Consider the following 115,343-nt stretch of genomic DNA (forward strand, 5'->3'; position numbering starts at 1 on the left):
TTAAATATCAATGTGTCACCAGGAACTACTTTTTGCTTAAACTTAACATTATCTATTTTCATAAAGAAGGTTAAGTAGTTTTCAGGATCTGGCACTGTACTTAACACCAAAATACCTCCTGTTTGTGCCATAGCTTCAACTATTAAAACTCCTGGCATTACTGGAGCTCCTGGGAAATGGCCTGCAAAGAAAGGCTCGTTCATAGTGACGTTTTTCATACCTATAACACCACTATCAGTCAATTCAAATATTTTGTCAATAAGCAAAAATGGTTGTCTGTGAGGCAACATTGCCATAATTTGATTGACATCCATTAATGGTTCTTGGTTTAAATCTACACTAGGAACATTGTTACGTCTTTCATTTTTAATGATTTTAGACATTTTTTTAGCAAACTGCGTATTGATATAATGCCCAGGCTTGTTAGCTATAATTTTCCCTCTAATACGAGTTCCTACTAAAGCTAAATCTCCTATTACGTCTAACAGTTTATGTCTAGCTGCTTCGTTAGGATGATGTAACGTAAGATTATCTAAAATTCCGTTTGGTTTTATTGCTAGAGTCTCTTTATTAAAAGCTACTTTAAGTTTTTCTGTAGTTTCTTTTGACAATTCCTTGTCAACATAAACTATTGCATTGTTTAAGTCGCCTCCTTTAATAAGTCCATGCTCTAAAAGCATTTCTAGTTCATGTAAGAAACTAAAGGTTCTAGAGTCTGAAATATCATCTTTAAAATCGGAAATATGATTTAAAGTTGCATTTTGAGTGCCTAATACTTTTGTACCAAAGTCAACCATTGTTGTAATTTGATATTCTTTAGAAGGCATAACAATAATTTCGCTACCTGTTTCTTCATCAGAATACGACACAACATCAGACACTACATATTCTTCTCTAAAATCGTCTTGCTCTTCGATTCCTGCATTTTCTAATGCTTCAACAAAGAATTTTGAAGACCCATCCATAATTGGAGGTTCTGAAGCGTTTAGCTCAATAATAACGTTGTCAATATCCATTCCAACCAAAGCAGCCAAAACATGTTCAGAGGTTTGAATAACAACTCCATTTTTTTCTAAACATGTACCACGTTGTGTGTTGGTAACATAGTTTGCATCAGCTTCGATTACTGGATTACCTTCTAAATCAATTCTTTTAAAAGAGTAACCATTATTTACCGAAGCAGGTTTAAAAGTAAGTGTTACATTTTTTCCTGTATGCAACCCAACACCTGTAAGCGAAACTTCTTTTTGAATGGTTTTTTGCTTAACGTCTGTTTTAATTATTGCCATTTACTTTTTTTTCTATTTCATTAATATCTTTTACAATCTTAGGAAGGTTTTTAAAGTATACATAGGATTTATTAAAATCACCATAACTTAATGCTGGCGAACCTTGTAACACTTCATTATCCTTAATGTTTCGTCCAATTCCTGATTGTGCTTGGATTTTTACATTATTTCCTATTGTTATATGTCCTACAATACCAACTTGACCACCTATAATACAGTTTTCACCAATTTTAGTAGATCCTGCTACACCTGTTTGAGCAGCAATAACTGTGTTTTTACCAACTTCAACATTATGTGCAATTTGTATTTGGTTATCAAGTTTAACTCCTTTTCTAATAATTGTAGAGCCCAACGTTGCTCTATCAATAGTAGTAGCAGCACCAATATCTACATAATCTTCAATAATTACATTTCCGGTTTGTGGCACTTTGCTATATTCTCCTTTTTCATTAGGTGCAAAGCCAAAACCATCAGCTCCAATTATAGCTCCTGAATTAATCACACAGTTTGAGCCTATGTAACTTTCAGAATAAATTTTAGCTCCAGAAAACACTATGGTATTATCACCAATTGTAACATTGTCTCCTATATAAGCACTTGGAAATATTTTTACATTATCTCCTATTTTTACCTTATCACCTATATAAGTGAATGCGCCTACATAAACGTTTTCTCCATAGCTTGCTGTTTCTGAAATAAACGAGGGTTGTTCAATTCCACTTTTATTAAGTTTTACCTGATTGTAATACTCCAACAATTTTGAGAACGATTTATAAGCATCTTCAACTTTTATTAAAGTTGTAGTGATGTCGTTTTCTGCTTCAAAAGTTTTATTAACTATTGTAATTGATGCCTTTGTAGAATAAATATAAGGCTTGTATTTAGGATTAGCCAAAAAGGTTAATGACCCTTCGGTTCCTTCTTCTATTTTGGAAAGTTTAGAAACTTCAACATCGGGATTTCCAATAATATCACCTTCTAAAATTCCTGCTATTTGTGTTGCTGTGAATTTCATTAATCGCAAAAATAGAAAAAATGTATCACATTTTATCCTTAGGATAACATATATAATATTTAGTCACTTGTTTTGAAAGGGACTTGATGTTGAACTGGTCTGATACTTTAGCGATGTCTACTATCTTTCCATTTTTTTGAAGAATATTAATCCCTTGCTTTTTGGCATTGTAAGCCTGATTAGAAATTTCGCCATAAAACACAAAATACTCAGCTTCTTCTTTAGATATTGAATGCTTGTTCATTAGGTTTTGAGTGTGTTTTTGCAAAACATCTTTCTTTATCCTTTTATTCTTTATTTTAACTTTAAGTAAATCTCTATTGATAATCATTTCACAAAGATTTCTCAGTACAAAATCTTCATGAAACTGCCATGTTTTCATTGCTGAAACAATATCATAATCGTCTAATCGTGAAAAAGCTTCTAGAGTATCTTTATTAAAATCGTCTAGAGAGATTTCATTCTTAAGAAAATACTGTAAAGGTTCACTTGCTTGCAAATGAACTCCTTTATTGGTCAGTTCCTTAGCTCTACTCAACACCCTCATCAACAACTGCTCAGCAGCTAAACTAGTTTTATGCAAATACACTTGCCAATACATAAAACGTCTTGCGACTAAAAATTTCTCAACACTATAAATACCTTTTTCTTCAACAACCAACACATCGTCAACTACATTAAGCATAGTTATTAATCGCTCACTATTAATATTTCCCTCAGCAACTCCTGTGTAAAAACTATCACGCTTTAAATAATCTGACCGATCCATATCTAATTGACCAGAGATTAATTGACATAAAAACTTTCTGGAATAGTTACCTTTAAAAATAGCTATAGCAAGCGTTAAACTTGAGTTAAATTCTTTATTCAACTGCTCCATAAAAAGCATTGAAATATCCTCGTGCGAGACTCCACTAACAATACTATGTTCCATAGCATGCGAAAATGGACCATGACCAATATCATGTAATAAAATGGCAATATAGAGCGCATTTTCTTCTTCTTCAGAAATGGCAACTCCCTTAAAACGAAGTACATTCACCGCTTTTTGCATTAGATGCATACACCCAATTGCATGATGAAATCTAGTATGATGTGCACCTGGATAAACCAAATAAGACATTCCCATTTGGGTTATTCGTCTTAAACGCTGAAAGTATCTGTGTTCAATTAAATCAAAAATTAACGAATTTGGAATAGTAATAAATCCGTAAATTGGGTCGTTAAATATCTTAAGTTTGTTTACCTTATTCAAACTTCAATTTTTACTTTAAATTTAAACAAATATACATGAACAATATAAATATTCTTTGGGTTGACGATGAAATTGATTTACTTAAACCGCATATTCTCTTTTTAGAACAAAAGCAATATAAGGTTACTACATGCAAAAGTGGTACTGAAGCCATCGAAATTATTAACGATACTAACTTTGATATTGTTTTTTTAGATGAAAACATGCCAGGACTTACAGGATTGGAAACCTTAAATGAGATTAAAGAAAAGCGTGCTAACCTTCCTGTAGTTATGATTACTAAAAGTGAAGAAGAGTATATTATGGAAGAAGCTATAGGTAGTAAAATAGCCGATTACCTTATAAAACCTGTAAACCCAAATCAAATACTACTGAGTTTAAAAAAGAATTTGGATCATTCTAGGTTAGTTTCAGAAAAGACAACTTCTAACTACCAACAAGAGTTTAGAAAAATAGCTATGGACTTATCTATGGTTAACTCTTTTAAAGAATGGGAAGAATTGTATCAAAAACTGATTTATTGGGAATTACAGCTTGAAGACATTGAAGATGTTGGCATGACTGAGATTTTAGAATCTCAAAAAAGTGAAGCTAACCAACAGTTTGGAAAATTTATAGACAAGAACTACCCTAGTTGGTTTGATCACAACACCGAAGCACCAATAATGTCACATACCTTATTTAAAGAAAAGGTTGTACCTGAATTAAGCGACAAACAACCAACTCTTTTTGTGGTTATTGATAATTTACGTTACGACCAATGGAAAGCATTTGAGCCTATTGTAAACAATTACTACAAAAAAACATACGAAGAGCCGTTTTACAGTATTCTCCCTACAGCTACGCAATATGCAAGAAATGCTATTTTTTCTGGTTTAATGCCAAGTGATATGGAAAAGCTACATCCAGACCTTTGGAAAAACGACACTGATGATGGTGGTAAAAATTTACACGAAGCTGAGTTTCTTGATGCACAATTAAAACGCTTAGGGTTATCGCACTTAAAACATGAGTATCACAAAATCACAAACCTAAAGTCTGGAAAGAAACTAGTTGAAAACTTTAAAGCTTTAAAAGACAACGACCTTACTGTAGTGGTTTACAATTTTGTAGATATGCTTTCTCACGCTAAAACCGAAATGGAAGTCGTAAAAGAGTTAGCTTCAAACGATAAGGCATACAGATCTTTAACACAAAGCTGGTTTAAAAACTCTCCATTATTAGAAATGATTCAACAAGCACAGCTTCTTGGTTTTAAGCTTATTTTAACTACAGACCATGGAACCATTAATGTAAAAAACCCATCAAGAGTAATTGGTGATAGAGATACTAGTTTAAATTTAAGATACAAAACTGGACGTAGCCTAACTTATGAAAATAAAGATGTACTTGCAGCTAAAGATCCAAAGACCATACATTTGCCTTCAATCACGATGAGTAGCTCTTATATCTTCGCAAAAGGCGATGTCTTTTTAGCTTATCCAAACAATTATAACCATTATGTAAGCTATTACAGAAACACTTATCAACATGGTGGAGTGTCTCTAGAAGAAATGATTATTCCGTTTGTTGTCATGAGTCCAAAATAATCTATGTAATGCAAAAAAATCCGACGAAATACACTTTTTATTGGTTTTTCTCGAATTTTATTCTTATACTTGTGCTGAATTTTATACTTAGCAAGTACAATTTTGGAAATAACTTATCAAATATCTGATATTCATTCAATTGCTGAAGCAGTTATAAAACATGCATCTTCTAGAACAATTTTGTTTTACGGAGAAATGGGTGTTGGCAAAACTACACTCATAAAAGCGATTGTTGAACATCTTGGTAGTAATGATTTGGTAAGTAGTCCAACATTCTCACTTGTTAACGAATATTCATCTCCTTCTGATACGATTTTTCATTTTGATTTTTATAGAATTGAAAACGAGGAAGAAGCATTAAATTTTGGTGTTGAAGATTACTTCTACTCTAGTGCATGGAAACTTGTAGAATGGCCAGAAAAAATTCCAAATTTAATACCAGATGACGCAGAAATTATAACAATTCTTTCTGATGAAAATGGTAAAAGAACCCTCAAATTTGACCAAAACATAAAATTAACCAAAAAAAAACCTATGGAGCAGCAAAATTTTTTGTAAAAAAAGTGGCATCACACCAATAGAGCATAGTTGCAAAGTACGGAAAAACCGTAACGTTCAAGCGATTTCTGAAAATTATTTTAACATTTCTTTAACAGAATTTAACTCCTGTTGATTCTAAATTTGAAGTAATTAATTAATTAAATCCCTTGAATTATGAAAACAAAAAAGTATGTATTAGCAGTTGCTATTTTCGGTGGAATGTTATTTGCAGCACAGGCTACAAATTTAATTGACTTAAATGACCAAACAACAACAAACATCGAAAAAGCAAAAATCAAAATTCCAGGTCAAGGAAAATAGTGCTAAGTCATTAGTATATGGAACTATTATTGCTACTTTAATAGCTTTAACTCCATATATTTTTACCTTTTACGAGAGTGTCCCTAACGTTAAAGTTTGGGACACTTTTTTGTTTACATATAGCAGTAACTATTACACTAGTGCACAAATCACAGCTTGGACACTTATGAATAAGTTAATTCCATTATTACTTATTTTTGTTTGGTTTTTTACATCAAGACATTGGTGGTATCATGCACTATTAGTGCCAATTGCAATGTATGTATATCAAGTAATTGAAATATTTAATGACGATTTAGAGTTTATAGATACTAGCAAGCAAATTTTTTATTTACTACCTGTTATGGCTATAGTTGTTCCTTCAATATACCTTATAAGAGTTAGAATCTTTGATAAATTAAATGATGCTGATAAGACTATGCAAGACTTAGAAGATGAATTTAAAATTAAGCCAAAAGGTATTTTAGGAAAACTTAAAGATTACTTTTAAAGAGTTCTTTTAAAATTCAAATTATTATTTGTAATTTGAATATTATTTCAATCACAAATGAGTAAATCTTTATCTCCTTTTACAAGGGCTCAACTTTTGCCTCAAGAAGAAAAACTAGAAGTTTTAAGAAAAAAAGGCAATCTATACATTGGTATTCCAAAAGAAACTTATTTTCAAGAGAAAAGAGTTTGTTTAACTCCTGATGCAGTATCTGCTTTAGTGTCAAATGGACATAGAGTAATGATAGAATCTGGAGCTGGCGAAGGTGCTAACTTTAAAGACAAAAACTACAGTGAAGCAGGTGCTGAAGTTACCAAAGATACAGCTAAGGTCTACTCTAACCCTATTATTCTAAAAGTTGAACCACCTTCTCTTGACGAAATAAAACTTATTAATCCGCAAACGCTTCTTATTTCTGCATTACAGTTAAAAACTCAAAGTAAAAAATACTTTGAAGCTCTTGCTTCTAAACGAATTACAGCTTTAGCTTTTGAATTTATTAAAGATGAAGATGGTGCATATCCTGCTGTGCGATCACTTAGTGAAATTGCTGGAACAGCTTCAATTTTAATTGCTTCAGAATTACTATCTAATGTTAATGGTGGTAACGGATTAATGTTTGGTAATATTAGTGGTGTTCCTCCTACTGAAGTTGTAATTATAGGTGCTGGTACTGTTGGTGAATTTGCTGCACGTTCAGCAATTGGGCTTGGAGCCAATGTAAAGGTTTTTGACAATTCTATTACCAAATTACGTTGTTTACAGTCTAACTTAGGAAGAACAATATATACCTCAACCATTCAACCAAAAAACTTAATTAAAGCCCTAAAACGCTGTGATGTTGCTATTGGAGCTGTAAGAGGAACCAATAGAGCTCCTATTGTTGTTACTGAAGAAATGGTTGGCAGTATGAAAAATGGATCTGTTGTAATAGATGTTAGTATTGATATGGGAGGCTGTTTTGAAACTAGTGAAATTACAAATCATGACCATCCAACTTTTGAAGTCAATGGAGTTACTCACTATTGTGTACCTAATATTCCTGCTCGATACTCTAGATCTGCATCAGTTTCTATCAGTAATATTTTTACACCTTATCTACTAAAAATTGCTGAAGATGGTGGTATTGAAGATGCTATCAGGTTTGATAGAGGTTTAAAAAATGGTTTATACTTATATCATGGTGTTTTAACCAATAAGTCGGTAGCTGATTGGTTTGGTCTTAACTATAATGACGTAAACTTGCTTATTTTTTAGTTCAATTCATCTTTACTAAGTTGGAGTTTTGCTAAGGTTAAAAAGGGTTGTATTTTTACAGAAAATTTTCAATTTAACTAATGAAATTAATACAACGTATAGGTTACTACTTAGGAGGATTTTCAATAGGTTTAATACTTTTAGCTTTTTTTTTAAGAGGAAAAAATACTTCGTGTGATTATGGTCCAAACGCAAGAACCATTAAAAACATTTCAATTAAAAAACGATTGCTCTCTGATGAAACGAAAGCAATTATGAATACTCATGATATAGACACTACTACTATCACTAATTTAATTTTAACTGGAGATGTTAACTTTCAAGAAAGTGATACAAAGTCTGAAGATTGCAAAACTTATGTAATTGAAAACAAGTTAAATAAAAGTGATATTGCACTTCATATCAAAAACTGTGATTCAGTAGCTACTGTTCTTTCAATAGATTTTAAATAAAAAAGACTTGGATAACCAAGTCTTTTTTATTTTTATCGAATAGGAATTTTTTTAACAAGTGCTTTATCATCGTATATCAATCTAATGATATAGATTCCTCTAGAGAATGAGCTTGTATCTATTTCTTTTATAACAGTTGACTCATCTTCTTCTTCAAAATCAATAGAAAACACGTATTTTCCAGTAATATCAAATATAGACATGTTATTCACATTAACGCTTTGATAACCTGATACACGTACTTTTAACACATCTGTTTGTGGGTCTTGATATACAATAAAATCAAACTCTTCAGGCTCATCAGGAGTTTCTATTGATGAACAATCAACCACTGAAACAATCACTGAGGTCTCATCAAAATCTAACGCATTAAATACTGTTACTGAATATTCTAAACTCTCTTCAGGTGATACAGTTATGCTTTCAGTTGTATCTCCTGTACTCCATAAATACTCATCTCCTCCTGAAGCAGTAAGTGTAACAGTCTCACCTAAACAAATTTCATTTTGCTCAACATCAACAACTGCTGTAACTTCTTCTAACACATTAACTGTTATTTGCTTCTCATCTTCACAATTGTTTATAAATCCAGTAACTGAATATGTTGTTGTAACACTAGGATTAACAGCTATGTTAGGCTGAGTTGCACCATTGCTCCATTGGTAACTATTAGCTCCTGTTGCTGATAAAGTAATATAATCACCTTGCAGTATCATAACTTCATCTCCATTTTGAATAATAACATTCGGGTTAGGATTAACAGTAACTGTGACTTCATCTTCATCTTGTTGATCACCTACATAAGCAATAACCGAATAAGTTGATGTTGAACTAGGACTTACTGTTATACTTTGTGTAGTAGCTCCTGTACTCCATAGATAACTTTCTCCTCCAGAAGCTGTTAAAACAGTTTCGTAACCTTGACAAATACTAACATCATCTCCTGCATTGGCAATTACTAGGTCTTCAACTGACACTAAAACAGAATCTGATGCTTCACAGCCATTTGTAAATCCTGTAACTGAATAAGTTGTGGCCTCTGCTGGACTTACTGTTATACTTTGGGTAGTTTCTCCTGTACTCCATAAATAAGTATCTGCTCCAGTAGCTGTAAGCGTAGTGCTTTCTCCTACACTTATTGTAACATTAGAACCTGCGTCAACAATTGGTAATTCATTTACAGTAACCATCACTTGATCAGTACTTGAACAACTGTTTTCAAAAACTTCAACTGAATATGTTGTTGTTTCACTTGGTGATACAGTTATACTTTCTGTAGTTTCTCCAGTACTCCATAAATATGTACTTCCTCCTGAGGCTGTTAGCGTAATAGAGCTACCTAAACAAACAGACACATCTTCTCCTGCATTAGCTATGGGATATGCATTTACTGTTACAGTAACATCATCTTGATCTGAATTACTTCCAGATTCATCAAAAACTGTAACAGTGTAGATTGTTGTTTCAATTGGACTTACTGTAATGCTTTGTGTGGTTTCACCTGTACTCCACTCATACGTTGCTCCTCCTATAGCAGTTAAAACAACCTCTTCTCCTTCACAAATTGACACATCTTCTCCTGCATCAGCAACTACAGTGCTACCTTGCAAAAAAACTGTAACAGTGTTCGTGTTTTCACATCCATTTGTAAATCCTGTAACTGAATAAGTTGTTGTCTCTACAGGACTTACTGTTATACTTTGGGTAGTTTCACCTGTACTCCATAAATAAGTATCTGCTCCTGTAGCTGTAAGCGTAGTGCTTTCTCCTACATTTATTGTAACATTAGAACCTGCATCAACAATTGGTAATTCATTTACAGTAACCATTACTTCATCAGTACTTGAACAATTATCTTCAAAAACCTCTACTGAATATGTTGTTGTTTCACTTGGTGATACTGTTATACTTTGGGTAGTTTCTCCTGTACTCCACAAATAAGCACCTCCTTCTGAGGCTGTTAATACAATAGAATCTCCAAAACAAATGGAAACATCATCACCTGCATTTGCAACAGGAATTAGGTTTACAGTAACAGTTACATCATCGGAATCTGAATTACTACCAGACTCATCAAATACAGTTACAGTATATGTTGTTGTCTCGTTAGGAGTTACTGTTATACTCTGTGTGGTTTCACCTGTACTCCACTCATATGTTGCTCCTCCTGTAGCAGTTAAAACCACCTCTTCTCCTTCACAAATGGACACATCTTCTCCTGCATTGGCAGTAATGTCTGTTGGATCTAACATCATTCCATTTAAATAGTACTCTAAATTCGTGTACCCATCGGGCTGAACAATGTTTCTATCAGAGGGATCATTGACATTAAGCCCGTTAGAAATCTCCCATTCATTTGGCATTCCATCATTGTCTGTGTCAAAATCAGATGATCTAATGTTAATTGGTGTTGTGCTAATATTACTTAAAAAAGCTTGGTAATGTGGTTTGCCAGCCATCGTGAATGGTGAATTAACCGTTAATAAATCTCCATTATTTACATTTGTTATATAATAATCATCAACATCATCCAAGTTAGAATTTGCAACACCTAACTCATTTAATGTTTTATTTGCACCTACATCAGTTTTTACGTGTTCCAGTGATTCTAATGCTGACAGGATAACCCAATCATGGCCTAATAATGGATGTTGTGTAGATACAAAAAATTCAGCTGGTGCAGGATCATCATCATAATAACTCACACCATTATAATTAAATGCATATGCGCCATCTGATGATCCAAAAGCAGTCCACGTATCATTGTTATTTGGCAAACTTGGATCTGTAACAGTTGATGGTAAATGTAAATTACCTTTAGAATATATTTGAGGGTCTACACTTTCTTTGTCAATTTTATTCATTTCACCTAAAGGTCTTGCAGCGTCTGTTATATAATAATTGTTTATTTCATTAAGGCTAGGATAACCATTAGCTGGTCTATTAATTCTGTATCGATAACCATAAATAACATTATTAATAACATCAGCTCTTCCGTTTGTAGGTGTATTTGGGTGTCTATGACCTATTTGAAAAAATAAATTTCCTAGCATGCTTAAATTTTGAGCATTTTGAGGATTGCTAGGATTACCCATTATTGAACCTGTTTTAGATTCTGCGATTATACTATTTTGAATAGTAATGTTAGAAGTATTACCTGTAAAAGAAAGGCATTCATCTCCACCCCAAGACACTGAACAGTGATCTACAATAACATTTGTACAACTATAGCACTGAAATGAATCAGCGTTACTCCCACCAGTGTAATATACAGGTCTTACTCTAATATGCCTGAAAATCATGTTATTTCTACCTGATATTTCAAAAATTGGACTATTTCCTAGGTTTCCTGTAAAAGTAATTCCTCCTTCTGGAGCAGTTTGACCAGCTATTGTAACATTATCATAGGCCGTTGATAATGAACTTAAACAGTTTATAGTACCTGAAACATCGAAAACAATAATTCTTGTTCCTGGAGTTTCAAATGCCTCACGAAAACTACCGGGTCCACTATCATTAAGGTTTGTAACATGTATAACTGTACCGCCACGACCACCAGTTACATAAGCTCCAGCTCCGCTTGCTGTTGGGAATGCTAGCTGTGCGCTTAAGTTAACACTTGTAAAAAAGGTTATTAATAAAAGTATGGATTTTACATAAAATTTGTTCATGCCAAAGGCATGCAGATAATTTGGGGACTTCATTTGCTATTAATATTTGGGGCTACTATTATACTGCCAATCTATATAAATATTTTTTAAAAATACGTTTTAACGCATTAATATTCGACAAAAAGAAAATATTTGAAATACTTTTCTTACAAATATAGATTTTTCAGGATGAAATAGTGATTTTAGCATCAACAAATATACGTGCAGAATGTAAAAAAAGTCGACTAACTACATAATTTTAACGTTTAAAGGTAATTTCTTACAAAAAATCAATCTATTAGTTAAAATGTAAAAAAGTAAAACTATAGGCATATTATAGACTATTTTAAATTGTTTTAAATAAAGTTATTAGACTATATTCATTAACAAAAACAGTTCATAGTAGATATAAGTTCTTCCATCGATTATTATCTATTGATTTAATTATATTATGTTTAATTTTACTAGCTTAGCTTGAAATTTTTAAATTATCACATGAAAGCTAATAGGAAATTTTGGATTTTATCTATTATACCTGTGGTCTACATCTTGACCTATAATTTAAAACTAGAATATATTGGGCGTTTTCTAGAAGAAGATGGATTTGTTGAAAGTATTGGGGCTTTTGCTTTTTTAATTTCATCTGTTGTTTTTGTTTATTTATTTTTTTCAAAAAGCAGTTCTCAATTTAAATTTTTTGGCAAGTCAACAAATCGAAATGTTTATTTTTTACTTCTTGGAATCTTATTTTTCTTGGCTTTTGGCGAAGAAATTAGTTGGGGACAACGTATTTTTGGATGGAATACTCCTGAAAGGCTTAGCGAGATTAATGCTCAAAAAGAAACCAATTTACACAACTTATGGGTCTTTCAAAGCTATAAGAAAGATGGTACACAAAAGTCATTTTTTGAAAACATGTTAAACTTTAACAGATTATTTAATATTTTTTGGTTTTTGTTTTGTGTTGCTATACCTCTTTTTTGCTTGGTCTCAAATAAGTTTAAAAAGATTGTTGATAATATAGGTATACCTATAGTCCCATTATGGATTGGTGTTTTTTTTGTGTTAAACTATATAGTATTTATCACTGGGGTAAACATGGATAGTGTTAATATTTCCAAATCTGATCTAAATTACGCAAATGGATTTGATGAAATTAAAGAATCATTTTACGCTGTTGGTTTTGCTGTTTTAAGTTTAGTGTTTTTGAGAAATAGGTCAAAAAGCTAACATAACTCAAACTATGTTTTAATGAAGTTTTAATAACTAAAAAAACAACTTAGCATAATACACTATATAAAAAAAACAAACTATATAATTAACTAAATAAAAAACCAATTTATCTAATTGAACAATCCAAATAAGTTAATAACGTTCTTATTCTTTATGGGCTTAGGCTTAAACTTAATTTTTGTGTATTTTGAACAAGGAAGGTTATACAATAATTTTACTTATGGTGATTTATCTTTAGGACCAGAAAAGTATATCAGGTCGTTTTCAGTTATACTTATTTGCTTAACAGTAATTTTAAATCTTTTTGCGTCCAAAAAGAAGTACTTATCCAAAATATTCATAGCATTTTTTTTAATTCTCGGCTTTATTACAATAAACTATCTTGTAACAGGACCTGGAATGGACGACCTAACAGGTTTGATGGATGCTAAAGGGATTGGACCATGGCTTGCCTTCGGGTTAATTTTTACCGCTTTTGATGACTATAGGTATGATTTATTTAAAAAATTCTTAGTTATCTCAGCAATTACCATTTCATTTTTTGTTATTTACACCCTTATCTTTAATGGAATTGGTTTGTACAGAGGGCAATCGCTAGCAAAATATCGTATTTTTGCAACCAATTTAGTTTGGATAACCCCTTTTGTGTTTTTAATTTCAAAAAACAACAAAAAATTAAGAATTATAAGCATCTTTCTACTTTTTATAGGAATTGCTTCAGCTCTTATTTGTGTTACTAGATCGTTTTTATTAATTTATTTATTAGTTCTCATTTTTGATTTTTTTCATACAAAAAAAAAGACAGGTTACATTATAGGACTAGTTGTAGTGGGAATACTGTTTTTATATATGTTATTTAATACAGAATCCTTTAGTTCTTCCTATGAATTATTAGCAAAAAGAGGGTTGGAAGATTCTCGGTCTAATCAACTAGTAGAGTTCCTAACCCAATTAAATTTCTTTGACATTATAGTTGGACAAGGTTTTGAATCTTCATACTATATTGACGGAATGGAATATAATATTCTTGACAATCAATGGCTAAAATTAATTTGGTGGGCAGGATTAATACCAGCAATCTCTTATTTTTATTTAACAGCTTATATTCCTCTAAAACTATTTTTAAAAAAAAATCAAGACTACGAAACCAAGGTTGAGACTTTTGTTCTTATTATTTGGACTTTAGCATGTGCAGGTTTGGCCATCTATACTACAATGTCAGTTGATTTTTATTTTTTTATAATTTGCATTATTCAAGGACGACTTTTATATAAATACAGCTTGAGGAGTGACATCAGATAGAGACACATTAAATAAAGTTTTGGCATTATACGGCTCTTCATTTATAGGCATTGTCTTAGGTTTTTCTATAAGTGTTTTTAACACAAGAGTTTTAGGCAAAGAAGCTTTTGGAGATTTCAAATTTATTGAAACTGTATTTCGTTTTATAGCAAGCATAGTATCAATTGGCGTTTTCATTTCAATAACTAGAATGTTAGCCATTGCAAAAGATAAAATTTACAGACAAAATCTTATAGGTGTTTTTGTAGTAGCATTATTAATCACTGGTTTTATTGGAGTTTTATTATTAATTACGTTTTCTTATTTAGAGCCTATTTGGTTTTCAGATAATTTAGGTTATTTTTTTAGAAAATATGCTGTTCTATTTTTTGCAATTCTTGGCAGTATCGCATTAAAAGAAATACTAAAAGGGTTAAATAAAATTTATATACTCTCATTATTATACACTCTTCCTGCTATTTTATATTTAATTTGTGCATATAGCTACAATCTAAACAACGTTCTATACTTTGAAGACATATTCTTTCTTTTGTATGGACTTCAATTTCTTTTTTTAATTGGAGTAATCATTGTTTTAAAGCCAAATTTTAAAATAAAAAAGAGTATGATAGATGATGTAGCAATTGAAAACAAAGACAATGGAAGACCTGTTTATTATGGTAGTTTAGCAGGGGTCGCAACAGCTCAAATTGTAGGTTTTTCTCTATCATATTATATTGACAACACCCAAGTTGGTTTCTTTACATTGGCACTAACTATTTGTTCCCCCTTAATAATGATACCGTCTGTTTTAGGAACCGTGTTTTTTAAAAAATTTGCAAGTTTAAAATATATGCCTAAAAACGTCATTGTTTTTTCTATAATCGCTAGTCTTGTTGCTGTAGTATTATTTTTTATATTTATAGAAAAAGTATTCTTAATGTTCTACACAGAAGATTTCTCGCCAGCAATCCCTATTTCAAAAATAGTCGTTTTAGGTTTTTTATTACATGGCTTTGGAGATTTGATAAATAGATTTTTAGGAGCCAAAGGAAAAGGGAAATTATTAAGAAACTCAGCATTCGTTGTAGGAGTTGTAAATGTTTTGGGCTATACAATTTTAGTAAAGTATTTTGCTGTAACTGGAGCCATAATTACCAATGTATTAGCAAGTGCTACTTATCTTTTTATGATGTATTATTATTATACTAAATTCATTAAAACAAATAAAGATGTTTGAAGGAAAAACATTATTAATTACTGGTGGAACAGGTTCATTCGGTAATGCCGTTTTAAATCGTTTTCTTGATACAGATATTAAAGAAATCCGAATTTTCAGTCGAGATGAAAAGAAGCAAGATGATATGCGCAATCGACTTCAAAATGACAAAGTGAAATTCTATATTGGTGATGTAAGGGATTTTAATAGCATTGATCGTGCTATGAATGATATAGACTATGTATTTCATGCTGCAGCTCTAAAACAAGTACCTTCATGTGAGTTCTTTCCAATTGAAGCAGCTAAGACCAATGTGTTTGGTACACAAAACACAATCGACGCTGCTATAAAGAACAAAGTTGAAAAGGTAATCTGCTTAAGTACTGACAAAGCAGCTTATCCAATAAATGCTATGGGAATTAGTAAAGCCTTAATGGAAAAGGTAGCTATAGCGGCATCAAGAAATATTTCAGATGACACTACAACAGTTTGCCTTACGCGCTATGGAAATGTCATGGCTTCAAGAGGTTCTGTAATTCCATTGTTTGTTAAACAAATTAAAAGTGGCTTGCCTTTAACGGTCACTGACCCTAATATGACACGTTTTTTAATGTCCTTGGAAGATGCAGTCAATTTAGTACTGTTTGCGTTTACCAACGGAAATCAAGGTGACCTCTTCGTTAATAAGGCGCCAGCAAGTACCATAGGTGATTTAGCTAAATCAATAAAGGATATTTTTAATGCTCAAAATGATATTAAGATTATTGGTACACGTCATGGTGAAAAACTATATGAAACCTTGTGTACTCGAGAGGAAATGCTCAAAGCTGAGGATATGGGTGATTTCTATAGAATTCCAGCAGATAATCGTGACCTAAATTATAACCGTTACTTCTCTGAAGGGGAAACAGATATTAGCGGTATTGAGGATTATCATTCGCATAATACCACACAATTAACCGAAGATGGTTTAAAGCAAACGCTTTTGAATCTTAACTTTATTAAAGATAGCTTAAATGACATCTAATATGGGACTTATAAAAGGAAACAATTTTACTGATGATAGAGGAACCGTACATTTTGTGAATGATTTTTCCATGGAATCAGTTGTGCGTTTGTATGAAATCAGCCCTAAGGATACATCAATCATTAGAGCTTGGCAAGCTCACAAAGAAGAATGCAAATGGTTCTATTGTACTAAAGGATCCTTTAAAGTAAATGTGGTGAAGATTGACGATTTTGACAACCCTTCTGAGGATTTGACAGTCAATTCATTTGAGCTCAACGCATCACATCCAGAGGTGTTGTTCATACCTGGTGGCTATGCGAATGGATTTAAGGCAATATCTGAGAATTCAAAGCTCATGGTGTTTTCAAATTTTGGTCTGGATGCTTCAAAACAAGACGATTATAGGTACGACACAAATAAATGGATAAAAAACTGGTAACATTATGATAAGTATTGGAATCACAGGTCAAGCTGGATTTATTGGGAACCATCTTTACACTACGCTTAGTCTTGATGAGACGATTCAATTAGTACCTTTTGACAGAAACTTTTTTCAAAAGGATGCGCTTTTAGATGGCTTTGTGTCTACTTGCAATGTTATTATACATTTAGCAGCCATGAATCGTCATTACGACCCTCAAGTTATTTATGACACCAATGTTGATCTTGTGTCTAAGCTTGTATCAGCGTGTGAGCGCACACAATCACATCCGCATATTCTGTTCTCCTCCTCGACTCAAGAGCTTAAGGATAATCTCTACGGAAAGTCTAAAAAGGAAGGAAAAGCCATTTTGGAAACATGGGCAGTGAATTCTGATGGAAAAATAACATCACTGACCATTCCAAATGTTTTTGGTCCTTTTGGAAAACCAAATTACAACTCCTTTATTGCGACCTTTTGTCATAAATTAACTCATGGTGAAACACCTGAAGTTCACGTCGATTCTGAAGTCAACTTAATTTATGTCAACGAATTGGTAGCAACGTTTATAGCGGTCATTAAAGGCGATATTGAAACTTCAGAGTTCAATACCTCGTGCTATGAATATCATGTTCCGCATACGACTTCACGAAAGGTTTCCAATATTTTAAACCTTCTGGTTTCATATAAGGATAATTACTTGGGCAAAGGTGTATTTCCGTCACTAGAAGATTCTTTTGAAAAAGCCCTTTTCAATACGTTTAGATGTTATGTTCCTCAAGAGCATTATCCTGTTAAGTTCCAAAAGCATACCGATCCTAGAGGAAGTTTTGTTGAGATTGCTCGTACCAATACCAGCGGACAATTTTCGTTTTCCACAACAGTTCCAGGAATTACAAGGGGGAATCATTTTCATACAAGAAAAGCAGAACGTTTTGCAGTAATCAGTGGTAAGGCACTAATTCAATTGCGACGCATTGGAACAGAAGATGTGATCGATTATTATTTGGACGGAAACAAACCAGCATACGTCGATATGCCGATTTGGTATACACACAACATCAAAAATATAGGAGATACCGAACTAGTCACTTTATTCTGGATCAACGAACCGTACAATCCAGAAGATGCAGATACTTATTTTGAAAATGTATAAGTCATGAAGAAATTAAAAATTATGACGGTTGTCGGAACACGACCAGAAATTATTAGACTGTCTTGCGTTATTCTTGCGCTCGATATTAACGAAGCCATTGATCATGTGTTAGTGCATACAGGTCAGAACTATGATTACGAACTTAATGAAATATTCTTTGACGACCTTGGATTGCGTAAACCAGACCATTTTCTGAATGCAGCCAAAGTATCTGCCACTGAAACCATAGGTCAGATTTTAATTAATATCGATCCTATTCTTGAAGATGAGCAACCTGACGCCTTTTTGGTGTTAGGCGATACCAATAGCTGTTTGGCAGCAATCACGGCAAAAAAACGTAAAATTCCTGTCTTTCACATGGAAGCCGGAAACAGATGCTTCGACCAACGCGTCCCTGAAGAAACCAATCGACGCATTGTGGATCATTTGGCAGATATCAATTTGACTTATAGTGATATCGCAAGGGAATATTTGCTACGTGAAGGGCTTCCTGCTGACCGTGTCATCAAAACTGGCAGTCCGATGTTTGAAGTCCTCCAGAAATATCTCGATAAAATTGAAAACTCAGATGTTTTGGAGCGATTGGGATTAGAGGATGGCAAATATTTCGTCGTATCTGCACATCGAGAGGAAAATATCAGTAGTGATGTTAATTTCGCTTCGCTTATAGAAAGCTTAAACACCATTGCTGATACTTATAAATTTCCGATAATCGTATCTACCCATCCACGAACACGCAATATGATCAATGCCAAATCGGTTAAGGTTCGTGATGAGGTTAAATTCATGAAGCCTTTAGGGTTTAGTGACTATAATGCTTTACAACGGAATGCCTTTGCAGTGTTATCAGATAGTGGCACCATTTCTGAGGAATCCTCTATCTTAAACTTTCCAGCCCTTAACATTAGGGAAGCACATGAGCGACCTGAAGCAATGGAAGAGGCTTCAGTTATGATGGTTGGCTTAAAGGCGGAACGCATCTTACAAGGCTTGGCGGCTTTAAAAGTACAGGATAGAAATCCAAATCGAAATTTCAGGCTTGTTGCAGATTACAGTATGCCTAACGTGAGTGAAAAAGTCGTTCGCATCATTATTTCCTATATCGATTATGTCAATCGCGTAGTCTGGTCTAAATAAAGAAAAGACATTGAAAAAAGGCGTTTTTATATATAGTAATTTCGATTTTTCGGTCAAAAATGCTGGTGTCACTCGTATGAAGTATTATGCGCAAGCCATTGCAAATACAAACACTTCTGTGTATTTAGTGTCATGTAGCACATCGGCTATTAATGAACAGGCGTTTAAGGAAATTTATCCAAATGTTTTCATTTTAGACAACAACACTTTAACTTCTAGTTTTTCAGGAACCTATACCTTCATTAAGAATTTATACCAGTTTTCCAAAAAGGCGACACAACAGCAAACGTATCTTTTCTACCCTTCTCCATTGGTCTATTTAGAGATTATTGCGATGTATTATCTAAAATTCTTAAAAAAGTGTACGGTGTTTTATGAACTCAATGAAATCAGGAAATACACATCGACCTTCCATGAACCGATGAGTTTAGCTCGTCCAATGTATTCGGTAAAAAAACTCATTTACAAAACAACCTTTTCAGCAATGGAAGGACTTTTGAGGTTTTATGATGGTCTCATCTGTATCTCGACCGCTATTGAAACCTACGGAAAGCGTTTTAACTCAACGACTATAAGAATTCCGATTCTAACCAATCCGAATTTAGAAAAGGAATTCACTAATGAGACCTATAGTAATGCTGAAAGTTTTAATATTGGATTTTCAGGAAGCATCCACCCTATAAAGGAAAATCTGAATAACTTCTTTCAGGTTTTGGGACGATTGCATAAATCTGGATATAAATTTACCTTGAACCTTTGCGGACCAATAAAAAAAGCGCATCAAACGGAATTATTTGACAAGCTTGCTGAAACACTAAACATCAAGACTATCACAAATTATTATGGAAACCTTGATGCCAAGAATTTGTCTACGTTTTTGAGTCAGCAGCAACTGTTAGTCATCCCAAGAGGATATACACCACAGAACAATTATGGATTTTCGACAAAATTGTCAGATTACTTAGATCATGCAAAACCAGTATTGGTCACCGATGTAAGTGACAATAAACACTTCATTAAGGATGGTGTCAACGGATTTATTGTGCCAACCGATGATAACGATAAAATGTACGAGAAATTAGCGTTTATCATAGAGAATTATGATGAAATGCACGAGGATATTCAACAACGTGCGACAGAAACTTCAAGACAACATTTCTACTTTAGGAATTTTCATGATAGTTTTCATACGTTTTTTTTTAATTTTAAAAGTCTCCAAGAAAACAAAAAAAACAGCAGGTGTAATCATCAAAATTAAAATGAAGAAAAAGAAAGTTTGCATATTGGCGATTAGTTTAGATACGGGTGGTGCAGAACGCGTTATAAGTCTGCTAACAAAGTTTTTAATCAAGGATTATGAAGTGACATTAATACTACTTTCCAATAACATTGAATACCAAGTTCCAAACAACATAGATATAATTTGTTTGGGAGAGCGAAATAGTCTATCTAACAAATCCCTTTTCTCAATATTAAAAAGTATAGCAAAGTTTATTCGTCAATACCGCACATTGGCAAAACAAAAAAAATTTGATGTAATTATGTCTTTTCTGGCATTGCCTAATATTATTAACACAATGGTAAGTTCAAGGTTAAAACACCAACCTAAAATTATTATAAGTGAACGTTGTTACCCTTCAAAAATGTATGAAAACAACGGTTTTGCGATGAAAATAGCAAAGACTTTTTATCCTATGTATTACAATAAAGCCGATGTACTATTTTCAAATTCAATTCATATCAATCTTGACCTAAAGGAAAATTTTGGTATTAAAATACCAATGGAGGTAATTTACAACCCTATTGATGTCAATGAAAATAAAAGGATAAACTTAAGAGATTTAGTTTTCAACAAAAGCTTAAACATTATAAATTCAGGTACAGTCTATAACACAAAAAACCAAACCCTTATACTTAAAGCTATGGCTTTGTCGAGCCCAGGAGAATTCAAATTAACCATTTTGGGTGATGGTGAATTAATGGAAGATTTACGCCTTAAGTCTAAAAAGCTAAATATAGAAGGTTTTCTAATTTTAGAAGGAAAAGTTCGTGATGTTAAATCTCATCTACTGCGAAACGACTGTTTTGTTTTATCTTCAAATACCGAAGGTTTTCCTAATGCTCTTTTAGAAGCATTATCAGTTGGGTTGCCATCAATATCAACCAATTGTATGTCTGGTCCTTTAGAAATGCTTAATGACAATGAACATATCTCTATTGGTGCTGGTGATTTTTTTAAGGCTAAATACGGTATTTTAATCAATGTAAACGATAAAGTAGCTCTACACAAAGCACTTATTTATTTAAAAAGAAATCCCGATGAACGCAAACGCTATAGTAATCTGGCTTTTGAAAGAGCAAAGTACTATAGCATGTCTAAAATATATGGTCAGGTTAAAAACTTAATAAATAACTAAACACTATGTGTGGAATTAATGGTATAATTCTTAAAAATAAAACTGATGATTCATTTGTTAAGCAACAACTTTCTGTAATGAATCATTTAATAATACATCGTGGCCCTGATGCTGAAGGTGTTTTCACCAATAATTCTAAAAACTACACAATTGGAATGGCAATGCGAAGGCTTTCCATTATTGATTTAAACACAGGCAATCAACCTATGTTTTCTAAAGATAAAAACATAGCCATTGTATTTAATGGTGAAATCTATAACTTTAAAACACTTCGTAATGAATTAGAATTAAAAGGAACAACATTCAAAACCACTAGCGACACCGAAGTTATTTTAAAACTTTATGAAACATATGGTGCTGATTGCTTTAGCAAACTAGATGGTATGTTTGGTTTCAGTATATATGATTACACCAAAAACAAAGTTTTTATAGCTAGAGACTTTTTTGGTGAAAAACCACTCTATTACACCAATACATCTAATCAATTTTTTTGGGCTTCAGAGCTTAAATCTATTATTAATATCATACCTAATAAGCCTGAAATATCAAAAGCAGGGTTAAACTTATTTTTTAGATTAACTTATATACCTGCCCCATACACTATTTATGACGGTATTCATAAATTAGAACCCAACAGTTACATAGAGTACGATTTAAAAACTTTTAGTTTCACTATTAAAACCATTCATCAAAACCATAACCATAAAACATCTACGTTATCATTTGATGATGCAAAAAAATTAGTAAAGGATATGGTTTGTAAAAGTGTAGAAACACGTTCAATATCAGATGTACCACTTGGTACATTTTTATCTGGTGGTGTAGATTCTTCAGTTATTTCCTTTTGCCTTTCAAAAATTAGCAATACTAAAATAGACACCTTTTCAATAGGTTTTGAAAAAGCGTCATATGATGAAACCGACAAATCAAGAATAGTAGCTAAGATTATCAACAGCAACCATCATGAGTTCATTATCGATGAAACTGATTTAAAAAACAATATTAGCGAAATTGTTTTAAACTTTGACGAACCATTTGCTGATTCATCCGCATTACCTACATACTTGGTTGCAAATAAAACTAAATCACATGTAAAAGTAGCATTAACTGGTGATGGCGGAGACGAGGTTTTTGGAGGCTACAACAAGTACTATATAGGAAGAATCAACAATAAATACACAGGCTTAATGCCTAAATTTGCTCATAAAACAATAAATAAATACTCTTCAATGGCACTTAATCGAAAAGACGATAATAGAGGTTTTAAATACAAGTTAAACAAAATGTTAAATGTTATTGATTATAGTGGAGATTTTTATTGGAATATGATTTCATTGGGGCTTAATGAAAATGACATAGGTTCTCTACTAAACCCAAAATACCAAGATTTAACTATTTTTAATTATTATAAGAATAAAACAAACATATCAACCCCAAAAACACTAAGTGATTTTAGGGTGATTGATAAACACATTAGCCTCGAAGGAGACATGCTAGTTAAAGTTGATAGAACAAGTATGCTTAATTCTTTAGAATGTAGATCCCCTTTTTTAAACAAAAATTTATTTGATTTTACAATGAATTTACCTGAAGATTATCTACTTAATAAATGGAGCAAAAAACATATTTTAAAGGCTGCTTTTAAAGAAGACTTTCCAGAAAATTTCTTAGAAAAATCCAAACAAGGCTTTGGTGTTCCCATTGGAGATTGGCTTAGAAAAGGGATGAAAAAAGAACTTGAAAGCTATATAGAACCTAGCTTTCTGAAACAACAAGATATATTCAATGTACAGCAAACTATTTCATTAATACAAAATCATTTAACAGGAAAAAGAGATAACACTTTCAAAGTTTGGGCTTTCTTTTGTTTTCAAAAATGGTATAGATACAACATTTTGAATAATTAAGATAACTAATTAGTTTTCAAAAGCAATAAAAAACACTTAACCATTTCAATATCTTACAATTACTTAATAATAACCTATTATAAAAAAGTAAGAATAAAATTATTTATTTAAACAAACAAATTCTTAATTTTAAGAAAAAATTTCGTTAATCATGCCTAAAGATTTATTAAATAGAATACAAAGTTACGTTGATAATCCATTAAAGGAAATTGAATCAATTGAAAAGATAAGTCATGATGATTTTTACAAAAATTATTTAAAAAAAAACAAACCTGTTGTTATAACTGATATGGTTAAGGATTGGGATGCAAGTAATAAATGGAGTTTAGATTTCTTTAAAAAAATTGGAGCTAACAAAGACACTTACATGGCTAAAGGAAATAATTTCCAAAAAGATGCTCGTTGGGAACATGGTAAGTTTGTGGATTTTATTGAACAAATTGAAAAATCGAAAGAAACAGGAGAACGCGTTAAATATCTAATGGACATTCCTATTTTAAAACTATTCCCTGAACTAAAACAAGATATAGATTTTTCATTGGTGTCAAATCATACTGTTAGAGATTACAATGCTATATGGATTGGACCTAAAGGAACAATTACTGGTTGGCATAATGATAGATTAGCAAATAACATTTTAGCGCAAATAAAAGGTCAAAAAGTCGTTTTTCTTGTCAGCCCTAAAGAAAGTAAGTTTATGTATAGAAACAAACGATATGAACCTGGGTCTGAGTTAAGTTCAATTGACATGGAAGATTTCGATTCAAATAAATTTTCTCTTTTTCAAAAAAATGCAACTGTTCAATATGTTGTTCTTAGTGAAAAACAAATGCTGTTTGTACCCAAAAGGTGGTGGCACTGTGTATATGGAACTGAAGTATCAATAAGCACAAATAATTTTGGGTTTTCGTTTGTAGATAATATAAGAATGAAAACTAATGAATTTATAAAACGAAAATTATACCATTTAGGACTATTTGGAAAAGACCATGTAAGAACATACCAAAAATTAAAAAAATCTAATTAATACCTTTAGTCATAAACATGAACCAGCACCATTGAAAAAACTTATAAGAATTACAACTATACCTGGAGCAATAGGCACACTTCTCAAGGGGCAATTAAACTTCATGAGTAAGCATTATGACGTTATAGCTGTATCAAGTAGTGACAATGGTAAACTTAAGGAAGTTTCTAAAAAAGAAGGCATTCAAGCATACCCAATAGAGTTAACCAGAAAAATTACACCTTTTAAAGATTTAATTGCGACTTACCACCTTTACCGATTGTTTAGACGAGAAAAACCATTTATTGTTCACACACATACTCCAAAAGCTGGTATAACCGGTATGCTTGCTGCCAAATTAGCCAAAGTACCACATCGTTTGCACACTGTAGCTGGATTGCCATTATTAGAAAGTAAAGGCTTAAAAAGAAAATTATTAGATATTGTTGAAAAAACAACCTACAAATGCTCCACTTTAGTATTACCTAACTCTTTTGGGTTAAAACAAATTATTATTGATTTGAAATTCACAAATCAATCTAAATTAAAGGTTATAGGTAATGGAAGCTCTAATGGCATTAATGTTGAGCACTTCAATCCTGAGACAATATCTGAATCACAAAAAGAAAAACTAAAACTGGAACTCGGTATTCAACCAAATGATTTTATTTTCATTTTTGTTGGTCGTATTGTGGGCGATAAAGGAATTAATGAACTTGTTAGCGCTTTTGATTCGATACAAACAAAAAACAAAGTGTGTAAGTTGTTACTAGTGGGTCCAAAAGAAGAACATTTAGATCCAATATCTTCTGTATCAGAATCTCGTATTAAAGAAAATATAAACATTTTAGATGTTGGTATGCAAAAAGACATAAGACCATTTCTAGCCATTTCCAATACTCTTGTATTTCCTAGCTATAGAGAGGGCTTGCCAAATGTAGTATTACAAGCTAGCGCAATGGAATTACCTTGTATAGTTACAAACATAAATGGCTGCAATGAGATAATAAAAGATGGTCTAAATGGATTAATAATTACTCCAAAAGACACTAAATCACTAAAAAGCGCTATGACATTTTGTTTAAATAACCCTCAAAAATTAAAAGAAATGTCTCGTGCATCTAGAAATATAATAATAGATTTATATAGTCAAGATATTGTTTGGAAAGAACTACTATCTCTTTATAAAACACTGGAAAAATGAAGATATATCAACATTTTTTCAAACCATTACTCGACAAGCTAAGCGCTATACTTGGGTTAATAGTTATATTTCCTATTTTCATATTAACAACTCTACTATTAGCTATAGCTAATAAAGGTAAGCCCTTTTTCATTCAAGAACGTGGTGGAAAAAACAAAACCGTTTTTAAGATAATAAAGTTTAAAACCATGAACGACAAAAAGGATGCAAATGGAAATTTACTTCCAGATAAGCAAAGACTAACGAAAATTGGAAACTTTGTTAGAAACACTTCTTTAGACGAAATACCGCAACTAATAAACATAATAAAAGGTGACATGAGCCTTATTGGTCCAAGACCTATGCTTGCTGAATACCTATCAATTTACAATGACCATCAAATACAACGTTTAAATGTAAAACCAGGAATAACAGGTTGGGCGCAAATAAATGGTAGAAACAACTTAACATTTAATAAAAAATTTGACTTAGATATTTGGTATATAAACAACCTAAGTTTTAAGCTAGATATTAAAATACTTTTTTTAACTTTGATTAAGATTTTCAGCACGTTAGATGTAAATCAGGATGGTAATTTAGAAGTAACTGCCGAAAAATTTAATGGTAAAAACTAAAGATATGAATTTCTACAACAATCTAAACTTACGCACTAACGACCCAGTTGAAAGTGCTGAAATGATAAAAGAAGCTCTAAAAAATACAAAAGTACTTAAAGTTACTCCTGAGTGGTATTTAGGTGATTTGCGTCTTTTCTACGATAAGCTTGTAGATTATTTAGGTCCTGTAGTAAATGGTGGTGAAGATTTTACAAAAGGAGGCGTTTTAACTGGTGAACGTTGGTTAGAAATTAGATATGATGACGACATTCCTGATCTTGCTGCATACAGGCACAGTAAAAATGCGCAGCCTTTACATACTGATGAGTCTTACCTAACAAATCCTGCTGATATAATGCTATTTTACTGCGTAAATAAAGCACCTGCTGGTGGAGCCACAACTTTTATTGATGGACAAGTTCTTGTAGATTATATGAAAAAAAATGCGCCAATTATGTTGGATGACTTAACATCAAAATCTATATGCTACAGAAAAGCAGATGAATCACGAACCGAGAAAATTATAGACATTCAAGACAATGGTAATATTACCTTAAACTTTAATTACTATTGTATTGACCCAAATGAAACCGAAGAAAATAAAAAGCTTAATAAAGAGTTTTTTACATTTTTACAAGAATACATAGCACACTCACATTTAGTAGAAAGGGTATATCTTAATCCTGGAGAATCTGTTTTATGGTGGGACCAATATGTATTACATGGTCGTACATCTTATGATGCAAAAAAAACCAACGATCGCTATATCTGGAAAACCGGCTTTAAGTGGGTAGGATAATGAATACTTTAAATCTAGGGAAAATCACTTTAGGAACAATGCGTTTCTTTGATAAAAACCTAAGTATCAAGGAAACAGTGAAACTTATTGAAGAGAGTTTTAATTTAGGCATTAATACTCACCATTCTTCATTTGAATATAATTCTTATTATTTATACGCAAACGCCTTAAATAAAAGCAGTTGCAAACCTCATATTAAACACATTGTTAAATTATCTTCTCCTCATTTTGGAGAGTCAAAATTTTCAGCTGAAAAGCTAGAAAAACTTATTGATAATGAGTTGAAACATTTAAAAGTCGACTGTATTGATGTTTTGCAATGGCTAGTAAGATCAGAACCTATTAATGACAACGACAGACTATCAGTTCTACTCCATCAAAAAGAAACCATAGAGGCAAGTTTATCAAGCTTAAAAGAAAAAGGCAAAATCAAACACGTGTTTGCTTTCCCCTACTCTGTAAACTTTGCACATGAGGTCATAAAACTAAAATCTGTTGATGGAATTATTTCTTATCTCAATAAATCTGAAACTGATTATTCCCACTTTGCAAATTCAGTATCTTTTATAGCCATAAGACCATTTTTTGCAGGAAAACTTTTTAATGATTCTTCTAACTCCTCTGAAAGCATAATTAGTGATTGTTTAGATTATGTGTATAAACACAAAAGCGTAAAAACCTCTATAATAAGCATAAACACTATACAACAACTAAGTCAGTATAAAAACTATTTAAAAAAGTCTTAATCGATTTTAGAAAATGATAAAAGAAATAACTTCAAAGCAAGAATGGGATAATGTTCTCAGTAAAGTTGATACTTACGACTTTTATCACACTTATGACTATCATACAATATCCAAACAAGAAGATGAAAAATGTGTACTCTTACAATTTGAAAAAGACAATTACCTAATAGCCATACCTTTAATTATAAGACCAATTAAAGGGACTGATTATTTCGATATCACTTCTGTTTACGGTTATTCTGGTCCTGTTTCTAAAAACATATCTTACAATTTTAACAACACACAATTTATAACTGAATTTAAAGAATACCTCTTTAATAAAAAGATTGTTTCTGTATTCAGTAGATTAAACCCATTTATCAGTCATCAAAAAGACATTTTAAAAAATTTAGGTGACTGTGAAGACTTAAGTTCTGTTGTGTTTATCGATCTCACTAATGATATTGAAGTACAGCGTCAAGGATATCAGCGTAGAATCAAATCACACATCAATAAATCTAGGCGATTGTGCACTATTAAAAAAGCTCAAACACAAGAAGAAATTGAAGCATTTATTGACATTTATTATGAAAACATGAATCGTGTAGATGCCGAAGACTCTTATTATTTTGATAAAGATTATTTCTTCAATTTTCTAAAATGTAATGATTTTGAAACTGACTTGTTATTAGCTATTGATAATGAAACCAATCAATACATATCAGGTGTAATGTTTGTTAAAACAAACCAAATTGTGCAATATCACTTATCAGGAACTAAAACAGATTTCCTCAATATTATGCCTGTAAAAATGCTGATTGACGAAATGAGAATATTAGCTACAAATGAAGACTGCAAATACCTTAACCTTGGTGGTGGTCTTGGCAGTAAAGAAGACTCGTTATTACGCTTTAAGAAATCCTTTTCTAAAGAACTAGAAACATTTAGTCTATGGAAATATATTGTTGATGTTGATGTTTACAAAAAATTATTATCTAAAAACGAAGCAACAAACTCCAATTACTTTCCTGCTTACCGATCAAGTTAAAATTGTTATTTTTTTAACGTTATCTGTACCTTTTATTATGTATTCATTCTCAGAAATATTTTTGTATATCAATACTTTTGAGATGTGTTGTGGATTAGCGAACAAAAAAGCACAAACAAATTTCTTTAAGAAAAAATAGTCATCATCATTAATATCTACTAAAACATAAGAGTCATTTGGTTCAAAAAAATTTAAATCAACAGCAGTGAATTTGGTGTTAGATTTGACACTATTTCCTTCAAACAGAAAAAGTACTTTCCTGTAAAACATGCTAAAATTTTTATTACGCAAAAACAATTTTAATTTGAAAAAATATTCAATAGCTTTTGTTAAAAGACGTGACTTAATAGAGTTTTTATCATAAAGTATATGATAGTTAAACTCATATTTCATATTGCTCCATTTTTGCTTATAATCAAAACTCCCTTTTGAAAAGTCAGAAATAACATAATTATTCTCAAAGCACCACTCCAATAGTTTAATTATAGATGTTTTACCAATACTAAATTTATAATAATCAGGATCAAAAACAGTAATCGTTTCAAACAATATGTTTTCTGACAAAAAATTCAATGTTATACCAATAGGAGTATCTCTATCAGATATAATCAACATTAATGCTTTTTTCTCTTGTATCATTTCATAAACCAAATCCTTATAAAAGCCCCATTCCCTAGTGTTCAATATATGTAGGTTAATTCCTTTTTCATTATATCGAAGTGAAAGCAGTTTATAAAACTCATTAAAAATCTTTTCATATTCACTCTCATCAATTGACTTGTAAACAAATCTATAGTCAATGTCGAAACTTTCTTCTAATTTTCTAATGTTTGATCTAAATTCCCTCCTATTTTTTGAATTAAATTGTGCTTTAATATATTCTTCATAGGTAGTGTAATTTGAAATATCCATTAGGTACCCAAAGTATTGAAACACTTTTTTAAGCCTTAATGTTGATTTCTCGTAATTCTTAAGTTCAGGAATACTAAAGTATTTAGGCACATCGTAAATTAAAATTGTTTTGCCTTTATAATCATTGGCACTTTCATCTATTTCATAACCAACCCCTTTTGTTAAGTTTTTACCCACATTAATATACAATGGCAATAAACTATGTTTAACAAACTTAACTCCATCCAAAAAAGCAAATGAAACATCCGGCTTTTTTTTATTAAAATGCTTAGACCAAATTCTTGAGTAAGTAGATGATGTAAATGGATTACTTTTCATTAAACAACTTAGAAAGGATTAGATAATCATTCTAGAAAACTATGGTTTTACAATCTACCACAGTATAAAATTTATAAAAACTCATTAAATGATTGGTTCAAATATAGTATATTCGTTTGTATTATAATGGATTTAATTATGTATGAGCTTTTGAAGAATATATCAAAAAAAATAAAACCTGTTTTCAATTTATAATCCATAATCTGGATGTTATAGTTTTTGGCCACGATGTAGATTTGCTTAAGAGGCTTGCTAAATAAAAAATCATTAGGAATCTATCAAAGAAGCCTTTAAAATTTCTAGAATTACCACCAAAGATAGAAGACGTATCTTAATATGATTCTTTTCTGTAAATATATTTACCTGATAATAATTTTAGTCTCATAAAAGAAAGTGTTTTACTAATACTAAGCTTAAAAAAACTACAATTTTGGGAGGAAATCTATTACAGAATTGACTAATGAAATAGTAAAAACAATAAATAGTTTATAGATCTTAAAAATATCAACGTAAAAAACTGTTTTTTATCGTGTTTATTTGTATTCAGGATATTTATTAGTTGATATTTATATTTAGTTAACTTTAAAAAATTTCATCCAAATACTGTTACTGTTCCAAATCCCTAGGTTTAAACAAAATTGATAGCATTCAAACACACTTAACGTTTTGATTATGGAATCGAGAATTTGGCTGTCCTCCCCTCACATGAGTGGTAAAGAGCAGCATTACATAAATCATGCTTTTGAAACCAATTGGGTTGCTCCATTAGGACCTAATGTTGATGGTTTTGAAAGAGATATCCAAGGTTATCTCGGCAACAACAATTCAGTTGCCGCGTTAAGCTCAGGAACTGCTGCAATACACTTAGCTCTTGTTTTACTAGGAGTTTCTTCTGGTGATGAAGTTATATGCCAAAGTTTTACTTTTGCTGCATCTGCAAACCCAATAATTTATCAAGGCGCTCAACCAATTTTTATTGACAGTGAGAAAGACACTTGGAACATGTGTCCTGAATTACTTGAAATTGCTATAAAAGACAGAATTAAGAAAGGTAAAAAACCAAAAGCCATTATTGCTGTACACCTATACGGAATGCCTTATAAAGCTGACCAAATAAACAGTATTGCTAATACTTACAATATACCAGTAATCGAAGACAGCGCAGAAGCTTTAGGCAGTGTTTACAAAAACAAAAAATGTGGAACTTTAGCTAATATCTCTATTCTATCCTTTAACGGAAATAAGATAATTACCACTTCTGGAGGTGGAGCTCTTGTAACAAAAGATAATAACATAAAAGACAAAGCTGTTTTTTTAGCTACCCAAGCTCGTGATAAAGACCCTTCTTATCTACATTCAAATATTGGATATAATTACAGAATGTCTAATGTTTTAGCAGGTATTGGTCGTGGTCAAATGACTGTTTTAGATCAATATGTTAATAAAAGAAGGCAAAACTTTGAGTTTTACTACAACCAATTAAATAAAATTGACGCTATTGAGTTTTTAAATGAAGCTGAAGATTGTTTTTCAAATAGATGGTTAAGTTGCATATTAACACCTGATTTTAAAACAAGAGAAAACATCAGGCATAAGCTAGAAAAAGAAAACATTGAAACGCGTCCATTATGGAAACCAATGCACCAGCAACCTGTATTTAAAGATACTCCTAAATATCTTAACGGGATTTCAGATGAATTATTTGAACGTGGTTTATGTTTACCAAGCGGTTCAAATTTAACTGACAATGAACTAAATAGAGTTATTTCAACAATAAAAGCCTATTTTTGAATATGTTAATGGAACTTTTACATAAAATTTCAAACAGATATGCATCAAAATGGTTGGTGCTCATCTTTGATTTATGTATTGTAGTTTTCACTTTTTTTATTGCTTACTTAATTAGATTTAATTTCAGCCTCGTTTTTAACCTCACATTAATGCTTAAACAACTGCCTTTTGTTGTATTAGCTGCTTTAATTAGTTTTTTGGCTGTTGGGTCCCACAAAGGAGTAGTTAGATTTACAGGATATAAAGATGTTATCAATATAATAATTGGTGTTAACATATTAGCTACTATATTAATTATATCTACTTTTTTCAGTAGAAAATTTAATTTTGATAGTACTTTCAACATTTCTGGAACAATTATATATATACACCTACTACTTAATATATTATTGCTAGTAGGCTCTAAATTAGTAATTAAGTCCATTTACAACAACTTACAGCAAGACTACAAAACTTTTACCAATGTACTTATTTATGGAGCTGGAAACTCAGGACTTATAACATATGATGCTATTTCTAACGACCCTAAAAGAGGATATGAAGTTGTTGGGTTTATTGATGACAATCCTAGTAAAATAGGAAAGAAAATAAACTTACTAATTGTTTATGGTCTAGATAAAATAACCAAAAATTTCATAGAAAAAAACAACATTGAAGAAGTTATCATCTCTATTCAAAGTGTTGACTCTACTCGCTTATTACAAATTACAGCTCAATTATTCGAATTAGGTCTTAAAGTTAAAATTGTTCCTCCTGTTCAACAATGGATTGATGGAGACTTGAGTGTTGGACAAATTAAAGACGTTAAAATTGAAGATTTATTAGGTAGAGAGCCTATAAACATCATTAACCCTAGCCTTAATAACGAATATGAAAATCAAGTTATCTTAATAACAGGAGCTGCTGGCTCTATTGGAAGTGAAATTGCAAGAAAAATAAACAACTACAGTTACAAAAAACTCATTTTAATAGATTCTGCTGAGTCTGCACTATACGACCTACAACAAGAATTTGTCCAAAATGGTTTCAAAAACTTCACAGCTATAGTTGCAGATGTTAGAGATTATGGCAGAATGGAGCATTTGTTTAACACCTATAAACCGAAACTGGTTTTTCATGCTGCTGCTTACAAACATGTACCATTCATGGAAAACAATCCTTATGAGGCTGTAAGTGTTAATGTAAGAGGTACCAAAAACGTGGCTGGTCTTTCAGTAAAACATGGTGTAAATAAATTTATACTCATATCAACTGATAAAGCTGTTAATCCTACAAATGTAATGGGAGCTTCAAAACGTATTGCTGAACTTTACGTCAATTGTTTAAAAGGCAAAGGTCAAACCAAATTCATAACCACTAGATTTGGAAATGTTTTAGGTTCAAATGGCTCTGTCATACCTTTATTTAAAAAACAAATTGAAGCTGGTGGACCACTTACAGTAACCCATAGTGAAATCACTCGATATTTTATGACTATTCCTGAGGCATGTCAACTCGTGCTTGAGGCTTCTGCTATGGGAAATGGCGGCGAGATATTTGTCTTTGACATGGGAAGATCTGTTAAAATTTATGATTTGGCAAAAAATATGATCATCCTTTCAGGGTTAAGATTTCCTGAAGATATCGATATAAAAATAACAGGGCTGAGGCCAGGTGAAAAAATTTATGAAGAATTACTAGCTGATGGAGAAAACACCAAGCCAACCTATCATGAAAAAATAATGATTGCCAAAACCAAACAAATAGATATAAATAAAATTGAATCTAAAATACTTAATATTTGTAAGGTTAATTCGAAAATACAAACATTAGAAATTGTATCTTTAATAAAAGAAATTATTCCTGAATATATATCTAACAACTCAAAATACGAGGTTTTGGACTCGAAAAACAAATAACTTAAAAGCATTAAAAATGTATAAAAGAACACTATTAAAAACTCTCTTTGCTTTATCTATTTTAGTAACTTCTTGTGCCTCTAAAAAAGATATCGTTTATTTTCAAGACGAACCTTTAAGAGTAATGGATGAGTCAAATATTCACAACTACGAGTTAAAATATAAAACTGATGATTTACTTACTATAGACGTATCAGCCCTTAACCCTGAATCAGCAATGCCATTTAATTTACCAGCCGTATCATATAACTCATCTGTTATTAGCGCTCAAGGAAGTTTAAAAATGCAAACTTACCTTATTGATATAAATGGAGATATTGAATTTCCTGTCTTAGGGAAAATAAAATTAGGAGGCTTGACACGAACTCAGTCAACAAATTTTCTAAAAGAAAAACTTACTGAATATATAAAAGAACCTATTGTCAATATACGGTTAGCTAATTTTACAGTGTCTGTTTTAGGTGAAGTTGCTAGACCAGGAACTTTTACCATACAAGATGAAAGGGTTACATTACCTGAAGCTTTAGGGCTAGCAGGTGATTTAACGATTCAAGGGAACAGAAAAAATGTACTCTTAATTAGAGAAGTTGACGGACAAAAAAGATTCTCTAAAATTGATTTAACGTCAATTAATATCGTAAACTCTCCTATTTACTACCTTGAGCAAAACGATGTGTTGTACGTAGAGCCTAATAACGCTAAAGTTAGACAATCATCATACAATCAAAATAATGGGGTAATCATAGCAGCTGTTTCAACATTAGCAACCATTGCGGCAATTTTAATTAAATAACTAGCATGAACCAAAACAACCCTACAACATCTTACGAATTAAGAGATAAAATCGATTTGTTTTTATCAAAATGGAAACTTATTCTATTATCTCTTATTATATGTATAGGTCTAGCTTATATTTATTTAAGGTATGCAACATATGTATATCAAGCAACAACAACAATAAAAATAAATAGTGAAAAAAAATCAGAAAGACTTCCTGAACTAGCTGCACTAAAAGATTACGGTTTATTCTCCAAAAACTTTGCTAATGTTGCTGACGAAATTGAGATAATAAAATCTAGAACTCTTATTAGAAGAGTTGTAAAAGACTTAAAGTTAAACAAAAGGTATTTTCTTAGAGGCAAAATAAAAGAGCAAGAGGTTTACACAAATCCTCCAATCGTTGTAAGTTTTTTTGAATCTGATTCATTACTCAATTTAGTAGACACAACACTATACGTAAAAATAAAATCGCCAACAAAATTCACACTCTCTAACGAAGAAAGTAATGAACTGCTGGAAATTGAAAGTTCAAATGCTAGAGAATATGCATTTGGAGATAGAATTAAAACTGGTTTCGGTGATATTATCATTACTCCAAGTATAAATGAAAATAATATTATTTCAGAAAAGAGCATCAAAATTCAAATGTTACCGGTTGAAAAAGTTGTAGAGCAATATCAAAAAATGATAACTGTTGCTCCTGCAAAAGAAGCCTCAAACATACTTAACATAACGCTAACTGAGAATATTAGGGAAAAAGCTAAGTTAATACTTGACAAAGTTGTAGAAGAATACAACAATGAGGTTATTTCCGACAAACAATTGGTCGTACAAACCACTTCAGACTTTATCAACAGCAGACTTGAAATTGTTTCAAACGAACTTGAAAAAATTGATTTAACTGCTGAAACATTACAAAAAAACCACCGGCTAACTGCTCTTGCTACACAATCAGATATTTTCCTGCAAAGTGAAAGGGAAAATGAAACAAAGCTTGTTAGCACATCCAATCAAATACAGCTAGTTGACTACATGAAGGATTATTTAGCTGAAAACGATACAAATTCAGAGCTTTTACCTGCTGACATTGGCATTTCTGACAGTAATGTAAACCAAATAACAAAAAGTTATAATGAACTGGTCCTTCAACGGAATAGAATTTTAAAAACTTCAACCGAAAAAAACCCAACTGTTATTAACCTTAATAATGAAATTGCTGCTTTACGAAATAATTTAAACCAAAGTTTAAACAATATTCAAACAACAAATGAAATTACGCTTAATAGTTTAAAGAGAGAAGATGCAAGAATAAGCTCTCAAATATATTCTGCACCAACAAAGGCAAGACAATTTAGAGACGTAGCTCGCCAACAAAATATTAAAGAGTCTTTATTTTTATATCTACTCCAAAAAAGAGAAGAGACTGCTATTTCTTTTGGAATATCAACTCCCAATGCCAAAGTAATCGATACCGCTTATGCTTCTTATAAACCTGAATCACCAAAAAAAACCACTGTATACTTAGCTGCCCTTATTTTGGGACTTTTTTTACCTCTATCAATTATTTATTTATTGGATATTCTTGACACAAAAATACGTTCTAAAAACGACGTTTTAAAGCTAATATCAGCACCTTTTATTGGAGATATTCCAAGATCAAAAACAAAAGCTAGACTAGTAAAAAGTATTGATTATTCACCCAAAGCAGAAGCTTTTAGAATAATAAGAACAAACATCAATTTTATGCTTCAGGAAATTGAAACTGAGTGTAAGACTATTTTTGTAACATCAACCACTAGTCAAGAAGGGAAATCGCATACCTCAATTAATTTAGCTTCTTCTTTTTCTTTTTCAGAAAAAAGAACTCTGATTATTGAAACAGATATTAGAGTACCTAGGGTTAATGATTATTTAAACATTAAAAGCGACATTGGATTAACCAACTTCATCTCAGACAAATCATTAAATGTTGAAGATGTGATAGTAAAAGCAAAAGACAACCCTTTTCTTGATGTCATTCCTTCTGGAGCTATCCCTCCAAATCCTGCTGAATTATTAATGAGCGACAGACTAAAGCACTTATTTAATACCGTAAAGAAAAAATATGATTATATCATTGTAGACACAGCTGCAGTAGGTTTAGTCACTGATACTTTATTGATTAGCAAGTTTGCCGATATGTTTATTTATGTTGTTAGTGCTAATAACATAGACAAACGTCAATTACACATTGCTCAAACCATGTACACCGAAAAACGCTTACCTAATATGGCTGTTCTGCTAAATGGAACTTTGCACAAAAAAGGTTACGGATACGGTTATGGCAATAACCCAAACAGAAAGAAAAAATGGTATCAGTTTAAATAAACAAAAACTCCAATCAATTGATTGGAGTTTTTTTTATAGCTTTCTTCTTTTCTTTTCAGTTTTTAATAAACTAAGCTCTCTACTCGTTTGTCCTGCAACAGATGTATTCTCTTCTGCTCTTCTTATCAAATATGGCATTACATCTTTAACTGGTCCAAATGGAACGTATTTAGCAACATTATAGCCATTATCAGCCAGATTAAAACTAATATGATCACTCATTCCATAAAGTTGACCAAACCACACTCTGTTATCTTCTTTCTCTATTTTAAGCTGCTCCATCAAGTCCATAGCTAGATAACAACTGTATTCATTATGAGTACCTATAAAAACCGAAATATCCTTTAAATGCTCTAAAGCATAAGTAAGCGTATCATTAAAACAATTGTCAGTAGCTAGCTTATTTTCACAGATAGGAGATTCGTAACCTTTCTTTTCAGCACGCTCACGTTCTTTCTCCATATATGCACCTCTAACAATTTTCACACCTATTGTAAACCCTTTTTCTTTAGCTCTAGTGTGTAAATTCTTTAAATAATCTAATCTATCCCAACGATACGTTTGCAATGTATTATAAACAATAGGTTTTTCTTTATTGTAAATAGACATCATTTCTTCAATTAGATCATCAGCTGCATCTTGCATCCAACTCTCTTCAGCATCAACAAGCAATTCAACATCGCGTTCTTTTGCCAATTTACATACGGCATGAAATCGTTCCACTACTCTATTCCACTCATCTTGCTCCTCACTAGTAAACGCTTTTCCTTCACCTTTTTTTTGATATAAGTGAAATCTACCAAAACCAGTAGGCTTAAATACAGCAATAGGCATCGCATCCTTTTCATCTGAAAACCTTATGATCTTCAAGGTTTTCTCCATAGCATCATCAAAATGTGATTCAACTTCTTTTCCTTCTACCGAATAATCTAAAACCGAACACACTCCCTTTTCATACATCTTATCAATTACATTAAGACAATCATCTTCACTTACACCACCACAAAAGTGATCAAAAACAGTTGACCTAATTAAGCCTTCAACAGGTAAATGTGCTTTTAGCGCAAAGTTTGTAGCCGCAGTTCCTATTCTCACTAAAGGCTCGTGAGAAATCATTTTAAACAAAAAATAAGCACGCTCTAACTCTGAGTCACTTTTTAACTGAAAAGCAACCTCAGTGTTTTCAAATAAATTTTTATCTATCATTATCTGAACAAAATAATAGCAAATATATTTATTCATCTTCTATTTTTAATCAAAATCTACTTATTTTCATACCCTATTTAAAGTATAGATGCATTTTATGAATTCCATTACAACCAAAGACAGCACAATTCATTTTAATTCAAACTGTTACACTGCCATTAATGAGTATTTGGCTTCTAATAGGTTTTCTAAAATTTTTATAATTACCGATTCTAACACGAATACAAATTGCTTACCTGAGTTTTTATCGCGTCTAGAAACTGATGTTGCTATTGAAATTATTGAAATTGAACCTGGAGAAACCCATAAAACCATTGAGACTTGCGTTGGTGTTTGGAATGCGCTTTCTGAGCTTGGTGGAGACCGAAAAAGCTTAATACTTAACCTTGGTGGAGGTGTTGTAACCGATTTAGGCGGATTTGTTGCTTGTACCTTTAAACGCGGAATTAAATACATAAACATTCCTACTTCTCTTTTAGCTATGGTAGATGCCTCTGTGGGAGGAAAAACCGGTGTTGACTTAGGGAGCTTAAAAAATCAAATAGGTGTTATTGACTCTGGTGATATGGTGTTAATTGACACTAACTTCCTTTCCACTTTACCACAAAGTCATTTAAAATCAGGGTTAGCTGAAATGCTAAAGCATGGTTTAATCTACGATAGAAATTATTGGGATAAAATGACCGACTTATCAAAACTCAATCTTGACGATTTAGATGCACTTATCCACGAATCTGTTATTATAAAAAATACTATTGTTACTAAAGATCCTTTTGAAAATAGCGTTAGAAAAACACTTAATTATGGTCACACACTTGGTCATGCTATAGAGTCTTACTTTTTAAGTAATCCGAATAAAACCGATTTGCTTCATGGTGAAGCTATAGCTATTGGTATGATTTTAGAAACTTATATCTCTTCAAGACTATTCAATTTCCCTGAAGCAGATTTGGAAGAAGTAAAAAAAGTGATTTTAAATGTATTTGCTCAAGTAGATTTTGATGATAATGATTACCCTGAGATAATTGAGCTCTTAAAACACGATAAGAAAAACGAACACGGAAACATCAATTTTGTGCTACTAGAAGCCATAGGAACACCAAAAATTGATTGTTTAGTGGACAACGAACTTATAATTGAAGCCTTTGAATACTACAAAAAATAAACCCTTTACTCTAGAGCAAAGGGCTTCTTGTTATGTTTATTAGTTAGTGATGGTTACATATCATTAAAAATAGTGTGCATTAAACGTTTTTTATCGTTAATGCTTTCCTCAAGAGAAATCATAGTTTCTGTTCTATAAACACCATCAATATCGTCTAGTTTAAAAATGACATCCTTAGCATGGTCAGTGTTTCTTGCTCTAATTTTACAGAAAATATTGAATTTTCCTGTAGTAATATGAGCTACAGTAACAAAAGGTATTTCATTAATACGCTCTAAAACAAATTTAGTTTGAGAGGTGTTTTGTAAAAATATACCAACATAAGCTATAAAAGAATATCCCAGCTTTTTATAGTCAAGTGTCAAAGACGAACCTTGTATAATACCAGCTTCCTCCATTTTTTTCACTCTCACATGTACTGTACCTGCAGAAATAACTAATTTTTTTGCAATATCTGTAAAAGGAACTCTTGTATTATCGATCAACATATCTAGAATTTGGTGATCTATATCGTCTAATTTGAATTTTGCCATTTTTAATTTTCTTTAAATTTAAAGCAAAAATAGTAGATTTTTATTGAAGATAATACAAGGAAAAGTGATTTTTTTAAAGATATAATGAAGTTTTTTGATTGTTTATCAAAACGAAATCGTTTTCGCTTTCCACTTTTAGAGCACCATTTTTAGCATCTAAAACCTTGCTATTGTTGGCATTTATTTCCCTGTGAGCATAAAAGTTTTCTAATTTTGAAATTTTTTGAATTTTTGGCACAAAAATGATGGAATTTTCTTTCAATCGCTCTTCATATTGAATCGCAATGTCCAAAATTTCACCATTTACATCTGCATTTCTAATAATAATATCGAAAAACAGCTTCTCATTTGCTGGAATATCAAAATAAGACTCATAACCTTCTCCTTCGACATTATTATTTGCAATATAATTGAAAGATGTTAATAGCGAATTAAAAATAAGCGCTCTGGTTTCTTCTCTAGCATAATCATTTGGAAAATGTCCAGCTTCAAACAAAATAGTAGGCACACCTTTATGTTGAAACGTGTCTCCTACACAGTTAATATTAAATGCATCATCATAAATACCAACTTTGTTAGGTATAACTTTTTGCAACGTATTATTCATAACCGAAATCACTTCCATAGCTATTTTTCTGTTTTTAGAAAGACTACGAGCTTCATCTTGCGCTGGAGACAAAAAAGACACTATAGCTGAGTTATTGGATTTTCCTGCACTAAAAATTGTACGCTGACCATGTAAATTATAGCAATAGTCTGGTTTAAAGTCTTCAAAACACGTTTTAAGAACTAAACTTTCTGGTTGAGTAAGGTTTTGAGCATCTCTATTTAGGTCAACCTCATTTGCATTAACTCGTGTATATGCTCTAGCACCATCAGGATTAAGTATAGGAATGATTTTTAAAGTACAGTTATTTAAAATAGCCTTAGCGTAACTATTATTAGACGCAAGGAAGTTAAACACATCAAAAAGCGCTTTTGTAGTTGTGCTTTCATTACCGTGCATTTGCGACCATAACAATAAACGTTTATCACCTTTACCAACAGTAACAGAAAAAATATCTTCTCCATTAACCGATTCTCCAATGACATCAACACTAAAATTTGATGATAAATTATTAAGCAAAGAAACAATATGATCATTACAAATATATCGATGATGCAATGACTTTTCCTTACTAAAACTATAGGCGTTTTTAATCAATTCAATATCCATAGATTTTCTTTAATACTACAAAGGTATACAATTGTAAATTTACAATTGTAAACACAAAAAATTGATGAAATAAATACACTTGTAAACAGAAAATTTAATTTTTAAACTGGGAACAGTTTATTCAACCATCTTATTTTTAACATTTATATATTTATTTATTTAAATTATTATTTATCAGTCATTTAATACACTTCAATTAAAGTTATAATATATATAAAATTATTAAATATGAAACAATAATAATCTACATATCATATTATTTGTTACATTTGTAACACCAAATCTTAAATTTGTGTGTTTACAATGATAAACAACGAAGAATTCATTATCCGACTACAAAAAGTCATCGATTTTTATGGTGAAAGTGCATCGTCTTTTGCAGAAAAAATTGGTGTGCAACGCTCTAGTATTTCGCATATACTTTCAGGACGAAATAAGCCTAGTTTAGATTTTGTTTTGAAAGTGCTACACTCCTATCCCGAAGTTGAATTGTATTGGTTAATGAATGGTAAGGGAGAATTTCCTGCTACCGAAAAGCAAAAAATTGTTCAACCCGAAATTAAAACTATTGAAACAATAACCCAATCACCTTCTCCTACTTCAAATTCATCTGAAAAGAAAATAAATAGAATTGTAATTTTTTATGACGATGGTACTTTTGAAGATTTTGTTAAATAGTTTTACTCACATTCTTTTTATAATAGCAACAAATAAATTGGTAGGTTTCTTTTCGTAATTTTGTATTACAATTAACTTTTATGAGACTACTTATTTGTATTTGCTTTTTAGCCTTGTTTTCGAGCTGTTTTCAAACTGAACGTAATTGTAGTGATTACAAAACAGGAACTTTTGAATTTTCTTATCTCGACAATGGTGTAGAGAAAACTGCAAAATTTACCAGAACGGAAGATTATAGTATTGATTTTATTGAAGGAAAAGCTGATTCGTCTTCTGTACGATGGATAAATGACTGCGAGTTTATTTTAAAAAAACTACACCCTAAGTCTACACAAGAAGCAAAAGCTATACACATGAAAATTCTAAATACAACTGACAATTCATATACGTTTGAATACACCTATGCTGTAAAAGAGCAAAATAGACCTAATCGCGTTGAAAAAGGAGTTGCCACTAAAATCGATTAAAAAATGTTAGAGTTTTTACTTACACCAGATGCTATAATGGCATTGTTAACATTGACATTCCTTGAAATCATCTTAGGAATAGATAATATCGTTTTCATATCTATTGCTGCCAACAAGCTACCTGAACACCAACGTAGCAAAGCCACAAACATTGGTTTACTACTAGCCATGTTACAACGTATTATTTTGTTGTTTTTCGTTTCCTTTTTAATTGGACTTAAAGAGCCTTTTTATACGATAGATAACTCTTGGCTACATGTTGGTATTAGTTGGCAAGCTATTATTTTATTTGCTGGTGGACTTTTTCTTATCTATAAAAGCACTTCTGAAATTAGAGAAAAAGTTGAAACCCCAAGCCATGATGAAAACAATGTAAAACACAAAAAAATCACCTCGTTATCGCAAGCCATTACTCAAATTTTGATTATTGACTTTATCTTTTCTGTAGACTCTATTTTAACTGCAGTAGGAATGACCAATGGTTTACACCCAAACCACAATTACGCTTTAGTGCTTATGATTATTGCTGTAGTTATTTCAATAATAATCATGATAGGTTTTGCAAACCCAATTAGAAAATTTATAGACACTCATCCAAGTATGCAAATATTAGGATTAGCGTTTCTAATACTTATTGGTTTTATGCTTATTACTGAAGCTGCGCATTTATCTCACACTTCTGTTTTTGGACAAACTGTTGGAGCTATACCAAAAGGATATTTGTACTTTGCTATAGCATTTTCACTGTTTGTAGAATTTTTAAACTACAGAGTTACAAAAAACAAGAACAAGTAAATTTTGTTCTTAGCTAATTAAAGCTTAAAACAGTGTAATTTGTCCTTCTTCATCAGTTTCAAAATTGTTGTCGTCATTATTAGTTGAACTGTTTGATGAATTCGACTCTGGCTTATTGTCGCTTGATGCCTTAGGAGCATTGTCATCATTACTAACTTCAGTTTCGTCAACAACCTCTATATCATCAGCAGGCACTTCCTCTGGAGCTTCATAAGGCAATGGTTCAAGTAAGCTTACTTGGTTTACTTTATCTTTTGTTAGTTGATTCCCTAAAGCTGTAATTCCTTTAATAGCTATGAACTCTTCAAGATTGATTTCTAAATTAGGTTTACGGTCTTTACCTCTTTCTTTGGTGAATTCAATTTCGGCAATAGGTTTCCAATCGGTTGAAACAATTTCTAAACGAGACTCAGGATGTTCCGAGATAAAAACTTCTTCCTTTCCTTCATTCTCAATTAAAAAACGCTTGACATAGTACAACTCTTTTTCGCCATTATAATATATAGCTGAAATAGGCTTTTTAGGCACCCATTTTTCCATGACAATCATATCGTCATCAAAATGCGTGGTAATTTCAGGAATAATAGTCTTTACTATACCAGATTGAGTTATGATTAAAATACGGTCTTCTCCTCTAAACTCACCAACCAGCTCTCCTCTACCATCAACATTTAATCGTTGTACTGTATCATCAAACCAAATTTTTCTTGGTTTTAAAGTCGAAACTCCTTTTTCTTTAAGCTCAATGCGTTTTACAGAGTATTTAGTAACTAAATTTCCTTTAGAAGCTCGACCTTTTATAAGTACATCGGCAAAATCCAAATCCCATTTTAGTTTTTTGATACTTCCTACTTGACGTAACAAAACGGTTACCACCTCTGCTTCACCATTAGGATTAGCAGAGAAATAATACACTAAAGAACTCTTCGAGCCATTAGTTAAATCGTACTCTCTATCTCGAGTTATTGAAGTTACGGCAAAACGTTTTACATACGTTGGACCTCCTTTTCCATCTCTATAAATCATATTATAGATGGTACGCTTGTCTTTTTTCTTAAATACAGCTACGTGAATGATATCTTTACCTATAAATGTTTTTGAATCCACTTTGGTAACCATCATTTTACCTTCTCGTGTAAACACTATAATGTCATCAATATCACTACAATCACACACATATTCATCTCTTTTAAGCGAAGTACCTACAAAACCTTCTTCTCTATTCACATAAAGTTTTGTGTTTCTAATTACAACTTTTGTAGCATCAACATCATCAAACACACGAATTTCAGTCATTCGCTCCTTACCTTCACCATAGTCTTTTTTCAATCGCTCAAAATAAGCAATAGCATAGTCGATAAGGTTATCTAAATGGTGTTTTACTTCAGCGATTTGTTCTTCAAGAGCATCAATTTTTTGTTGTGCTTTTTCAATATCAAATTTTGAAATACGCTTAATTCGTATTTCGGTTAATCTAACAATATCGTCTTCAGTAATTGCGCGTTTTAGATGTTTAATATGTGGCTGAAGTCCTTTATCTATAGCTTTTATAACACCTTCCCAAGTTTCTTCTTCTTCAATATCACGATAAATTCTGTTTTCAATGAAAATACGCTCTAAAGATGCAAAATGCCACTGCTCTTCAAACTCTCCTAGCTTTATTTCTAATTCACTTTTTAAAAGCTGAACAGTATTGTCTGTAGAACGACGTAGCATTTCAGAAACACCAATAAACAATGGCTTGTTATCTTCAATAACACAACCTAATGGAGAAATTGAGGTCTCGCAATTGGTAAATGCATAAAGTGCATCAATGGTTTTATCAGGCGAAATTCCGTTAGGTAAATGCACAAGTATTTCTACTTCTGCTGCAGTATTGTCTTCAATCTTTTTAATCTTGATTTTTCCTTTTTCATTCGCCTTAAGGATAGAATCAATTAATGAAGAGGTGTTAGTACCAAAAGGAATTTCGGTAATTACTAAAGTATTTTTATCTAACTGAGAAATTTTTGCTCTAACACGAACTTTACCTCCTCTGTTTCCATCATTATAGTTCGTAAAATCAGCGATTCCTGCAGTAGGGAAATCTGGATATATTGTAAAGCGCTTTCCTTTTAAGTGTTTAACAGAAGCGTCTATTAACTCAATAAAGTTGTGCGGTAAAATTTTAGTTGACAGTCCAACTGCAATACCTTCTCCACCTTGAGCTAATAATAACGGAAACATTACCGGAAGATTTACAGGCTCTTTACGACGACCGTCATAACTAGCTTGCCACTCAGTAATTTTTGGGTTATACACCACATCTAAAGCAAATTTAGATAAGCGTGCTTCAATATAACGCGATGCTGCAGCACTATCTCCTGTAAGAATATTTCCCCAGTTTCCTTGGGTATCAATGAGTAAATCTTTTTGACCAATTTGTACCATGGCATCAGCAATACTTGCATCTCCATGAGGATGGTACTGCATAGTATGACCAACTATATTAGCCACTTTGTTATAACGACCATCATCTAAGTCTTTCATAGAGTGCATAATACGTCGTTGAACTGGTTTAAAACCATCTTCAATTGCTGGTACAGCACGTTCTAGAATTACATACGATGCGTAATCCAAAAACCAGTCTTTATACATACCAGTAACTCTGGTAATTGTTTCCTGATTATCGTCATGTTCATTCAACAAATCGTCTTTTTCTTCGCTCATTAATTAGTGTTGTTTTCGGTTTAGTTTAATCATTTTACTCAATGACTGTCTTATATACTTGCGCTTTTTTTTAGAAACCAAAGTTACATTAAAACGTTCTTTTTTTGTGTGTCCTCTTCTATCTTTAATATAAAGTATTAAGCCTTTATAAATTATAAAATTCACAAACTTATATCCTGTGAGATTTTCTTTTTCAAACTCTACAGTATGCTCACGATAGTTAAAATGATCTGAAAGCAATAAACCTTTATTAGACACTACTACTTTAAGTCCATCACTATCATACTCAAAATATTTAGAAATACTATGCACCACAAAGAACAAAAACGCAAAACTTAAAGCTATAATAACAAACGTAAGTAACGGATTGCTAGTTAAATCCTTGAATGCGCTAAAAACGGTTGCAAAAAATATGGCAAGCACTATCAGTATAAAATATACCGATATTATCACATTTCTAACTTTTGAGTTGTTGGTTCTCATACACTCTCCTCAACGATATCTAACTCAACTTTAAGGTTATTAATGATAAATTCTTGTCTGTCTGGTGTGTTTTTACCCATGTAAAACGACAGTAATTCTTCAATAGACATGTCTTTGTCTAACATTACAGGATCTAAACGAATATCTTCGCCAATAAAGTGTTTAAACTCATCTGGTGAAATCTCACCAAGACCTTTAAATCGTGTGATTTCTGGTTTTGGTTTTAATTCTTCTATAGCATTTAGACGCTCTTCGTCTGTATAGCAATAAATGGTTTTTTTCTTATTACGAACCCTAAACAAAGGTGTTTGTAATATATATAAATGACCTTCTTTTATAACTTCTGGGAAAAATTGCAGGAAAAACGTAATCAACAACAATCTAATATGCATACCATCAACATCGGCATCAGTAGCGATAACCACATTGTTATAACGTAAGTCTTCTAATGACTCTTCAATATTTAAGGCTGCTTGTAATAGGTTGAACTCTTCGTTTTCGTATACAATTTTCTTACTTAGTCCGTAGCAGTTTAAAGGTTTTCCTTTTAAGCTGAAAACCGCTTGAGTATTCACGTCTCTAGACTTTGTAATACTTCCCGATGCAGAATCTCCCTCAGTAATAAATAAGGTAGTTTCTAAGTTTCTTTCGTTTTTAGTATCACCAAAATGAACACGACAGTCTCTTAATTTTTTATTATGAAGACTTGCCTTTTTAGCTCTGTCTTTTGCAAGTTTTCTAATTCCTGACAATTCTTTACGCTCACGTTCTGCCTGTAAAATTTTACGTTGAATTTTCTCAGCAGTATCAGGGTTTTTATGTAAAAAGTTGTCTAAGTATGTTTTTATAAAGTCATTTACATAAGTTCTTACAGTGGGCAAATCGCCTCCCATATCAGTTGAACCTAATTTTGTTTTCGTTTGACTTTCAAAAACAGGCTCCATTACTTTTATTGAAATAGCAGCAACTATAGATTTTCTAACATCAGAAGCTTCATAGTTTTTACCGTAAAATTCACGAATGGTCTTCACTAAAGCTTCTCTAAAAGCCGCTAAGTGCGTACCTCCTTGAGTGGTATTTTGTCCGTTAACAAAAGAATGATATTGCTCGCTATACTGCGTTTTACTGTGAGTTAAAGCTATTTCAATATCATCTCCTTTTAGATGCACAATTGGATATAGCACATCAGTCTCACTAATGTTTTCAGACAGTAAATCTTTAAGACCATTTTCACTATAATACTTTTCTCCATTAAAGACAATGGTTAATCCAGGATTTAAGTACACATAGTTTTTGAGCATTTTTTCTACATACTCATTTCTATACTTATAGTTTTTAAATATGGTTTCGTCAGGAATAAAAGATACTTTGGTTCCTTTTCGTCTTGATGTATCGTCTAAAGTTTCTTGGTTTGTAAGATTTCCTTGTTCAAACTCTGCTGAAGCTGATTTTCCATCACGTGTAGATTCTACTCTAAAATAGTTTGATAATGCATTTACAGCTTTTGTACCAACACCATTAAGTCCTACCGATTTTTTAAACGCTCTAGAATCGTACTTACCACCTGTATTCATTTTAGACACAACATCTACAACTTTACCAAGCGGAATACCACGTCCGTAATCGCGAACTATAACCTTGTTTCCTTGTATGGAAATTTCAATGGTTTTTCCTGCTCCCATGACATACTCGTCAATAGAGTTATCTAATACTTCTTTTAAAAGAATGTAAATACCATCGTCTGGAGATGAGCCATCACCAAGTTTACCAATATACATTCCTGGACGCATTCTAATATGTTCTTTCCAGTCGAGTGAGCGTATATTATCTTCGGTATAATTGGTTTGTTCTGACATAGAATTGAGTGAATTTAGTGATAGGATGCTAATATAATATATCACTTTAAAAAATGAAATACACAACCCATAAAGTAATTAACAATAAAAAAGCCTATGTCGTTGATAACGTAGGCTAAGAGGTTAAAAATTTGCTAATGAGGAGCAAATCTATTTTTTAGCTGAATCTTCAATAGCTGATTTTAAATATTCAACCCTACTTTTAAGTAAACTTTTGGCATAATTTCTCATAATTACCTTCTTAGTCATTTTTCCTAAAAATCCATAAGGCAATTCAAAACTAAGAACATTTACAAGTAACGTTTTTTCTCCGTAAGCTTTAAAGTGAAATTCATTACGAAAGGACTCAAAAATACCTTCAACCATTTCTTCTACAAAATAATTAGGTGCTTCAAGTTCTGAAATTTTCAATGTTAAATGTTGAAGAAACCCAAAATGCTCTTCTTCCCAACTCACCCATTCACCTAATTCTAATATTCCTGAAGTTTTACCAGATACAGCTCTTAATGAGGCTCTGTCTAGGGATTGTTCATGAATAGCTACATCTCGAGCTAAATCAAAGCACAATTTTATATTCGCATTGATTAAAGTTTCTGTTTTTATAGAGGGCATATGTTTAGCTAACTTATTACATCACAAGACTTAGTCTTTGCTTTTAAAGTTTAGACACAACATATTAACAAAGTCACATAAAAAAATAACATTATACATTAAATAGGAAATGCATAACATCACCATCTTTTACAATGTAGTTTTTACCTTCAACTCGCATCTTTCCTGCTTCTTTAACTTTTGCTTCGCTACCATAGCTTGTGTAATCACTGTAAGCGATTACTTCAGCACGAATGAAACCTTTTTCAAAATCGGTATGAATTACTCCTGCAGCTTGTGGTGCAGTTGCTCCAATATTTACTGTCCATGCTCTAACCTCTTTAACACCAGCAGTAAAATACGTTTGAAGACTCAATAGCTTATAAGCAGCTCTAATTAATTTTGATGAACCAGGTTCTTCTAGACCTATGTCTTGTAAAAACATTTGGCGTTCTTCATAATCATCTAGCTCATTAATATCTGCCTCAGTACCTACAGCTAACACCAATACTTCGGCATTTTCATCTTTTACAGCTTCTCTTACTTGTTCAACATAAGCATTACCTGAAACAGCAGAACCTTCATCAACATTACAAACATACATTACTGGTTTATCTGTTATAAATTGTAGCGGCTTAACGAATTCTAAATAATCATCTTCAGAAACTTCAACAGCTCTCACAGAAACTCCAGACTCTAAGCCTGCTTTTATCTTACTTAAAACTTCTTCTTCTTTTTGTGCTTCTTTGTTTCCTGTTTTTGCAGCACGCTTAACCTTGTCAAGTTTCTTTTCAACGGTTTCTAAATCTTTTAGCTGAAGTTCCATATCAATGGTTTCCTTATCCCTTATAGGGTTTACATTTCCATCAACATGTACAATATTATCATTATCAAAGCAACGTAACACATGTAGAATTGCATCAGTTTCTCTAATGTTTGCTAAAAATTGATTTCCTAAACCTTCACCTTTACTTGCTCCTTTAACTAAACCTGCAATATCAACAATCTCAACAGTTGCAGGAATAACACGCTCAGGTTTTACTAATTCTTCAAGTTTTTCGAGTCTTGGGTCTGGTACATTTACCACTCCTACGTTAGGCTCGATAGTACAAAACGGAAAGTTTGCACTTTGCGCTTTAGCATTAGACAAACAATTGAACAACGTTGATTTACCTACGTTTGGCAATCCTACAATTCCTGCTTTCATAGTTTATTTGGCAATTAAATTTAATATATAAAACCAAGTGTTTGGTTTAGCGTGTGCAAAGGTAGATAAATAGACAAAACCAACAACAAAATAATAACACTAAATAAAAAGGAAGTTAAATCAATTTACAAGCACTAGTTTTAATTCAATACTCCATAAAATTTTTAACGAATACGCTTACCTTGTGTACTAAACGACAAGCCTTGTTGTCCCATAGTAGAAATCATTATAGCTTCAAATAAGGGTTCAGGAGCATTGTTTGGCGTTACCCAATCAAAAACAAAATTACCTCCTGTACCTCCACTTCTATCAGATTCTTTTATTACAATCTCCAATGTTTCCAACGGTTTTAAAAACACAGGAAAATCAATATGTTTTTTTACTAAATCACCATGAGTATCATACAAATCTGCCGCTTTAAGATAAATAGTATCTGTTCTACTCACATTTCGCATGCTTATTGTAGCTGTAAGATTATGTGTTCTATGTTCGGTTAAACTATAAATCTGCGAGTAGACTGACAAGTAAGTACTTCCACTATTTTTTAATAATGAATCATTTACCGTTGTTGCTTTTCTTTCGTTCCAATTTACCGACTGAGGCAAATCATCAACATTATTTTGTGTTTCATTACACGAAAACAAAAAAAGAACCAAAACACAAATTACACTTATATAACGCATTATATTTTTTTTACTAAAATAAGATATAGCTAACAAAAAACCCCAAGTTAAACTTGAGGTTTTTTAAATTTTAATACTTAAAAATGTTTTTTTAATCCTCAGGATGCATAAATGCTTGTTTTCCTAACAACTCTTCATCTGTTTCAACATGGTCGTCATCAGGCACACAGCAATCCACAGGACATACTGCTGCGCATTGCGGCTCTTCATGAAACCCTTTACACTCAGTACACTTATCAGGAACTATATAATAAATTTCATCACTAATAGGTTCTTGTGCCTCATCGGCATCTACTTGCTTTCCGTTTGGTAACACTACCGAACCAGATAAACTAGTTCCATCATTATATCTCCAATCGTCAGCACCTTCATAAATTGCTGTATTTGGGCATTCTGGTTCACAAGCACCACAGTTTATGCATTCGTCTGTTATAATTATTGCCATAGGTTGTTCTTGGTTTTTTGAATTTTATTTAATCCATAAAATAAAACTCAGGTTCACTTTCATTTTTCTAACTTTGCACAACAAAAATAAAGCCAAAACAATTCATAACCAAACTAAGAATGAATTTAGAACAAAGAATTAATGCATTCGTAAAATTAGGCGAGTTTTTAAGTCAATTTACTACAGAAGGTTACTCAAAAAAAGACACTATTCCTCACAACGAATTATTTTTTGATGGCTTTAAACATCAAATTAAAATTTCCGAAGAGCAAAATGGTTGGTTTACTGAAAGTAATGTTTTATTTGCTTTAGAAGGCTGGAGCAAATCACTTGAAATAGAAAACATTAAAGAATGGATTAAGAACTATAACTTTAATACGGTAAATCCTAAAAAAATAGCCATTATAATGGCAGGAAATATTCCTTTAGTTGGCTTTCATGATTTTTTATCTGTTCTAATGTCTGGTCATGACGTATTGGTTAAGCAATCATCAAACGATAAGAGTTTACTTCCTTTTTTAGCTAAATATATAGAGTATGTTGAACCTGGTTTTAAAGGTAAAATTAGTTTTACAGAAGAAAAACTAAACAATTTTGACGCTGTAATAGCTACAGGAAGTGATAATACCGCACGCTATTTTGAATATTACTTTAAAGACAAACCTTCTATAATTAGAAAAAATAGAAATTCGGTTGCTATACTCACAGGAAATGAAACTGAAGAACAACTAGATAGTTTATCTGAAGATATTTTTAGATACTATGGCTTAGGCTGTAGGAGTGTTTCTAAGTTATTTGTACCAAAAGGTTATGATTTTGATAAGTTCTTTAAGGCAATGTATAAATGGAACCCTATTATCAATCAAGCTAAATACGCTAACAATTACGACTACAACAAAGCAGTATATTTAATGAGTGAATTTGATATGCTTGAGAACGGGTTTTTAATGATTAAAGAAGATAAAAGCTACGCTTCGCCAATAGCAACTGTATTTTATGAATATTATGATAGTATTGACACACTTAAAGAAACACTAACTGAAGATTCTGACAAAATTCAATGTATAGTTTCCAATGGTATTTTTGCATCTGAAATTGCTTTTGGCAACACTCAAAAACCAAATCTTTGGGATTATGCAGATAATGTAGATACCATTGAATTTTTGTTAAAAATATAGTTGATAAATTATAGATTATTTAACGACTTTTTTAATAGAATTTACCACCTTTGTCAAGACTACATTTAAACATTTACAAGAATGAAAAGACACAATTTTAGCGCAGGACCTTGCGTATTACCAAGAGAAGTTATTGAAAAATCTGCTCAAGCAGTTTTAGATTACGACAACGGTTTATCGCTAATAGAAATATCCCATCGTAGTAAAGCGTTTGTAGACGTTATGGAAAACGCCAGAGCTTTAGCTCTTGAACTTTTAGGTCTAGAAGGTAAAGGCTACAAGGCATTATTTCTTCAAGGTGGAGCAAGTACTCAGTTTTTAATGGTTGCGCTTAACATGTTAGAAAAAAGAGCTGGTTACCTTAATACAGGTACTTGGAGTGCTAAAGCCATTAAAGAAGCTCAAATTTATGACGATATTTACGAAGTAGCGTCTTCTAAAGATGCTAACTATAACTATATCCCGAAAGGATATGATATCCCAACTGATTACGATTATTTTCACTGTACATCAAACAACACCATTTTTGGAACACAGATAAAAGAATTTCCTGATTGTCCTATTCCTATGGTATGTGACATGAGTAGTGATATTTTTTCTCGTCAACTAGATTTTTCAAAGTTCGACATTATATATGCAGGAGCTCAAAAAAATATGGGTCCAGCAGGTACTACTCTAGTTGTTGTTAAAGAAGATGTACTAGGAAAAGTATCTCGTAAAATCCCTTCAATGATGGATTATAAAGTGCATATTGATAAAAGTAGTATGTTTAATACACCTCCTGTTTTTGCAGTATACACATCAATGCTTACTCTAGAATGGTTAAAAAACCTAGGAGGTATTGAAGCTATTGAAAAAGAAAACGAGAAAAAAGCACAGTTAATTTATTCTGAAATTGACCTAAACCCACTCTTTAAAGGATTCGCTACAAAAGCAGACCGTTCAAATATGAATGCTACGTTTACTCTTGAAAACGAAGACCTTAAAGAAACATTTGATACTATGGTAAAAGATGCAGGAATTAATGGTTTAAATGGTCATAGAAGTGTTGGTGGCTACAGAGCTTCAATGTATAATGCACTTCCGTTAGAAAGTGTTGCTGTACTTGTTGAAGTTATGAGCGAATTAGAACGAAAAGCATAATTCAAAAATCAGTAAACCAGTTGCAGTATGCAGTTGGTTTTACTCAAATTATAAAAAATAATTAACCCTAAAAGTTTAAGCTAATTGTTTCACAGCTTTTAGTCCATAACTTTTAACTTTTAACTTAAATAATGAAAGTATTAGCAAACGATGGTGTTTCTCAAAGTGGTATTGATGCTTTAGAAAATGCAGGTTTTGAAGTAAACACTACAACAGTTGCTCAAGAGCAATTGGCAAATTATTTAAACGACAATCAAATAGATGTACTTTTAGTGCGTAGTGCAACTAAAGTTAGAAAAGACATTATCGACAATTGTCCAAATTTAAAAATCATTGGTCGTGGTGGTGTTGGTATGGATAATATTGATGTTGACTATGCTCGCAGCAAAGGCATTCACGTTATAAACACACCAGCAGCTTCTTCTCATTCGGTTGCTGAACTTGTTTTTGCTCACCTATTAGGTCTTTCAAGATTTTTACATCAATCTAATAGAGATATGCCTTTAGAAGGTGATAGTAATTTTAAAGGTCTTAAGAAAAACTATTCTAAAGGAACTGAATTAAAAGGAAAAACAATAGGTGTAATTGGTTTTGGTAGAATAGGACAAGCTACAGCAAAAGTAGCTTTAGGACTTGGTATGAAAGTACTTGCATTTGACCCTTTTATTGAAAAAACCGATTTAGAGTTAGAGTTTTTTGATGGTCAAAAATTAAGTTTTGAAATCAAAACCATTTCAAAAGAAGACGTTTTAAAACAATCAGATTTTATTACACTTCATGTACCTGCTCAAAAAGACTACGTTATTGACAAAGCCGAGTTTGACACTATGAAAGATGGTGTAATTTTAGCTAATGCTGCTCGTGGTGGTGTCATTAATGAAGTTGCCTTGGTAGAAGCCATTACATCAGGTAAAGTTGCAAGTGCTGCTTTAGATGTTTTTGAAAAAGAACCTAAACCAGAAATTCAATTATTAATGAATCCTTCGTTATCGCTTACACCTCATACAGGAGCTGCAACAAACGAAGCACAAGATAGAATTGGAACCGAACTAGCCACTCAAATTATAGAGTTGCTAAAATAATAATGTGACCAAATCATTAAAAGTGAGTCCTAATTAATACAATTAGGACTTTTTTTGTAAATTGTATAGTCATTTTATTAACCAAATAACAATTAAAAATCATGTCAGGTATACTAGACTTATTAAACAGCGACCTAGGAAAAACTATCATTAGTGGAGTTTCTGGGCAAACCAATCAACCAGAAGACAAAACAAGTAGTGTATTAACAATGGCTTTGCCTGTTTTAATGCAAGCTATGAAACGTAATGCTTCTACTCCTCAAGGAGCTGAAGGATTATTAGGCGCATTAAACAACTCTAAACACGATGGAAGTATCTTAGATAATCTTGGTGGATTATTTAGTGGTGGTGTTGACTCTAGTGTGCTAGACGATGGAAGCAAAATTTTAGGACATGTACTTGGAAACAAGCAACAAAATGTAACTAATACCTTAGGAGCTAAATCTGGTATGGATGCTGCTTCTGTAGCACAAATACTTAAAGTAGCTGCTCCTATTTTAATGGGTGTTTTAGGTAAAGAAAGTAGACAAAGTAATGTATCTAGTCAATCAGGACTTGAAGGACTTTTAGGAGGTTTAATTAAAGGAAACTCTCCACAACAAGAACAAAGTTTTTTAGAATCTATACTTGATGCTGATGGCGACGGAAGTGTAATTGATGATGTTGCAGGAATGGTTCTTGGAGGAAACAAAAAGAAAAGTGGATTAGGAGGACTTCTAGGAGGTTTATTTGGAAACAAATAAATTTTTCTAAATCATAAATACTAAAAGCCAAACGAAATGTTTGGCTTTTTTGTAGTGTTAAATGAGTTAAAAACCAATAATTTAAGGCATAATTTTTGTACCTTTAACAGAAACGTTTAGCTATGAAAGCCTTTGTTTACACAATATTGTTAGCCCTTTTTGTCTTTAGTTGCAATAGCACAAAAACTGTTACTGAAAATTCTACTCCTAAAACAATTTCAGAAGAAGATACAGTTAGAATAACTAATGATGAACTAGAGTATGAAATCATTATTATTGAACCAGGTTTTAATACTTGGTTACAAAGTGTTGCTAGACCTGAAGGCTACTACTCTCAAGATTTTTTAGAAAACAGAAACTTACAATACGTTATAGCTTGGAACCAACGTGTTATGCAGCCTCAACAATTCAATCCAGATCTTTACGCTATGCAAATTGACTATCAAAATGGAATTGATTATGGCTATGAGGTAAATTATAAACTGTACAACTACTTTATCTATTTTCAACTCACTTACAAACAAAAATTAGCAGGCTTTGTTCCTAGAATTTAAACTATATTTGCATAGCAAAAATTGCTATGAAAAAATTTAAAGAAAACTGGGAAATACAACATAATTGGCAACTACTCTTTCCAATTATAGCTATAGTTGCTTTACTCTACTCTTCCTATAAACTTTCATCTTTGTTTATAGATACAGTTTGGTTAATAGTATTAGTGAGTGTCCCTGTTTTTTATGCCTTGCTTAAGTTCTTTTTATTTCTTTTTAAAAAACTGGAAAAGAAATGGATATTACAATACAAGTGGGAAATGATTAGGGTTTTTATTGTATTTGCTATAACTGGATCAACTTCGGCATATATAGGCAAGCCTATTTTTTCATTGCTTGGAATTACTAAAGAAAACTTAAACCCTATAGTTTATTGGGTTTTATTTATTATTATTGGGCTCATTTTTTACCAACTGCTTTTGGTGTTTTTTGGATGGCTCTTTGGTCAGTTCAATTTCTTTTGGGAATTTGAAAAAAAGATGCTTCGTAGGTTTGGTTTAAAACGGTTTATTGATTGATGCAGCAAACAAAACGACATATTTTTATAAAATTATCAGCACTTTTATTAGTGCTTGGGTTGTTTGCACCTGAAGCTGAAAAGTTTGCACACGCATTCAATCATCATAAGCATGAAGTTTGTCATGGAGAAAGTGAAACTCACCTTCATACACTAGATGTAGATTGTAGTTTTTATAAATTTAAGCTTAATAATTCTTACACTCTTCCTGAGTTTAATTTCGAAATCCCAGAAATAAGAGACAACCACGAAATAATAGTATCTCAATACTTCTTTTTAAGTGATTATCAACGCTTACATTTTTCCTTAAGAGGGCCTCCTTTGTTTGTTTAGAACTTCATTTTCTATTATTACAAACAAAACAATTACAATGAAAAAAATATTTTTTGGCTTATTTATAGCTTTAAGTTGCTATACATATGGTCAAGATTGCAATTACACTTTTTTAGGAGAAGTTAAGGATTTCCATGATAAATCTTCCATCCCTTCTGCAACTATCTATATAAACGAACAAGACAAGTATATAGTTTCAGATTTTGATGGAAAGTTTAAAATAGAAAACCTATGCTCTGGTACAATAACATTAACTATTTCTCATATAGGTTGTGAAACAAAAACAGTTTCATATCAAGTTAATAATGATGTGTTTAAAGAAATTTATTTAGAACACCATTTAGAAGAGTTAACTGAAGTTGTTGTGAATTCTAATCTTAAAACAGAAAACACTAGCATAGAGCAATCTCTTAATAAAGAAATCATTGAAAATTACACCGACAAATCTCTTGGTGATGCACTAAACTCTTTAAGTGGAGTTTCGTCTTTAAATACTGGAAACACTATTGTAAAACCAATGATTCATGGTTTACACAGTAGCAGACTACTAATTATCAATAATAATGTACGTTTATTTGACCAAGAATGGGGAGACGAACATGCACCAAATATTGATATTAACTCCAGCAACAAAATAGAAGTTGTTAAAGGCGCAAACACCTTAAAATATGGTAGTGATGCCGTTGGTGGATTAATTTTAGTAAAGCCTAAAAAATATTCTCCTGTAGATAGTTTATTTGGAAGCACAATACTATCATTAAACTCAAATGGTCGTGGAGGTAATATCAATACCGAACTCGTAAAAACGTTTAAATCGGGTTATTATGCTAAGCTACAATCTAGTTATAAGCAGTTTGGAGATTTTAAAGCACCTGATTACTATTTAACAAATAGTGGACTTAAAAATTTCAACGCTTCTTTAACAGCTGGTTACAATAGCTTTGAAAAAGGTTTTGATGCTTATTACAGTGTAGTAAGCAATGAAATAGCTATTCTACAATCGTCACACATTGGTAATGTAAACGATTTGGTTACAGCTATTAACAGTAAAGAACCTAGAGTTATTGAAGATTTTTCTTATGATATAGATTATCCAAAGCAAGAAATTTTACATCATTTAGGAAAAATTGAAGCTTACAAACGTTTTAAGGGTTTAGGGAAACTATCTGTTCAATATGATTTACAAATTAATAGACGTAAAGAGTTTGATTTAAGAAGAGGTGATTTAGCTAACACACCAGTTATTGATCTTAGATTATTTACAAACGCTTTACAATCTAATTTGCATATTGATTATATAGATGACCTTAAAATTGACACAGGTATCATGGTGCGTTATCAACAAAACGATGCTATCTCTGGTACTGGAGCAAGTCCTTTAATTCCCGATTTTGACAAATACGATGCAAGTATTTATGCTATAGGAAACTATGACGTAAGTGATACTGCTGAATTAAGTGCAGGAATACGTTATGATTACTCGAGGATAGAAGCCACAAAATGGTATAATATTTCTGACTGGGAAGACAATAACTATGATGAGTTATTCCCTCAGTTTGAATCAAACACAACTGACAATTCTCAAATATTGACTTATCCTGAGTTTTCATACCATAACATATCTGCTAATCTTGGGTATTCAAAACAATTTAATAACGATATGTCAATATATCTTAATTACGGATTAGCAACAAGAGTTCCTAATCCGTCAGAATTGTTTAGTGACGGTTTACACCATAGTGCAGCAAGAATAGAAACAGGTTTGCTAACACTAAATAAAGAAGTTGCCCATAAATTTGTGGCTTCTTTTGAACGTAATAATGAAAATTTCGGATTTTCAATTAGTCCGTATTACAAGTATATAAATGATTATATACAACTCATTCCTGTTGGAATTACCACCACAATAAGAGGTGCTTTTCCTGTTTGGGAATACAATCAAATTAACGCGCAAATATTTGGTGTTGATATAGATGTAAATAAGAAAATTAGCAACTCATTTAATTATAACGGAAGCATAAGCCTATTAAAAGGTGACAACAAATCCGATGACATTCCTTTAATACTTATGCCTGCTACTAATTTTTCAAACAGAATATCTTACTATAACGAAGACCTAAACCAGTTAACTATAGGTTTAAGTCACAAAACTGTATTACAACAAAACAGATATCCTGATTACAATTTTTACACCTTCAACCCTATTTCGCAAGAAGATGTGTATGTAGATATTAGCTCTACGCCATCTGCCTATTCCCTATTTGGTTTTAACAGTTCAATGAACTTTAAAGCGTTTAAAAAAGGGAACTTAAAACTAGAATTTAATATAGAAAACCTATTTAACACATCTTACAGAGAACATCTTAACAGACTAAGGTACTTTGCTGATGAATTGGGTAGGAACTTCAATTTAAAAATTAAAATAAATTACTAAAACAACAAAAATCATGAAAAATTTAAAATCTATTAAAACAATAAAACTCTTAGCTTTATTCTTTGTTTCAAGTTTAGCACTTGTAAGCTGTTCAAGTGACGATGATGGCGATCACGATGACCACGACCATGAGGAAGAATTAATCACTACTGTAACTTACACTTTAAGTGATGGTACAAACGTAGTTACATTAACTTTTCAAGATTTAGATGGTGAAGGTGGTGAAGACGGAACTACTACTGTTTCTGGTCCTTTAGCAGCAAGCACAACTTACACAGGTACATTACAACTTTTAAATGAAACCGAAAGTCCTGCTGATAACATTACTTTAGAAGTTGAAGAAGAAGGCGATGAACACGAGTTTTTCTTTTCTTCAACAATTAATGACATCACTATTACTAAAGATGACATGGATGTAAACAACAACCCAATTGGAATTGAGTCTACATTAACTACAGGAGCTGCTGGTACAGGATCTTTAACTATCATCTTAAAGCATGAGCCAACAAAACCTAACGATGGAACAGCTGCTGCTGCTGGAGGAAGTACTGATGTAGAGGTTACTTTCCCTATAACAGTTCAATAAATTAAGCCTTGTAATACAGTTATAAAAAAAGCGTTCATTTAGAACGCTTTTTTTATTTAATTTCTATAACTGTTTCTTTCTCTTTACTGAATACATAGGTATAAAACCACATAATTGTAAAAGTTGGTATAATATCTAGTCCTGGTATAATCTCTTCTATAAAAGATATAACACCAGCAACCTTACCTTTGTTTCCACTATACATTTTAGCCATCAAAACCCCTGAAAGTGGTGCCCAAATAATATCTATAATGGTAATAAAACCAATAGCATCAAAAAGAATACTTAATGCTAGTTTTTTGTATTTGCTTAATCCTTCTAAATTCATAATTTATAATGTGTTGTTATACTTTATATTATAACAAGAAACATACCAAAATAGTATTATGACAATTTTTCGCTTATGAGCTTTAAAAACTCATTTCGCGTTTCAATTTTTTCAAATTGACCTCTAAACCCTGATGTAGTTGTTACAGAGTTTTGCTTTTGCACACCACGCATCATCATACACATATGAGAGGCTTCAATTACAACAGCTACTCCTTGTGGTTTTAAAGTATCGTTAATACAGTCTAATATTTGCTCTGTTAAGCGCTCTTGTACTTGTAATCGTCGTGCAAAAACATCTACAATTCTTGGTATTTTGCTAAGCCCTACAATTTGTCCGTTTGGTATATAGGCAATATGCGCTTTTCCAAAAAATGGTAACATGTGGTGTTCGCATAACGAGTAAAGCTCAATGTCTTTTACGATTACCATTTCGTTGTAAGATTCTTTAAACATTGCACTTTTAAGAATCTCCGCTGCATCTTGATGATAGCCTTGTGTTAAAAATTTCATCGCTTTTGAAGCGCGCTCAGGCGTTTTGAGCAAACCTTCTCTTTCCACATCTTCACCTATATCTTTAATTATGTCTTTAAAGCGATTTTTAGTGTCGTCTGTGATATTAATATTATACTCTTCAAATTTGTTATAAGGCATATTCAATTTTTTTTTTTGATACATAAAAATACGTAAAATTCAATTGAAACCCTAGTAGCACAAAAAGCTCATTTAACTTTTATTTAAGAGAAAAAACGGTTTCAACTAATAGATTTGTATCACTAACTGTAACAAATTAAATTAATTAATGTCTTTCTTTTAGAAATTAATTAAATCATCAATCATTAAAATGTTTTTCCGCTTAACTATCTTTCTCTCTGTGCTTTTTTGTTTTTCTACAATTAAAGCTCAGGATAAAAAAACCTTAACTATTACCAGAACAACGACACCTCCTAAAATTGATGGAGTATTAAACGATGCTGTTTGGCAAAATGCTGATGAAGCAAAAGACTTTACTCAATTTAGACCTGAAATGGGTGTTCCTGAAACCGATTATCAAAAAACGGTTGTAAAAATTACTTATGACGACGATGCTATATATGTTGGTGCATATCTCTATGATAAGCCAGAGGAAATCATGAAGCAGTTTAACAGCAGAGATAATTTTGGTCAACAAGATTTTTTTGGCGTTATCTTTAACCCTAACAACGACGCTCAAAACGATACTGAGTTTTTTATTTTTCCGTCAGGAAATCAAGCAGATGCTATTGCTTCTCCTAGTATTGGTGAAGATTTTGGCTGGAATGCTGTTTGGGAAAGCGCTGTGAAAATTGTAGATGATGGCTGGGTTGTTGAAATGAAAATTCCATACTTTAATTTACGATTTTCAAACCAAGATGTTCAAACTTGGGGATTGCAATTCCACAGACATTTTAGAACTACTAGAGCACAATATTCATGGAATCCAATAGACAGAACCAAAGGTAACATAGGATTGTATCATGGTGAATTAAAAGGCATTGAAAATATTGAGCCTCCTGTAAGGCTTAGCTTCTACCCTTTTACTTCAGGGCTTTTAAACACTTATGATGGTGAAACCGATACTGATTTTAACTTAGGCTTAGACATCAAATACGGAATTACCGAAAACTTTACGTTAGACATGACTTTAATACCTGATTTTAGTCAAGCAGGATTTGATAATTTGGTACTAAACCTTGGACCTTTTGAGCAAACCTTTTCTGAACAACGCCAGTTTTTCACCGAAGGTGTTGATTTGTTTAATAAAGGTAATTTATTTTTCTCAAGACGTGTAGGTAGTAGACCAACAGGTAATGTTGAACTTAATGAAAATGAGGAAATTATTGACCGTCCTAACACAGTTAAAGTACTTAATGCTGCTAAAGTTTCTGGTCGAACTAAAAAAGGATTAGGAATTGGTGTTTTTAATGCTATTACCGAAAAAACCAAAGCTAAAATTAGAGATAATGAAACTGGTGAAGTAAGAGAAGAAGTTGTCGAGCCTCTTGCAAACTATAACATTTTGGTACTTGACCAACAATTTAATCAAAACTCATCAGTAAGTTTAATTAACACCAACGTAACTAGAGATGGAAATTTTAGAGATGCCAATGTTACTGGTTTACTGTTTGATATTTCAAACAAACGAAATACCTATAACCTCTATGGTGAAGCTAAAATGAGTAATCTAAACTTAGCTGACGGAAACCAAACAGGTTACAGCACTTTCTTTTTTGCAGGAAAATCACATGGAAAATTAAGATATAGTTTTGACCATAGTTATGCTGACACCAAGTACGACATTAACGATTTAGGATTTATCTCAAGAAACAATTACAACAACTTTGGTGTGGACCTTACCTATCGAATTTTTGAACCTACCAAAAAGCTTAACAACTACTTTATTGGTACTTATGTTAATTATACACGTTTAGCTAATCCTGGAGAGTACACAGGAAGCAGCTTTGGCGTAAACTTTGACGCAGTAACTAAAACACTTCACAACTTTGGTGGAAACATAAATTTCCAAGTTGGTAAACAGTTTGATTACTTTGAACCACGTGTTGAAGGACGTTATTTTATCTATGAAAACCGAATAAACTCAAACGTTTGGATTTCTTCAAATTACAACAACACCTTTGCTATAGATGCTAATCTTGGTGGAGCAACTTATTTTGAAGATAATAGAGATACCAACGAGTATTGGTTTGGGTTAAACCCAAGAGTACGATTTAATGATAAATTTTTAGTAGTGTATTCTTTTGACTACAATAAAATTTTCAAGGATAGAGGATTTACAACGCTTTCAGATGATGATATCATTTTTGGAGAAAGAGACAGAAAAATATTGGTAAACAGTATTTCTGGCACTTATAACTTTAACTCCTTCCACTCTTTGGGTTTAACGTTTAGAAACTATTGGTCAACCGTTATTTATCAAGATGAATTGTTTACATTAAGAGATAATGGTAGACTTACAAAAGATTCAGGCTTTACGGTTGGTGATTTAGAGAACAACCCAAATATCAATTTCAGCACATGGAATTTGGATTTAAATTACTCATGGCAATTTGCTCCTGGAAGTTTTCTAACTGCGTTATACAGAAATCAATTATTTAACTCTGATACTGCTGCTACTGAGACTTACAGACAAAGCCTGGACAGACTCTTTGACCAACCTATTCAGCATACATTTTCATTACGATTACAATACTTTTTAAATTACAGTGATTTAAAAAATGTCTTTAAGAAGAAAAACAAAACTAACTCTTAAATTGTGCATCACAGCTTAAAATAGTATGTTTACGTTATTATTTTCTAAAGCATGATTAAAGCCAAAAATATTCACAAACACTATAACGATTTACACGTTTTAAAAGGTGTTGATATTACTATTTCTAAAGGTGAAGTAGTCTCTATAGTTGGTGCTTCTGGTGCAGGAAAAACCACTTTACTGCAAATTCTTGGTACTTTAGACAAAGCCAGTAGCAACAATGAAAGTCAGTTATTAATTAATGATGTTGATGTACTGCAGCTAAAAGACAAAACTTTAGCAAAATTTAGAAATGAGCATATTGGGTTTATTTTTCAATTTCATCAATTGCTACCTGAATTTACAGCTTTAGAAAATGTGTGCCTACCAGCTTTTATAAAAAATACTCCTAAAGCTGAAGCCGAAAAACGTGCTAAAGAGTTGTTAGATTTTTTAGGCCTTAAAGAACGCTACAATCATAAACCTAACGAACTTTCAGGTGGTGAACAACAACGTGTTGCAGTAGCTAGAGCTTTGATAAATAATCCTGGATTAATCTTTGCCGACGAACCTTCAGGAAACCTTGATAGCGAAAGTGCTGAAAACCTTCACAACCTATTTTTCAAACTAAGAGATGAGTTTGGTCAAACCTTTGTAATTGTTACGCACAACGAGGAACTCGCTAATATGGCTGACCGCAAACTTACTATGGTTGATGGGAAGATTGTGGATTAATAATTAGTTGTTTTCTTTAATCATTTCTTCTTTTAATTTTTTCGATTTCATCCATTTCTTCTTTTGATAATAATACTTCTTGAGTCAAAAAAATATTTGGAAGCAATCCAAATAATTCTTTTTTATCAATTTTATCTAAAATCCAAGATTTTAATTGCTCAGCTTCATTTTTTTTAGGTACATAAATACCCAAAATATCATTTAGCTCAAATTTAATTCTTGATTGATTTGTTTTGTCTTTTTTAAATAATCCATGATTACCAACAATTCTCCATTCAAACTCATATGAGTTAACTCCAATTTCTACTAGGGACAAGAAGTCGAAAAGTGCATTCTGAGTATATTTACCTCCAAGAGAATTCATAAGTGAACATATCAAGCCTAGTCTTTTTGACAATTCTAAACCTGTATCAATATATATAACTTGAGATGCGTTGTTTTCGATAGCCCATTTTTTTGTTAATTGAATACCATAACTCCCAAAAAAACCAACACTCAAAGGATGTAATTTTTGATTATGTCGAATTTCGGTGAAACATTTCATTGGAACTTCAAAATTTACAGATCCAATTAAGTGAATTATTTCCCATTTAAATCTATTGTCAGATTCAAACTCTTTAACTAAATTATTTAAGAATTGGTTTTTTTCAGGGTATAAATCTTTAATATCTCTAAGTCTTCGTATATATTGATTTGAAATATTATTCTCTTTCCAAATCTCAAATATTTCGTCACAATTATAAGATAATGTAGATTGAAAAGAAACCTTATGCTTTTTTAATTCAAAACCGTTTACTAAATCGTCTTTTAGAAAGTCCAGTTTTTCAACAAACCTAATTATTGATGTATTTTGAATCATAAATTTTACAGTAAAAATTTAACAAACCTGATATTTGATTATCATTTATTGTGACTGCATAGCAATAATAGCTAAAGTAGCTTTATTTATTCTTTCTGTCCAAGTAATCAAGTTAAAAAACTCAATTAATTAATAAAATATAAATATCATTTATACCATAACTCATTTATCCCTAAACTGTTTTAATGATTACTTTTGCACTTTATTACCAATACAGTAAAAGTGAAATTCATTAATAAATCAGAGCTTAAAGAGTTTTTAGACAGTAAAGTTGAGCAATACAACAACCCAAAGTTTATTGAAAGCGACCCAATACAAATACCACATCGGTTTTCAAAAAAGGAAGATATTGAAATTGCTGCATTTCTAACGGCTACCATTGCTTGGGGAAACCGAAAAAGCATTATCAACAATGCATCTAAAATGATGGATTTGTTAGATAACTCACCTTATGATTTTGTACTAAACCATAGGGAAAAAGACCTAGAACCTTTACTACAATTTGTACATCGCACATTTAATGGAACCGATTTAATCACTTTTGTAAAAGCTCTAAAACACATTTATAACAATCATGGAGGATTAGAAACGGTGTTTAGTAAAACAGCAAAAAACGAATCCCTTCAAACAGCAATAAGTCAATTTAAAACTCACTTTTTTGAAGTTGAGCATTTACCTAGAACTCAAAAGCATGTGAGTGATCCTTTAAAAAATTCAGCTGCAAAACGAATCAACATGTATTTACGTTGGATGGTTAGAAATGATAATACTGGAGTAGATTTTGGGATTTGGAATAACATTTCACCTAGTCAACTCTCCTGCCCTTTAGACGTACACTCAGGAAATGTAGCTAGAAAATTAGGGCTTTTAACACGTAAACAAAATGATGCAAAAGCATTGTTTGAACTTGATACTAACTTAAGGAAATTAGACCCTAAAGACCCTGTAAAATACGATTTTGCACTTTTTGGGCTTGGTGTATTTGAAAGTTTTTAATTTTATATATTTGCTCCATATTACCCTAATTTAACTAACCAAAAAATGAAGCACTCTTTTAGATTGAAAAAATCTCAAATAAAGACTGTTTTTACTGAGAAATTAGATATAAAATCGGTTTCTATTGAAAATAAGTCTGATGTTGAGAATGCAATCACAAACATTTTAGTTTTTAACGACCTTGACAGTTATCTTAATCCGATAGACTGTAGTTACAATTTTATCAATACTTCAGTAAGTTTTCAATTAGAACTTAATCCTGAAAGAGATAAAAAAGACTTTTTTAAAACTATTAAAAAGTTTACTGAGTTCATTGAAGACACAACAGAAAACAAAAAAGCGAATTAAAAAACTTTAATTCGCTTTTTTGTTTTTTATATGTAATTAATTACAAAGTATCACTTTGGTTTAACCAAGCATTTCTTAGTTTTACCTGAGACTTAGTAGCCTCTAAGTTTTCTACTATTGTTTTAATTTTTGTAAATGCTGGAGTTAACTTAGTTTTAATAACTTTTTCTTCTCCATTTCTTAACAATTTTACTTCAATTTCGTCTCCTTCTTTCCATCTAAACATTTGTCCCATAACCATTCTAAGATTGTTAAGTTTAACATCTGTTCCATTAACCGAAGTAATAATGTCGTTTTCTCTTACACCTTGCGATTCCCAAAAAGTGTTTTCTGATACGTTACTAGAAAAGAACACGTAATCGTCTTCTTCATTGGCATCAAAAACAAAGCCCATTCCTGATTGTACATAATTGGTTTCTGTTTGTGTTAACTCATACATTAAGCCTACTTTTTCAAAAAACGCACCATAGTCAATTGGCACACCTTCAACCACATGTGTTTGTAAAAACTCACCAATTGATGGATAGGTCATTTTAGTAATTTCTTCGATAATAGTATCGTCATCAAACGGTTTATGCACTCCATATTTAGCCGAAAGTTCTTTCATTAAAGTCAACATACTTCTGTTTCCATTACTTTCTTCTCGCATTAAAATATCAATACACATCCCTATTAAAGCACCTTTTTGATAAACGTTAGTATAGTTTTTAGCATAAGGGTCTTCAATAATATTCTCACTCATTTCAGTGAAACTCATGCTATCGTCATAATATTTTGATCTTGTTATTTGCTTTTGAATTGTTCTGTAGTATTCCTCAGGTGTAACTAACCCTTCATACACTTGAAAGTGTTGTGCAAAAAACTCTGTTACACCTTCGTACATCCATAAATGTTTTGAAAATGTTGGATCATTATAATCAAAATAATGCACGTCTTCAGAATGCACTGAAAGTGGTGTTACTATATGAAAAAACTCATGAGACACCACGTCAACCATAGACTTTGCTAAATATTCTGCTGAAGCCCATTCGCGTAAAACCACAACTGTTGAAGTATGATGTTCTAGAGCTCCAAACCCTTTAGGTGCTTTATCTGAACCATCAGATAAATATAAATAAATATCATAACGTGCTGTACTGTTAATGTCTCCCAAGTAGTTCTTTTGGGCTTCCATCATAGTAAACATCGTTTCTTTTAAACTTGCAGCAGTGTGTTTTTTGTTTGGAGAATAAACGCTAAGTACAATTTTAATATCACCTACCATAAACTCCTCTACATCAAGTTTCCCATACATCATTGGATTATCAGTAATATCAAAATATCGTGGAGCAAAATATCTTGTCGTTATTTTTGTACCATCACTACTAGATTTTATTCCTACATTTTGTAATGCCGAAGTACGCTCAAAAGTTGCAAGTGCAGTAACATCTAAATTGTATTGTGCGTTTTTTAAACTATCAAAATACCCAATAAAACCATGCAAATTCAAGACATAATTATCTGGCTCAATGTTTGTTCCTTGTGGTGAAAACAAGCTAGGATAATTAGGATCACTTTCAACATCATAGCTATCATTCACCCAATATGTAATAAGATCTAATTGTTGTGCGTTGGTAATAACCCAAGAGTTTTCATCTATCTTTTTAGAAGGCAATATATTACCATCATAATCTTTAGCTACAAAATCATCAATAAAAGCCCCAAAATTACTTATATCATAAGTACCTTGGACTATTTTTGGTAATCTGTAAATTACTGAATCTTGAGTAAAACGTCCAGGATTTATTGTAACAGGTAATTTATCGTTATTAACAGCTGTAATGTCTATAGACGTATTAATTGGGTTGCTAACTGCTAAATCATCAGCTGACTTAGATGCAGAACCACAAGAAGTTATCAAAACGCTAATCCCAATTAGGGCAAGTATATTCTTCATGCTATTATTTTCTTTTAAGGGTCAACAAATTTAGGATTATGTTACATTTTTGTGAGCCAATATTTTGTTAAAATGATGAATCACTATCTTAGCAGCATGCCTAAACCTTTGATAAGTATTTTTACGCCTTTTAAAAACACAGCAGCCTTTTTACCTGACTGCATAAACTCTATTATTAATCAGAGTTATACACACTGGGAACTCTTGATAATTGACGATCACTCAACCGATAATAGCTTTGAAATTGTTAACGCTTTTGCGCAACAAGACCCTAGAATAAAACTGTTTACAAATTCTGGAAGTGGTATTATTGATGCGCTACAACTAGCTTTTAAAGAAAGTAAAGGGACTTATGTAACTAGAATGGATAGTGACGATATTATGCATATAGACCGATTACAACTCATGCTCAATAGCTTATTGGATTATGGTAAAAAACATGTAGCTGTTGGCAAGGTAAAGTATTTTAGTGATGTAGGAATTAGCGATGGTTATGCACGTTATGAAACTTGGCTGAATAATCTTACAGAAACTGGCAGTAACTATTCTGAAATTTATAAAGAATGTGTTATCCCTTCACCTTGTTGGTTAATTCACAGAGAAGATTTTATTGCTTGTGATGCTTTTAACCCAAATAGATATCCTGAAGACTACGATTTAACCTTTAGGTTTTACAAGCATAATTACAAGTGTATTCCTTGTGATACAGTATTGCATCATTGGAGAGACTACAGTTATCGTAGCTCACGAACTCATGAGCATTATGCAGAAAACACATTTTTAGAATTAAAACTTCATTATTTTTTAGAGCTAGATTACAATTCTAATAGAACACTTACAGTTTGGGGAGCTGGTGCCAAAGGAAAAAGCATTGCCAAACAACTTAAAGTGAAACAAATACCTTTTGTTTGGATTTGCGACAACCCAAAAAAAATAGGCAAAAGCATTTATGGTGTTAAACTGCATAACTTTGAACATTTAAAACAGTTGCAACAACCACAAAGTATTGTTACAGTTGCTAATGAGCAAGCACAACAAGAGATTACCGCTTATTTTAAACAACAACAAATGGAACCAATGATTGATTATTTTTTCTTTTGTTAGATTTCAATTACCAGACAAAACGTTAAATTTCTCAAAACCCAACCGCAATAATCGCTCATCATTTTCTATATTTGAAAGCTAGTACAATTAATCAATAGGAATGCAGTTTAAACACCCAGAACTTCTTTACGCCTTACTCCTGCTTATCATTCCTATAATTGTTCATTTATTTCAGCTACGTAGATTTAAAAAGGTTGAATTTACAAATGTTCAGTTTTTAAAAAACATCACTTTACAAACTCGTAAAAGTTCCCAACTAAAAAAGTGGTTAACACTTCTTACTCGTTTACTACTTTTAGCTTGTGCAATAATTGCATTTGCGCAACCTTACATTTCTAAATCTAGCAGTTATAAAACCAAAAGCGAAACGGTAATTTACTTAGACAATTCGTTTAGCATGCAAGCCAAAGGAAGTAACGGAACGCTTTTAAACAGTGCTATACAAGATATTATTGAACATATTGACGAAAACGAAAAGATTACGTTTTTTACTAATAATAGTTATAAACCCAACACAACGGTTAAAGCTATAAAGAACGAATTGATTCAACTATCAAATTCGCCAAACCAAATTACTTATGATGCTGCACTATTAAAAGGAAAAAATGCCTTTTCTAAAGATAAAAGTACGCTTAAAAATTTGGTGCTGATTTCCGATTTTCAACAGCACAACAACGCATTCAATACTGCTACTGATTCTTCTATACAGTTAAAATTGGTACAACTAAAACCTGTCAATAACTACAATGTAGCTATTGATAGTGCTTATGTTTCAAAAACAAATGCTGAAAACATTGAATTGAGCATTACCATAAAAAACTCTGGTAATCCTATTGATAACTTACCTGTATCATTATACAATGACGACAATTTAGTAGCTAAAAGTTCAGTAAATAGTACTGAAAATGGCTCTGTGGTTTTCACACTTCCTTTTAATCAAATGTTTAATGGTAAACTAAGTATTGAAGATGCTGGTTTAACTTATGACAACACCTTGTTTTTTAACTTAGATAAAAGTGAAACCATAAAGGTATTATCCATAAATGAAGCTGATGACACCTTCTTAAAAAAGATATATACTGATGATGAATTCAGCTACACATCATACAAGCTAAACGAGCTAGACTACAATACCATTTCATCTCAAAATTTAATTGTTTTAAACGAGATAAAAAACATTCCAAATTCGCTAACAACTGCTTTAAAAGCATTTACTGATGATGGTGGAACACTGTTAATTATACCTTCAGTTGATTCTGAATTAAGTTCTTATAATCAATTATTTATAAATTACAACATTTCAACATTCAATGCTACAACTCCTGAAGAGAAAAAGATAACTTCTATTCAGTTTTCACATCCTTTATTGATTAATGTTTTTGATAAAAAAATCAGCAATTTTCAATATCCAAAAACTAATAAAAGATATGTGTTTTCAGGACCTAGTGGTGCTTCGGTTTTAAACTTTGAAGACAGTACTCCTTTTTTAACCCAAAACGAAAATCTATACACTTTTACAGCGGCTTTAAATGAAGACAATTCAAACTTCAAAAATTCGCCTTTAATCGTTCCTGTGTTATATAATATTGGGAAGCAAAGTCTTAAACTGTCTCAATTGTACTACACTATTGGAAAGGAAAATAAAATAGACATAAACACCAAGCTACAACAAGACGATATATTAAAACTAGGAAACGAAAACAACGCAAGTATTCCTTTACAACAAACCTTTACCAATAAAGTGGAGTTAATTACTAATGAATATCCTGAAAAAGCTGGTATTATTCCTGTAATGAACAAGAATGAAGTATTAAAACAATTAAGTTTTAATTACAATAGAACTGAAAGTGATTTATACTATCATGATTTAGAAACCATTGAAGGTTTAAACGTAACTAAAAGTGTCGCTTCGGCAATTAACGACATAAAAAGTGCTACAAATGTTAATGAGCTATGGAAATGGTTTGTTATTTTTGCATTAGCTTTTTTAATCATTGAAATGCTCATCTTAAAATATTTTAAATGAACGTACTCCTAAAATCTGCGACAATAGTTGACCCAAAAAGCGATTTTCACAATCAAACTGTTGATATTTTAATTGAAAAAGGAGTCATTTCGCAGATTTCAAAACGTATTAGCAATCCAAAAAACTACAAAGAAATTAAGCTAGACAATCTTCATGTTTCAAAAGGTTGGTTTGATAGTAGTGTGAGTTTTGGAGAACCAGGTTATGAAGAACGCGAAACCATTGAAAACGGCTTAAAAACTGCTGCATTATCAGGATTTACATCTGTTGTCTTAAATTCTAATACACATCCAGTAATTGATACTAATGCTGATGTTTCGTTTTTAAAAACAAAGGCCAATGGAAATGCTGTAGACTTACATCCTTTAGGTGCTTTAACCAAAGAAAGTAAAGGTGTTGATTTAGCTGAACTGTTTGACATGAAAAGCGCTGGAGCTGTAGCCTTTTATGACTACCAAAAACCAATAAGCAATCCTAACCTTATAAAGATTGCGCTTCAGTATGCTAGCAATTTTGATGGTTTAGTGATGTCTTTTCCACAAGAATCAAAAATTTCTGGTCTTGGTGTCATGCACGAACATGTCACAAGTACGTCTTTAGGACTTAAAGGAAACCCTTCCTTAGCTGAAGAACTGCAAATAGCAAGAGATTTGTTTATCTTAGAATACACCGAAGGAAAACTTCATATTCCAACAATTTCAACAGCAAAATCTGTTGAGCTTATACGAGCTGCAAAACAGAAAAAGCTTAATGTTACCTGTAGTGTAGCTATACACAACCTGATACTAACTGATAAAGATTTGGTGAATTTCAACACCAATTATAAAGTGTTACCTCCATTACGTTCGCAATCTGATATAGATGCTTTAATAGAAGGCGTAAAAGATGGTACAATTGACATGGTTACTAGTGACCACAACCCTATTGATATTGAACACAAAAAAGTTGAGTTTGACCACGCAATGTATGGTACAATAGGTTTAGAAAGTGCTTTTGGTGCGTTACAAACTATTTTCACACTTAAGAAAACTATAGACTTACTTACAAAAGGAAAAGAACGTTTTGATCTGCAATCCAGCTCAATACAACAAGGCGAAAAAGCAAACATCACACTTTTTAACCCAAACCAAAGTTATACGTTTACAAAAGATAATATAGTTTCAAACTCCAAAAACAGTTGCTTTGAAAACCATGACTTAAAAGGAATTGTTTACGGTATTTACGCTAACAACCAACTTGTTTTAAAATAATGACAGAAAATATTATAAAAGAAGGAAAAACCTTAGCTATAGTAAGCTACATGACCTTTATAGGTTTAATTATAGCTATTATTATGAATTTAGAAAAACGCAATCCGTTTACGTTTTTCCATATAAGGCAAATGTTAGGACTCATTATAATGCTATTGGTTTCTAACGTTTCAGAAAAATATATAAATAGCTGGTTTGGTACGGTTTTATGGATTATCACTTTTGTTTGTTGGCTATATGGTTTATACAATGCCTTTACAGGAGAAAAAAAGCCAATTCCTGTAGTTGGTGAATTGTTTCAAGATTGGTTTAGAAAAATTAACTAACAACTAATGGCTGAATTAAGTATACACCACATCACAAGACCTTCTACTATAAAAGAAAATGCTCCACTATTAATCATGCTTCATGGTTATGGTAGTGACGAAAACGATTTGTTTTCATTTGCATCTGAACTTCCTGAAGAATTGTTTATCATTTCCTTGAGAGCTCCATATCCAATGCAACCTTTTGGCAATGCTTGGTATGCTATTAATTTTGATGCGGAACACAACAAATGGAACGACAATGAACAAGCTACAGCATCAAGAGATTTAATTGCTCAGTTCATTGATGAGGCTTGCGATACTTACCCTGTAAACAAGGACAATATTACATTATTAGGTTTTAGTCAAGGGAGTATTTTAAGTTATGCTGTTGCGCTCACCTACCCTAACAAGGTAAATAATATTATAGCACTTAGCGGTTATGTAAGTGAAGACATTTTGCCTGAAAACTTAAACCCTAATGATTACACCAAACTAGATTTTTACTGCTCTCATGGTAGTGTAGATCAAGTTATTCCTGTTGAATGGGCAAGAAAAACACCTAAGTTTTTAGAGGCTTTAAACATTAAACACAAGTATTCTGAATTTCCTGTAGGCCATGGTGTTGCACCACAAAATTTTTATGAGTTTAGAACTTGGTTAAACGACAAGCTCTAGTAACTAGGTCTGTATAAAAAATATTCTACCAGCTTAAACTTAAGTTCTTCCTGACCGACAATTTCATAGGTTAAGAACATTTGTCCCCAATGTTTACCATCAGTAAAATCGGCTATAATCCATTTATGGTTAAGTACTTTCACTGTGTTTATTGACATTTTAGAGTCTGTCATTGATGCATAAGGTACAATTGGATGGTCATCACCTTCATAAACGTTTAACTTATACAATTCATCTTTTATAAACGGAATTAAGGTTTCAGTATCATAACCTCTATCCTCAAAATAGGTAAGCGCATCATCATCATTGTCGATATTAAAATGCATGAGTTCAGAATTTTTTTCTGTTAAGCTTGATATTTCAGCTTCGTATTTATCAACCTTTTCCTTCAAGATATTTATATCCTTTTCATAAACATCAAGTATATTCTTTGAGTTTACATACTGAAAAATGATTAGTAGTACTGAAAAAATAAACAAGTACATAAATATTCTGCTCTTCATAATTTTAAAGTGTTATTTGTAGATTATCATAAGCCAAAAATACATGTTTTGGCAATTTTTGTTCAACTTCATCATGAAAACCTAATAAATGACTAATGTGAGTAAGGTATGCTTTTTCAGGTTTTACTTTATCAATAAACGCTAATGCTTCCTCTAAATTTAAATGTGAGTGGTGAGATTCTTCTCTTAAGGCATTTATAACCAAAACTTTTAAATGCTTTAATTTTTCCATTTCCGCTTCTGCAATGGTTTTCATGTCTGTTAAATAAGCAAAATCATTAACTCTAAACCCAAACACCTGCAAGTTACCATGCATTAGGTTTATTGGCACTACAGTAGTATCTCCTAATTTAAAAGGTGTATTCTCAATCTCGCGTATATCAACTCCAGGAGCTCCTGGATATTTATTTTTAGTTTCAAAAACATACGCAAATCGCTGTTGCAAAGCTTTTACAACTCTTTTATGAGCATAAATAGGCATGTCACCTTGCCTAAAATTAAAAGGTCTAATATCGTCCAATCCTGCTGTATGATCTGCATGTTCATGAGTAAATAAAATACCATCAATTTTATTACAATTAGCAGTAAGCATTTGCTGTCTAAAATCAGGACCACAATCAATAACGTAAGCATAATTGTCCCATTCAATTAACACAGAAACTCTAAGTCGCTTATCTTTTGGATTATCACTTAAACATACTGGGTGTGTGCTTCCTATAACTGGAATTCCTTGCGATGTGCCTGTACCCAAAAATGTTATTTTCAATTCTAGAAGTTTGAAACAAAAATAATGTTATTTTTTTGTTTACCATGCTATTTTAATACCTTTGTGCAATACTAAAACCCGGATTTAAAAGATGGAAATAACCTTAAAGGGAGACAGAGAATTTGATGACGTACCTTCGTTAAAAACTAAGGCACTTCGAATTAACCTTAATGAAAATATCTACGGTACTTTTGCCGAAATTGGAGCTGGACAAGAAACTGTACGTCAGTTTTTTAGAGCTGGTGGTGCTTCGGGTACAATTGCAAAAGCAATGTCTGCTTATGACAAGGATTTTAGCGACGCTATTTATGGTATAGAAGATGACAAACGTTATGTTACTGAAGCGCGTTTAAGAAAAATGCTAAATCATGAGGTTAACTTAATTGAAAAAAGACTACCCAGAGACAAACATCCTAATAAATTGTTTTTCTCTTATGCAAATACTGTTGCTACAATAGATTTTGCTAAAAACTATAAAGGACATGGTTGGGTAGGTATTAAATACCAAATAGAACCAGACCAAGAGTATAACGACATCATTATTCATATTAGGTTTAAAGAAACTGATGCGCGTTTACAACAAGAAACTCTTGGGGTTTTAGGTACAAATTTAATTTATGGTGCGTTTTATAAGTACAATGAACCTAAAAAATTATTGCGTTACTTATACGACCATTTAGATAAAGACCAGTTAGAAATCGATACGATTAACTTCTCTGGACCTGTGTTTAAAGACATTGATAACCGTTTAATGAGCTTACAACTAGTTAAAAACGGTATGACTGATGCCGTAATGTTTGCTCCTGACGGAAACAACGTATTACCAGCAAGGGTTTTATATAAAAAGAATATACTAGCGTTACGTGGTAGTTTTAGACCTGTAACCAAAGTAAATATGGACATGTTTCAAAAGTCTTATGACATGTTCATTAAAGAAAATAAAGTTGATGTCGATAAAACTCAAGTCATCTTTGAAATTACCTTATCCAACCTTCGTGCTGAAGGTGAAATTGATGAGCAAGATTTCATGGATAGAGCAAAACTATTATGTTCTTTAGGGCAAACAGTTCTTATCTCAAACTTTCAGGAGTATTATAAACTTGTTGAATATTTTTCTCAATACTCTAAAAACAGAATGGGCTTATCAATGGGTGTCAACAACTTAGTAGATATTTTTGATGAAAAGTACTACAGACACTTAAGTGGAGGTATTCTAGAAGCTTTTGGTAAGTTATTCTTTAAAGATTTAAGAGTTTACTTATATCCAATGCAAAATGAAGATGGTACACTAACTAATAGTGAAAATCTTAAAGTACATCCTAGAATGAAAGAACTTTACAAGTTCTTCAAATACAACGGAAAAGTAGTAGACATTACCGATTTTGACCCTTCTACTTTAGCTATTTTCTCAAGAAAAGTACTTAAAATGATTGCCAAAGGGGAAGATGGATGGGAAACTATGCTACCTGAAGGTGTTTCTAAATTAATTAAAGAAAAAAGCCTCTTCGGATGTGAATCGGAAGAAATATTTCATAAAGAATAAAAAAGAAAAGCGACCAAATGGTCGCTTTTTTTATTTATGGTTAAGAGGGTAAACTTTACTTAAAATGTAAACTCATATCCTATATTAACTGCAGAATAACTATAGGTATCCATAACTTCTGTGTATGAAGCTACAATACCTGAACATTTTGAGACTTGCATACCAAGCCTAAGTCTATACAAGAAACCGCCTTCATCTAATCCATAAGCATAACCTACGTCTCCACCTATATGAAACTTATCATTATCAGTATGAAACCTAAATGTTCCTGCAAACGATACAAACTTCCCGTCACCTTCTTTTATAAGAGTGTTGCTAGAGTTGTTTTGAAATGCATACATTGCTCCAAGCGTTCCTCCTACTTTTAAATCCTTAGTTAAATTGTACAAATACGTAACGTCAAACGCTGCATTGGTTGAGAAAACTTCATTAGCATAGTCTCCTCCTACAGTACCTCCTACACTAAATGCAGCTCTAAATTCATAAGGATCTACAGTTTCTTCTTCTGGTTGTTCTTCTTGAGCATATGCTCCTAAACAACATGTTACTAAAAAAATAATTGTTAAAAAGTTCTTTATCATAATCTAAAGTATTAGTTAGTTATACAGCTAAAATAAACTTTTTGATCTAATTTTTAACATTTTCTTAAATAACCTATGTGTTTTTTATGAAAAATATTGCTATTCCAATATTTGCTCTGAATGTATTTTAGCCTTAACCTTATCTATAACTTTTTCAATTATACCATCTTCATTAATAACAAAAGTTGCTCTATGAATACCATCAAATGTTCGTCCCATGAACTTTTTTGGTCCCCAAACACCAAACGCATTAATTACTTCTTTATCAACGTCTGCTAATAATGGATAAGGAAAACTAAACTTATTTTTAAAGTTAGTTTGTCGTTTTTCAGTATCAGCACTCACACCTAAAATTTCGTAGCCTTTATCAGTAAGCTCACTGTAATTATCTCTTAAATTACAAGCTTCTACAGTACAAGTAGGCGTATTGGCTTTAGGATAAAAGAAAATCACAAGCTTTTTCCCTTTATAGTCAGAAAGCGATACTGTGTTTCCTTGTTCGTCTTTTGCTGTAAAATCTGGAGCTTTATCTCCTGCTTTTAATTTAGTCATATTTATTAACTTTGAATTTTATGTAAAAATACAATTAATGACTAAGCAAGAAAAGGTAGATTTTGTTATAAATACCTTAAAATCTATTTATCCAACCATTCCTATTCCTTTAGACCATAAAGATCCTTACACATTGTTAATAGCTGTGCTTATGTCTGCACAAAGTACAGATGTTAGGGTAAATCAAATTACACCTTTACTTTTTGAAAAGGCTGATAACCCTTATGATATGATAAAACTTACGGTTGAAGAAATTCGTGAAATTATTAAGCCTGTTGGACTATCTCCTATGAAAAGTAAAGGTATACATGGGCTTTCAAAAATACTTATTGAGGAACACAACGGAGAAGTTCCTCAAACCTACGAAGACCTAGAAAAACTCCCTGCTGTTGGACATAAAACTGCAGCAGTTGTATTATCGCAAGCGTTTGGTATTCCTGCTTTTCCTGTAGATACGCACATACATCGATTAATGTATCGTTGGGGTTTTAGTAATGGTAAAAATGTTGTACAAACCGAAAAAGATGCAAAACGATTATTTCCTGAAGAACTATGGAATGATCTTCATTTGCAAATCATTTGGTATGGTAGAGAATACTCTCCTGCTAGAGGTTGGAATTTAGAAAAAGACATCATCACCAAAACTATTGGTAGGGCATCTGTAATAAAAGACTATTACAAATCAAAAAAGTCCTGACGACTAACCGATCAGGACTTTTCAAAATTTAATTTAGAAGTGCTTCAAACTTCAATTTATTACAATGTATAACACTTAAAGCCTTAGAGTAATTTAAAAGAAAATCTACAGTTTCTTTTTTAGGGTTCAGGTTGTTTTTTGTTTGAGGATAATTAGAGTAAAGTTTTGCCATTATCGGAATTTTAAGTTAGTACAATTTCAATAACGCAGTAAAACTCTATTTATTATATCAATTTGTTAAAACTATATTATTTTTTTCGATTACCTTCCTTAAATTTATCAATGCATAACGCATTCTACCCAAGGCTGTATTGATGCTAACACCAGTACTATCACTTATTTCTTTAAAACTCATATCCTTGTACATACGCATTACTAAAACGTCTTTTTGGTCGTCTGGTAACTCTTCAATAAGTCGTCTTAAATCACATTCTACCTGTTCTTTGATAAGCTGTTTTTCAGCATTTAAGGCAGAATCTCCTAATACCGAAAAAATACTAAACTCACCAGAGTTATCAAACTTTGGCATTCTGTTGCTTTTTCTAAAATGATCAATAACTAAATTATGCGCAATACGCATAACCCAAGGTAAAAATTTACCTTCTTCGTTGTATTTTCCAAGCTTAAGCGTTTTAATAACCTTAATAAAAGTGTCTTGGAAAATATCTTCAGTAATATCTTTATCAAATACTTTTGAATAGATAAAACTGTAAATCTTTTGTTTGTGTCTGTGGATTAAAACCGAAAGAGCGCTTTCGTCTCCTTGAATGTAGTTTTTTACTAAAACAGCGTCAGTGATAAGTTCGTGTTTCATAATCATTACTTTAAGGGCAAAGAATTTACTTCTTAGCTTGGGGTTAATTTCTAAAGTAATGTTACGCTATAGGCGAATGGTTTTTAACTGTTTATGTCTCAAATATAACAACAATCATTCCGAAATTCCAAAAAAACAGACTAAAATTTAACATTTTAATCAACAAAAATCCATTTTCAAGGCTGAGATAGTTGTAGTATCTTTGCGAATTCTAAAGCATAATTTTCAATATGAGCGTTAATATTTCTGAAGTTAATCAAAAGCAAAATATCATCATAAAAGGTGCTAAACTTCATAATTTAAAAAATATTGATGTTGTTATACCAAGAAACAAGCTTGTGGTTATAACTGGTTTATCAGGTTCTGGTAAATCCAGTTTAGCATTCGACACGCTTTATGCTGAAGGTCAGCGTCGTTACGTTGAAAGCTTATCTAGTTACGCGCGTCAGTTTTTAGGACGATTAAATAAACCAAAAGTAGATTTCATTAAAGGTATTGCTCCTGCTATTGCTATTGAGCAAAAAGTAAACTCAACAAACCCACGCTCTACTGTAGGTACAACTACCGAGATTTACGACTACTTAAAACTTCTTTTTGCGCGAATTGGTAAAACCTACTCTCCTATTTCTGGTGAATTGGTAAAAAAACACACCACAAAAGATGTACTGGAGTTGGTAAAACAATTTGAAGAGAAAGAAAAACTATTACTCCTTGCTCCTATTATTTTAGAAGAAGGACGTACTATGGCAGACAAACTTAAAGTGCTACTTCAACAAGGGTATGCAAGAATAAAGTCTGGTGATGACGTATTGCGTATTGATGATGCTATCGATAAAAAACTAGCCAAAGACGTCTTTTTAGTGGTGGATAGAATTGTGGTTAAACACGAAGAGGATTTTTACAACCGACTTGCTGATGCCATCGAAACTGCTTTTTTTGAAGGAAAAGGCGCTTGTATTATTGAATCGCTTTCTACAAAAAAACTACATGCTTTCAATAATAAGTTCGAACTGGATGGCATGTCTTTTTTAGAACCTAATGTTCATCTTTTTAGTTTTAATAATCCGTATGGAGCTTGCCCTAAGTGCGAAGGTTATGGAGATATTATAGGAATTGATGAAGACTTAGTCATCCCAAATACTAGTTTGTCGGTTTACGAAAATGCAATTTTCGCTTGGCGTGGAGAAAGCATGAGTTGGTATAGAGATATGCTAGTAAATAATTCGCATAAATTCGATTTCCCAATACACAAACCCTATTTTGAATTGTCTAATGAACAAAAACAACTCATTTGGGATGGTAACGAGTATTTCGAAGGATTAAACAGTTTCTTTGAAGAACTTGAAGCTAAAGCTTATAAAATTCAAAATCGAGTAATGCTTTCGCGTTACAGAGGAAAAACAAAATGTAGTGCTTGTAAAGGAAAACGCTTACGCCCTGAAGCTAACTATGTAAAAGTTGGACAAACCACAATAACTGATTTGGTTGAAATGCCTCTTAAAAAACTCACTCAGTTTTTTAAAGAGCTAGAGTTAAACGATTATGACACTCAAATCGCCAAAAGACTATTAAAAGAAATCAATAATCGTTTGTCGTTTTTATCAAATGTTGGCTTAGATTATTTAACGCTTAACCGTCGTTCAAATACCTTATCTGGTGGTGAAAGTCAACGTATTAACCTAGCGACTTCACTAGGAAGCAGTTTAGTAGGCTCAATGTATATTTTAGATGAACCTAGTATTGGCTTACATCCTAAAGACACTCAAAAACTAATTAAAGTTTTAGAAGCCTTACGCGATTTAGGCAATACAGTAATTGTTGTTGAGCATGACGAAGACATTATGCAAGCTGCTGATGAAATTATAGATATTGGTCCTGAAGCTGGTACTTTTGGAGGACATGTTGTAGCAACTGGTAGCTATGACACTATTTTAGCTTCAGATTCGTTAACCGCTAAATACCTTAATGGAAATCTATCTATTGAAGTTCCTAAAAAAAGGCGCACTTCAAAATATCATATTGATGTTATTGGAGCTCGCGAAAACAACTTAAAGAATATTGACGTTACGTTTCCTTTGGAAATGCTAACCGTTATTACAGGAGTATCTGGAAGTGGAAAGAGTACTTTGGTTAAAAAAATACTGTTTCCTGCCATACAGAAAAAACTAACTGATTTTGGCGATAAACCTGGACAGTTTACTGAAATAAAAGGCAACTTTAGTAATATTAAACATGTTGAGTTTGTTGACCAAAATCCAATTGGTCGTTCTTCGCGCTCAAACCCTGTGACTTACATTAAAGCCTATGACGACATAAGAGCTTTATTTGCTAATCAAAAGCTGAGTAAAATAAGAAACTACCAAGCAAAACATTTTTCGTTTAATGTGGATGGTGGACGTTGCGAAACTTGTAAAGGCGAAGGTGAAGTAACCATAGAAATGCAGTTTATGGCAGATGTTCACCTTACTTGCGAAACTTGTAATGGTAAACGCTTTAAAAAAGAAGTACTTGAAGTTACCTTTGAAGATAAGACTATTGATGACATCTTAAACCTTACTATTGATGATGCTATTGCGTTTTTTAGCAAGCATAACCAATCTAAAATTCAAGGCAAGTTACAACCGCTTCAAGATGTTGGTTTGGGCTACGTTACTTTAGGCCAAAGCTCTTCAACCTTGTCTGGTGGTGAAGCGCAACGTATTAAACTAGCATCGTTTTTAGGCAAAGGAAGCAAAAGTGATAATGCACTATTTATTTTTGATGAACCTACAACAGGTTTACATTTTCATGATATTCAAAAACTACTAACCTCTTTTCAGGCTTTAATTGCTAAAGGACATTCTATAATTGTTATTGAACATAATTTAGAGCTTATCAAATGTGCCGATTACATTATTGATTTAGGTCCTGATGGTGGCGAACAAGGTGGACATCTTGTAGCTCATGGTACTCCCGAAGACATTGTAGCTGATAAAAACTCGGTTACTGGTAGCTATTTAAAAGAAAAAATTTAATATCGGATTGTTCTTCTTGAGAAAAAAAAGTAGTATTAAAATTTAAAAAAATAATAATAGTAATAAACTCTTCATATCATTTTAAACTCAATAAGTCAACAACGCCATAAGTGCCATAATACCAGCAGCAAATGGTATTACAAACATTAAAAACACAAAGGTTGCCACACTACTTTTAAAGAAGCTTAAAAACCAACCTTGTCCATAAAATCGTTTTACAGCTATAAAGAGGTAAAAGAAAGTTGATAGCATAACCAATGTCATAATCCAACCTGGAAAATTATCCCAAATAAAATTACACAACATAAGCACGCTAAAAACAGTAAACAAAAACGAAAAGAAATAAAAGCTAAACACTAAATGATGTGCAAAACGTCCTTTTCTATAGTATAACAACTTTAAAATAAATGCAAATATTGGCAAGAGTATAAACATTGCTATTGGGATACTATCATAAAACGCTTGCAATATTGAACCTCCACTCCTATTCTTAAAAAACTTTAAGGCTTGTGCGTATAGTCTTCTGGTAAAATAGCCATCATCGTCATCCATTCCCATAGCCTTATAGATCTCATCCTCACTTGCTCCTGCTTCAATTAAAGAATCAATCTCACTTCGGCTAAAACTAAAATTAGTATTCATTTTAGATTCCTTAGTAGCTTCTTGCTTTATAATAGAATCAAGCTCTTTAAACTCTTTATCTTTTAATCCTAGTTTCTCTTTATTTGCCTCAAGAGGCTGCATTATTTGAGCTATTTGAGCCGAATCTAAAGGTTTATTTCTCAAAGAGTCTATAACCGTTTTTGAACGCTCTAGTTCGCGTTTCATAGCCTCATCAACGCTTTGCGTAGTTTGTCTTGCTATAAAAGAGAATAAAAAGAAAAATACTACCGAAATAAACAGGTACATCTGAGCTGGATGCAAATACAATAAGCGCTTTCCTTCTACAAAACGTCTAGCCAAATAACCTGGTTGTATCATTAAGGGAATAAAGCTCTTAAAAAAACGAGCATCAAAAGAAAAGTAGTTGCTAATAGTGTTGTAAAACAACACACCAAGAGTAAGGTCGTCTTTTGCTTTTTGCCCACAGTGCGGACAAAATTGAAACCCTTCTTCAAATTGCTTTTCGCAGTTTGGACAGTTAACCTGAGTTTTTCCCATAATAATTGATTGGCTATATAAAAGTATAAAAAAAATTGAACGCTCATGTAAAGTGTTTTTCACAAACGTCCTTAACAACCAATAAAACATTAACAATGAAACACTTACATTTTTGGCACGCAAATTGAAAACTAACATAACAAATAGCGTAAGCCGAAAAGCTAAATGAGTAGGCATAATCTAAAACCCTATTATTATGAAAAAATTTGTATTCATATTAGCATCGATGTTATTAGGTTTAACATCTGCAACAGCAACAGCACAAGGTGAAGGTTTAAACAATACACGCTATCGTTATGCACAACCAATAATGTTTGTAGAGCGTGGTGTAGAGTTTATGATTTTTCCTGACGGAAGTTTCGATTTCAATACTAATATTGAAAACACCTACCAAACAGGTAACGTGTACTACAGATCAACAACTACTCGTAGAAGCTCGGTAAACGTTACTTATGGAGCTCCAGGTACTGTTAGTAGAGTACACTATTCTACTCCAAGATCTAATCAAGGTGTATTTATTCAACATGATAGTGATGGTAAAATTAGAAGAATTGGCAATGTGTACTTAAATTATGACAGACAAGGCAGAATTAAAAGAGCTGGAACTGTATATATGAGTTACCAAAGAGGTAATGGAAGATTAAAACAAGTTGGTGGTTTACGTGTAAACTACAACGCTTGGGGAGAAATTGTTCATGCTTCTGGTGTAGTAAACCATAACAATTCAGGTTATGTATATAGCAACAACACTTCAGGTGATTTTGGATATGGTTACTATAGTGATTTTGATGATGCTGATGATTACTATTACTACAGACAAGGAAGTGAAGTGAAAAAACAAAAAAAGATTAAAATAAAAGTATAAATAGATTTTTTTGATTGGTTAGTTAATTGATAATCCCGTTGTACATCCCCAAGTACTTCGGGATTGTCTTTTTATAGAGCATCAATACTAACTATAAAAAGCTTATCCTTCTCTAAGTATCTTTTCCATTTTTCTACCTTTTGCTAACTCATCAACCAACTTATCTAAATATCTAGTCTGTTGGGTTAACGTGGTAGTAATATCTTCTATCCTGTAACCACATATTACACCCTTAATTAAGTGTGCATTTGGGTGAATGGTTGCTTGCTCAAAAAACGTTTTAAAAGTTACCTTATCGTCTATAAGTTGTTGCAGCTTATTGTCGTCAAAGCCTGTTAACCATTCAATAACTTGGTGTAACTCGGCTTTGGTACGATTCTTTTTCTCAACTTTAGTAACATAATGCGGATATACCGATGCAAAAGTCATTTTTGCAATACGTTCATCATGTTCTGGTGTGGTAATACTCATAGTACTGAATGTGTTAATTTTGGTATGGAAAGATAGTAAATTGCACTTACATTAACTTAAAGATATGAATCATGGTTGATTATCATATATTGAGTTCAAAGGTTGTAAATATTTTGTAAATCCTAAATCCTTTACAAACTGATAAATTTGTTTTCTAGTAGTTGAACTAAAACCATTAGCTGGATAAGAATAATCATCTGATATTTTTATATACTTTAATGTTGATGAAGGTATTTCAGTCCTTGACACTAAGTAATTACAACTAAGGCAAACATCAATTGTCTCAACAGGTTTTCCTTTTAAAAAATAAACAACTGCAAAATGAGGATCAAAACAAAAGGCTGTTGTACTACCATAAGCTGTTTTACTGGTTATAATAGTCTCAAAATCTTTCACTTGTTCGGAGCTTAAAACGGATTCTTTGTTTATTCTCTCTTTAGCATTTTTAAGACAATAATCTATCAAAGTTTCTCCATCGCCTTTAAATTCATAAGCAACAACTGTATCATAAACTAAATCAGTAAAAGGATTGGTTTGTGATACTGCTAATGTTTGCACTATAAATAAAAGATAAAATAAACAGTATTTAGATAGTCTTCTATATTTCATGCTTATAAAACTTAATCAAATATCAACTTTTGATATACTTGTTACAATTGAAAGATAGTAAATTGTAGTTATATTTTCCTTAAAAACCACTCACAAATGGCTTCTCTATACCTAGGTCATAGCTACTCCATAGCTAGTCCATGGATAGTCCATGTAAAACGCGGTTTTTCCTACAAAAAATCCAAATAAACACAAACCACTCAAAATCAACACATTAAATATTGTTTCTGTTTTTTGGCACGCTGTTTGTTTACTAATAATTGTATAATTAAAACCCTTACAATTATGAAACGAATTATTTATTTTTTTACAGCAATACTCTTAGGAAGCGTATCTGTAAACGCAACAACCACCAGCACAAATTCAGTAAATACTTTTAACACTTATGCTAATGGTTATGGCAACTCTTTCATATTTGTAGAGAATGGTATTGAATTTTCGGTATTTCCTGATGGTCAGTTCGACTTTTACATCCCTAATTATGGCCCAAACGTAAATGTTGGCTTTAGTACTCCTAATGTATCCATAAGCTTTAACACTGGTTATGATTACAACCCTTATGTACAATATGACGATTTTGGTGCTATTGTTCAAATAGAAAACACACCTATTTATTATGACTTCTACGGAAGAATTACAAGAGCAGGAAATGTAAACATTCACTATAACAGTTTTGGACGTGTTGCTCGTGTAGGTGGTTTATACATTCACTATCGTAACAGAGTATTTTCTCACTACACAGGGTTTATAAACGTTTATAATAGATACTATGTGTACCGTCCATGGCACAGATATTATGCTGTACCTTCAGTAAACTTCTGTATTGTAAACACTAGACCTTATAGACAGTATTACACTCCTATTAGACATCACTATTACAGACCATACAGAAACAATTACCGTCAGCCTGTTAACATAAACAGTCGTCGTAATACTGTAGCTAACAACGGAAGACGTTCAAACGCACAACAAACACGTATAAGTGATAGATATAGGCAAGATGCTACACCTAGAAGAAGTACTTCTGTAGATAGAAGCAACACCACAAGACGTAATAATAGTGCTGTAACAGCTCCTACTAGAACAAGAACTACCACTCCTAGAGTATCAAGTTCTACTAATAGAACAAACACATCGTCTAGAGCTACAGTTAATACTAATAGGCCTAAAAATAGTTCGGTTACTACCAAAAGAAATGTGACCAAAACAAGAACTACTGTGTCTAATAAAGTGAATACTAAAAAAAATTCAACGGTAAGAAAACCAAATACGTCTCAAATACGTAAATATAATACAAGACAAAACAAAAGTACTCAGCGTGTAACTCAAAATAATAGAACAAAGTCGTCAAATGCGACTAAATCTAGAAGTTCACAAAACAGTACAAGATCTAGAAGATAATATAACGATACATAATTTTTTGGTTGGTTAGTTGGAAAGTCCTGCAAGTCGTATGCCTCAAAGCACCTTGTGGGATTTTCCCGTTTTAGGCTAGTAACACAGCAAAAACTATTTAATTGGTAAGTACTTTTTTAATATTCCTGTAATGTCTTTAGAGACATTCATCTTATACACTGCAAAGACATACACGCAACCTATCACCAAAGATTTAAGTGCTATGTTGACTATAGGATGAAAAGGAAATTCCCAAAAATAAAACACAGCAACACTTACTAAAATCAATACTCCTACTTTTAAAGAGTCTTTTGTAAAAGGAAGCATTTTGAACTTTCGGTTTACAAAGTAAATTTTAGCTGTATTGTAAATAAAAATAGCTATAAAAGTTGCAACTGCTGCTCCATCAATTCCTAATAACGGAATAAATACCATATTTAAAATAACTATCAATACCGTAAGTAACACTCCAAAAAGTAGTACCACTCTATAATAATCACTATTGAATAAAATAGCATTATTGTTTCCTAAAAGCGTGTCGTAGAGTTTTGCTAAGCTTATTAAAAACACAACGGTTAGCCCATAACTAAATTCTTCAGGGATAATTAAATACAACTGATTAATATTAAGCACAATCAGTAAAAATATCAATCCACTAATAATAAAAAGGCTAAGTGACGAGCGTTGATACAAATCCTTTAAAGCAACCTTATTTTTTTCATTTAAATAATTAGCAGTAATAGGCATTAATATTTGATGCATAGACCGTTGCGGAACCGAAATTACCGATGCGATATAAATTGCAACACTATAGTAAGCGACTTCCTCTATATCAATATATTGTCCAAGCATAAACTTATCTATATCTAAAATAAGTGTCGCTACCGAACCAGCAAGTATAATAAGCGATGAGTATTTAATAATAGCCCTAAAGCTCTCTATTCTATTAAACTTAAGTACTGGCCAACGAATAATAAATGCGTAGAGTTTCATTATAACCATACGCAATACATATACTATAATAATTGCATTGATAAACTCTTGTACATTAAGATATCCCAAATACACACAAAACAGCAGTACCATTATACCAATTCTATGAAACACCTCTTTCATAAAGTTGCCAAAAACAGTCTGCATTTGGGTTTTTGCCCAAGCAAAAAACACTTCAAAATAACCCATAGAAATAGCAGCAATAATAATATGCCACACATAGTCTTTTACTATACCATTTCTTTGTGATAACAAATCACTTATAACATCATAACCAAAATAGCCAATCAATGCTACAGGAACTACTACAAACATAGGTAGTATAAGCATTAAGGTTAAAAAGCTGTTAAGTGAATTTTTGGTTTTAAATGTAGAATAGAACTTTATAAGTGTATTATGAACTCCAAAAGCCATTAAAGGCATCATAATATTTGCTGTAGATAGCACAAAGGCAATTAAACCATAGTACTCATCTGTAATAAAATTAGTGTACAGAAACAATGTATTAATTGCTCCTATACCAAACCCTAAATAGGTACTAATAGTGTTTTTAAAGGATTGTTTAACTACAATTCCCATTTATACAAGTTGCGCTAGAGTTTTTGTTAGTTCCCTTCTACTGTACTTTTGCAATCCTATAGGTTGCGTTTGCAGCGAATTGGTTTTATAGGCATTAAAATACAATAAAATTTGAGATTTTATCTGCTGCTTTTCATTGTAATAAAAATAATGTCCTGTATTTGTAGTTTTAATGATGTCTTCAACATCAGACTCTTGTGGTCCTATAGCTAGTATTGGCGTATTGGAAACCATATATTCAAACAGCTTTCCAGGAATAATAGCTTTACTTACTTGTGAGTCTATTTCAATTAACAACAACACTTGCGATTGCATTTGAAACTGCATCGCTTCCTCATGGTTAACATAGCCTACAACATTTACATAATCATCTAGTTGGTAATGTGATAATGTATGTAACACATCATCACTCACTACTCCTATCAAGTTCAACTGAAACGCAGTTTTAAAAGCTTCGTTTTCAGCTATCAACTCACGTAATGCGTCCCATAATTGAGTTGGGTTACGTTCAGAAAGTAATGAGCCAATATGAGCTATTGTAAAACGTTGGTCTTTCTCTGGTCGTTCAATAGCATACGTGTCGTAACCATTGGTAATAACAGTTATGGGTTGTTGGGTTTTAAGCGCAAACTCTTGTTTTGTAACTGTGCTAGTAACTATAATTTGGTCGGCAGATTGCAAAACATTCTGCTCTAACAATTCGTGTTTTTGTCTAGAGCTTTTGGTGAGCTTTAAATCTTTGTGATAGCCTATAGTTGTCCAAGGGTCTCTAAAATCGGCTATCCATTTTACATTCAATTGCGCTTTTAACTGCAAACCTATAAGGTGTAAACTATGTGGTGGTCCAGTAGTGATAATCGTTTCAATACCTTCGTTTTTTATATATTCTGAAAGATAAGCAACCGAAGGTTTTACCCAACCTTTTCGCGCATCAGGAATAAAGAAATTTCCTCTTACATACAATAATAAACGCTCAATAAGAGATTGCTTTTTTTTCTTCGGAATAATGCCTGAAGTTATCGATTTAGAACTCTTTTTCGAAAGTAAATTAGCAAACTTATAAGGTTCGTTTATAGGTTGTTTTAAAACAGTTACAGTATTAGACACTTCATCTTCCAACTGCAAGTCTGTAATTGGATAACTAGGATTCTCAGGACAATAAACAACAGGATCTACACCAAATTCTGGTAAGTATTTTACAAATTTCAACCAACGTTGTACACCTGGTCCTCCTGCAGGTGGCCAATAGTATGCTATTATAAGTGCTTTTTTACGCACTAGCTTGGTCTTTTTTAAACGAATACAATAGGCCTCCTAGAAGCAATAATGCTAGTATAATTGAACTAGACAACGCAATAGTACTTCCTGTTTTTACTACTTGAGGCTCAAATTTAAATTCAATAGTATGGTTTCCTTTAGGGATTTCAAGTCCTCTCAACACATAATTAACACGCTGAATAGGTGTTTCGGTTCCATCAATTGTTGCTACCCAACCATGGCCATAATACACTTCAGAAAACACAGCAAAACCATCGTTACTGTTGTTAGATTCGTACTTTAAATAGTTTGGTTGATGTGCTACTAATTTAATTGTAGATAAAGAGTCTACAGTATAGGTTCTTGACTCCAATGGCATTGATGTAATCGCTTTTGCTTTAGTATTTAAACTGTCTAAAGCAACTATTTCTTCATTAGCAGAACTAACCTGTTGTAATGACGAAACAAACCAAGCATTTCCATTGGCTTCTTCATTGTTATAAGGAAATACATTACCCTTATCGTCTTCTCCAATAAAATATTTGGTATTCAACATATTAATGACCTCCATATTGTTTTTTGAAATATGAAAATCATACAGTTCATCAAATCGTCCAAGTTTTGCAGCATGATAACCACTTAACGAGTTATGAAAATAAGCTGCTTTTCCTGGATTTCTAGAGCCTTCATTAGACAAATCTAAAACTCTAAAATGTGTCTTGTCCTTTAATATCTCTTTATCAGCAGCATTAGCTTTATAAGGTTTTTCAACTTGAATTGCAGACACAAAATTATCGTTATTAACGTAGCGTCTGTCTACACCAACTAAATCAAATAAAATTAAAGCAGCAAATACAATAATAACTTTTCCTTCTGATAACTTTTGTTTTAAAAATCCAAAAATTGTTGTTGCTGCAAGTACTACTAAAAGCAAAGTTCTTAACGTATCTTGTGTAAAGAAGGTTTGTCTGTCTGCTCTTAGTGCGTCAACAAAACTTTGTCCATACTCGCCATAAGCTTGTCTGTAGTACCCATCGTTTACACCTACAAAATCAAACGACGATTTTATAAGCAAAAGTAAAATTGCAAGTCCTCCTGTAATTATCGCGGAATATTTTAATGCTTTTAGCTTTTCGTCTTTGTTATCAAAATCATTGAATAAACGTACCAAACCAAAAATAGCCAATACAGGTATGCAGAGTTCTAAAATTACCTGAATAGAACTTACTGCTCTAAACTTGTTGTACATAGGTACAAAGTCTATAAAGAAATCGGTTAAAAACCCTAAATGCTTTCCGTAAGACAGCAATAACGATAGTACAGTACCACCAACTAGCCACCATTTGAGTCTGCCTTTAACCAAAAACAAAGCAAATACAAACAAGAAAATAACTACTGCTCCAACATACGCTGGTGCTTCAACAATGGTTTGTGCTCCCCAATAAGTAGGTGTAGTTTTAACTTCGCGAGTGGCTTCAACAGGCGACGCTCCAATATTTCTATAAAATTTAAACGTTTCAGAGTCGACACCAACATCTTCATGACTTCCACCACCAAAAAGCCTTGGAATAAACAAGTTAAGACTTTCCGCTATACCATAGCTATATTCTGTAATATAATCTTTATCCAATCCAGTCGTCACTGCTTTAGGAGAGCCATCAGGATTTATAGTAAGTTCACTTTTTCCTCGTGTACTTTCATTAACATACTCTTTGGTCGCCATAATATTGCTGGCGTTTAACCCAACAGCTAATAGTACTGCAACAACTAGCATCCCAACCGATTTGAAAAAATGTGGCAATACCTTTTTTCGGTAGGCGTCAATTAAATAAGCTATTCCTAAAACCACAACTAACAGCATCAAATAATAAGTCATTTGAAAATGGTTAGTACATATCTCTAAAGCCATAGCCACTGTAGTTAGTAAAAAACCACCTATGTAATGTTTTCTGAACGTGAGTAGAATACCACTAAGCACCAAAGGCATATAGGCAATAGCATGCGCTTTACTATTATGTCCTACACCTAATATAATAATGAGATAGGTAGAAAAACCAAAGGCCAATGCACCAAGTGCAGCGAGTTTAAAATCTACTTTTAGCACAAGTAACAGCACATAAAACCCTAGGAAATAAAGAAATAAATAATCGGCTGGTCGTGGTAAAAAACGTAGTGAAAGGTCTAGTTTTTTAATATAATTATGAGGGTATTTTGCACCCAACTGATACGTGGGCATACCTCCAAACGCACTATTAGTCCAGTAGGTTTCCTCACCAGTGGCTGCTCTAAAGTCATTTTGCTGTTGAGACATTCCAATGTAGTGCTTAATATCACTTTGAAAAATCTTTTTGCCTTTTAAAACTGGGTTAAAATATGCTAATGAAACAATAACAAACCCTACTAAAATTAAAAGATGAGGAAGAATTCTTTTGATTGAAAACTGCATGAATATGTTTTAAAGAATGATTGTGAAAATTAATCAATTTCTTCGTAATCCACGTACTCTCCAACAGTTTTATTTGAAGACTTCTGACGCTCAGGCATTTTATCAATTACAGTCTCGCCTTCTCTTTGTTGTGTTTGTTGGTTATTTTGGTATTGTTGAAATTGACCTCCAAAACGTTCTTGCATCTTTTTAGACATATAGCGCATAAGGTATGGAGCAAAAATTCGCATAAGTAGCTTTATACCATAATACACTAATAGTATGATTAAAATGGTTCTTAAAAAACCAATAAAAGAAGCCGTTTGTACCATTAAAAAGATATTTTTTTCAAAAATACAATTATCATACTTTAAAATAAGTTATAAATACTTAAAAAAAGTATAAAATCTCTATATTTGAATTTAACAAATCACCTATGAAATGCCTACAAAGCTAATTTTTACATCAGAATATAAAATGAAAGAGGCATTCCGTTTGACAATTAAAAAACTAAAACACAAACAGATGAAATCTATTAAACAGTATATGTTATTGGTGTGTTTTGCAGTGTCTTTCAATACATTTTCGCAATATACCGAAGTTATAAATTCCAATAGACCTGGAGTTTCTAGAAGTGCTTTTTCTGTGGGAACCAATGTAGCTCAATTAGAGGTTGGCCCTTACATTGTTAAAGAAAAACACACGCCTTTAATGTATGAAGTGTCTGGTTTTGGAGTAGATTTTGCTGCGCGTTACGGACTACTATTTGAAGAATTGGAAATCAACCTTGAAGGTACTTACCAAAACGATACGTTTACCGATAATCGCTCAACATTCTCAACTGAAGATAAACGCTCAAATTTTAAAAACTTTACTCTTGGCGCTAAATATTTAGTTTACGATCCTTATAAAAATGCAGAAGAAGACAAACCAAACATTTATAGTTACCATGCCAATAGAGCTTTTAAGTGGAAATCCTTAATTCCTGCTGTTGCTGTATATTTAGGTGCAAATTACGATTCTAAAAATAACCCTTACACTGCTCCAGATGTTGAAGGTTTTAGTCCTAAAGTAATGGTTGCAACACAAAACAACTTTGCTGGTGGTTGGGTACTTGTTATGAATTTAATTAAAGACAGAATTGGTAGTGACTTTTCTGATTTTCAATATATCCTCACACTAACGCATTCTTTCAATCCAAAATGGGTGATTTTTGGAGAAGCCCATGGTATTAAGAGTGACTTTTATGCCGATAATTTATTTAGATTTGGAGGTGCTTACCTCTTAAGCAAAGATTTACAGTTGGACACAGCTTTAACCTTGAACACTAAAGATACACCTTCGGTATTCAGCGTTAATTTTGGAGCATCTTACAGGTTTGATTTCCATAAGGATAAAATTGACAATGGTAATTCTGCTGATGAAGAAGCTAAACGAAAATCAAGAGGAAAAAAAAGCAGAAGAGCTGAAACCGATTTTAATGACGATAATGGCAACTAAGCCAACTATTTTATGATTACAATTAAAGAAATTAGCTCTAAAAATGAGCTTAAGGAATTTGTAAAGTTTCCGTTTAAAATTTATAAAGACTCCAAGTATTGGGTTCCTCCTATTATAAAACAAGAGTTAGAAACCTTTAACAAAGATGTTAACCCAATATTTAAAGATGCTGAAGCTCGTTTCTTTTTAGCATATAAGAATAATGAAATTGTAGGTAGAGTCGCTGCAATTATCAATTGGCTTGAAGTAAAAAAGCAAGACCAAAAGAAAATGCGATTTGGATGGTTTGATTTTATTGATGATTTAGAAGTTTCTAAAGCGCTTCTTGAAAAAGTAGAAGAAATTGGTAAAGAAAATAACCTTGAGTATTGCGAAGGTCCTGTTGGTTTCTCTAACTTAGACAAAGTAGGTGTGCTTACCGAAGGTTTTGACCAACTTAGCACTATGATTACATGGTACAACCATCCATACTACATCAACCATTACAAATCTCATGGGTATACTGAGGAAAAAGAATACATCGAGAACTTTTTCCCTTTTAAAAATGTAAAACCTGAGTTCTTTGCAAAAGTGCAAGACCTTATAAAAAGAAGATATCAGTTACGTTCATTGGCTTTTACCAAAACAGAAGAGGTAATGCCTTATGCTGATAAAATGTTTGACTTATTCAATAAGAGTTATTCGTCGCTATCATCGTTTGTTGAGATTACCGATATTCAAAAGGCTTACTTTAAAAAGAAGTTTATAAGCTTTGTAAACCCTGAATACATCAAGTTTGTTGTTGATAAAAACGATGAATTAATTGCGTTTTCAATAGTAATGCCATCATTTGCTAGAGCTTTACAGGAAGCAAAAGGAAAACTATTTCCGTTTGGGTTTCTTAAGTTATTAAAAGCTAAAAAAGAAAGTAAGGATGTGGTATTCTACTTAATTGGTGTTTTACCAGAATATCAAAACAAAGGAGTTACAGCAATTATATTTGATGAATACTATAAGGTGTTTAAGGAAAAAGGCATTCAAAACTGTATTAGAACACCTGAATTAGCAGATAATAAAGCTATTCATCAAATATGGAAACATTTTAATCCTAAAACCAACAAAAGGCGTTTTACACTTAGAAAAGATCTTTAATAAAAAAAGCCGATAAAAAATCATCGGCTTTTTTGTTGTTGATATATTTAACTATCGTTTACTCTCCCATTGCAGCAGCAACTGCAGCAGATAAACGTTTGTAAGTTCCGTTTTCTAATCTACTTCTAATACCATCAAACGCATCTAAAGTTTCATTAACATCTTCTAGCGTGTGTGTCGCAGTAGGTATTAAACGTAATAATATTAACCCTTTAGGGATTACTGGATACACTACTATTGAACAAAAAATACCATAGTTTTCGCGTAAGTCTTTTACTAAAGCCATAGCTTCAGGAATACTCCCTTTTAAATATACTGGTGTTACACAACTTTGTGTTGTACCAATATCAAAACCACGTTCTTTTAAACCTTTTTGTAATGCGTTTACATTCTCCCAAAGTTTTGCTTTAAGCTCTGGCATTGTCTTTAACATCTCTAAACGTTTTAACGCACCAACAACCAATTGCATTTGCAATGATTTAGCAAACATTTGAGAACGTAAATTGTATTTTAAATAATCAATAATTTCTTGATCTGCAGCAATAAATGCACCTGTACTTGCTAAAGATTTAGCAAAAGTTGCAAAATACACATCTATTCCGTCTTGTACACCTTGCTCTTCACCTGCTCCAGCTCCTGTTTTTCCTAAGGTTCCAAAACCGTGAGCATCATCAACTAAAAATCTGAAATTGTATTTTTCTTTAAGTGCTACGATTTCTTTTAAACGACCTTGCTCACCACGCATTCCAAACACACCTTCTGAAATTACTAAAATTCCACCTCCTGTTTGTTCTGCCATTTTGGTAGCACGCTCAAGGTTTTTTTCTAAACTTTCAACATCGTTGTGCTTGTAAGTAAAACGTTTACCCATGTGTAAACGTACTCCATCTATAATACAAGCGTGTGCATCAACATCGTAAACGATAATATCATCTTTAGATACCAAAGCATCAATAGTAGATACCATTCCTTGATAACCAAAGTTTAAAAGGTAAGCTGCTTCTTTACTTACAAATGAAGCCAACTCATTTTGAAGTTTTTCGTGTAAATCTGTGTGACCAGACATCATACGAGCTCCCATTGGGTAAGCAGATCCATAAGCTGCACCAGCTTCAGCATCGGTTTTTCGTACTTCAGGATGGTTAGCTAAACCAAGATAATCATTAATACTCCAGGTAATTACATCTTTTCCCTGGAACTTCATTCTGTTGGATATTTGACCTTCAAGTTTAGGAAACACAAAATATCCTTCTGCTTGAGACGCCCATTTTCCTAAAGGACCTTTATCCTTGTATATCTTTTCAAATAAATCTTTCATTTAAGCTAAATTAGTCTAGTTTGAGAGGCAAAATTAATTAATTATATCATGACAACATAATTAATTTATGAAACTTGTGTTCATAACCTAATAAGACACAAAAAACCTATCATATTATTAGGGTAAAATAGGATAGGTAATGTATTTACTTTATGTACTGAATTGTTTCGGAAGTGACATTTTTACTGTCAAAGAAACCTTGACTTTCCATCCACTTGTCACTATACACTTTACTCATGTATCTTGAACCATGGTCAGGGAAAATCACAACAATTTTGTCTCCTTTTTTAAATTCTCCTTCTTCACTAAGTTGTTTTATGGCTTGCATTGCTGCTCCACTTGTATAACCAACAAATAAACCTTCGGTTCTAGAAATTTCTCTTGCAGTGTGTGCACTGTCTTCGTCGGTTACTTTTACAAACTTGTCAATAAGGTCAAAATCTGTTGCTGTAGGAATTAAGTTTTTTCCTAAGCCTTCAATTCTGTATGGGTAGATTTCGTTTTCGTCAAACTCTCTGGTTTCGTGGTATTTTTTTAATACCGAACCATAAGCGTCTACTCCTATTATTTTAACGTTTGGATTTTGCTCTTTCAAAAACTTAGAAGTTCCTGAAATTGTTCCTCCTGTTCCACTACAAGCAATTAAATGTGTAATTTTTCCTTCTGTTTGTTTCCAAATTTCAGGACCTGTAGTGTTATAATGTGCATCAATATTTAATTGATTAAAATACTGATTGATATAGATTGAACCTTTTCGTTCTTCATGTAAGCGTTTTGCAACTTGATAATACGACCTTGGGTCATCAGCACTTACATGAGCAGGACACACATACACTGTTGCTCCCATGGCTTTAAGCATATCTATTTTATCAGCTGACGACTTTGAGCTCACAGCCAAAATACACTCGTATCCTTTAATGATACTTACCATAGCAATACTAAATCCTGTATTACCAGATGTGGTTTCAATAATTGTATCTCCTGGAGTTAAAATTCCTTGTCTTTCAGCTTCTTCTATAATATGAAGTGCTATTCTATCTTTTGAAGAGTGTCCTGGATTAAAGGCTTCTACCTTAGCGTAGAAATCACCATCAAAACTTGCAGTTAGCTTATTTAATTTGATTAGAGGTGTTTTTCCTATAAGATCCAACACGTTATCAAACACTTGTAAGTTGTCTTTCATAAATGCTATTTATCAGTCACAAATTAAAAAAAGTAACCTAAAACCTCGCAAAAATAAGAGTTTTTTTTTAATTAACTAGTAATATTCTCTAAGTCTAATAAAAAGGCATACTCTTCGGCATCTTCTTTTAAGGCTTCAAAACGTCCTGAAGCGCCACCATGACCTGCATTCATGTTGGTTTTTAAAAACAATTTATTAGTGTCAGTTTTTAGAAATCTCATTTTTGCAACCCATTTTGCTGGCTCCCAATATTGTACTTGAGAGTCATGAAGTCCTGTAGTTACTAAAATATGTGGATAGTCTTGCGCTTTTACATTATCGTATGGCGAATAGGATTTCATGTAGTTATAATACTCTAAGGTATTTGGGTTTCCCCATTCGTCATATTCTCCTGTTGTTAGCGGAATACTATCATCTAACATTGTGGTTACCACGTCTACAAAAGGTACAGCAGCAATAACACCATGATATAACTGTGGTGCCATATTAATTACAGCTCCTATTAAAAGACCTCCTGCACTTCCGCCTAAAGCGTAAAGATGTTTAGGAGAGGTATAATTGTTTTCGATTAAAAACTTTGAACACGCAATAAAATCGGTAAAGGTGTTTTTCTTTTGAAGTAGTTTACCTTGCTCATACCAATTTCTACCCAAATACTCTCCTCCTCTTACATGAGCAATTACATAAATAAAGCCTCTATCTAACAAGCTTAAACGTATGCTAGAAAAATAAGGATCTATAGTTGAACCGTAAGAGCCATAAGCATATTGCAACACTGGACTGTTGCCATCCTTTTTAACACCTTTTTTATATACTACAGACATTGGTATTTTGGTACCATCATCAGCAGTTGCCCATAAGCGCTCTGATTGATAATTGTTTTTATCAAATGTACCTCCTAAAACCTGCTGCTCCTTTTTTATGGTTTTGGTTTTAGTTACCATATTAAAATCAATAGTTGACGCAGGATTGGTTAGCGAATTGTAACTATACCTCAACACTTCAGTATCAAAATCGACATTAGTGCCTGTGTAGGCTGTATAGGTTTCACTATCAAAAGGTAAGTAGTAATCATCGGTTTCGTCCCAACGTGTAATTCGTATTTGGTTTAAACCATTACTACGCTCACTAATAACTAAAAAGTCTTTGAAAATATCAATATCCTCAAGTAACACATCTTCTCGATGCGGAATAACCTCAACCCAATTTGAAACTTCTGTTTTGGTTTCATCGGTTTTCATTAGCTTAAAGTTAGTAGCCTCATCTTTATTGGTGACCATATAAAAATGGCCTTCAAAATGCGAAATACTGTACTCCAAACCTCTTATACGTTCTTGAAACACCTTAAAATCAGCATTAGGTGTGTTGGCATCTAAAATATGATACTCATTAGTTAAGGTGCTGTAACAAGCAATAATGATATATTTTCTAGATTTTGACTTGTAAACTGCTACTCCAAATGTGTCGTCGGTTTCGTGAAAAACCAATTTATCTTCACTTTCATTAGTCCCTAATTTGTGTTTAAACACTTTATCAGACCTCAGCGTTTCTTCATCTTTTTTAGTGTAAAATAAAGTCGCGTTATCGTTAGCCCAAGACGCTGAACCTGTAGTGTTTTCTATAGTATCAGTAATTGGTTCATTATCAACTAAATTTTTAAAATTAATAGTATACTGACGCCTTCCTACTGTATCTAAACCATACGCAACTTTGGTATTATCAGGGCTTATGCTTATACCTGCTAATTTAAAATAGTCGTGTCCTTTTGCCATTTCGTTACAATCAAACATCAACTCATCAGGAGCATCTAAAGTATCTTTTCTTCTTATATAAATTGGATAATCTTTTCCTGTTTCATACTTCACAATATACCAATACCCATTGTACTTATAAGGAACCGACTCATCATCTTCCTTAATTCTTGCTTTCATTTCTTTGAACAAGTTGTCTTCAAAAGCTTTGGTATGCGCTGTCATTTCTTCAAAGTAGGCGTTTTCAGCGTTTAAATAATCTAAAACATCTTGGTCTTCTCTTTGGTTGAGCCAAAAATAATCGTCAATTCTGGTATCGTTGTGGATGCTTAAAGTTTTAGGAACTCTTTTAGCTACAGGAGGTACAACCCTTTCTTTTATCATTAAAAATTAGTTTAAGAAATATGCAAAAATAGAATTAAAATTAGAATTGAACTGTTAATGCATTACTAATGATTTTAGTAATTTTGTGACTTAACCTAATAAAAAGAAAAAATTATGTTTGGAGATATGATGGGTATGATGAATAAATTGAAAGAAACCCAAAAAAAAGTTGAAGACACTAAAGCTCGTTTAAACACTGTTTTAATTGATGAAAGCAGTACTGATAATAAACTTAAAGTAACTATTACTGCAAACAGAACCATAAAAAATATTGTTATTGACGATGCATTGCTTGAAGACAAAGATATGCTTGAAGATTACCTTGTTTTAACACTAAACAAAGCTATAGAGCGTGCCACAACTGTAAACGAAACCGAAATTGCTGCAGTTGCTAAAGATGGTATGCCAAACATTCCTGGTTTGGATATGTTTAAGTGATTTTTTAGCGTGTTGATGTAAATCTTGAAAAATGAAAATTCACTATAAAAAGAAACAAATAACCCTAAATCTAATTTTAGGGTTAGTTTGGTTAGCTAATGGAGTTATACAAGCTGTATTTATTAATAGTAGTACTTAATAAAAGTTTCAAACTAAAACTCAAGCTTTCTCAATACACTCAAAAACTTATCGTGCATTACATTGGTATAATCAAGATGTGTTACAATACGTAGCTTTCCACTTCCCATACCTATAATCTTAATACCATTATCATCTAGCTTTTGTACAAATGCAGATTCGCTAATTCCTTTCTGTAGCTCAAAAATGATAATGTTGGTCTCTACAGGTTCAACCGATTGTATAAAAGGCAATGTTTTTAAAACCATTTCAATGTCTTTAGCTTTACTGTGATCGTCTTTTAGTCTGTTGATATTGTTTTCTAAAGCATACAATCCAGCAGCAGCTAAATATCCTACTTGACGCATATTTCCACCAAATACTTTTCTAATTCTCACTGCGTTTTTCATAAGCGCTTCATCACCAATTAAAACAGAACCTATGGGACAACCTAAACCTTTACTCAAACACACTGAAATGGTATCAAACAGTTTTCCATATTGCTTTGTGGTTTCGTCCTTTTCAACAAGCGCATTCCATAATCGAGCACCATCAAGATGATACCCTAATTTGTGTGTATCACAAACCTGACGTATTTTTTTCAACTCTTCAAAATCCCAACAAGAACCTCCTCCTCTATTTGCCGTATTTTCAACTTCTACTAAAGTTGTTTTAGCATAATAAAACGCATCAGGATTAATAGCTTCTTCCACTTGTTGTGCTGTAAACATACCTCTGTTACCATCAACCAACTTACACGAAATACCACTATTAAACGACGCTCCACCAGCTTCGTAATTATAGATGTGAGCTGTTTTATCACAAATTACCTGCTCTCCTGGTTGCGTATGCAATTTTAAAGCAGTTTGGTTTGCCATACTTCCGCTAGGAAAAAATAAGGCGTGTGATTTTCCAAATTGAGCTGCTAGTTTGCTCTCTAGCATTTTTACAGTAACATCTTCATCAAAAACATCATCGCCAACTTGCGCTTGCATCATTGCTTCCAACATGTCTTTTGTTGGCTTTGTAACTGTATCGCTTCTTAAATCTATAATCATATCTATTTTCTAAGAAATGGGAATTTTTAAACTATTTTTCTGTTATGTTTAGTTTGAATGATAAAAACAAGTATCACTTCCTATTGGAGAACCATCAGGAATTTTTGGTGAACTTGGTGCTTTAAAACCTTTAGGATTTCCTAAAAATTTATCTATCTCTTTCACCATAAACATTGCCATTGGATCAACTCTTCGCTCTTGTAATTTCACTTTTAGTTTCATCACTTCAAAATTTACTAAAGCCTGAGCTTGTGGCATTAATTTTTCGCTAGCTGATAACGCCATAATATTATTTAAAACCGAAAGATTGATAACCTGCTGTACTTCGCCTTGGTAACTGTTTTCTGTTTTCTTTTTTATAGTGGCATCTATCAAGATTTCTAAAAATTCTTTTAAACCTAATTGCGATTTATCTAAAACCTTTTGTTGATACACTCTGTTCATTCGTTCAGGATTTAATAATAATCCCAAAGTCATATCGCTTGACGTTTCTACAGGTGCAAAAGGATCAAAAGCGACTCCTGTATTACCACGAAATGATTCTCTTGTTCGCCAATACTGAAATGCTCTTGGAGGAAACAACCCTAACTTATCTTGTGGAATAGCCAATGTCTCTGCAGAAAGGGTTTTAAGTATAGCTTGTAGTGCTTCTTTTTGAGTTTTAGCATCGATAGCTTTTGTAATCATTTGACCATCGCCTTTTACCGCATAGTTATAATCCAATCCACCTACAAGCTTAGTAGCTGCTTCGGTTTGATAACGATGAAAGAAATATAAAGGCACAAACACATCTTCTAAAACTGAATAAGGTTCTCCTGTCTTAATATTATCTTTTGAAAAATTTGAAATTGCTTTAGCTCTCACTTTAAGCACGTTTTCTAACTCCTCAGAAGCACTTTTACCGTTATCCCAAAGGTGAGCATAGGCATGAGCACCATTTTGTGCTCGTGCATCACTATCGGTTATAAATCGAAGACCAGAATTAGTTGCTTCTTTCAAAATGTTATTTAGTGCTTCTGTTTCATTTTCAGTGTCTTTAAATTGAGAATAACTATACGCCACAGTAACTTTATCCCAATCACCAATACCAACATCATAAGCATCGCTTAAATCAACTTCGCCATTTGTAAGTTTTACTTTTGGATGCGGATAATCCATAACCGAAGCTCTATTATTAGTACTTGCTGCAAAATTATGTGCAAAGCCAATAGTATGTCCCACTTCGTGCGCGCTCAACTGACGTATTCTTGCCAAAGCCATTTGTAACATAGGTTGATAGTTGTCATCACGATTAGCGAATGGCTTATTCAATAACGCCTGAGCAATCATGAAATCTTGTCTAATACGTAAACTACCTAGGCTAACATGACCTTTAATAATCTCTCCTGTTCTTGGGTCTATAACACTTCCACCATAACTCCAACCTCTTGTTGAGCGATGTACCCATTGAATAACATTATATCTGCAATCCATAGGATCAGCATCTTCAGGCAACACTTCAACTTGAAAAGCATTTTTAAAACCAATAGCTTCGTAGGCTTCATTCCACCAACGCGCTCCATCTAATAAAGCAGAACGAATAGGTTCAGGAGTACCAGAATCTAAATAATAAATAATAGGTTCAACTGCTTCACTAATGGAATCGTTTGGGTTCTTTTTTTCTAAACGATGACGAATAATATAATGCTTCTTTATTTGCTCCTGTACAGGAGTTGCATAATCCATATACGAAATGGAAATGGCTCCACTACGCACATCAAACTCACGCTTTTTATAATTATCGTCCGGTAATTCTACAAATGAATGATGCTGAATAACACTCACTAAAGAAGCTGTTGGTGTTACACTTCTTATGTTTCGGCCTTTTGGGTCTCCACTAAAAGTTAACAATGCTTCAAACTCAACATTTTTTGGGAAAGCCTTTGTACGCTCTAGTGATAGTGCACTTTTACTCATATCTAAACTGTAGCGTCCTTCGTTTTGGCTTTGCAATCTATCAGCTACTCCATGAGCATCTTGCATTAAAAACGAAGTAATATCGATAATGTATTTTCCGTTGGACTCCTCTTCTATTTTAAACCCAAATAACACCGATTTTGCAAAAGCTTGTTCAATACTTTTCTTTTCTAACTCGTTATCGGTTATTGCTCTGTAATTTTGATTAGGTTGTACTAAAAGTAATTTGTTTCCTGCTTTAACAAATTTTACAATTCTGTTATCTCCAAGTTGTCCTCTATCTAAACCTATATCATTAGAACCAACTCCTGTTGCTAGTGAGTTTACATATAAAAACTCCTCATCTAACTTAGTAACTTCTAGATAGATTTTATCTTGAGCTTCTTCATAAAAGAAATTAAAATATCCTTCGTAATTTTTTAAATCTTTTCCTGTTAATCCTTGAGCAAAGGAAGTAGTAATACATAAAAGTAAAAATGAATGTAAAAAAAGCGTTTTCATAATTGAGTATTAAGGCATAAAACTAAACAAATTCCTTTAAAAATATCCTTGCAAATCTTTTACAATGCAGGTTTTAATTTTAAATTTGTCAAAATTTACAATTTTATGACTACATCAGATCAAATAAAAGATCTTAATTCCCGTCTAGGTTCGCTTAGACAATATCTTTGACGTAGATGCCAAATTAATAGAAATAGCTAACGAAGAAGAAAAAACATTTGACCCAAACTTCTGGAACGACTCCAAAGCTGCTGAAGCCATAATGAAGTCGCTAAGAGAAAAGAAAAAATGGGTTGAAGATTATAACACTGCAAAAACACTTGTAGAAGACTTAGAAGTTATTTACGAGTTTCATAAAGAAGATGAAGCTACTGCTGAAGATGTTGATGACCGATTTGAAAAAGCTGTAACTCAAATTGAAAAATTAGAGTTTAAAAACATGCTTTCAGATGAAGGAGATAGCCTTAGTGCTGTACTTCAAATTACTGCTGGAGCTGGTGGAACCGAAAGCTGCGATTGGGCAAGTATGCTTATGCGTATGTACCTTATGTATGCTGAAAAAAATGGCTTTAAGGTTAAAGAACTTAACTTTCAAGAAGGAGATGTTGCAGGTATAAAAACAGTAACTTTAGAGATTGAAGGCGATTTTGCTTTTGGGTGGCTAAAAGGTGAAAATGGTGTGCATCGTTTGGTACGTATTTCACCATTTGACAGTAATGCCAAACGACACACAAGCTTTGTTTCGGTATATGTTTATCCTTTGGTAGATGATACTATTGAAATAGAAATCAATCCTGCCGATATTGAAATTACAACAGCGCGTTCAAGTGGTGCTGGTGGACAAAATGTAAATAAAGTTGAAACCAAAGTACAGCTTACTCACAAGCCTACAGGAATTCAAATTTCTTGTTCCGAAACGCGCTCGCAACATGATAACAGAGCAAGAGCAATGCAAATGCTTAAATCGCAGTTGTACGAAATAGAATTGCAAAAACAATTGGCTCAAAGAGATGATATTGAAGCCGAAAAAATGAAGATTGAATGGGGAAGTCAAATACGTAATTACGTTATGCACCCTTATAAACTAGTAAAAGATGTAAGGTCTGGTCATGAAACAGGTAATGTAGACGCTGTTATGGATGGAGATATTGAGCCATTTTTAAAAGCCTATTTAATGATGATGGGACAAAAAGAAGACACACAACAAACACTATAAAAAATTATTATGCTTAAAATTTACCACAACCCTAGATGTAGTAAATCAAGACAAGGTATTGAAGTTCTTGAAACTTATGGAAAACCATTTAAAGTTATTAAATATTTAGAAGACGTTCCTTCTGAAAAAGAATTAAAAGACATCATTAATTTATTAGGAATTCTACCTATTGAATTAGTGCGTAAAAATGAAGCTATTTGGAAATCAGAATTTAAAGGTAAAGACCTTACTGACGATCAAATTATAAAAGCTATGACTGAAAACCCAAAACTTATTGAAAGACCAATAGCTATTAATGGTAAAAAGGCTGTTATTGGTAGACCTGCTACCAAAATTTTAGAAATTATTTAGCCTTAATAAGGTTTATTTCTTTAACACAACTTTAACCAAAACCCACTAAACCTTACCATATTTTTGCTGTCTAACTAAAAAACTAGGCATGCAAAAACTATTCTTTTTTTTACTTTTTTTCAGTTTTTATTCTCTAGCTACTCATTCTCAAAACAGTAATGAGAAGCAAATGCAAGAGATGAAAGAACAATATGAAGCTGACAAACTTGAATTTATAGAAAATCTTGTTAGCAGCTTAAGCGTTGACGATTTTCAAAAAGAAATCATCAAGCAAAAACTAAACTCCTATTTTGATGAAAAACAGAAAATTCATCAAGCAAACTTCCCTTCATATATACGCGAAGAAAAATTAAATGAATTGGACAGAACTCATTTTACTGAATTAAAAGATATATGTAAAGATGAAGTTATTAGTAAAATTCAAGAAGCAGTTAAAAACCCTTTGGAACATAAAAAAAAGAACAAGAGAAAAAAGAAAAACAAAAATTAACCCAACCAAAATCAATTCATGAAACATCTATTTAAAACACTTATTCTACTTTTAAGCTTCAACTCAATTGTTGCGCAAACACCTAACGAAATAACCGTTTCTGGTATAGTAATGGACAGTGAGGTAAACTTACCATTAGAGTATGCAACTGTTGCTTTTTTTAGTAAAAAAGAGAATAAAATAGTTACTGGAGGCATTACAGATAGCGAAGGTAAATTCTCAATAAATGTACCTGCAGGAACTTATGACATATCAGTTGAATACATTTCTTACGAAAAGAAAACCTATTATGATAAATCATTAACTAGCGATATAAATCTTGGCACTGTAGGTTTAGCTTTAGATGTTGAAGCTCTTGGAGAGGTTGAAGTTATTGCAGAGCGTACTACTGTTGAAATAAAACTAGACAAGAAAATATATAATGTTGGTAAAGACCTTACGGTTCGTGGTGGTACAGTAAGTGATGTACTAGACAACGTTCCTTCGGTTTCTGTTGATGTTGAAGGAAATGTATCTTTAAGAGGTCAAGACAACGTACGTATTTTAATTAACGGTAAACCTTCAGGATTGGTAGGTTTAAATTCAACCGATGCTTTACGACAACTACCTGCTGAATCTATTGAGCGTGTTGAAGTAATCACCTCTCCTTCTGCTCGTTATGATGCCGAAGGAACTGCAGGTATTTTAAACATTATTTTAAGACGTAGTAAATTACAAGGGTTAAATGGAGCTGTTACTGTAAATGCAGGACACCCAACACAAGCTGGAATTTCTGGGAATATTAACTACAGAACTGGAGATTTCAATTTTTTCAATACTACTGGATATAATTACAGAGAATCTCCTGGTAATTCACTTACTGAAACTGAATATTTTAATGGTGACGACCCTAACACATTTTTAAACGAATACAGAGATTTTGACAGACAGCGAAAAGGAATTACAACTAATACAGGTGTTGAATGGTACATTAATGACACTGCTTCGTTAACAGCTTCGGTTGTGTACAGAAAAAGTGATGATGATGATGAAACTACTAACACTATTAGAGAGGTTGATGCAACTGGAGCATTAATTAATGAATCTCCAAGACTTGAACTTGAAAAAGAAGACGACAGAAACTTACAGTACTCTGTTAATTTCGACAAGCAATTTAATGGAAACAGTGAGCACAGATTTACGTTCGATTTTCAATATGAAAATAGTAATGAGGATGAGTTTTCCTTAATTCAGCAAGATGGAGATGCTTCTGAAAGAGTAACAACTCTTGAAGAACAAGATCAAATTTTATTACAAAGTGACTACGTAATGCCTATTGGTGAAAAAGGTCAATTTGAATTTGGGTATAGAGGTAACTTTAACGAATTAGATACCGATTATGCGTTAGAGTTTTATGATGGTAATGATTATGTTTTAGACACTGATGTAAGTAATAACTTAGTTTACAGAGAATATATTAACGCTGTATACTCTCAATTTGGTAGTAAAATAAAAGACAAATTTTCTTATTTATTAGGTTTACGTATGGAATCTACACGTATAACTATTGACCAAGTTACAAGTGGTGATTTTGACAAGAAAAACTATGTTGGATTTTTCCCAACCGTAAATTTAGGGTATGAAATTACTGAAAACCAAAGTATCACATTTGGTTATAACCGAAGAATTAGAAGACCACGTTCTCGTTTTATAAATCCATTTCCATCAAGAAGTAGTGCAACTAACCTATTTCAAGGAAACCCAGATATTGACCCAAGTTACTCAAATACTGTTGACATTGGATACTTAAACAAATTTGGAAAAGTAACTTTAAACTCATCTATTTACTTTCAACATGCTACTGATGTATTTACTTTCATTACAGAAGATACAGGACAAACAGTTACTGTTGGAGGAACTGAAGTACCAGTAATAAGACGTGTTCCTATTAACTTAGCAACAAACGACCGTTTTGGTTTTGAGTTTACCGTAACCTACAGACCATCAAAAAAATGGAACTTAAACGGAAACTTCAACTTATTCCAATCTAAAACCGAAGGTTTTTATAACGGAACCGATTTTGGAGCTGAAAACATTAGTTGGTTTGCTCGATTAAACAATAAATATACTTTACCAGGAAAAATCGATTGGCAAACACGTTTATTTTATAGAGGACCAAGTGAAGATGCTCAAAATAAAACAAAGGGAATGTTTTCAACTGATGTTGCTTTTAGTAAAGATATCTTAAATGAAAATGCTTCAATAGCTTTTAATGTGAGCGATGTATTTAACAGCAGAAAAAGAATTTCTGACTCTACAACCGATACGTTTATTAGTCATAGTGAGTTTCAATGGAGACAACGTACTTTTAACCTATCGTTCACTTATAGATTTAACCAACAAAACAGAAACAACCAACGTCAAAGAGGTGGCGATGGTAATGGTGGTGGAGACGACTTTGAGTTTGAAGGGTAAACCTAAAATGTATAAAACTAAAAAAGGACGCAATTGCGTCCTTTTTTTATAATATATAGTAAAAAATTATTGTTGTAATCTTTGAGCTTTCTTTTCAGCTCTAATTTCTTTAAGTCTTTCAATTGAAGCACCAAAAATCCAGTAAGGGATTACGAAAGTCAATAAAAATATCATTAACCAAAATCCAATTGTTAAAATGGTTAAAAATGCTAAAAATCCTAAGTATTGATCAAATTCAAACATGTGCTATTTTTTTGTTGTTGATGCAAAGATAAAACAAAGTGTTTTGTTTTACAATACGAAACTAAAATTTATTAACAGCTTATTCACTACTCTTTTTCACTAATCTTTGTATGGAAACAATCTTAAGAGACCTTCATACAAACTTCTATGTAAAATAGTAGCATGATTTTCATTATCCATTAGTAAATAATCAACTGTTAAATGCTCTTTACCTGAGGATTTTAAAACTTCAGTAATAGCACTAGCTTCTCTTTGCATAATTGGGTCTTCTTCCTTTCCTACTGAAACATACACATACGTTTCAACATCTGGTTGGTGACTAAACAACATATTAGCTTCGTTAAGCATACTTTCATCATCCCACCATAAACTAGGACTAACAATTAAGTAATGCGTAAATAATGACTGTTTTTTCAATAAAACCTCAGTGGCTAACAAACCTCCTAATGATTGGCCAATTAAATATTTCTCATTAGTAGTTTTATACGTTTTCTCAATGTAAGGTTGCAATTCGGTTTCTAAAAAAGTGATAAACGATTTAGAGTGTCCTGTTGTTGGATAATTTTTTTTCAGAGATTTTAAATTTGTATGAAATGTGAAATCGCGTTTTCTATCTACATTAGCAATACCTACAACAATAACATCAGGCATTTTAAACTGTAAATTAAAAAACTGCACCAAGCCAACGACATGAATAAAATCTTCATTGATTGAGCCATCTAAAACATATATAACAGGATATGCTTTAGCTGCATCATAAGTTGATGGCAAATACACATTCAGTGTTCGGTTTTCATTTAAAACCTTTGAATGAATAGTTTTTACCTCTCCTATCGTTAATGGTTTTGATTTAACTTCGGTTTGCGAAAAAGAAAAAGAAACTGTAAAAACTAAAAAAAGGACTGCTATAACTTGCTTCATATATAAACCATTTTTGATTTTATAAATATAAAAAAACACCATGAATTGACTACATGATGTTTTTTAATCTTTTTAATTGTTGATCCTAATCTAAATTAGGTTGTGGAGTTGTTCGCAAATAAGGTTTTACAACTTTATGACCTTTAGGGAAAAGCTCAGGAATATCTTTATCTGCAACCGCAGGAACGATAACACAGTCATCTCCATTATTCCAGTTAGCAGGTGTAGCTACTTTATGATAAGCTGTAAGCTGTAACGAATCGATAACTCGTAATAACTCATCAAAATTTCTACCTGTTGAAGCTGGATAAGTAATAATAAGTTTTACTTTTTTATCAGGATCAATCACGAATACTGAACGAACAGTTAATTTACTATCTGCATTAGGATGTATCATATCATAAAGTTCTGATACTTTTCGATCTTCATCAGCAATTATTGGAAAGTTTACAGTTGTGTTTTGCGTTTCATTAATATCGTTAATCCATCCTTTATGAGACTCTACTCCATCAACACTTAACGCTACTACTTTAACATTTCGTTTATCAAATTCTGATTTATATTTAGCTACAGTACCAAGCTCTGTAGTACAAACAGGAGTATAATCGGCAGGATGCGAAAACAAGATTCCCCAACCATCACCTAACCAGTCATGAAAATTAATCTGTCCTTCTGAAGATTGTGCAGTAAAGTTTGGTGCTACATCTCCTAATCTAATTGTTGCCATGTTTATGATTTTAAAAATTAAAGTATAAAGATACTTATTAATCTACTAAACTAGTAGGAATTAAAAACATTTAAGTTTTTTTTAATATTTAAGCACATAACTTCATGCTTTTTAAACCCAAAAGAACGATGAAAAATGTTAAATTTGTGCATCTAATAAAACAAACATCATGACTTATAGAATAGAAAAAGACACGATGGGAGAAGTAAAAGTCCCATCAGATAAACTTTGGGGAGCGCAAACTGAGCGCTCAAGAAATAATTTTAAAATTGGTGCACCAGCTTCTATGCCTTTAGAAATAGTATATGGTTTTGCATATTTAAAAAAAGCTGCTGCTTATACTAATAATGAGTTAGGTGTTTTAGAAGACGAAAAACGCGATTTAATTGCTCAAGTTTGTGATGAAATTTTAGAAGGCAAACACGACGATCAGTTTCCGTTAGTAATCTGGCAAACAGGTTCAGGAACTCAAAGCAACATGAACGTAAATGAGGTTGTTGCTAATAGAGCACACCAACTTGCTGGTAAAGTTATTGGTGAAGGCGATAAAACCATCCAACCTAATGACGATGTTAACAAATCGCAATCATCAAACGATACCTTCCCTACTGGAATGCATATTGCAGCTTATAAAAAAGTTGTAGAAACTACAATTCCAGGAGTTATAAAACTTAGAAATACTTTACACACAAAATCTATTGAGTTTAAAGACTGTGTAAAAATTGGTAGAACACACCTTATGGATGCAACACCTTTAACTTTAGGACAAGAGTTTTCAGGTTATGTATCACAATTAGACCATGGTTTAAAAGCACTTGAAAACACTTTACCTCACCTTGCTGAATTAGCTTTAGGAGGAACAGCTGTTGGAACAGGTCTTAATACTCCTGAGGGTTATGCTGAACTGGTAGCACAATACATTGCTAAATTTACAAACCTTCCATTTGTATCTGCTGAAAATAAGTTTGAAGCTCTAGCTGCTCATGATGCAATTGTTGAAACTCATGGTGCTTTAAAGCAACTTGCGGTATCATTAAATAAAATAGCAAATGATATTAGAATGATGGCTTCAGGACCTCGTTCTGGTATTGGAGAAATCATAATTCCTGCTAACGAACCTGGTAGCTCAATTATGCCTGGAAAAGTTAACCCAACACAATGTGAAGCTCTTACAATGGTTTGTGCGCAAGTTATGGGTAATGACGTTGCTATTACTGTTGGTGGCACTCAAGGACATTATGAATTAAATGTTTTTAAACCTATGATGGCTGCAAATATTTTAGAATCTGCTCAACTCATAGGAGATGCTTGTGTAAGCTTTGAAGAAAACTGCGCTAGTGGTATTGAACCTAATCATTCAGTAATAAAGCAGCTACTAAACAATTCTTTAATGCTTGTAACAGCATTAAATACTAAAATAGGCTATTACAAAGCTGCTGAAATTGCTAATACAGCTCATAAAAATGGAACTACATTAAAAGAAGAAGCAATTAATTTAGGCTATGTTACAGCTGAAGAATATGACGAATGGGTAAAACCAGAAGACATGATTGGTAACATGAAATAAATCAATATATTAGCAGCTAATTCAATCACACAATATCTATGAAAAGAATATTACTTACTTTACTATTTGGAGCTTTATTATTGGCTACTTCAACTGCGCAAACTACATTTTCGTCAAAAATGCCTATTGATACTGAAACTAATAATACTCCTTATATTATAGAGTCTGCTAATCTTGATAATGATCAATATCCAGAACTTGTAGTAACCACTCAAACCAGTACTGGAATACAATTATATAAAAATAATGGAGACGGTACATTTACTGAACAAACACAAGTATCTACAACGCTTTCTTTTGTTTATGCTTTAGTTTTAGAGGACGTCAATGGTGATAATCATATTGATATTGTTGCTGGCTCTTTAGACGGTAATAAGATTGTATGGTTTCAAAATGATGGCTTCGGTAATTTCGGCACAGAACAATTGATTGCTAATGCATCTTCACCAGTAAGTATGGTTTTTGCTGATATTGATAATAATGGTACTAGAGATTTAGTTGTTCTTTTATATTATGCTGGTCAAACAGTTTGGTATTCAAACCTTGGAGGAGGTAGTTTTTCAACTGCTCAAACTTTAATTTCTGTTGCAAATAGCTATCCAGGACATATAGATATTATTGATTTTGATAATGATCTTGATCTTGACATAGTAATTACTAATATATATTCCTATGGAAATGGTACAGTCGAAGTATATTATAACAACTTTATACAAAATGGAACCGTAACATATACCAAAGACACCAATACTGTTGACAGTGGTTTGTATTATGTTTTTTACATAAAATTTGCTGATGTTGACAATGATAATAACATCGATATATTAGTTACTGACATTGGAGATGGTGGCGTTACTGGTTACCTTTATTGGTATAAAAAAGAAACGAACGGAACTTATACCAGAACTACTTTAACAACATCAATTAACAATCCTTCGTTCATTGGTTTTGAAGACTTAGATGACGATGGACTAAAAGATGTTGTTACTGCTAATGGAGCAAGTAATGCAACCGAACCTGACCTTGTATGGTTTAGAAACTTAAACAATGGTGTCTATAGTTCAGAAAACATCATAAGTACAAGCACTAGTCAAATATTTTCTTTTTCAATAAACGATCTTGATAATGACACTGATATGGATATTGCTGCAGTATCCTTTAATGAAAACGATTTAAATTGGTATGAAAATGCTAAATATTCTCTAGGTCTAAATAGCTCTATATTAAACACTTTTAACATCTACCCTAACCCAGTTAAAAATAAGCTTTACGTTAAGTCTCCTAATAATGAAAGTTTCAATGTATCGGTTTATGATATTTTAGGAAAAAACGTTGTTAATTCAACTATTTCACCTAATAACCCTTTAGATGTATCATCTCTATACAATGGAATTTACATTATCAAATTTGAAGGGCATAATAAAACTTTTAAGTTTGTTAAAGAATAAACTTTTAAATACATCTTATAGAAAGCGTTGACAGACAGTCAGCGCTTTTTTTATACATCGTATTTAGAAAAAATTTTGGTTCCATTTCCTGATAACAGAAGTAATTTTGTTAATTTTATGATTTTACCCTTAGCTATGTCAATACTAATAACCAACATAAAAGAACTTATTCAAGTTCGTGATACCAATGTTACTATTGTAAAAGGCAGTGACATGAAAACACTTCCTGTAATAAAAAACGCTTACTTATTTATTGAGCATGACACTATAGTTGAATATGGCTCAATGGACGACTACCAAGATATTGATGCTGATGAAGTTATTGATGCCACAGGAAAAGTGGTGATGCCTTCTTGGTGCGACTCTCATACACACATTGTATACGCAGGAAATAGAGTTAGAGAATTTGTAGATAGAATTAATGGCTTGTCCTACGAAGAAATTGCCAATAATGGTGGTGGTATTTTAAATTCTGCTGAAAAACTTCAAAACACTTCCGAAGAAGAACTTTACCAACAATCACTAAAACGTCTTAATGAAGTCATTAAACTAGGTACTGGTACTGTCGAAATAAAATCAGGTTACGGCTTAACCGTTGATGCAGAACTAAAAATGTTGCGAGTGATAAAACGATTAAAACGCGAATCGCTTGCTTTTATTAAACCTACACTATTAGGCGCTCATGCTGTTCCTAAAGAATACAGTAATAATAAAAGTGCTTATGTAGATTTGGTAGTAAACGAACTTATACCAAAAGCTACTGAAGAGCATCTAGCCGAATACATTGATGTATTTTGTGAAAAAGGCTATTTTGACCTAGACGATACTGAAAGAATCCTTAAAGCAGGTGTAGCTCATGGTTTAAGACCTAAAATACATGTAAACCAATTTAATGCTTTTGGAGGTGTAGCTTTAGGAGTAAAATATGATGCGCTTTCAGTAGATCATTTAGAAGAAATGAGTAAAGAAGATATTGAAGCGCTTAAAAACAGCAATACAATGCCTGTTGCTCTACCTTCTTGTTCTTATTTTTTAAGTATCCCTTATACACCTGCAAGACAAATGATTGACGCAGGCTTACCACTAGCATTAGCAACCGATTATAATCCAGGTTCAACACCTAGTGGAAATATGAATTTTGTAGTAAGTACTGCGTGTATAAAAATGAAAATGACTCCTGAAGAAGCTATTAATGCCGCAACCATAAATGGTGCTTATGCTATGGGATTAAGCAATATGTATGGCAGTATTTGTAGAGGTAAAAAAGCGAATTTAATCATTACAAAAGAAATTCCTAATTACCAGTTTATTCCTTATGCGTTTGGAGAAAACTTAATTGATGAAGTTATTATTAATGGTATTAGATTAGATTAGATTAGATTAAATTAGATTAGATTAGATTAGATTAGATTAAAATAAAAAAGCCGAATGAAAATTTTCATTCGGCTTTTTACAATCAATCAATTAATTTGCTTATTTCAATGTAAACTCAGTTGATGAGATTAATTCTTTTTCATTGAAAACATTTACTGTATAACGTCCTTCTTCAAACTCATCGTTGTTAGGAGCTACAAATTCGCAAATGTTTAAACTTCTGTTTTCGTAGTTAAATTTACTCACCAAGCTATAGTTTAATATTTTATCTTCAAACTGTATTTGCTCGTTAGCACCAAGTACATTATCATTAGGATCTAATACCTGAACATATAATTCTTTATCACCTGCACCTACTAATGTGTTTTTAGCAACAGTATAGCAAACTCTAATTTTATCACTTCTTCTAGAACGCTCTGTTGGTATTAATTTACCTGAAGTTCTCTCAATAACTCCGTACGCTTTAAGTCCAACTGTTTGTAATACTGCAGCGTTTTCAACTACTGTTGCTAACTCAGTATTTTGCACTAATAATGAATCAGTAAACATTGTACGTTCTGCTAATTGCAACTGAGTACTATCTAATGATGTTGCTAATAAAGAGTTTTCTACTTTTAGCTTGTCATTTTCAGCTAGCAATACATCCATTTCTTCTTGTAATGCTAAAAATTGTTTTTTGTATCTCCATAAACTGTTAACACTGTTTTGAGATATTTTTAGTGAGTCCATTAAGCCTTCAATACGTGCTCTAGCCTCAACTAAATTTTGATTGGCAACTTCATTCTCTCCAATAGCAATATCATATTGCTTAGCCATGTTATTTAGGTCTGCCATTACCTGTTCTTTTTCTTTGGTTAAAACTGCTTCTGTTTCTTTCTTGTCATTATAAAGTTTAGAGGTATAAAATCCTGTTCCTAAGAAAAGAGCCAACAAAATACCTAAAGCAACTTTTAATCCTGTACTTTTACTGTTTGAATTCTCCATTGTTTTTTCTTTTTAAATTATTTAAACGTTAATTCTTGTTTTTAATCTTTTAATTAAATTTAATTTTAAGCCTGAAAATAAATAAAACTGTATTTTTAATTATTATTTTTTAATAACATTTCCAATATGGACAACCTTATACTTTTTGATAAAGATACTTTAAAAACCATCTTAAAAAAACGCTCAGGCGAAACCAAGTTTGGAGAACAAGTTATTTTACTTCCTAACTCCACTAATATATACGATGAATTAGTAAATTTAGATGTTGACTATGTGATTTTTGGTATTTCTGAAGACATTGGAGTCTTTGGAAACCTAGGAAACACAGGGACTTCAAAAGCATGGGATACTACAACAAAATTTTTAACAAATATACAAAGTAACGCATTTTTAAATGCTAGTAAAGTAGTTATCCTAGGTCATTTAGACTATTCTAAATCGCTACAAAAACTTCAAAACTTAGATAAAACCAACAAAAAGGATATTGCTAA

General features: G+C 32.2%; 105 protein-coding genes (2 of these 105 only partly in view). 64 read left to right on the plus strand and 41 right to left on the minus strand.

Going from position 1 to position 115,343, the window contains the following annotated elements; translation table 11 throughout:
* The 3 genes in view from A8975_RS05590 to A8975_RS05600 are tightly spaced (at most 25 nt apart) and all read right to left on the minus strand, a layout consistent with a single transcriptional unit that may run on beyond the window.
* Positions 1-1,289 carry the 5' portion of a bifunctional UDP-3-O-[3-hydroxymyristoyl] N-acetylglucosamine deacetylase/3-hydroxyacyl-ACP dehydratase gene (locus A8975_RS05590; RefSeq protein ID WP_131506737.1) on the minus strand. It extends 118 nt beyond the left edge of the window, so the window shows 1,289 of its 1,407 coding nt (coding positions 1-1,289); its start codon is at positions 1,287-1,289; its stop codon lies off the left edge, out of view.
* Complete coding sequence (lpxD, locus tag A8975_RS05595; RefSeq protein ID WP_134198997.1) at positions 1,276-2,304, minus strand: UDP-3-O-(3-hydroxymyristoyl)glucosamine N-acyltransferase; 1,029 nt, start codon at positions 2,302-2,304, stop codon at positions 1,276-1,278. The genes A8975_RS05590 and lpxD overlap by 14 nt, the downstream gene beginning before the upstream one ends.
* A gap of 25 nt (positions 2,305-2,329) precedes the next feature.
* A complete protein-coding gene (locus tag A8975_RS05600) occupies positions 2,330-3,559 on the minus strand; it encodes an HD domain-containing protein (protein ID WP_134198998.1) in 1,230 nt (409 codons plus the stop codon).
* 35 nt (positions 3,560-3,594) lie between these two features.
* Between A8975_RS05600 and A8975_RS05605 the strand changes: the two genes are divergently transcribed.
* From A8975_RS05605 to A8975_RS05625, 6 genes are all read left to right on the plus strand, one after another.
* Positions 3,595-5,148, plus strand: a complete 1,554-nt coding sequence (locus A8975_RS05605; protein WP_134198999.1) for a bifunctional response regulator/alkaline phosphatase family protein — start codon at positions 3,595-3,597, stop codon at positions 5,146-5,148.
* Between the two features lie 102 nt (positions 5,149-5,250).
* Positions 5,251-5,706: a tRNA (adenosine(37)-N6)-threonylcarbamoyltransferase complex ATPase subunit type 1 TsaE gene (tsaE, locus tag A8975_RS05610; RefSeq protein WP_134199000.1), complete on the plus strand. Its 456-nt coding sequence runs from the start codon at positions 5,251-5,253 to the stop codon at positions 5,704-5,706.
* A 156-nt stretch (positions 5,707-5,862) separates the two neighbouring features.
* Positions 5,863-6,009, plus strand: coding sequence for a hypothetical protein (locus A8975_RS14525; protein ID WP_165353677.1), 147 nt, complete (start codon positions 5,863-5,865; stop codon positions 6,007-6,009).
* A gap of 166 nt (positions 6,010-6,175) precedes the next feature.
* The gene (locus A8975_RS14695; RefSeq protein ID WP_243832952.1) at positions 6,176-6,499 is read left to right on the plus strand and encodes a hypothetical protein; all 324 of its coding nucleotides are present in this window, start codon (positions 6,176-6,178) and stop codon (positions 6,497-6,499) included.
* Positions 6,500-6,556: 57 nt separating this feature from the next.
* Positions 6,557-7,756, plus strand: coding sequence for an alanine dehydrogenase (locus tag A8975_RS05620; RefSeq protein ID WP_129760106.1), 1,200 nt, complete (start codon positions 6,557-6,559; stop codon positions 7,754-7,756).
* 80 nt (positions 7,757-7,836) lie between these two features.
* Positions 7,837-8,208, plus strand: a complete 372-nt coding sequence (locus A8975_RS05625) for a hypothetical protein (RefSeq protein ID WP_131506741.1) — start codon at positions 7,837-7,839, stop codon at positions 8,206-8,208.
* Between the two features lie 32 nt (positions 8,209-8,240).
* Here A8975_RS05625 and A8975_RS05630 read toward each other — a convergent pair whose 3' ends face one another.
* Positions 8,241-11,912, minus strand: coding sequence for a T9SS type A sorting domain-containing protein (locus tag A8975_RS05630; protein ID WP_134199001.1), 3,672 nt, complete (start codon positions 11,910-11,912; stop codon positions 8,241-8,243).
* A 441-nt stretch (positions 11,913-12,353) separates the two neighbouring features.
* On the opposite strand from A8975_RS05630, the gene A8975_RS05635 reads away from it, so the two are divergent.
* The 16 genes from A8975_RS05635 to A8975_RS05710 all read left to right on the plus strand — a co-directional run bounded on the left by A8975_RS05635 (position 12,354) and on the right by A8975_RS05710 (position 29,016).
* On the plus strand, positions 12,354-13,088 hold the full coding sequence (locus tag A8975_RS05635) for a hypothetical protein (RefSeq protein WP_134199002.1): 735 nt from the start codon (positions 12,354-12,356) through the stop codon (positions 13,086-13,088).
* A 117-nt stretch (positions 13,089-13,205) separates the two neighbouring features.
* The gene (locus A8975_RS05640) at positions 13,206-14,393 is read left to right on the plus strand and encodes a hypothetical protein (protein ID WP_134199003.1); all 1,188 of its coding nucleotides are present in this window, start codon (positions 13,206-13,208) and stop codon (positions 14,391-14,393) included.
* Entirely contained in the window at positions 14,380-15,612 is a 1,233-nt protein-coding gene (locus A8975_RS05645) for a lipopolysaccharide biosynthesis protein (RefSeq protein ID WP_134199004.1), read from the plus strand. Before A8975_RS05640 ends, A8975_RS05645 begins: the two co-directional genes overlap by 14 nt.
* Complete coding sequence (locus A8975_RS05650; protein WP_134199005.1) at positions 15,605-16,618, plus strand: polysaccharide biosynthesis protein; 1,014 nt, start codon at positions 15,605-15,607, stop codon at positions 16,616-16,618. Before A8975_RS05645 ends, A8975_RS05650 begins: the two co-directional genes overlap by 8 nt.
* A complete protein-coding gene (locus A8975_RS05655) occupies positions 16,608-17,039 on the plus strand; it encodes a WxcM-like domain-containing protein (protein WP_134199006.1) in 432 nt (143 codons plus the stop codon). Before A8975_RS05650 ends, A8975_RS05655 begins: the two co-directional genes overlap by 11 nt.
* Positions 17,040-17,043: 4 nt before the next feature.
* Positions 17,044-18,177, plus strand: coding sequence for an NAD-dependent epimerase/dehydratase family protein (locus A8975_RS05660; RefSeq protein WP_134199007.1), 1,134 nt, complete (start codon positions 17,044-17,046; stop codon positions 18,175-18,177).
* Between the two features lie 3 nt (positions 18,178-18,180).
* Positions 18,181-19,314: a non-hydrolyzing UDP-N-acetylglucosamine 2-epimerase gene (gene wecB / locus A8975_RS05665; RefSeq protein ID WP_134199008.1), complete on the plus strand. Its 1,134-nt coding sequence runs from the start codon at positions 18,181-18,183 to the stop codon at positions 19,312-19,314.
* A gap of 10 nt (positions 19,315-19,324) precedes the next feature.
* Entirely contained in the window at positions 19,325-20,572 is a 1,248-nt protein-coding gene (locus A8975_RS05670; RefSeq protein ID WP_134199009.1) for a glycosyltransferase, read from the plus strand.
* Position 20,573: 1 nt separating this feature from the next.
* Entirely contained in the window at positions 20,574-21,731 is a 1,158-nt protein-coding gene (locus A8975_RS05675) for a glycosyltransferase (RefSeq protein ID WP_165353681.1), read from the plus strand.
* Between the two features lie 5 nt (positions 21,732-21,736).
* Complete coding sequence (gene asnB / locus A8975_RS05680) at positions 21,737-23,638, plus strand: asparagine synthase (glutamine-hydrolyzing) (protein WP_129760118.1); 1,902 nt, start codon at positions 21,737-21,739, stop codon at positions 23,636-23,638.
* Positions 23,639-23,789: 151 nt separating this feature from the next.
* Positions 23,790-24,665, plus strand: coding sequence for a cupin-like domain-containing protein (locus A8975_RS05685; RefSeq protein WP_129760119.1), 876 nt, complete (start codon positions 23,790-23,792; stop codon positions 24,663-24,665).
* A gap of 31 nt (positions 24,666-24,696) precedes the next feature.
* Complete coding sequence (locus tag A8975_RS05690; RefSeq protein WP_243832953.1) at positions 24,697-25,848, plus strand: glycosyltransferase family 4 protein; 1,152 nt, start codon at positions 24,697-24,699, stop codon at positions 25,846-25,848.
* Positions 25,849-25,850: 2 nt separating this feature from the next.
* On the plus strand, positions 25,851-26,462 hold the full coding sequence (locus A8975_RS05695; protein ID WP_134199381.1) for a sugar transferase: 612 nt from the start codon (positions 25,851-25,853) through the stop codon (positions 26,460-26,462).
* A 4-nt stretch (positions 26,463-26,466) separates the two neighbouring features.
* Entirely contained in the window at positions 26,467-27,243 is a 777-nt protein-coding gene (locus A8975_RS05700; RefSeq protein WP_166667449.1) for a TauD/TfdA family dioxygenase, read from the plus strand.
* On the plus strand, positions 27,243-27,989 hold the full coding sequence (locus A8975_RS05705) for an aldo/keto reductase (RefSeq protein WP_129760121.1): 747 nt from the start codon (positions 27,243-27,245) through the stop codon (positions 27,987-27,989). The genes A8975_RS05700 and A8975_RS05705 overlap by 1 nt, the downstream gene beginning before the upstream one ends.
* A 13-nt stretch (positions 27,990-28,002) precedes the next feature.
* The gene (locus tag A8975_RS05710) at positions 28,003-29,016 is read left to right on the plus strand and encodes a peptidoglycan bridge formation glycyltransferase FemA/FemB family protein (protein WP_129760122.1); all 1,014 of its coding nucleotides are present in this window, start codon (positions 28,003-28,005) and stop codon (positions 29,014-29,016) included.
* Here the strand turns inward: A8975_RS05710 and A8975_RS05715 are convergent.
* On the minus strand, positions 29,008-30,246 hold the full coding sequence (locus tag A8975_RS05715) for a GNAT family N-acetyltransferase (RefSeq protein WP_129760123.1): 1,239 nt from the start codon (positions 30,244-30,246) through the stop codon (positions 29,008-29,010). The genes A8975_RS05710 and A8975_RS05715 overlap by 9 nt on opposite strands.
* Positions 30,247-30,918: 672 nt before the next feature.
* On the opposite strand from A8975_RS05715, the gene A8975_RS05720 reads away from it, so the two are divergent.
* From A8975_RS05720 to A8975_RS05735, 4 genes are all read left to right on the plus strand, one after another.
* Positions 30,919-32,037 (plus strand): DegT/DnrJ/EryC1/StrS family aminotransferase, encoded by a 1,119-nt coding sequence (locus tag A8975_RS05720; protein ID WP_134199011.1) that lies wholly within the window; start codon positions 30,919-30,921, stop codon positions 32,035-32,037.
* A gap of 149 nt (positions 32,038-32,186) precedes the next feature.
* A complete protein-coding gene (locus A8975_RS05725; RefSeq protein WP_317128039.1) occupies positions 32,187-33,935 on the plus strand; it encodes a nucleoside-diphosphate sugar epimerase/dehydratase in 1,749 nt (582 codons plus the stop codon).
* Positions 33,936-33,951: 16 nt separating this feature from the next.
* On the plus strand, positions 33,952-34,728 hold the full coding sequence (locus A8975_RS05730; protein ID WP_129760126.1) for a polysaccharide biosynthesis/export family protein: 777 nt from the start codon (positions 33,952-33,954) through the stop codon (positions 34,726-34,728).
* Between the two features lie 5 nt (positions 34,729-34,733).
* On the plus strand, positions 34,734-37,082 hold the full coding sequence (locus A8975_RS05735; protein WP_129760127.1) for a GumC family protein: 2,349 nt from the start codon (positions 34,734-34,736) through the stop codon (positions 37,080-37,082).
* Between the two features lie 33 nt (positions 37,083-37,115).
* Here A8975_RS05735 and A8975_RS05740 read toward each other — a convergent pair whose 3' ends face one another.
* Positions 37,116-38,324 (minus strand): proline dehydrogenase family protein, encoded by a 1,209-nt coding sequence (locus A8975_RS05740; protein WP_370450269.1) that lies wholly within the window; start codon positions 38,322-38,324, stop codon positions 37,116-37,118.
* A gap of 61 nt (positions 38,325-38,385) precedes the next feature.
* Here A8975_RS05740 and aroB point away from each other — a divergent pair, with 61 nt between their 5' ends.
* The gene (gene aroB / locus A8975_RS05745) at positions 38,386-39,453 is read left to right on the plus strand and encodes a 3-dehydroquinate synthase (RefSeq protein ID WP_129760128.1); all 1,068 of its coding nucleotides are present in this window, start codon (positions 38,386-38,388) and stop codon (positions 39,451-39,453) included.
* 53 nt (positions 39,454-39,506) lie between these two features.
* Here the strand turns inward: aroB and A8975_RS05750 are convergent, their stop codons facing one another.
* Together A8975_RS05750 and A8975_RS05755 are read right to left on the minus strand one after the other, a co-directional pair.
* On the minus strand, positions 39,507-39,986 hold the full coding sequence (locus A8975_RS05750; protein WP_129760129.1) for an Lrp/AsnC family transcriptional regulator: 480 nt from the start codon (positions 39,984-39,986) through the stop codon (positions 39,507-39,509).
* A 73-nt stretch (positions 39,987-40,059) separates the two neighbouring features.
* Positions 40,060-41,202 (minus strand): M14 family zinc carboxypeptidase, encoded by a 1,143-nt coding sequence (locus A8975_RS05755; RefSeq protein ID WP_134199015.1) that lies wholly within the window; start codon positions 41,200-41,202, stop codon positions 40,060-40,062.
* A 303-nt stretch (positions 41,203-41,505) separates the two neighbouring features.
* Here A8975_RS05755 and A8975_RS05760 point away from each other — a divergent pair, with 303 nt between their 5' ends.
* The 3 genes from A8975_RS05760 (at position 41,506) to A8975_RS05770 (ending at position 43,142) form a co-directional block, all read left to right on the plus strand.
* Positions 41,506-41,880, plus strand: coding sequence for a helix-turn-helix transcriptional regulator (locus A8975_RS05760; protein ID WP_134199017.1), 375 nt, complete (start codon positions 41,506-41,508; stop codon positions 41,878-41,880).
* A gap of 80 nt (positions 41,881-41,960) precedes the next feature.
* Positions 41,961-42,347, plus strand: coding sequence for a hypothetical protein (locus A8975_RS05765; RefSeq protein WP_134199019.1), 387 nt, complete (start codon positions 41,961-41,963; stop codon positions 42,345-42,347).
* 3 nt (positions 42,348-42,350) lie between these two features.
* Positions 42,351-43,142 carry a TerC family protein gene (locus tag A8975_RS05770; protein ID WP_129760133.1) on the plus strand — a complete coding sequence of 264 codons (792 nt, stop codon included), beginning with the start codon at positions 42,351-42,353 and terminating at the stop codon, positions 43,140-43,142.
* Between the two features lie 24 nt (positions 43,143-43,166).
* On the opposite strand, the gene A8975_RS05775 is transcribed toward A8975_RS05770, so the two are convergent.
* The 7 genes from A8975_RS05775 to A8975_RS05805 all read right to left on the minus strand — a co-directional run bounded on the left by A8975_RS05775 (position 43,167) and on the right by A8975_RS05805 (position 51,116).
* Entirely contained in the window at positions 43,167-45,851 is a 2,685-nt protein-coding gene (locus tag A8975_RS05775) for a DNA gyrase/topoisomerase IV subunit A (protein ID WP_134199021.1), read from the minus strand.
* Positions 45,852-45,854: 3 nt separating this feature from the next.
* Positions 45,855-46,304 carry a hypothetical protein gene (locus tag A8975_RS05780; protein WP_238155786.1) on the minus strand — a complete coding sequence of 150 codons (450 nt, stop codon included), beginning with the start codon at positions 46,302-46,304 and terminating at the stop codon, positions 45,855-45,857.
* A 26-nt stretch (positions 46,305-46,330) separates the two neighbouring features.
* On the minus strand, positions 46,331-48,190 hold the full coding sequence (locus tag A8975_RS05785) for a DNA topoisomerase IV subunit B (RefSeq protein ID WP_134199023.1): 1,860 nt from the start codon (positions 48,188-48,190) through the stop codon (positions 46,331-46,333).
* A 150-nt stretch (positions 48,191-48,340) separates the two neighbouring features.
* Positions 48,341-48,802: an SRPBCC family protein gene (locus A8975_RS05790; RefSeq protein WP_131506794.1), complete on the minus strand. Its 462-nt coding sequence runs from the start codon at positions 48,800-48,802 to the stop codon at positions 48,341-48,343.
* 91 nt (positions 48,803-48,893) lie between these two features.
* Positions 48,894-49,988, minus strand: coding sequence for a redox-regulated ATPase YchF (gene ychF / locus A8975_RS05795; RefSeq protein WP_131506796.1), 1,095 nt, complete (start codon positions 49,986-49,988; stop codon positions 48,894-48,896).
* A gap of 164 nt (positions 49,989-50,152) precedes the next feature.
* Positions 50,153-50,671, minus strand: coding sequence for a DUF3124 domain-containing protein (locus tag A8975_RS05800; protein WP_134199025.1), 519 nt, complete (start codon positions 50,669-50,671; stop codon positions 50,153-50,155).
* Positions 50,672-50,762: 91 nt separating this feature from the next.
* Positions 50,763-51,116, minus strand: coding sequence for a 4Fe-4S dicluster domain-containing protein (locus tag A8975_RS05805; RefSeq protein WP_129760141.1), 354 nt, complete (start codon positions 51,114-51,116; stop codon positions 50,763-50,765).
* Between the two features lie 119 nt (positions 51,117-51,235).
* On the opposite strand from A8975_RS05805, the gene A8975_RS05810 reads away from it, so the two are divergent.
* The 9 genes from A8975_RS05810 (at position 51,236) to A8975_RS05850 (ending at position 59,683) form a co-directional block, all read left to right on the plus strand.
* Positions 51,236-52,294: an acyl-CoA reductase gene (locus A8975_RS05810; protein WP_134199027.1), complete on the plus strand. Its 1,059-nt coding sequence runs from the start codon at positions 51,236-51,238 to the stop codon at positions 52,292-52,294.
* 81 nt (positions 52,295-52,375) lie between these two features.
* Positions 52,376-53,437 carry a 3-phosphoserine/phosphohydroxythreonine transaminase gene (serC, locus tag A8975_RS05815; protein ID WP_129760143.1) on the plus strand — a complete coding sequence of 354 codons (1,062 nt, stop codon included), beginning with the start codon at positions 52,376-52,378 and terminating at the stop codon, positions 53,435-53,437.
* Positions 53,438-53,568: 131 nt separating this feature from the next.
* Positions 53,569-54,519, plus strand: a complete 951-nt coding sequence (locus A8975_RS05820) for a D-2-hydroxyacid dehydrogenase (RefSeq protein ID WP_129760144.1) — start codon at positions 53,569-53,571, stop codon at positions 54,517-54,519.
* Between the two features lie 101 nt (positions 54,520-54,620).
* Entirely contained in the window at positions 54,621-55,262 is a 642-nt protein-coding gene (locus A8975_RS05825) for a DUF937 domain-containing protein (RefSeq protein WP_129760145.1), read from the plus strand.
* 122 nt (positions 55,263-55,384) lie between these two features.
* A complete protein-coding gene (locus A8975_RS05830) occupies positions 55,385-55,816 on the plus strand; it encodes a DUF6146 family protein (RefSeq protein ID WP_131506804.1) in 432 nt (143 codons plus the stop codon).
* Positions 55,817-55,842: 26 nt separating this feature from the next.
* Positions 55,843-56,331, plus strand: coding sequence for a DUF6787 family protein (locus A8975_RS05835; protein ID WP_131506806.1), 489 nt, complete (start codon positions 55,843-55,845; stop codon positions 56,329-56,331).
* Positions 56,331-56,663, plus strand: a complete 333-nt coding sequence (locus A8975_RS05840; protein ID WP_131506807.1) for a hypothetical protein — start codon at positions 56,331-56,333, stop codon at positions 56,661-56,663. The genes A8975_RS05835 and A8975_RS05840 overlap by 1 nt, the downstream gene beginning before the upstream one ends.
* Before the next feature lie 37 nt (positions 56,664-56,700).
* On the plus strand, positions 56,701-59,097 hold the full coding sequence (locus A8975_RS05845; RefSeq protein WP_134199029.1) for a TonB-dependent receptor: 2,397 nt from the start codon (positions 56,701-56,703) through the stop codon (positions 59,095-59,097).
* A 13-nt stretch (positions 59,098-59,110) separates the two neighbouring features.
* The gene (locus A8975_RS05850; RefSeq protein ID WP_134199031.1) at positions 59,111-59,683 is read left to right on the plus strand and encodes a type 1 periplasmic binding fold superfamily protein; all 573 of its coding nucleotides are present in this window, start codon (positions 59,111-59,113) and stop codon (positions 59,681-59,683) included.
* A 52-nt stretch (positions 59,684-59,735) separates the two neighbouring features.
* Here the strand turns inward: A8975_RS05850 and A8975_RS05855 are convergent, their stop codons facing one another.
* Entirely contained in the window at positions 59,736-60,011 is a 276-nt protein-coding gene (locus tag A8975_RS05855) for a hypothetical protein (RefSeq protein WP_129760150.1), read from the minus strand.
* Between the two features lie 56 nt (positions 60,012-60,067).
* A complete protein-coding gene (folE, locus tag A8975_RS05860; RefSeq protein ID WP_131506811.1) occupies positions 60,068-60,664 on the minus strand; it encodes a GTP cyclohydrolase I FolE in 597 nt (198 codons plus the stop codon).
* A 190-nt stretch (positions 60,665-60,854) separates the two neighbouring features.
* Between folE and A8975_RS05865 the strand changes: the two genes are divergently transcribed.
* Together A8975_RS05865 and A8975_RS05870 are read left to right on the plus strand one after the other, a co-directional pair.
* On the plus strand, positions 60,855-63,299 hold the full coding sequence (locus tag A8975_RS05865; RefSeq protein WP_134199033.1) for a DUF5916 domain-containing protein: 2,445 nt from the start codon (positions 60,855-60,857) through the stop codon (positions 63,297-63,299).
* Positions 63,300-63,350: 51 nt separating this feature from the next.
* A complete protein-coding gene (locus tag A8975_RS05870; RefSeq protein ID WP_134199035.1) occupies positions 63,351-64,013 on the plus strand; it encodes an ABC transporter ATP-binding protein in 663 nt (220 codons plus the stop codon).
* 16 nt (positions 64,014-64,029) lie between these two features.
* On the opposite strand, the gene A8975_RS05875 is transcribed toward A8975_RS05870, so the two are convergent.
* Positions 64,030-64,872 carry a hypothetical protein gene (locus A8975_RS05875; RefSeq protein ID WP_134199037.1) on the minus strand — a complete coding sequence of 281 codons (843 nt, stop codon included), beginning with the start codon at positions 64,870-64,872 and terminating at the stop codon, positions 64,030-64,032.
* Between the two features lie 231 nt (positions 64,873-65,103).
* Between A8975_RS05875 and A8975_RS05880 the strand changes: the two genes are divergently transcribed.
* Both A8975_RS05880 and A8975_RS05885 read left to right on the plus strand, forming a co-directional pair.
* The gene (locus A8975_RS05880; protein WP_134199383.1) at positions 65,104-65,868 is read left to right on the plus strand and encodes a TIGR02757 family protein; all 765 of its coding nucleotides are present in this window, start codon (positions 65,104-65,106) and stop codon (positions 65,866-65,868) included.
* Positions 65,869-65,913: 45 nt separating this feature from the next.
* Entirely contained in the window at positions 65,914-66,216 is a 303-nt protein-coding gene (locus A8975_RS05885) for a hypothetical protein (protein ID WP_134199039.1), read from the plus strand.
* A 40-nt stretch (positions 66,217-66,256) separates the two neighbouring features.
* Here the strand turns inward: A8975_RS05885 and A8975_RS05890 are convergent, their stop codons facing one another.
* Positions 66,257-68,152 (minus strand): PDZ domain-containing protein, encoded by a 1,896-nt coding sequence (locus A8975_RS05890; protein ID WP_134199041.1) that lies wholly within the window; start codon positions 68,150-68,152, stop codon positions 66,257-66,259.
* Between the two features lie 96 nt (positions 68,153-68,248).
* Here A8975_RS05890 and A8975_RS05895 point away from each other — a divergent pair, with 96 nt between their 5' ends.
* From A8975_RS05895 to A8975_RS05915, 5 genes are all read left to right on the plus strand, one after another.
* Entirely contained in the window at positions 68,249-69,256 is a 1,008-nt protein-coding gene (locus A8975_RS05895) for a glycosyltransferase family 2 protein (RefSeq protein ID WP_134199385.1), read from the plus strand.
* A gap of 100 nt (positions 69,257-69,356) precedes the next feature.
* Positions 69,357-71,282 carry a vWA domain-containing protein gene (locus A8975_RS05900; RefSeq protein WP_134199043.1) on the plus strand — a complete coding sequence of 642 codons (1,926 nt, stop codon included), beginning with the start codon at positions 69,357-69,359 and terminating at the stop codon, positions 71,280-71,282.
* Positions 71,279-72,532 carry a dihydroorotase gene (locus A8975_RS05905; RefSeq protein WP_134199045.1) on the plus strand — a complete coding sequence of 418 codons (1,254 nt, stop codon included), beginning with the start codon at positions 71,279-71,281 and terminating at the stop codon, positions 72,530-72,532. The genes A8975_RS05900 and A8975_RS05905 overlap by 4 nt, the downstream gene beginning before the upstream one ends.
* Entirely contained in the window at positions 72,532-72,858 is a 327-nt protein-coding gene (locus A8975_RS05910; RefSeq protein WP_129760159.1) for a DUF4870 domain-containing protein, read from the plus strand. The genes A8975_RS05905 and A8975_RS05910 overlap by 1 nt, the downstream gene beginning before the upstream one ends.
* Positions 72,859-72,864: 6 nt before the next feature.
* A complete protein-coding gene (locus A8975_RS05915) occupies positions 72,865-73,515 on the plus strand; it encodes an alpha/beta hydrolase (RefSeq protein WP_134199047.1) in 651 nt (216 codons plus the stop codon).
* Here the strand turns inward: A8975_RS05915 and A8975_RS05920 are convergent.
* Positions 73,512-74,018 carry a hydrolase gene (locus A8975_RS05920; protein WP_243832955.1) on the minus strand — a complete coding sequence of 169 codons (507 nt, stop codon included), beginning with the start codon at positions 74,016-74,018 and terminating at the stop codon, positions 73,512-73,514. The two genes, A8975_RS05915 and A8975_RS05920, sit on opposite strands and share 4 nt — an antisense overlap.
* A 4-nt stretch (positions 74,019-74,022) precedes the next feature.
* Positions 74,023-74,784 carry an MBL fold metallo-hydrolase gene (locus A8975_RS05925; RefSeq protein WP_134199049.1) on the minus strand — a complete coding sequence of 254 codons (762 nt, stop codon included), beginning with the start codon at positions 74,782-74,784 and terminating at the stop codon, positions 74,023-74,025.
* Between the two features lie 91 nt (positions 74,785-74,875).
* Here A8975_RS05925 and A8975_RS05930 point away from each other — a divergent pair, with 91 nt between their 5' ends.
* Positions 74,876-76,327 (plus strand): TonB-dependent receptor, encoded by a 1,452-nt coding sequence (locus A8975_RS05930; protein WP_129760162.1) that lies wholly within the window; start codon positions 74,876-74,878, stop codon positions 76,325-76,327.
* Positions 76,328-76,386: 59 nt separating this feature from the next.
* Here the strand turns inward: A8975_RS05930 and A8975_RS05935 are convergent, their stop codons facing one another.
* Together A8975_RS05935 and bcp are read right to left on the minus strand one after the other, a co-directional pair.
* Positions 76,387-76,908 (minus strand): hypothetical protein, encoded by a 522-nt coding sequence (locus A8975_RS05935; protein ID WP_134199051.1) that lies wholly within the window; start codon positions 76,906-76,908, stop codon positions 76,387-76,389.
* A gap of 99 nt (positions 76,909-77,007) precedes the next feature.
* Positions 77,008-77,460: a thioredoxin-dependent thiol peroxidase gene (gene bcp, locus A8975_RS05940; protein ID WP_131506834.1), complete on the minus strand. Its 453-nt coding sequence runs from the start codon at positions 77,458-77,460 to the stop codon at positions 77,008-77,010.
* A gap of 37 nt (positions 77,461-77,497) precedes the next feature.
* Between bcp and A8975_RS05945 the strand changes: the two genes are divergently transcribed.
* Positions 77,498-78,157, plus strand: a complete 660-nt coding sequence (locus tag A8975_RS05945; RefSeq protein ID WP_129760165.1) for an endonuclease III domain-containing protein — start codon at positions 77,498-77,500, stop codon at positions 78,155-78,157.
* Between the two features lie 28 nt (positions 78,158-78,185).
* Here A8975_RS05945 and A8975_RS14530 read toward each other — a convergent pair whose 3' ends face one another.
* Positions 78,186-78,329: a hypothetical protein gene (locus A8975_RS14530; protein ID WP_165353683.1), complete on the minus strand. Its 144-nt coding sequence runs from the start codon at positions 78,327-78,329 to the stop codon at positions 78,186-78,188.
* A 57-nt stretch (positions 78,330-78,386) separates the two neighbouring features.
* Positions 78,387-78,971, minus strand: coding sequence for an RNA polymerase sigma factor (locus A8975_RS05950; protein WP_129760166.1), 585 nt, complete (start codon positions 78,969-78,971; stop codon positions 78,387-78,389).
* 230 nt (positions 78,972-79,201) lie between these two features.
* On the opposite strand from A8975_RS05950, the gene uvrA reads away from it, so the two are divergent.
* Positions 79,202-81,985: an excinuclease ABC subunit UvrA gene (uvrA, locus tag A8975_RS05955; RefSeq protein ID WP_134199053.1), complete on the plus strand. Its 2,784-nt coding sequence runs from the start codon at positions 79,202-79,204 to the stop codon at positions 81,983-81,985.
* Between the two features lie 87 nt (positions 81,986-82,072).
* Here the strand turns inward: uvrA and A8975_RS05960 are convergent, their stop codons facing one another.
* Positions 82,073-83,146, minus strand: coding sequence for a DUF3667 domain-containing protein (locus A8975_RS05960; RefSeq protein WP_134199055.1), 1,074 nt, complete (start codon positions 83,144-83,146; stop codon positions 82,073-82,075).
* Between the two features lie 196 nt (positions 83,147-83,342).
* Between A8975_RS05960 and A8975_RS05965 the strand changes: the two genes are divergently transcribed.
* Positions 83,343-84,011, plus strand: a complete 669-nt coding sequence (locus A8975_RS05965) for a hypothetical protein (RefSeq protein WP_134199057.1) — start codon at positions 83,343-83,345, stop codon at positions 84,009-84,011.
* Between the two features lie 102 nt (positions 84,012-84,113).
* On the opposite strand, the gene A8975_RS05970 is transcribed toward A8975_RS05965, so the two are convergent.
* Positions 84,114-84,482 carry a DUF2200 domain-containing protein gene (locus A8975_RS05970; protein ID WP_129760171.1) on the minus strand — a complete coding sequence of 123 codons (369 nt, stop codon included), beginning with the start codon at positions 84,480-84,482 and terminating at the stop codon, positions 84,114-84,116.
* Positions 84,483-84,551: 69 nt separating this feature from the next.
* Complete coding sequence (locus A8975_RS05975) at positions 84,552-85,091, minus strand: hypothetical protein (RefSeq protein ID WP_134199059.1); 540 nt, start codon at positions 85,089-85,091, stop codon at positions 84,552-84,554.
* A gap of 285 nt (positions 85,092-85,376) precedes the next feature.
* Here A8975_RS05975 and A8975_RS05980 point away from each other — a divergent pair, with 285 nt between their 5' ends.
* Complete coding sequence (locus tag A8975_RS05980) at positions 85,377-86,492, plus strand: hypothetical protein (RefSeq protein ID WP_129760174.1); 1,116 nt, start codon at positions 85,377-85,379, stop codon at positions 86,490-86,492.
* A gap of 108 nt (positions 86,493-86,600) precedes the next feature.
* Here A8975_RS05980 and A8975_RS05985 read toward each other — a convergent pair whose 3' ends face one another.
* The 4 genes from A8975_RS05985 to A8975_RS06000 are packed head-to-tail and all read right to left on the minus strand — an operon-like array spanning position 86,601 to position 92,072.
* The gene (locus A8975_RS05985; RefSeq protein ID WP_134199061.1) at positions 86,601-88,058 is read right to left on the minus strand and encodes an oligosaccharide flippase family protein; all 1,458 of its coding nucleotides are present in this window, start codon (positions 88,056-88,058) and stop codon (positions 86,601-86,603) included.
* Positions 88,059-89,336, minus strand: a complete 1,278-nt coding sequence (locus tag A8975_RS05990; RefSeq protein WP_134199063.1) for a glycosyltransferase — start codon at positions 89,334-89,336, stop codon at positions 88,059-88,061.
* Positions 89,329-91,761 carry a YfhO family protein gene (locus tag A8975_RS05995; RefSeq protein ID WP_134199065.1) on the minus strand — a complete coding sequence of 811 codons (2,433 nt, stop codon included), beginning with the start codon at positions 91,759-91,761 and terminating at the stop codon, positions 89,329-89,331. Before A8975_RS05995 ends, A8975_RS05990 begins: the two co-directional genes overlap by 8 nt.
* Positions 91,762-91,790: 29 nt before the next feature.
* Positions 91,791-92,072, minus strand: coding sequence for a DUF4834 family protein (locus A8975_RS06000; protein WP_129760178.1), 282 nt, complete (start codon positions 92,070-92,072; stop codon positions 91,791-91,793).
* 193 nt (positions 92,073-92,265) lie between these two features.
* On the opposite strand from A8975_RS06000, the gene A8975_RS06005 reads away from it, so the two are divergent.
* Both A8975_RS06005 and A8975_RS06010 read left to right on the plus strand, forming a co-directional pair.
* On the plus strand, positions 92,266-93,240 hold the full coding sequence (locus A8975_RS06005; RefSeq protein WP_131506854.1) for a transporter: 975 nt from the start codon (positions 92,266-92,268) through the stop codon (positions 93,238-93,240).
* A 12-nt stretch (positions 93,241-93,252) separates the two neighbouring features.
* A complete protein-coding gene (locus A8975_RS06010) occupies positions 93,253-94,371 on the plus strand; it encodes a GNAT family N-acetyltransferase (protein WP_134199067.1) in 1,119 nt (372 codons plus the stop codon).
* Positions 94,372-94,429: 58 nt separating this feature from the next.
* Here the strand turns inward: A8975_RS06010 and A8975_RS06015 are convergent, their stop codons facing one another.
* The 3 genes from A8975_RS06015 to A8975_RS06025 all read right to left on the minus strand — a co-directional run bounded on the left by A8975_RS06015 (position 94,430) and on the right by A8975_RS06025 (position 99,007).
* On the minus strand, positions 94,430-95,689 hold the full coding sequence (locus tag A8975_RS06015; RefSeq protein WP_129760181.1) for an aminotransferase class I/II-fold pyridoxal phosphate-dependent enzyme: 1,260 nt from the start codon (positions 95,687-95,689) through the stop codon (positions 94,430-94,432).
* A 145-nt stretch (positions 95,690-95,834) separates the two neighbouring features.
* The gene (locus A8975_RS06020; protein ID WP_131506858.1) at positions 95,835-96,872 is read right to left on the minus strand and encodes a PLP-dependent cysteine synthase family protein; all 1,038 of its coding nucleotides are present in this window, start codon (positions 96,870-96,872) and stop codon (positions 95,835-95,837) included.
* A 71-nt stretch (positions 96,873-96,943) separates the two neighbouring features.
* On the minus strand, positions 96,944-99,007 hold the full coding sequence (locus A8975_RS06025; protein ID WP_134199069.1) for a S9 family peptidase: 2,064 nt from the start codon (positions 99,005-99,007) through the stop codon (positions 96,944-96,946).
* 114 nt (positions 99,008-99,121) lie between these two features.
* On the opposite strand from A8975_RS06025, the gene A8975_RS06030 reads away from it, so the two are divergent.
* A complete protein-coding gene (locus tag A8975_RS06030; RefSeq protein WP_131506861.1) occupies positions 99,122-99,445 on the plus strand; it encodes a YbaB/EbfC family nucleoid-associated protein in 324 nt (107 codons plus the stop codon).
* Positions 99,446-99,597: 152 nt separating this feature from the next.
* On the opposite strand, the gene A8975_RS06035 is transcribed toward A8975_RS06030, so the two are convergent.
* Both A8975_RS06035 and A8975_RS06040 read right to left on the minus strand, forming a co-directional pair.
* A complete protein-coding gene (locus tag A8975_RS06035) occupies positions 99,598-100,620 on the minus strand; it encodes a threonine aldolase family protein (RefSeq protein WP_134199071.1) in 1,023 nt (340 codons plus the stop codon).
* Between the two features lie 48 nt (positions 100,621-100,668).
* The gene (locus tag A8975_RS06040) at positions 100,669-103,077 is read right to left on the minus strand and encodes a zinc-dependent metalloprotease (protein ID WP_134199073.1); all 2,409 of its coding nucleotides are present in this window, start codon (positions 103,075-103,077) and stop codon (positions 100,669-100,671) included.
* A gap of 105 nt (positions 103,078-103,182) precedes the next feature.
* Here A8975_RS06040 and prfB point away from each other — a divergent pair.
* The 4 genes from prfB (at position 103,183) to A8975_RS06060 (ending at position 107,588) form a co-directional block, all read left to right on the plus strand.
* Positions 103,183-104,293 (plus strand): peptide chain release factor 2 gene (gene prfB / locus A8975_RS06045; protein WP_131506867.1). Its coding sequence is split into 2 segments (ribosomal slippage): positions 103,183-103,245 and positions 103,247-104,293, totalling 1,110 coding nucleotides; the frame shifts between segments, so codons are not numbered across the junction.
* 9 nt (positions 104,294-104,302) lie between these two features.
* On the plus strand, positions 104,303-104,644 hold the full coding sequence (gene arsC / locus A8975_RS06050; RefSeq protein ID WP_131506869.1) for an arsenate reductase (glutaredoxin): 342 nt from the start codon (positions 104,303-104,305) through the stop codon (positions 104,642-104,644).
* An 88-nt stretch (positions 104,645-104,732) separates the two neighbouring features.
* Positions 104,733-105,134 (plus strand): hypothetical protein, encoded by a 402-nt coding sequence (locus A8975_RS06055; protein ID WP_131506871.1) that lies wholly within the window; start codon positions 104,733-104,735, stop codon positions 105,132-105,134.
* A gap of 18 nt (positions 105,135-105,152) precedes the next feature.
* Positions 105,153-107,588: a TonB-dependent receptor domain-containing protein gene (locus A8975_RS06060; RefSeq protein WP_131506873.1), complete on the plus strand. Its 2,436-nt coding sequence runs from the start codon at positions 105,153-105,155 to the stop codon at positions 107,586-107,588.
* Between the two features lie 66 nt (positions 107,589-107,654).
* Here A8975_RS06060 and A8975_RS14535 read toward each other — a convergent pair whose 3' ends face one another.
* The 3 genes from A8975_RS14535 to A8975_RS06070 all read right to left on the minus strand — a co-directional run bounded on the left by A8975_RS14535 (position 107,655) and on the right by A8975_RS06070 (position 109,479).
* Complete coding sequence (locus tag A8975_RS14535) at positions 107,655-107,831, minus strand: hypothetical protein (protein ID WP_165353684.1); 177 nt, start codon at positions 107,829-107,831, stop codon at positions 107,655-107,657.
* 99 nt (positions 107,832-107,930) lie between these two features.
* Complete coding sequence (locus tag A8975_RS06065; RefSeq protein WP_134199075.1) at positions 107,931-108,752, minus strand: alpha/beta hydrolase; 822 nt, start codon at positions 108,750-108,752, stop codon at positions 107,931-107,933.
* 85 nt (positions 108,753-108,837) lie between these two features.
* Positions 108,838-109,479 carry a peroxiredoxin gene (locus tag A8975_RS06070; protein ID WP_129760194.1) on the minus strand — a complete coding sequence of 214 codons (642 nt, stop codon included), beginning with the start codon at positions 109,477-109,479 and terminating at the stop codon, positions 108,838-108,840.
* 169 nt (positions 109,480-109,648) lie between these two features.
* Here A8975_RS06070 and fumC point away from each other — a divergent pair, with 169 nt between their 5' ends.
* The 3 genes from fumC (at position 109,649) to hutI (ending at position 113,868) form a co-directional block, all read left to right on the plus strand.
* The gene (gene fumC, locus A8975_RS06075) at positions 109,649-111,046 is read left to right on the plus strand and encodes a class II fumarate hydratase (RefSeq protein ID WP_134199077.1); all 1,398 of its coding nucleotides are present in this window, start codon (positions 109,649-109,651) and stop codon (positions 111,044-111,046) included.
* Positions 111,047-111,084: 38 nt separating this feature from the next.
* Positions 111,085-112,494, plus strand: a complete 1,410-nt coding sequence (locus tag A8975_RS06080; protein ID WP_134199079.1) for a T9SS type A sorting domain-containing protein — start codon at positions 111,085-111,087, stop codon at positions 112,492-112,494.
* 135 nt (positions 112,495-112,629) lie between these two features.
* Positions 112,630-113,868 (plus strand): imidazolonepropionase, encoded by a 1,239-nt coding sequence (gene hutI, locus A8975_RS06085; protein ID WP_134199081.1) that lies wholly within the window; start codon positions 112,630-112,632, stop codon positions 113,866-113,868.
* A 99-nt stretch (positions 113,869-113,967) separates the two neighbouring features.
* On the opposite strand, the gene A8975_RS06090 is transcribed toward hutI, so the two are convergent.
* Positions 113,968-114,852 (minus strand): chromosome partitioning protein ParA, encoded by an 885-nt coding sequence (locus A8975_RS06090; RefSeq protein ID WP_129760198.1) that lies wholly within the window; start codon positions 114,850-114,852, stop codon positions 113,968-113,970.
* A 126-nt stretch (positions 114,853-114,978) separates the two neighbouring features.
* On the opposite strand from A8975_RS06090, the gene A8975_RS06095 reads away from it, so the two are divergent.
* Positions 114,979-115,343, plus strand: partial view of a formimidoylglutamase gene (locus A8975_RS06095; protein WP_134199083.1) — the 5' end (the start) only. Its footprint extends 655 nt past the window's final position; the window shows 365 of its 1,020 coding nt (coding positions 1-365); it begins with the start codon at positions 114,979-114,981; its stop codon lies off the right edge, out of view.

Origin of the sequence: Meridianimaribacter flavus (assembly GCF_004366715.1) — a bacterium.
Classification (GTDB): domain Bacteria; phylum Bacteroidota; class Bacteroidia; order Flavobacteriales; family Flavobacteriaceae; genus Gaetbulibacter_B; species Gaetbulibacter_B jejuensis.

Excerpts from the sequence above, each read along its gene's own strand:
- lpxD (WP_134198997.1), bottom strand. The coding sequence starts at position 2,304 with ATGAAATTCACAGCAACACAAATAGCAGGAATTTTAGAAGGTGATATT.
- A8975_RS05605 (WP_134198999.1), top strand. The coding sequence starts at position 3,595 with ATGAACAATATAAATATTCTTTGGGTTGACGATGAAATTGATTTACTT.
- A8975_RS14525 (WP_165353677.1), top strand. The coding sequence starts at position 5,863 with ATGAAAACAAAAAAGTATGTATTAGCAGTTGCTATTTTCGGTGGAATG.
- A8975_RS14695 (WP_243832952.1), top strand. The coding sequence starts at position 6,176 with ATGAATAAGTTAATTCCATTATTACTTATTTTTGTTTGGTTTTTTACA.
- A8975_RS05620 (WP_129760106.1), top strand. The coding sequence starts at position 6,557 with ATGAGTAAATCTTTATCTCCTTTTACAAGGGCTCAACTTTTGCCTCAA.
- A8975_RS05625 (WP_131506741.1), top strand. The coding sequence starts at position 7,837 with ATGAAATTAATACAACGTATAGGTTACTACTTAGGAGGATTTTCAATA.
- A8975_RS05630 (WP_134199001.1), bottom strand. The coding sequence starts at position 11,912 with ATGAAGTCCCCAAATTATCTGCATGCCTTTGGCATGAACAAATTTTAT.
- A8975_RS05635 (WP_134199002.1), top strand. The coding sequence starts at position 12,354 with ATGAAAGCTAATAGGAAATTTTGGATTTTATCTATTATACCTGTGGTC.
- A8975_RS05650 (WP_134199005.1), top strand. The coding sequence starts at position 15,605 with ATGTTTGAAGGAAAAACATTATTAATTACTGGTGGAACAGGTTCATTC.
- A8975_RS05655 (WP_134199006.1), top strand. The coding sequence starts at position 16,608 with ATGACATCTAATATGGGACTTATAAAAGGAAACAATTTTACTGATGAT.
- A8975_RS05660 (WP_134199007.1), top strand. The coding sequence starts at position 17,044 with ATGATAAGTATTGGAATCACAGGTCAAGCTGGATTTATTGGGAACCAT.
- wecB (WP_134199008.1), top strand. The coding sequence starts at position 18,181 with ATGAAGAAATTAAAAATTATGACGGTTGTCGGAACACGACCAGAAATT.
- A8975_RS05675 (WP_165353681.1), top strand. The coding sequence starts at position 20,574 with ATGAAGAAAAAGAAAGTTTGCATATTGGCGATTAGTTTAGATACGGGT.
- asnB (WP_129760118.1), top strand. The coding sequence starts at position 21,737 with ATGTGTGGAATTAATGGTATAATTCTTAAAAATAAAACTGATGATTCA.
- A8975_RS05685 (WP_129760119.1), top strand. The coding sequence starts at position 23,790 with ATGCCTAAAGATTTATTAAATAGAATACAAAGTTACGTTGATAATCCA.
- A8975_RS05700 (WP_166667449.1), top strand. The coding sequence starts at position 26,467 with ATGAATTTCTACAACAATCTAAACTTACGCACTAACGACCCAGTTGAA.
- A8975_RS05705 (WP_129760121.1), top strand. The coding sequence starts at position 27,243 with ATGAATACTTTAAATCTAGGGAAAATCACTTTAGGAACAATGCGTTTC.
- A8975_RS05710 (WP_129760122.1), top strand. The coding sequence starts at position 28,003 with ATGATAAAAGAAATAACTTCAAAGCAAGAATGGGATAATGTTCTCAGT.
- A8975_RS05715 (WP_129760123.1), bottom strand. The coding sequence starts at position 30,246 with ATGAAAAGTAATCCATTTACATCATCTACTTACTCAAGAATTTGGTCT.
- A8975_RS05720 (WP_134199011.1), top strand. The coding sequence starts at position 30,919 with ATGGAATCGAGAATTTGGCTGTCCTCCCCTCACATGAGTGGTAAAGAG.
- A8975_RS05725 (WP_317128039.1), top strand. The coding sequence starts at position 32,187 with ATGCTTAAACAACTGCCTTTTGTTGTATTAGCTGCTTTAATTAGTTTT.
- A8975_RS05730 (WP_129760126.1), top strand. The coding sequence starts at position 33,952 with ATGTATAAAAGAACACTATTAAAAACTCTCTTTGCTTTATCTATTTTA.
- A8975_RS05735 (WP_129760127.1), top strand. The coding sequence starts at position 34,734 with ATGAACCAAAACAACCCTACAACATCTTACGAATTAAGAGATAAAATC.
- A8975_RS05740 (WP_370450269.1), bottom strand. The coding sequence starts at position 38,324 with ATGAATAAATATATTTGCTATTATTTTGTTCAGATAATGATAGATAAA.
- aroB (WP_129760128.1), top strand. The coding sequence starts at position 38,386 with ATGAATTCCATTACAACCAAAGACAGCACAATTCATTTTAATTCAAAC.
- A8975_RS05750 (WP_129760129.1), bottom strand. The coding sequence starts at position 39,986 with ATGGCAAAATTCAAATTAGACGATATAGATCACCAAATTCTAGATATG.
- A8975_RS05755 (WP_134199015.1), bottom strand. The coding sequence starts at position 41,202 with ATGGATATTGAATTGATTAAAAACGCCTATAGTTTTAGTAAGGAAAAG.
- A8975_RS05760 (WP_134199017.1), top strand. The coding sequence starts at position 41,506 with ATGATAAACAACGAAGAATTCATTATCCGACTACAAAAAGTCATCGAT.
- A8975_RS05765 (WP_134199019.1), top strand. The coding sequence starts at position 41,961 with ATGAGACTACTTATTTGTATTTGCTTTTTAGCCTTGTTTTCGAGCTGT.
- A8975_RS05770 (WP_129760133.1), top strand. The coding sequence starts at position 42,351 with ATGTTAGAGTTTTTACTTACACCAGATGCTATAATGGCATTGTTAACA.
- A8975_RS05775 (WP_134199021.1), bottom strand. The coding sequence starts at position 45,851 with ATGAGCGAAGAAAAAGACGATTTGTTGAATGAACATGACGATAATCAG.
- A8975_RS05785 (WP_134199023.1), bottom strand. The coding sequence starts at position 48,190 with ATGTCAGAACAAACCAATTATACCGAAGATAATATACGCTCACTCGAC.
- A8975_RS05790 (WP_131506794.1), bottom strand. The coding sequence starts at position 48,802 with ATGCCCTCTATAAAAACAGAAACTTTAATCAATGCGAATATAAAATTG.
- ychF (WP_131506796.1), bottom strand. The coding sequence starts at position 49,988 with ATGAAAGCAGGAATTGTAGGATTGCCAAACGTAGGTAAATCAACGTTG.
- A8975_RS05800 (WP_134199025.1), bottom strand. The coding sequence starts at position 50,671 with ATGCGTTATATAAGTGTAATTTGTGTTTTGGTTCTTTTTTTGTTTTCG.
- A8975_RS05805 (WP_129760141.1), bottom strand. The coding sequence starts at position 51,116 with ATGGCAATAATTATAACAGACGAATGCATAAACTGTGGTGCTTGTGAA.
- A8975_RS05810 (WP_134199027.1), top strand. The coding sequence starts at position 51,236 with ATGAATTTAGAACAAAGAATTAATGCATTCGTAAAATTAGGCGAGTTT.
- serC (WP_129760143.1), top strand. The coding sequence starts at position 52,376 with ATGAAAAGACACAATTTTAGCGCAGGACCTTGCGTATTACCAAGAGAA.
- A8975_RS05820 (WP_129760144.1), top strand. The coding sequence starts at position 53,569 with ATGAAAGTATTAGCAAACGATGGTGTTTCTCAAAGTGGTATTGATGCT.
- A8975_RS05825 (WP_129760145.1), top strand. The coding sequence starts at position 54,621 with ATGTCAGGTATACTAGACTTATTAAACAGCGACCTAGGAAAAACTATC.
- A8975_RS05830 (WP_131506804.1), top strand. The coding sequence starts at position 55,385 with ATGAAAGCCTTTGTTTACACAATATTGTTAGCCCTTTTTGTCTTTAGT.
- A8975_RS05835 (WP_131506806.1), top strand. The coding sequence starts at position 55,843 with ATGAAAAAATTTAAAGAAAACTGGGAAATACAACATAATTGGCAACTA.
- A8975_RS05840 (WP_131506807.1), top strand. The coding sequence starts at position 56,331 with ATGCAGCAAACAAAACGACATATTTTTATAAAATTATCAGCACTTTTA.
- A8975_RS05845 (WP_134199029.1), top strand. The coding sequence starts at position 56,701 with ATGAAAAAAATATTTTTTGGCTTATTTATAGCTTTAAGTTGCTATACA.
- A8975_RS05850 (WP_134199031.1), top strand. The coding sequence starts at position 59,111 with ATGAAAAATTTAAAATCTATTAAAACAATAAAACTCTTAGCTTTATTC.
- A8975_RS05855 (WP_129760150.1), bottom strand. The coding sequence starts at position 60,011 with ATGAATTTAGAAGGATTAAGCAAATACAAAAAACTAGCATTAAGTATT.
- folE (WP_131506811.1), bottom strand. The coding sequence starts at position 60,664 with ATGCCTTATAACAAATTTGAAGAGTATAATATTAATATCACAGACGAC.
- A8975_RS05865 (WP_134199033.1), top strand. The coding sequence starts at position 60,855 with ATGTTTTTCCGCTTAACTATCTTTCTCTCTGTGCTTTTTTGTTTTTCT.
- A8975_RS05870 (WP_134199035.1), top strand. The coding sequence starts at position 63,351 with ATGATTAAAGCCAAAAATATTCACAAACACTATAACGATTTACACGTT.
- A8975_RS05875 (WP_134199037.1), bottom strand. The coding sequence starts at position 64,872 with ATGATTCAAAATACATCAATAATTAGGTTTGTTGAAAAACTGGACTTT.
- A8975_RS05885 (WP_134199039.1), top strand. The coding sequence starts at position 65,914 with ATGAAGCACTCTTTTAGATTGAAAAAATCTCAAATAAAGACTGTTTTT.
- A8975_RS05890 (WP_134199041.1), bottom strand. The coding sequence starts at position 68,152 with ATGAAGAATATACTTGCCCTAATTGGGATTAGCGTTTTGATAACTTCT.
- A8975_RS05895 (WP_134199385.1), top strand. The coding sequence starts at position 68,249 with ATGCCTAAACCTTTGATAAGTATTTTTACGCCTTTTAAAAACACAGCA.
- A8975_RS05900 (WP_134199043.1), top strand. The coding sequence starts at position 69,357 with ATGCAGTTTAAACACCCAGAACTTCTTTACGCCTTACTCCTGCTTATC.
- A8975_RS05905 (WP_134199045.1), top strand. The coding sequence starts at position 71,279 with ATGAACGTACTCCTAAAATCTGCGACAATAGTTGACCCAAAAAGCGAT.
- A8975_RS05910 (WP_129760159.1), top strand. The coding sequence starts at position 72,532 with ATGACAGAAAATATTATAAAAGAAGGAAAAACCTTAGCTATAGTAAGC.
- A8975_RS05915 (WP_134199047.1), top strand. The coding sequence starts at position 72,865 with ATGGCTGAATTAAGTATACACCACATCACAAGACCTTCTACTATAAAA.
- A8975_RS05920 (WP_243832955.1), bottom strand. The coding sequence starts at position 74,018 with ATGAAGAGCAGAATATTTATGTACTTGTTTATTTTTTCAGTACTACTA.
- A8975_RS05930 (WP_129760162.1), top strand. The coding sequence starts at position 74,876 with ATGGAAATAACCTTAAAGGGAGACAGAGAATTTGATGACGTACCTTCG.
- A8975_RS05935 (WP_134199051.1), bottom strand. The coding sequence starts at position 76,908 with ATGATAAAGAACTTTTTAACAATTATTTTTTTAGTAACATGTTGTTTA.
- bcp (WP_131506834.1), bottom strand. The coding sequence starts at position 77,460 with ATGACTAAATTAAAAGCAGGAGATAAAGCTCCAGATTTTACAGCAAAA.
- A8975_RS05945 (WP_129760165.1), top strand. The coding sequence starts at position 77,498 with ATGACTAAGCAAGAAAAGGTAGATTTTGTTATAAATACCTTAAAATCT.
- A8975_RS14530 (WP_165353683.1), bottom strand. The coding sequence starts at position 78,329 with ATGGCAAAACTTTACTCTAATTATCCTCAAACAAAAAACAACCTGAAC.
- A8975_RS05950 (WP_129760166.1), bottom strand. The coding sequence starts at position 78,971 with ATGAAACACGAACTTATCACTGACGCTGTTTTAGTAAAAAACTACATT.
- uvrA (WP_134199053.1), top strand. The coding sequence starts at position 79,202 with ATGAGCGTTAATATTTCTGAAGTTAATCAAAAGCAAAATATCATCATA.
- A8975_RS05960 (WP_134199055.1), bottom strand. The coding sequence starts at position 83,146 with ATGGGAAAAACTCAGGTTAACTGTCCAAACTGCGAAAAGCAATTTGAA.
- A8975_RS05965 (WP_134199057.1), top strand. The coding sequence starts at position 83,343 with ATGAAAAAATTTGTATTCATATTAGCATCGATGTTATTAGGTTTAACA.
- A8975_RS05970 (WP_129760171.1), bottom strand. The coding sequence starts at position 84,482 with ATGAGTATTACCACACCAGAACATGATGAACGTATTGCAAAAATGACT.
- A8975_RS05975 (WP_134199059.1), bottom strand. The coding sequence starts at position 85,091 with ATGAAATATAGAAGACTATCTAAATACTGTTTATTTTATCTTTTATTT.
- A8975_RS05980 (WP_129760174.1), top strand. The coding sequence starts at position 85,377 with ATGAAACGAATTATTTATTTTTTTACAGCAATACTCTTAGGAAGCGTA.
- A8975_RS05985 (WP_134199061.1), bottom strand. The coding sequence starts at position 88,058 with ATGGGAATTGTAGTTAAACAATCCTTTAAAAACACTATTAGTACCTAT.
- A8975_RS05995 (WP_134199065.1), bottom strand. The coding sequence starts at position 91,761 with ATGCAGTTTTCAATCAAAAGAATTCTTCCTCATCTTTTAATTTTAGTA.
- A8975_RS06000 (WP_129760178.1), bottom strand. The coding sequence starts at position 92,072 with ATGGTACAAACGGCTTCTTTTATTGGTTTTTTAAGAACCATTTTAATC.
- A8975_RS06005 (WP_131506854.1), top strand. The coding sequence starts at position 92,266 with ATGAAATCTATTAAACAGTATATGTTATTGGTGTGTTTTGCAGTGTCT.
- A8975_RS06010 (WP_134199067.1), top strand. The coding sequence starts at position 93,253 with ATGATTACAATTAAAGAAATTAGCTCTAAAAATGAGCTTAAGGAATTT.
- A8975_RS06015 (WP_129760181.1), bottom strand. The coding sequence starts at position 95,689 with ATGAAAGATTTATTTGAAAAGATATACAAGGATAAAGGTCCTTTAGGA.
- A8975_RS06020 (WP_131506858.1), bottom strand. The coding sequence starts at position 96,872 with ATGAAAGACAACTTACAAGTGTTTGATAACGTGTTGGATCTTATAGGA.
- A8975_RS06025 (WP_134199069.1), bottom strand. The coding sequence starts at position 99,007 with ATGATAAAAGAAAGGGTTGTACCTCCTGTAGCTAAAAGAGTTCCTAAA.
- A8975_RS06030 (WP_131506861.1), top strand. The coding sequence starts at position 99,122 with ATGTTTGGAGATATGATGGGTATGATGAATAAATTGAAAGAAACCCAA.
- A8975_RS06035 (WP_134199071.1), bottom strand. The coding sequence starts at position 100,620 with ATGATTATAGATTTAAGAAGCGATACAGTTACAAAGCCAACAAAAGAC.
- A8975_RS06040 (WP_134199073.1), bottom strand. The coding sequence starts at position 103,077 with ATGAAAACGCTTTTTTTACATTCATTTTTACTTTTATGTATTACTACT.
- arsC (WP_131506869.1), top strand. The coding sequence starts at position 104,303 with ATGCTTAAAATTTACCACAACCCTAGATGTAGTAAATCAAGACAAGGT.
- A8975_RS06055 (WP_131506871.1), top strand. The coding sequence starts at position 104,733 with ATGCAAAAACTATTCTTTTTTTTACTTTTTTTCAGTTTTTATTCTCTA.
- A8975_RS06060 (WP_131506873.1), top strand. The coding sequence starts at position 105,153 with ATGAAACATCTATTTAAAACACTTATTCTACTTTTAAGCTTCAACTCA.
- A8975_RS14535 (WP_165353684.1), bottom strand. The coding sequence starts at position 107,831 with ATGTTTGAATTTGATCAATACTTAGGATTTTTAGCATTTTTAACCATT.
- A8975_RS06065 (WP_134199075.1), bottom strand. The coding sequence starts at position 108,752 with ATGAAGCAAGTTATAGCAGTCCTTTTTTTAGTTTTTACAGTTTCTTTT.
- A8975_RS06070 (WP_129760194.1), bottom strand. The coding sequence starts at position 109,479 with ATGGCAACAATTAGATTAGGAGATGTAGCACCAAACTTTACTGCACAA.
- fumC (WP_134199077.1), top strand. The coding sequence starts at position 109,649 with ATGACTTATAGAATAGAAAAAGACACGATGGGAGAAGTAAAAGTCCCA.
- A8975_RS06080 (WP_134199079.1), top strand. The coding sequence starts at position 111,085 with ATGAAAAGAATATTACTTACTTTACTATTTGGAGCTTTATTATTGGCT.
- hutI (WP_134199081.1), top strand. The coding sequence starts at position 112,630 with ATGTCAATACTAATAACCAACATAAAAGAACTTATTCAAGTTCGTGAT.
- A8975_RS06090 (WP_129760198.1), bottom strand. The coding sequence starts at position 114,852 with ATGGAGAATTCAAACAGTAAAAGTACAGGATTAAAAGTTGCTTTAGGT.